92 protein-coding genes, 1 tRNA gene and 1 pseudogene are annotated in these 104,630 nt (G+C 65.6%); 61 read left to right on the forward strand and 33 right to left on the reverse strand.

Translation table 11 applies throughout. The annotated features are described in order from the left end of the window. The first annotated feature begins 40 nt into the window (after positions 1 to 40). The 9 genes from moeB (at position 41) to ACMZPQ_RS15960 (ending at position 12,573) form a co-directional block, all read left to right on the forward strand. Positions 41 to 1,222 carry a molybdopterin-synthase adenylyltransferase MoeB gene (moeB, locus tag ACMZPQ_RS15920; RefSeq protein WP_414486175.1) on the forward strand — a complete coding sequence of 394 codons (1,182 nt, stop codon included), beginning with the start codon at positions 41 to 43 and terminating at the stop codon, positions 1,220 to 1,222. Between the two features lie 217 nt (positions 1,223 to 1,439). After that, positions 1,440 to 3,272: a monovalent cation:proton antiporter-2 (CPA2) family protein gene (locus tag ACMZPQ_RS15925; protein ID WP_197584434.1), complete on the forward strand. Its 1,833-nt coding sequence runs from the start codon at positions 1,440 to 1,442 to the stop codon at positions 3,270 to 3,272. Between the two features lie 379 nt (positions 3,273 to 3,651). After that, positions 3,652 to 4,530, forward strand: coding sequence for a bifunctional methylenetetrahydrofolate dehydrogenase/methenyltetrahydrofolate cyclohydrolase FolD (gene folD, locus ACMZPQ_RS15930; RefSeq protein ID WP_014036908.1), 879 nt, complete (start codon positions 3,652 to 3,654; stop codon positions 4,528 to 4,530). A gap of 383 nt (positions 4,531 to 4,913) precedes the next feature. Further along, positions 4,914 to 6,371 carry an IMP dehydrogenase gene (gene guaB / locus ACMZPQ_RS15935; RefSeq protein ID WP_005409308.1) on the forward strand — a complete coding sequence of 486 codons (1,458 nt, stop codon included), beginning with the start codon at positions 4,914 to 4,916 and terminating at the stop codon, positions 6,369 to 6,371. Positions 6,372 to 6,475: 104 nt separating this feature from the next. Beyond that, positions 6,476 to 8,041 carry a glutamine-hydrolyzing GMP synthase gene (guaA, locus tag ACMZPQ_RS15940; protein ID WP_005413109.1) on the forward strand — a complete coding sequence of 522 codons (1,566 nt, stop codon included), beginning with the start codon at positions 6,476 to 6,478 and terminating at the stop codon, positions 8,039 to 8,041. A 1,082-nt stretch (positions 8,042 to 9,123) separates the two neighbouring features. Further along, on the forward strand, positions 9,124 to 9,675 hold the full coding sequence (locus tag ACMZPQ_RS15945; RefSeq protein WP_197580752.1) for a hypothetical protein: 552 nt from the start codon (positions 9,124 to 9,126) through the stop codon (positions 9,673 to 9,675). Positions 9,676 to 9,782: 107 nt separating this feature from the next. Continuing rightward, complete coding sequence (locus tag ACMZPQ_RS15950) at positions 9,783 to 10,106, forward strand: hypothetical protein (RefSeq protein WP_197580751.1); 324 nt, start codon at positions 9,783 to 9,785, stop codon at positions 10,104 to 10,106. Between the two features lie 77 nt (positions 10,107 to 10,183). Then, the gene (locus ACMZPQ_RS15955; protein WP_197580750.1) at positions 10,184 to 11,338 is read left to right on the forward strand and encodes a Shedu immune nuclease family protein; all 1,155 of its coding nucleotides are present in this window, start codon (positions 10,184 to 10,186) and stop codon (positions 11,336 to 11,338) included. 293 nt (positions 11,339 to 11,631) lie between these two features. Next, positions 11,632 to 12,573 carry a 5'-nucleotidase gene (locus tag ACMZPQ_RS15960; RefSeq protein ID WP_197580749.1) on the forward strand — a complete coding sequence of 314 codons (942 nt, stop codon included), beginning with the start codon at positions 11,632 to 11,634 and terminating at the stop codon, positions 12,571 to 12,573. Positions 12,574 to 12,714: 141 nt separating this feature from the next. Here ACMZPQ_RS15960 and ACMZPQ_RS15965 read toward each other — a convergent pair whose 3' ends face one another. Both ACMZPQ_RS15965 and ACMZPQ_RS15970 read right to left on the reverse strand, forming a co-directional pair. Next, positions 12,715 to 13,071, reverse strand: coding sequence for a hypothetical protein (locus tag ACMZPQ_RS15965; protein ID WP_197580748.1), 357 nt, complete (start codon positions 13,069 to 13,071; stop codon positions 12,715 to 12,717). A gap of 553 nt (positions 13,072 to 13,624) precedes the next feature. Next, positions 13,625 to 14,548 (reverse strand): LysR family transcriptional regulator, encoded by a 924-nt coding sequence (locus ACMZPQ_RS15970; RefSeq protein WP_197580747.1) that lies wholly within the window; start codon positions 14,546 to 14,548, stop codon positions 13,625 to 13,627. Between the two features lie 97 nt (positions 14,549 to 14,645). Between ACMZPQ_RS15970 and ACMZPQ_RS15975 the strand changes: the two genes are divergently transcribed. The 7 genes from ACMZPQ_RS15975 to ACMZPQ_RS16005 all read left to right on the forward strand — a co-directional run bounded on the left by ACMZPQ_RS15975 (position 14,646) and on the right by ACMZPQ_RS16005 (position 21,256). Further along, positions 14,646 to 15,485 (forward strand): type 1 glutamine amidotransferase domain-containing protein, encoded by an 840-nt coding sequence (locus tag ACMZPQ_RS15975; RefSeq protein ID WP_197580746.1) that lies wholly within the window; start codon positions 14,646 to 14,648, stop codon positions 15,483 to 15,485. A gap of 396 nt (positions 15,486 to 15,881) precedes the next feature. Further along, positions 15,882 to 17,168, forward strand: coding sequence for an alpha/beta hydrolase (locus ACMZPQ_RS15980; protein ID WP_197580745.1), 1,287 nt, complete (start codon positions 15,882 to 15,884; stop codon positions 17,166 to 17,168). 175 nt (positions 17,169 to 17,343) lie between these two features. Beyond that, the gene (locus ACMZPQ_RS15985; protein WP_197580744.1) at positions 17,344 to 18,378 is read left to right on the forward strand and encodes a radical SAM protein; all 1,035 of its coding nucleotides are present in this window, start codon (positions 17,344 to 17,346) and stop codon (positions 18,376 to 18,378) included. Continuing rightward, entirely contained in the window at positions 18,375 to 19,421 is a 1,047-nt protein-coding gene (locus tag ACMZPQ_RS15990) for a hypothetical protein (RefSeq protein WP_197580743.1), read from the forward strand. The genes ACMZPQ_RS15985 and ACMZPQ_RS15990 overlap by 4 nt, the downstream gene beginning before the upstream one ends. A gap of 3 nt (positions 19,422 to 19,424) precedes the next feature. Further along, positions 19,425 to 19,970, forward strand: coding sequence for a hypothetical protein (locus ACMZPQ_RS15995; RefSeq protein WP_197580742.1), 546 nt, complete (start codon positions 19,425 to 19,427; stop codon positions 19,968 to 19,970). Further along, positions 19,967 to 20,209 carry a hypothetical protein gene (locus tag ACMZPQ_RS16000; RefSeq protein WP_197580741.1) on the forward strand — a complete coding sequence of 81 codons (243 nt, stop codon included), beginning with the start codon at positions 19,967 to 19,969 and terminating at the stop codon, positions 20,207 to 20,209. Before ACMZPQ_RS15995 ends, ACMZPQ_RS16000 begins: the two co-directional genes overlap by 4 nt. A 264-nt stretch (positions 20,210 to 20,473) precedes the next feature. Continuing rightward, entirely contained in the window at positions 20,474 to 21,256 is a 783-nt protein-coding gene (locus tag ACMZPQ_RS16005; RefSeq protein WP_197580740.1) for a 3-hydroxybutyrate dehydrogenase, read from the forward strand. Here the strand turns inward: ACMZPQ_RS16005 and ACMZPQ_RS16010 are convergent. Both ACMZPQ_RS16010 and ACMZPQ_RS16015 read right to left on the reverse strand, forming a co-directional pair. Then, the gene (locus ACMZPQ_RS16010; protein ID WP_197580739.1) at positions 21,253 to 22,017 is read right to left on the reverse strand and encodes a COG4705 family protein; all 765 of its coding nucleotides are present in this window, start codon (positions 22,015 to 22,017) and stop codon (positions 21,253 to 21,255) included. The two genes, ACMZPQ_RS16005 and ACMZPQ_RS16010, sit on opposite strands and share 4 nt — an antisense overlap. A 144-nt stretch (positions 22,018 to 22,161) precedes the next feature. After that, complete coding sequence (locus ACMZPQ_RS16015) at positions 22,162 to 22,440, reverse strand: hypothetical protein (RefSeq protein ID WP_312645178.1); 279 nt, start codon at positions 22,438 to 22,440, stop codon at positions 22,162 to 22,164. Positions 22,441 to 23,047: 607 nt separating this feature from the next. Here ACMZPQ_RS16015 and ACMZPQ_RS16020 point away from each other — a divergent pair. From ACMZPQ_RS16020 to ACMZPQ_RS16040, 5 genes are read left to right on the forward strand one after another with little or no spacing between them, the layout of a single operon-like run. Further along, a complete protein-coding gene (locus ACMZPQ_RS16020) occupies positions 23,048 to 23,461 on the forward strand; it encodes a PAAR domain-containing protein (protein ID WP_197580737.1) in 414 nt (137 codons plus the stop codon). Between the two features lie 2 nt (positions 23,462 to 23,463). Continuing rightward, entirely contained in the window at positions 23,464 to 23,916 is a 453-nt protein-coding gene (locus tag ACMZPQ_RS16025; RefSeq protein WP_197580736.1) for a DUF4123 domain-containing protein, read from the forward strand. After that, positions 23,916 to 24,275, forward strand: coding sequence for a hypothetical protein (locus tag ACMZPQ_RS16030; RefSeq protein WP_197580735.1), 360 nt, complete (start codon positions 23,916 to 23,918; stop codon positions 24,273 to 24,275). The genes ACMZPQ_RS16025 and ACMZPQ_RS16030 overlap by 1 nt, the downstream gene beginning before the upstream one ends. Beyond that, entirely contained in the window at positions 24,275 to 24,979 is a 705-nt protein-coding gene (locus ACMZPQ_RS16035) for a Tox-REase-5 domain-containing protein (RefSeq protein WP_197580734.1), read from the forward strand. The genes ACMZPQ_RS16030 and ACMZPQ_RS16035 overlap by 1 nt, the downstream gene beginning before the upstream one ends. Continuing rightward, a complete protein-coding gene (locus ACMZPQ_RS16040; protein WP_197580733.1) occupies positions 24,976 to 25,710 on the forward strand; it encodes an Imm52 family immunity protein in 735 nt (244 codons plus the stop codon). The genes ACMZPQ_RS16035 and ACMZPQ_RS16040 overlap by 4 nt, the downstream gene beginning before the upstream one ends. Before the next feature lie 23 nt (positions 25,711 to 25,733). On the opposite strand, the gene ACMZPQ_RS16045 is transcribed toward ACMZPQ_RS16040, so the two are convergent. From ACMZPQ_RS16045 to ACMZPQ_RS16055, 3 genes are read right to left on the reverse strand one after another with little or no spacing between them, the layout of a single operon-like run. After that, positions 25,734 to 26,192, reverse strand: coding sequence for an SRPBCC family protein (locus ACMZPQ_RS16045; protein ID WP_197580732.1), 459 nt, complete (start codon positions 26,190 to 26,192; stop codon positions 25,734 to 25,736). A gap of 2 nt (positions 26,193 to 26,194) precedes the next feature. Next, on the reverse strand, positions 26,195 to 26,509 hold the full coding sequence (locus ACMZPQ_RS16050; RefSeq protein ID WP_197580731.1) for an ArsR/SmtB family transcription factor: 315 nt from the start codon (positions 26,507 to 26,509) through the stop codon (positions 26,195 to 26,197). Positions 26,510 to 26,520: 11 nt separating this feature from the next. Next, positions 26,521 to 26,976, reverse strand: coding sequence for an SRPBCC family protein (locus ACMZPQ_RS16055; RefSeq protein ID WP_197580730.1), 456 nt, complete (start codon positions 26,974 to 26,976; stop codon positions 26,521 to 26,523). Positions 26,977 to 27,190: 214 nt separating this feature from the next. Between ACMZPQ_RS16055 and ACMZPQ_RS16060 the strand changes: the two genes are divergently transcribed. After that, a complete protein-coding gene (locus tag ACMZPQ_RS16060) occupies positions 27,191 to 28,960 on the forward strand; it encodes an oleate hydratase (protein WP_414485951.1) in 1,770 nt (589 codons plus the stop codon). Positions 28,961 to 29,008: 48 nt separating this feature from the next. On the opposite strand, the gene ACMZPQ_RS16065 is transcribed toward ACMZPQ_RS16060, so the two are convergent. Beyond that, positions 29,009 to 29,848: an oxidoreductase gene (locus tag ACMZPQ_RS16065; protein ID WP_197580728.1), complete on the reverse strand. Its 840-nt coding sequence runs from the start codon at positions 29,846 to 29,848 to the stop codon at positions 29,009 to 29,011. A 108-nt stretch (positions 29,849 to 29,956) separates the two neighbouring features. Here ACMZPQ_RS16065 and ACMZPQ_RS16070 point away from each other — a divergent pair, with 108 nt between their 5' ends. The 4 genes from ACMZPQ_RS16070 (at position 29,957) to ACMZPQ_RS16085 (ending at position 35,199) form a co-directional block, all read left to right on the forward strand. Continuing rightward, positions 29,957 to 30,901: an AraC family transcriptional regulator gene (locus tag ACMZPQ_RS16070; protein WP_197580727.1), complete on the forward strand. Its 945-nt coding sequence runs from the start codon at positions 29,957 to 29,959 to the stop codon at positions 30,899 to 30,901. Between the two features lie 104 nt (positions 30,902 to 31,005). Next, positions 31,006 to 31,593: a TetR family transcriptional regulator gene (locus tag ACMZPQ_RS16075; RefSeq protein WP_197580726.1), complete on the forward strand. Its 588-nt coding sequence runs from the start codon at positions 31,006 to 31,008 to the stop codon at positions 31,591 to 31,593. Between the two features lie 94 nt (positions 31,594 to 31,687). Beyond that, positions 31,688 to 32,191 (forward strand): hypothetical protein, encoded by a 504-nt coding sequence (locus tag ACMZPQ_RS16080; protein ID WP_197580725.1) that lies wholly within the window; start codon positions 31,688 to 31,690, stop codon positions 32,189 to 32,191. Positions 32,192 to 32,433: 242 nt separating this feature from the next. Continuing rightward, complete coding sequence (locus tag ACMZPQ_RS16085; protein WP_414485950.1) at positions 32,434 to 35,199, forward strand: hybrid sensor histidine kinase/response regulator; 2,766 nt, start codon at positions 32,434 to 32,436, stop codon at positions 35,197 to 35,199. A gap of 5 nt (positions 35,200 to 35,204) precedes the next feature. Here ACMZPQ_RS16085 and ftrA read toward each other — a convergent pair whose 3' ends face one another. Further along, a complete protein-coding gene (gene ftrA, locus ACMZPQ_RS16090; protein ID WP_197580724.1) occupies positions 35,205 to 36,206 on the reverse strand; it encodes a transcriptional regulator FtrA in 1,002 nt (333 codons plus the stop codon). A gap of 262 nt (positions 36,207 to 36,468) precedes the next feature. On the opposite strand from ftrA, the gene ACMZPQ_RS16095 reads away from it, so the two are divergent. The 9 genes from ACMZPQ_RS16095 (at position 36,469) to ACMZPQ_RS16135 (ending at position 47,093) form a co-directional block, all read left to right on the forward strand. Next, positions 36,469 to 39,045, forward strand: coding sequence for a TonB-dependent receptor domain-containing protein (locus ACMZPQ_RS16095; RefSeq protein ID WP_197580723.1), 2,577 nt, complete (start codon positions 36,469 to 36,471; stop codon positions 39,043 to 39,045). A gap of 87 nt (positions 39,046 to 39,132) precedes the next feature. Further along, positions 39,133 to 39,714 (forward strand): FMN reductase, encoded by a 582-nt coding sequence (gene msuE / locus ACMZPQ_RS16100; protein WP_197580722.1) that lies wholly within the window; start codon positions 39,133 to 39,135, stop codon positions 39,712 to 39,714. Positions 39,715 to 39,870: 156 nt separating this feature from the next. Then, positions 39,871 to 40,233: a DUF3088 family protein gene (locus ACMZPQ_RS16105; protein ID WP_197580721.1), complete on the forward strand. Its 363-nt coding sequence runs from the start codon at positions 39,871 to 39,873 to the stop codon at positions 40,231 to 40,233. Positions 40,234 to 40,247: 14 nt separating this feature from the next. Beyond that, positions 40,248 to 41,225 carry an MsnO8 family LLM class oxidoreductase gene (locus tag ACMZPQ_RS16110; RefSeq protein ID WP_197580720.1) on the forward strand — a complete coding sequence of 326 codons (978 nt, stop codon included), beginning with the start codon at positions 40,248 to 40,250 and terminating at the stop codon, positions 41,223 to 41,225. An 18-nt stretch (positions 41,226 to 41,243) separates the two neighbouring features. Next, the gene (locus ACMZPQ_RS16115; RefSeq protein ID WP_197580719.1) at positions 41,244 to 42,587 is read left to right on the forward strand and encodes an LLM class flavin-dependent oxidoreductase; all 1,344 of its coding nucleotides are present in this window, start codon (positions 41,244 to 41,246) and stop codon (positions 42,585 to 42,587) included. 4 nt (positions 42,588 to 42,591) lie between these two features. Continuing rightward, positions 42,592 to 43,812 (forward strand): M20 aminoacylase family protein, encoded by a 1,221-nt coding sequence (locus ACMZPQ_RS16120; protein WP_197580718.1) that lies wholly within the window; start codon positions 42,592 to 42,594, stop codon positions 43,810 to 43,812. Next, positions 43,809 to 44,360 carry a GNAT family N-acetyltransferase gene (locus ACMZPQ_RS16125; protein WP_197580717.1) on the forward strand — a complete coding sequence of 184 codons (552 nt, stop codon included), beginning with the start codon at positions 43,809 to 43,811 and terminating at the stop codon, positions 44,358 to 44,360. The genes ACMZPQ_RS16120 and ACMZPQ_RS16125 overlap by 4 nt, the downstream gene beginning before the upstream one ends. Continuing rightward, on the forward strand, positions 44,357 to 46,102 hold the full coding sequence (locus tag ACMZPQ_RS16130; protein ID WP_197580716.1) for an amino acid ABC transporter permease/ATP-binding protein: 1,746 nt from the start codon (positions 44,357 to 44,359) through the stop codon (positions 46,100 to 46,102). The genes ACMZPQ_RS16125 and ACMZPQ_RS16130 overlap by 4 nt, the downstream gene beginning before the upstream one ends. A 16-nt stretch (positions 46,103 to 46,118) precedes the next feature. After that, entirely contained in the window at positions 46,119 to 47,093 is a 975-nt protein-coding gene (locus ACMZPQ_RS16135) for an ABC transporter substrate-binding protein (protein WP_197580715.1), read from the forward strand. Between the two features lie 96 nt (positions 47,094 to 47,189). Here ACMZPQ_RS16135 and ACMZPQ_RS16140 read toward each other — a convergent pair whose 3' ends face one another. Next, positions 47,190 to 50,306, reverse strand: coding sequence for a galactose-binding domain-containing protein (locus ACMZPQ_RS16140; RefSeq protein WP_197580714.1), 3,117 nt, complete (start codon positions 50,304 to 50,306; stop codon positions 47,190 to 47,192). Between the two features lie 498 nt (positions 50,307 to 50,804). Between ACMZPQ_RS16140 and ACMZPQ_RS16145 the strand changes: the two genes are divergently transcribed. Next, complete coding sequence (locus tag ACMZPQ_RS16145; RefSeq protein WP_197580754.1) at positions 50,805 to 51,302, forward strand: helix-turn-helix transcriptional regulator; 498 nt, start codon at positions 50,805 to 50,807, stop codon at positions 51,300 to 51,302. Positions 51,303 to 51,390: 88 nt separating this feature from the next. On the opposite strand, the gene ACMZPQ_RS16150 is transcribed toward ACMZPQ_RS16145, so the two are convergent. From ACMZPQ_RS16150 to ACMZPQ_RS16165, 4 genes are all read right to left on the reverse strand, one after another. Further along, positions 51,391 to 52,284, reverse strand: a complete 894-nt coding sequence (locus tag ACMZPQ_RS16150) for an SDR family oxidoreductase (RefSeq protein WP_197580713.1) — start codon at positions 52,282 to 52,284, stop codon at positions 51,391 to 51,393. Positions 52,285 to 52,307: 23 nt separating this feature from the next. Beyond that, on the reverse strand, positions 52,308 to 52,805 hold the full coding sequence (locus ACMZPQ_RS16155; RefSeq protein ID WP_197580712.1) for a DUF1097 domain-containing protein: 498 nt from the start codon (positions 52,803 to 52,805) through the stop codon (positions 52,308 to 52,310). 16 nt (positions 52,806 to 52,821) lie between these two features. Further along, complete coding sequence (locus ACMZPQ_RS16160) at positions 52,822 to 53,565, reverse strand: SDR family oxidoreductase (protein WP_197580711.1); 744 nt, start codon at positions 53,563 to 53,565, stop codon at positions 52,822 to 52,824. A 223-nt stretch (positions 53,566 to 53,788) separates the two neighbouring features. Then, entirely contained in the window at positions 53,789 to 54,865 is a 1,077-nt protein-coding gene (locus ACMZPQ_RS16165; RefSeq protein WP_414485949.1) for an MBL fold metallo-hydrolase, read from the reverse strand. A 104-nt stretch (positions 54,866 to 54,969) separates the two neighbouring features. On the opposite strand from ACMZPQ_RS16165, the gene ACMZPQ_RS16170 reads away from it, so the two are divergent. Then, positions 54,970 to 55,581, forward strand: coding sequence for a TetR/AcrR family transcriptional regulator C-terminal domain-containing protein (locus tag ACMZPQ_RS16170; RefSeq protein WP_197580709.1), 612 nt, complete (start codon positions 54,970 to 54,972; stop codon positions 55,579 to 55,581). On the opposite strand, the gene ACMZPQ_RS16175 is transcribed toward ACMZPQ_RS16170, so the two are convergent. The 4 genes from ACMZPQ_RS16175 to ACMZPQ_RS16190 form a co-directional block, all read right to left on the reverse strand. Then, a complete protein-coding gene (locus ACMZPQ_RS16175) occupies positions 55,578 to 57,524 on the reverse strand; it encodes an EAL domain-containing protein (protein WP_197580708.1) in 1,947 nt (648 codons plus the stop codon). The genes ACMZPQ_RS16170 and ACMZPQ_RS16175 overlap by 4 nt on opposite strands. 95 nt (positions 57,525 to 57,619) lie before the next feature. After that, entirely contained in the window at positions 57,620 to 58,336 is a 717-nt protein-coding gene (locus ACMZPQ_RS16180) for an SDR family NAD(P)-dependent oxidoreductase (protein ID WP_197580707.1), read from the reverse strand. 29 nt (positions 58,337 to 58,365) lie between these two features. Then, a complete protein-coding gene (locus ACMZPQ_RS16185; protein ID WP_197580706.1) occupies positions 58,366 to 59,094 on the reverse strand; it encodes a GNAT family N-acetyltransferase in 729 nt (242 codons plus the stop codon). A gap of 14 nt (positions 59,095 to 59,108) precedes the next feature. Then, the gene (locus tag ACMZPQ_RS16190; RefSeq protein WP_239510792.1) at positions 59,109 to 59,285 is read right to left on the reverse strand and encodes a hypothetical protein; all 177 of its coding nucleotides are present in this window, start codon (positions 59,283 to 59,285) and stop codon (positions 59,109 to 59,111) included. 128 nt (positions 59,286 to 59,413) lie between these two features. Between ACMZPQ_RS16190 and ACMZPQ_RS16195 the strand changes: the two genes are divergently transcribed. The 4 genes from ACMZPQ_RS16195 to ACMZPQ_RS16210 all read left to right on the forward strand — a co-directional run bounded on the left by ACMZPQ_RS16195 (position 59,414) and on the right by ACMZPQ_RS16210 (position 63,037). Next, the gene (locus ACMZPQ_RS16195; RefSeq protein WP_197580705.1) at positions 59,414 to 60,217 is read left to right on the forward strand and encodes an APH(3')-II family aminoglycoside O-phosphotransferase; all 804 of its coding nucleotides are present in this window, start codon (positions 59,414 to 59,416) and stop codon (positions 60,215 to 60,217) included. An 82-nt stretch (positions 60,218 to 60,299) separates the two neighbouring features. Next, positions 60,300 to 60,902, forward strand: coding sequence for a TetR/AcrR family transcriptional regulator (locus ACMZPQ_RS16200; protein ID WP_197580704.1), 603 nt, complete (start codon positions 60,300 to 60,302; stop codon positions 60,900 to 60,902). Next, complete coding sequence (locus ACMZPQ_RS16205) at positions 60,899 to 61,933, forward strand: DUF418 domain-containing protein (RefSeq protein ID WP_197580703.1); 1,035 nt, start codon at positions 60,899 to 60,901, stop codon at positions 61,931 to 61,933. Before ACMZPQ_RS16200 ends, ACMZPQ_RS16205 begins: the two co-directional genes overlap by 4 nt. A gap of 99 nt (positions 61,934 to 62,032) precedes the next feature. Continuing rightward, the gene (locus ACMZPQ_RS16210) at positions 62,033 to 63,037 is read left to right on the forward strand and encodes a phosphotransferase (protein WP_197580702.1); all 1,005 of its coding nucleotides are present in this window, start codon (positions 62,033 to 62,035) and stop codon (positions 63,035 to 63,037) included. 63 nt (positions 63,038 to 63,100) lie between these two features. Here the strand turns inward: ACMZPQ_RS16210 and ACMZPQ_RS16215 are convergent, their stop codons facing one another. The 8 genes from ACMZPQ_RS16215 to ACMZPQ_RS16250 all read right to left on the reverse strand — a co-directional run bounded on the left by ACMZPQ_RS16215 (position 63,101) and on the right by ACMZPQ_RS16250 (position 70,809). Next, positions 63,101 to 63,988: a DMT family transporter gene (locus ACMZPQ_RS16215; protein WP_197580753.1), complete on the reverse strand. Its 888-nt coding sequence runs from the start codon at positions 63,986 to 63,988 to the stop codon at positions 63,101 to 63,103. 32 nt (positions 63,989 to 64,020) lie between these two features. Next, positions 64,021 to 65,082 (reverse strand): UDP-N-acetylmuramate dehydrogenase, encoded by a 1,062-nt coding sequence (gene murB, locus ACMZPQ_RS16220; RefSeq protein WP_197580701.1) that lies wholly within the window; start codon positions 65,080 to 65,082, stop codon positions 64,021 to 64,023. 8 nt (positions 65,083 to 65,090) lie between these two features. Continuing rightward, positions 65,091 to 66,146 (reverse strand): quinone-dependent dihydroorotate dehydrogenase, encoded by a 1,056-nt coding sequence (locus tag ACMZPQ_RS16225; RefSeq protein WP_053508872.1) that lies wholly within the window; start codon positions 66,144 to 66,146, stop codon positions 65,091 to 65,093. An 8-nt stretch (positions 66,147 to 66,154) separates the two neighbouring features. After that, a complete protein-coding gene (locus ACMZPQ_RS16230) occupies positions 66,155 to 66,925 on the reverse strand; it encodes a methyltransferase domain-containing protein (RefSeq protein ID WP_197580700.1) in 771 nt (256 codons plus the stop codon). 5 nt (positions 66,926 to 66,930) lie between these two features. Continuing rightward, entirely contained in the window at positions 66,931 to 67,215 is a 285-nt protein-coding gene (locus ACMZPQ_RS16235; RefSeq protein WP_414485948.1) for a DUF4190 domain-containing protein, read from the reverse strand. A 138-nt stretch (positions 67,216 to 67,353) separates the two neighbouring features. Then, a complete protein-coding gene (locus ACMZPQ_RS16240; RefSeq protein WP_312646677.1) occupies positions 67,354 to 68,193 on the reverse strand; it encodes an SDR family NAD(P)-dependent oxidoreductase in 840 nt (279 codons plus the stop codon). Continuing rightward, positions 68,193 to 69,725, reverse strand: a complete 1,533-nt coding sequence (amaB, locus tag ACMZPQ_RS16245; RefSeq protein ID WP_053510056.1) for an L-piperidine-6-carboxylate dehydrogenase — start codon at positions 69,723 to 69,725, stop codon at positions 68,193 to 68,195. Before amaB ends, ACMZPQ_RS16240 begins: the two co-directional genes overlap by 1 nt. Before the next feature lie 409 nt (positions 69,726 to 70,134). Further along, positions 70,135 to 70,809, reverse strand: a complete 675-nt coding sequence (locus ACMZPQ_RS16250; RefSeq protein ID WP_197581871.1) for a phosphatase PAP2 family protein — start codon at positions 70,807 to 70,809, stop codon at positions 70,135 to 70,137. Positions 70,810 to 70,917: 108 nt separating this feature from the next. On the opposite strand from ACMZPQ_RS16250, the gene ACMZPQ_RS16255 reads away from it, so the two are divergent. Beyond that, positions 70,918 to 70,994: transfer RNA gene (locus tag ACMZPQ_RS16255), tRNA-Arg, on the forward strand. A 34-nt stretch (positions 70,995 to 71,028) separates the two neighbouring features. Here ACMZPQ_RS16255 and ACMZPQ_RS16260 read toward each other — a convergent pair. After that, the gene (locus tag ACMZPQ_RS16260) at positions 71,029 to 71,919 is read right to left on the reverse strand and encodes a dihydrodipicolinate synthase family protein (protein ID WP_197581915.1); all 891 of its coding nucleotides are present in this window, start codon (positions 71,917 to 71,919) and stop codon (positions 71,029 to 71,031) included. Positions 71,920 to 72,057: 138 nt separating this feature from the next. Here ACMZPQ_RS16260 and ACMZPQ_RS16265 point away from each other — a divergent pair, with 138 nt between their 5' ends. The 4 genes from ACMZPQ_RS16265 to ACMZPQ_RS16280 all read left to right on the forward strand — a co-directional run bounded on the left by ACMZPQ_RS16265 (position 72,058) and on the right by ACMZPQ_RS16280 (position 83,824). Beyond that, positions 72,058 to 72,522 (forward strand): GNAT family N-acetyltransferase, encoded by a 465-nt coding sequence (locus ACMZPQ_RS16265; protein ID WP_197581872.1) that lies wholly within the window; start codon positions 72,058 to 72,060, stop codon positions 72,520 to 72,522. Between the two features lie 106 nt (positions 72,523 to 72,628). Further along, positions 72,629 to 73,480 (forward strand): helix-turn-helix domain-containing protein, encoded by an 852-nt coding sequence (locus ACMZPQ_RS16270; protein ID WP_414485947.1) that lies wholly within the window; start codon positions 72,629 to 72,631, stop codon positions 73,478 to 73,480. A gap of 484 nt (positions 73,481 to 73,964) precedes the next feature. Beyond that, a complete protein-coding gene (locus tag ACMZPQ_RS16275; RefSeq protein ID WP_414485946.1) occupies positions 73,965 to 80,138 on the forward strand; it encodes a CshA/CshB family fibrillar adhesin-related protein in 6,174 nt (2,057 codons plus the stop codon). Then, positions 80,135 to 83,824: a TonB-dependent receptor gene (locus tag ACMZPQ_RS16280; protein WP_197581874.1), complete on the forward strand. Its 3,690-nt coding sequence runs from the start codon at positions 80,135 to 80,137 to the stop codon at positions 83,822 to 83,824. The genes ACMZPQ_RS16275 and ACMZPQ_RS16280 overlap by 4 nt, the downstream gene beginning before the upstream one ends. A gap of 66 nt (positions 83,825 to 83,890) precedes the next feature. Here ACMZPQ_RS16280 and ACMZPQ_RS16285 read toward each other — a convergent pair whose 3' ends face one another. Beyond that, complete coding sequence (locus tag ACMZPQ_RS16285; RefSeq protein ID WP_006436191.1) at positions 83,891 to 84,250, reverse strand: response regulator; 360 nt, start codon at positions 84,248 to 84,250, stop codon at positions 83,891 to 83,893. Then, positions 84,240 to 85,403, reverse strand: a complete 1,164-nt coding sequence (locus ACMZPQ_RS16290) for a two-component system sensor histidine kinase NtrB (protein WP_197581876.1) — start codon at positions 85,401 to 85,403, stop codon at positions 84,240 to 84,242. The genes ACMZPQ_RS16285 and ACMZPQ_RS16290 overlap by 11 nt, the downstream gene beginning before the upstream one ends. A 151-nt stretch (positions 85,404 to 85,554) precedes the next feature. On the opposite strand from ACMZPQ_RS16290, the gene ACMZPQ_RS16295 reads away from it, so the two are divergent. The 5 genes from ACMZPQ_RS16295 (at position 85,555) to ACMZPQ_RS16315 (ending at position 91,706) form a co-directional block, all read left to right on the forward strand. Beyond that, entirely contained in the window at positions 85,555 to 88,668 is a 3,114-nt protein-coding gene (locus tag ACMZPQ_RS16295; protein WP_197581878.1) for a response regulator, read from the forward strand. Next, positions 88,665 to 89,489, forward strand: a complete 825-nt coding sequence (locus ACMZPQ_RS16300) for a CheR family methyltransferase (protein WP_197581880.1) — start codon at positions 88,665 to 88,667, stop codon at positions 89,487 to 89,489. The genes ACMZPQ_RS16295 and ACMZPQ_RS16300 overlap by 4 nt, the downstream gene beginning before the upstream one ends. Then, complete coding sequence (locus tag ACMZPQ_RS16305; RefSeq protein WP_197581882.1) at positions 89,489 to 90,064, forward strand: chemotaxis protein CheB; 576 nt, start codon at positions 89,489 to 89,491, stop codon at positions 90,062 to 90,064. Before ACMZPQ_RS16300 ends, ACMZPQ_RS16305 begins: the two co-directional genes overlap by 1 nt. Further along, positions 90,061 to 91,194 (forward strand): hybrid sensor histidine kinase/response regulator, encoded by a 1,134-nt coding sequence (locus ACMZPQ_RS16310; protein ID WP_414485945.1) that lies wholly within the window; start codon positions 90,061 to 90,063, stop codon positions 91,192 to 91,194. The genes ACMZPQ_RS16305 and ACMZPQ_RS16310 overlap by 4 nt, the downstream gene beginning before the upstream one ends. Positions 91,195 to 91,277: 83 nt before the next feature. Next, the gene (locus tag ACMZPQ_RS16315; protein ID WP_197581886.1) at positions 91,278 to 91,706 is read left to right on the forward strand and encodes a BLUF domain-containing protein; all 429 of its coding nucleotides are present in this window, start codon (positions 91,278 to 91,280) and stop codon (positions 91,704 to 91,706) included. A gap of 3 nt (positions 91,707 to 91,709) precedes the next feature. On the opposite strand, the gene ACMZPQ_RS16320 is transcribed toward ACMZPQ_RS16315, so the two are convergent. Then, the gene (locus tag ACMZPQ_RS16320; protein WP_197581888.1) at positions 91,710 to 92,030 is read right to left on the reverse strand and encodes an ArsR/SmtB family transcription factor; all 321 of its coding nucleotides are present in this window, start codon (positions 92,028 to 92,030) and stop codon (positions 91,710 to 91,712) included. Positions 92,031 to 92,116: 86 nt separating this feature from the next. Here ACMZPQ_RS16320 and ACMZPQ_RS16325 point away from each other — a divergent pair, with 86 nt between their 5' ends. From ACMZPQ_RS16325 to ACMZPQ_RS16335, 3 genes are all read left to right on the forward strand, one after another. Next, the gene (locus ACMZPQ_RS16325) at positions 92,117 to 92,554 is read left to right on the forward strand and encodes a YeeE/YedE family protein (RefSeq protein WP_197581890.1); all 438 of its coding nucleotides are present in this window, start codon (positions 92,117 to 92,119) and stop codon (positions 92,552 to 92,554) included. Continuing rightward, on the forward strand, positions 92,551 to 92,964 hold the full coding sequence (locus ACMZPQ_RS16330) for a DUF6691 family protein (protein ID WP_197581892.1): 414 nt from the start codon (positions 92,551 to 92,553) through the stop codon (positions 92,962 to 92,964). Before ACMZPQ_RS16325 ends, ACMZPQ_RS16330 begins: the two co-directional genes overlap by 4 nt. 67 nt (positions 92,965 to 93,031) lie before the next feature. After that, positions 93,032 to 94,084, forward strand: a complete 1,053-nt coding sequence (locus tag ACMZPQ_RS16335; protein ID WP_197581894.1) for a linear amide C-N hydrolase — start codon at positions 93,032 to 93,034, stop codon at positions 94,082 to 94,084. Here ACMZPQ_RS16335 and ACMZPQ_RS16340 read toward each other — a convergent pair. Beyond that, positions 94,081 to 94,863, reverse strand: a complete 783-nt coding sequence (locus ACMZPQ_RS16340; RefSeq protein WP_197581895.1) for a DUF6491 family protein — start codon at positions 94,861 to 94,863, stop codon at positions 94,081 to 94,083. The genes ACMZPQ_RS16335 and ACMZPQ_RS16340 overlap by 4 nt on opposite strands. Before the next feature lie 81 nt (positions 94,864 to 94,944). Between ACMZPQ_RS16340 and ACMZPQ_RS16345 the strand changes: the two genes are divergently transcribed. Continuing rightward, positions 94,945 to 95,643, forward strand: coding sequence for a helix-turn-helix transcriptional regulator (locus tag ACMZPQ_RS16345; RefSeq protein ID WP_197581897.1), 699 nt, complete (start codon positions 94,945 to 94,947; stop codon positions 95,641 to 95,643). Positions 95,644 to 95,803: 160 nt separating this feature from the next. Then, on the forward strand, positions 95,804 to 96,754 hold the full coding sequence (locus tag ACMZPQ_RS16350) for a DMT family transporter (RefSeq protein WP_197581899.1): 951 nt from the start codon (positions 95,804 to 95,806) through the stop codon (positions 96,752 to 96,754). Between the two features lie 8 nt (positions 96,755 to 96,762). Here ACMZPQ_RS16350 and ACMZPQ_RS16355 read toward each other — a convergent pair whose 3' ends face one another. Next, positions 96,763 to 97,083, reverse strand: coding sequence for a hypothetical protein (locus tag ACMZPQ_RS16355; RefSeq protein WP_197581901.1), 321 nt, complete (start codon positions 97,081 to 97,083; stop codon positions 96,763 to 96,765). 27 nt (positions 97,084 to 97,110) lie between these two features. Between ACMZPQ_RS16355 and thrA the strand changes: the two genes are divergently transcribed. Genes thrA through thrC form a run of 3 tightly spaced genes read left to right on the forward strand, consistent with a single transcriptional unit; the run spans position 97,111 to position 101,842 of the window. Then, entirely contained in the window at positions 97,111 to 99,615 is a 2,505-nt protein-coding gene (gene thrA, locus ACMZPQ_RS16360) for a bifunctional aspartate kinase/homoserine dehydrogenase I (protein ID WP_197581903.1), read from the forward strand. Next, complete coding sequence (locus tag ACMZPQ_RS16365; protein WP_197581905.1) at positions 99,612 to 100,526, forward strand: homoserine kinase; 915 nt, start codon at positions 99,612 to 99,614, stop codon at positions 100,524 to 100,526. The genes thrA and ACMZPQ_RS16365 overlap by 4 nt, the downstream gene beginning before the upstream one ends. 29 nt (positions 100,527 to 100,555) lie before the next feature. Then, positions 100,556 to 101,842, forward strand: coding sequence for a threonine synthase (gene thrC, locus ACMZPQ_RS16370; RefSeq protein WP_197581907.1), 1,287 nt, complete (start codon positions 100,556 to 100,558; stop codon positions 101,840 to 101,842). Between the two features lie 124 nt (positions 101,843 to 101,966). On the opposite strand, the pseudogene ACMZPQ_RS16375 reads toward thrC, so the two are convergent. Further along, positions 101,967 to 102,704, reverse strand: a pseudogene (locus tag ACMZPQ_RS16375) (Crp/Fnr family transcriptional regulator); the annotation flags it as partial. A 126-nt stretch (positions 102,705 to 102,830) separates the two neighbouring features. Here ACMZPQ_RS16375 and hisS point away from each other — a divergent pair. Together hisS and ACMZPQ_RS16385 are read left to right on the forward strand one after the other, a co-directional pair. Continuing rightward, the gene (gene hisS / locus ACMZPQ_RS16380; protein ID WP_197581911.1) at positions 102,831 to 104,228 is read left to right on the forward strand and encodes a histidine--tRNA ligase; all 1,398 of its coding nucleotides are present in this window, start codon (positions 102,831 to 102,833) and stop codon (positions 104,226 to 104,228) included. Next, positions 104,225 to 104,524 carry a hypothetical protein gene (locus ACMZPQ_RS16385; RefSeq protein WP_197581913.1) on the forward strand — a complete coding sequence of 100 codons (300 nt, stop codon included), beginning with the start codon at positions 104,225 to 104,227 and terminating at the stop codon, positions 104,522 to 104,524. The genes hisS and ACMZPQ_RS16385 overlap by 4 nt, the downstream gene beginning before the upstream one ends. Positions 104,525 to 104,630: the final 106 nt, after the last annotated feature.

Genomic DNA, 104,630 nt, shown 5'->3' on the forward strand with positions numbered 1-104,630 from the left:
CCCCCCCCCCCCCCCCCCCCCACTACCCCCGCGTTTGCGGATATCGGTCAAGGCGGCCCGGCACCACCTGCGCGATAATGCCGCCATGAGCATCCGAGAGCTTTCCCCCGCGCAGGCGCGCGAGCGCCTGACCCATGGCGCCGTGCTGATCGATGTGCGCGAGGCGCACGAACGGGCCGGGGGCATGGCCGAGGGCGCGCGCGGCGTGGCCAAGGGCGAGCTGCAGGCCGATCCGGCCGCGCACCTGCCGCGGCACGACCAGGAAATCCTGCTGATCTGCCAGAGTGGCAAGCGCTCGGCCGACGTCGCACAGTTCCTGCTGGAGGCCGGGTACGCCCACGTCGCTTCCGTGACGGGCGGCACCGTGGCTTGGCGCGAGCAGTCGCTGCCGCTGGTGCAGCCGCTGACCAGTGCGGCCGACCGCGACTTCTACGACCGCTATTCGCGCCATCTGCTGCTGCCGCAGGTGGGCGAGGCGGGTCAACGCCGCCTGCAGCAGTCGCGCGTGCTGGTGCTGGGCGCGGGCGGGCTGGGCGCACCGGCGGGGTTCTATCTGGCTGCGGCCGGGATAGGGCATCTGCGCTTCGCTGACCATGACCGCGTGGAGCGCAGCAACCTGCACCGGCAGATCGTGCATACCGAAGCCAGCGTCGGCCAGCTCAAGGTCGATTCCGCACGCGAGCGGCTGCTGGCGCTGAACCCGTCGATCGAGGTCGAAGCGGTGCCGGAGCGGATCACCTCCGAGAATGTGGACGCGCTGATGCACGGCGTGGACGTGGTGCTGGACGGCTCGGACAACTTCCCGCTGCGCTACCTGCTCAACGATGCCTGCGTCAAGCACGCCAAGCCGTTGGTGTACGCCGCCATCGAGCGCTTTGACGGCCAGGTAAGCGTGTTTGACGCCGGCCGCCAGCGCGGCGTGGCGCCGTGCTACCGCTGCCTGTTCCCCGAGCCGCCGCCGCCGGAGTTCGCGCCGAACTGTTCCGAGGCCGGCGTGCTGGGCGTGCTGCCGGGGCTGGCCGGGGTGCTGCAGGCCACCGAGGTGCTGAAGCTGCTGCTGGGCATCGGCGAGCCGCTGGTGGGGCGCCTGCTGCGCTTCGATGCGCTGGGCATGCGCTTCCGCGAGACCGGCATCCGGCCGGATCCGCAGTGCCCGGTGTGTGCGCCTGGGGTGCCGTTCCCGGGGTATATCGATTACGCCGCATTTTGCCGGGGTGGGTGAACCCACCGGGGCGTCATCCACGCATGGCGTGGATCTACTAATGCGTCGGTAGATCCACGCCATGCGTGGATGGATGTATCGGGTTTCGGGATGATGCTGGGGGTCGCTCCTTACATCGTTCCACCTCCAAGACAATCCGGCGCAACATGCGTGCTATTGCCGTCATCGGCATTGCTCTATTGTTGAACCCGATTCTGGATCTTGGGGAAAACACCGGATGGCGGTAGAAGCAGCGACCAGCGAGCTGGTCAAGGTCGTGGCCCTGTTGGGCGCGGCGGTGGTGATGGTGCCTTTGTTCCGCCGGGCCGGCCTGGGCTCGGTGCTGGGCTACTTCGCCGCCGGCCTTGCGATCGGACCGTTCGGGCTGGGCTGGTTCTCCGACCCGCAGGCGATCCTGCATACCGCCGAGCTCGGCGTGGTGATGTTCCTGTTCGTGATCGGCCTGGAAATGCGGCCCTCGCACCTGTGGAGCCTGCGCAAGGAAATCTTCGGGCTGGGCACGCTGCAGATCGCCACCTGTGCGCTGGTGCTGACCAGCATCGCCAAGCTGTTCGGCTTCCCCTGGCAGGTGGCTTTCATCGGCGCCACCGGCTTCGTGCTGACCTCCACCGCAGTGGTGATGCAGCTGCTGGCCGAGCGCGGTGACATCGCGCTGCCGTCGGGGCAGAAGATCGTTTCGATCCTGTTGTTCGAAGACCTGCTGATCGTGCCGTTGCTGGCGCTGGTGGCATGGATGGCGCCGAGCGCGGGCAGCGCCGATGGCGAAGGCTCGCGCTGGCTGTCGGTGGCGATCGGCGTCGGTGCCATCGTCGGCCTGGTGCTGGTCGGCCGCTTCCTGCTCAACCCGCTGTTCCGCGTGCTAGCCGAATCGAAGGCGCGCGAGGTGATGACCGCCGCCGCGCTGCTGGTGGTGCTGGGTGCGGCGCTGCTGATGCAGCTGTCCGGCTTGTCGATGGCGATGGGCGCGTTCCTGGCCGGCGTGCTGTTGAGCGAGTCGACCTTCCGCCACCAGATCGAAGCGGACATCGAACCGTTCCGCGGCATCCTGCTCGGCCTGTTCTTCCTCAGCGTGGGCATGGCGCTGGACCTGAGCGTGGTGGCCGCGCACTGGCAGCTGATCCTCGGCCTGGTGCTGGCGTTGATGGCAGCCAAGGCGCTGTGCATCTACGTGGTGGCGCGCATCATGGGCAGCGACCACGCGCAGGCGCTGGATCGCGGCGTGCTGATGGCGCAGGGCGGCGAGTTCGCGTTCGTGCTGTTCTCCGCCGCCGCATCGGCCGGCGTGATCGACCTGGACATCAATGCCAACTTCACCGCCGTGGTGGTGCTGTCGATGGCGCTGACCCCGCTGGTGGTGCTGGTCTACAAGCGCGTGGCGCCGAAGCCGACGGTGAACATGGATGGCGTGGACGAGGCCGATGGCCTGTCCGGCAGCGTGCTGCTGATCGGCTTCGGCCGCTTCGGCCAGGTCGCCAGCCAGTCGCTGCTGGCGCGCGACGTGGACGTGACCATCATCGACAACGATGTGGAGATGATCCAAAGCGCGGCGCGGTTCGGTTTCAAGATCTACTACGGCGATGGCACGCGTCTGGACGTGCTGCATGCCTCGGGTGCCGCCACTGCACGCGCGATTGCGGTGTGCGTGGACAAGGCCGAAGCGGCTGACCGTATCGTCGAACTGGTGGCGCACGAGTTCCCGCAGGCCAAGCTGATGGTGCGTTCGTTCGACCGCGAGCATTCGCTGCGGCTGATCCATGCCGGTGTCGATTTCCAGATCCGCGAGACGTTTGAATCGGCAGTGCTGTTCGGCCAGGCCGCACTGGTGGAACTGGGTGCGGACGAGGATGACGCGGTGGAGATCGCTGAGCAGATCCGCCGCCGCGATGCGGAGCGCTTCGAGCTGGAGATTGCCGGTGGTGGTTTGAATGCCGGTGCGCGGATGATCTACGGCAACAGCGCGCAGGGCGTACCGACGCCGACCCCGTTCACTGCACCGAAGCGCGCGAGCAAGACGCTTAACCCGCAGGATGTGCCGGAAGAGGAAGAGTAGCCCCGGTAGTGCCGGCCGCTGGCCGGCTACCTTGGCGCACCATCCGTCGGTAGTGCCGGCCGCTGGCCGGCAGATACGGAAACGTTCCTACGCCATGAGGTTGCCGGCCAGCGGCCGGCACTACCGGCAGATACGGGAACGTTGCGACGCCATGAGGTTGCCGGCCAGCGGCCGGCACTACCGGTAGATACGGAAACGTTCCGGCGTCATGAGATTGCCGGCCAGCGGCCGGCACTACCGGTAGATACGGAAACGTTCAGACGCCATGAGGTTGCCGGCCAGCGGCCGGCACTACCGCTGCACGTGTCGACGCGCGGCGGTGGGCGAGGGGGCCTGAATCGGGGACAATAGCGTCCCCGCCGCCCCACGCCCGCTCCCGATGACCGATTCCGCCCCCCAGCTTCCTGCCCGCATCCTCGATGGCCGCCGCATCGCCGAGGACCTGCTCGACAGCCTGAAGGTGCGCGTCGACGCCCGCGTGGCCGCCGGTGGCAGCCGTCCGGGCCTGGCCGTGGTGCTGGTGGGCGGCGACCCGGCCTCGACCGTGTACGTGCGCAACAAGCGCCGCGCCGCCGAGAAGGTCGGTATCGAAGCGCATGACTACGATCTGCCGGCCGGTACCACCGAAGCCGAGCTGCTCGACCTGATCGACCAGCTCAACGCCGACCCGAAGATCAACGGCATCCTGATCCAGCTGCCGCTGCCGGGCATTCCGGACGCGCGCCGGCTGATCCAGCGCATCGACCCGCGCAAGGACGTGGACGGCTTCCACCCGGAAAACGTCGGCCACCTGGCCCTGCGCGAGTTCGGCCTGCGCCCGTGTACCCCGCGCGGCATCACCACGCTGCTGGGCCACACCGACCAGCCGGTGCGCGGCCGCAACGCCACCATCGTCGGCGTGAGCAACCACGTTGGCCGCCCGATGGGCCTGGAGCTGCTGATTGCCGGCTGCACCGTCACCAGCTGCCACAAGTTCACCCCCAAGGACGTGCTGGAACAGGCCGTGCGCAACGCCGACATCCTGGTGGTGGCGGTGGGCCGCCCAGGCATCGTGCCGGGCGAGTGGGTGAAGCCGGGCGCGGTGGTGATCGACGTCGGTATCAACCGGTTGGATGACGGCCGGTTGGTGGGCGATGTTGGGTTTGAAGCGGCTGCCCAGCGGGCGAGCTGGATCACCCCGGTGCCGGGTGGCGTCGGCCCGATGACCGTGGCCACGTTGATGCAGAACACCCTGGAAGCGGCCGAAGCGCTGAGCTGACCTGCGATTGGGGAGACCTGATGTTGGTGGGTGCCAACCTTGGTTGGCACAAGGAGGGAGAGGCCTTTGCCCCATCTGGGGTGAGGGTGCCGGATGGATTGTGCCAACCAAGGTTGGCACCCACCCAAGGCAATTCCCGGGTGACTTGGATGCCCCGCATGACCCGCCCCTGGTAGGTTCCAACCTTGGTTGGCACAAGCAGGAAGAGGCCTTTGCCCCATCTGGGGTCAGGGTGTCGGATGGATTGTGCCAACCAAGGTTGGCACCCACCCAGTCCCCCTGAACCAACCGCCGCCCGCGCGACACTGCGTCGCATCTACCCCCTGCCACGCGGCGCGGAAACAGGGTAAAATGTCGCGCTTCCCCACATCTCGGGTATGCCGATGCTGCGCATCCAGGCTGAAGCACTCACTTACGACGACGTCTCGCTCGTCCCCGCTCATTCGACCATCCTGCCCAAGGACGTCAACCTCGAAACGCGGTTGACTCGCGACCTGAAGCTGAAGCTTCCGATCCTGTCCGCAGCCATGGATACCGTCACCGAAGCCCGCCTGGCCATCGCCATGGCACAGCTCGGCGGCATGGGCATCATCCACAAGAATCTCAGCCTGGAACAGCAGGCCGCGGAAGTGGCCAAGGTCAAGAAGTTCGAGGCCGGTGTCATCCGCGACCCGATCACCGTCGGCCCGGAAACCACCATCCGCGACGTGCTGGCCCTGACCCAGGCGCACAACATCTCCGGCGTGCCGGTGGTGGGCAGCGACGGCCTGCTGGCCGGCATCGTGACCCATCGCGACATGCGCTTCGAGACCGAGCTGGACGATCCGGTCCGCCACATCATGACCAAGAAGGATCGCCTGATCACGGTCAAGGAAGGCGCCGCGTCTGATGAAGTGCTGCAGCTGCTGCACCGCAACCGCATCGAGAAGGTGCTGGTGGTCAATGATTCGTTCGAACTGCGTGGCCTGATCACCGTCAAGGACATCCAGAAGAACACCGACTTCCCGAATGCTGCCAAGGATCTGTCGACCCGCCTGCTGGTCGGCGCTGCCGTCGGCGTGGGTGGCGATACCGACCGCCGCGTGGAAGCGCTGGTCGCCGCCGGCGTGGACGTGATCGTGGTCGATACCGCGCACGGCCACTCGCAGGGCGTGCTGGACCGCGTCAGCTGGGTCAAGAAGAACTTCCCGAACGTGCAGGTCATCGGTGGCAACATCTGCACCGGCGAAGCCGCACTGGCGCTGCTGGACAGCGGTGCGGACGCAGTGAAGGTCGGCATCGGCCCGGGCTCGATCTGCACCACGCGCGTCGTCGCCGGCGTCGGCGTGCCGCAGGTCACCGCGATTGACCTGGTGGCCGAAGCGCTGCAGGACCGCATCCCGCTGATCGCCGACGGTGGCATCCGCTACTCGGGCGACATCGGCAAGGCGCTGGCCGCCGGTGCCTCGACCATCATGGTCGGCGGCCTGCTGGCCGGTACCGAAGAATCGCCGGGCGAGACCGAGCTGTACCAGGGCCGTTCGTACAAGAGCTACCGCGGCATGGGTTCGCTGGCTGCCATGGAGAAGGGGTCGAAGGACCGCTACTTCCAGGACGCCGCCACCGCCGACAAGCTGGTGCCGGAAGGCATCGAAGGCCGCGTGCCGTACCGCGGCCCGGTGGGCGGCATCATCCACCAGCTGATGGGCGGCCTGCGCGCCACCATGGGCTACGTGGGCTGCGCCACCATCGAAGACATGCGCAGCAAGCCCAAGTTCGTGAAGATCAGCGGCGCCGGCCAGCGTGAGAGCCACGTCCACGACGTGACGATCACCAAGGAACCGCCGAACTACCGCGCCTGACGCGGGCCGGGCAAAGAGGAACGAGGAAGCTGATTCCCGTTCCTCTTTTTCCATCTGCTGCTGCAAATCTGATTTCGTTTTCCCTACTGCATTGCCAGGGCGCCATGACCAACATCCATAACGACAAGATCCTGATCCTCGATTTCGGCGCGCAGTACACGCAGCTGATCGCCCGCCGCATCCGCGAGCTGGGCGTCTACTGCGAAATCTGGGCGTGGGACCACAACCCGGCCGAGATCGCGGCGTTTGGCGCCAAGGGCATCATCCTGTCCGGTGGCCCGGAATCGACTACGCTGCCGGGCGCCCCGGCCGCGCCGCAGGAAGTGTTCGACAGCGGCCTGCCGATCTTCGGCATCTGCTACGGCATGCAGACCCTGGCTGCACAGCTGGGCGGTGCCACCGAAGCGGCGGACCAGCGCGAGTTTGGCCACGCCGAAGTGAACGTGATCAACCCGGATGCACTGTTCAAGGGCCTGAGCGACCACGGTGGCGAGCCGAAGCTGAATGTCTGGATGAGCCACGGCGACCACGTCTCCGTCGCGCCGCCGGGCTTCACCATCACCGCCACCACCGACCGCATTCCGGTGGCCGCCATGGCCAACGAAGAAAAGCGCTGGTACGGCGTGCAGTTCCACCCGGAAGTGACCCACACCCTGCAGGGCCAGGCGCTGCTGCGCCGCTTCGTGGTGGATGTGTGCGGCTGCCAGACCCTGTGGACCGCCGCCAACATCATCGACGACCAGATCGCCCGCGTGCGCGAGCAGGTGGGCGATGACGAAGTGATCCTGGGCCTGTCCGGCGGCGTCGATTCGTCGGTCGTGGCCGCGCTGCTGCACAAGGCCATCGGCGAAAAGCTGACCTGCGTGTTCGTGGATACCGGCCTGCTGCGCTGGCAGGAAGGCGACCAGGTGATGGCGATGTTTGCCGAGCACATGGGCGTAAAGGTGGTGCGCGTGAATGCCGCCGACCGTTACTTCGCCGCGCTGGAAGGCGTGAGCGACCCGGAAGCCAAGCGCAAGATCATCGGCAACCTGTTCGTCGAGATCTTCGACGAAGAGTCGAACAAGCTGAAGAACGCCAAGTGGCTGGCGCAGGGCACCATCTACCCGGACGTGATCGAGTCGGCCGGCAGCAAGACCGGCAAGGCGCATGTGATCAAGAGCCATCACAACGTGGGCGGCCTGCCGGAGCACATGAAGCTGGGTCTGGTGGAGCCGCTGCGCGAGCTGTTCAAGGACGAAGTGCGCCGTCTGGGCGTCGAACTCGGCCTGCCGCGCACCATGGTTTACCGCCATCCGTTCCCGGGCCCGGGCCTGGGCGTGCGCATTCTGGGCGAAGTGAAGCGCGAATACGCCGAACTGCTGGCCAAGGCCGATGCCATCTTCATTGACGAGCTGCGCAAGGCGGACCTGTACGACAAGACCAGCCAGGCGTTTGCCGTGTTCCTGCCGGTGAAGTCGGTGGGCGTGGTGGGCGATGCGCGCGCTTATGAGTGGGTGATTGCGCTGCGGGCCGTGGAGACGATCGACTTCATGACGGCGCATTGGGCGCATCTGCCGTATGAGTTCCTGGGGACGGTGAGCAACCGGATCATCAATGAGTTGCGGGGGGTTTCAAGGGTTGTCTATGACATCTCGGGGAAGCCGCCGGCTACTATTGAATGGGAATGAGTTGAAGAACGAGGGCGCCGAGAGGCGCCCTTATTGTTTGAGGGGTTTGCCTATGGGGCCCCGTTGCGAGTCTTCTGGCACGTCGTGCTGGACTGGCATCACGTCCAGAATCCGTTGCCTCCAGAGGAGGAGGCATTGGGGGAGTTGTAGACAGGTCAGCTGTCTGGCGGAGATGATTCAGGGTGAGCGTTCTCTTTGAGTGCCCTGACCATTCATTATTAGTTGCCCGCGTACGGTTGGAAGCGAGCGTCGAACGGCTCGCGATCAGGATGAATCATTGGTGGCGCGGGAGGCTAGAGTCCGCGCTGAGGATGCAAGCCCAACTAGTCGCCCAGCCGGGGCGACTTGACTTTAAATCTCGGGGGGATGATGGCAGTCGAATGGGGATCTATCGCTGATTGGGTATCAGGCATCGGCTCGTTGGCGGCAGCAGTAGTTGCCTTGCACGTAGCTCATTCTTCCCAGAAGATAAAGCTTCGCGGCTACGCTGGGCATCGCTTGATCATCGGTCCAGGCCAGCCGCGGGTAGAAGTTTTTGCAGTTTCAGTCACTAATATTTCGCAACGACCAACAGTAGTAAATAATATTGGATTTACCTTTGGAGTTTGGCGTTGGAAGAGGCATGGCATTATTGCGCTTGTGCAAGATCAGTTCGGTCACGGCATTCCGAAGCCATTGGCTGATGGAGAGACTGGGAGTTGGAGCGTCCCGCTCGGGCCAGACAATCGCTGGTTGAGAGATTTGGCATCCAAGTTCCAAATTACACGGTGGGCGGTATTTACATGGCGTGTGCATGTCTACACTTCCAATGGCGGGACAACGACACTCCGCCCCGATAAAGAAACGCGGAAGATGTTGCTGGCTCTTGCTGATGCTCCGCAGGCTAGATAGATTTTTTTGGGGCTGGCCTGCTTGCAGTAATCGCTGAGCTTGCGGGAGTGACGGGCTGCAGTACTGGCATGTTAACTGGACTTTGTCGGTCCAAGAACTAGATATATCAACGGGACAGCCCGCTATACGGTGATTTGTGGGTGAGTCGCGTAACCGGGTCAACATGTCCGTCTACTAGGTGGATAGAGCGCATGAGAGATGCCCTTCGTGTTCTGACCGAGGACGACTACTGGCTATATGGACCGAATGTCCATGAGTTCGATGAAGTTGTAGGGCTCATTCAGAAATACTCGGACTATGCTGATGCCTGTGTAGAGCAAATGCTCTCAGGCGCTGATGTTCCTCCTGAGTTCGCCGATGCGCACGTCGAGGTGTCATCTGATCTCCACTACTACAACCATCTCGAGAAAGATCTACTCTGGTCGTTCGCGTTGTGGCGGCTGCAGGGGATGTTCGAGGCAATCATGGTTGTGCGCTACCTTTCCAAAAAGCCGGGAAAGCCGCTCTTCGGATTGAAGGCCAAGCTGGAGGCCATGGCAGCTGAAGAGTATCTGACTGCCGAAGCCGATGTTGCCGAACTGCTGGCGTGGGCCAACCTCCGGAACCTTTTGTCGCATTCGCCTCCGGAGCACTTTCATCCTGTGGCGGTCGATCGTCAGGATGTGGAGGAGTACGTGACTCTCTTGAAGCGAGTCTGCGCAAACTGGGGGTCTCAGCGAGCGGGGATGCACAATGTGCTATAACCAATACGTAGTTCGGCGTGCGCGCGAGTTTTGGCATTATGCGCCGTGCGCAATGGCTCTGCGTTCCAGTCAAATCCAACATTAGGTGGTTTGCTAGGGGTGTGGCAATGAGTCAGAAAATCGAGGATGTTCTTCAGGTTCTTGCAGGAATCCGCGGTGGCTACCAACCCGATAAGCTAGGTGCAGTTCGAAGGGTGAGGATTCGGGTAGTGCATCAGATCGCTAAACAGCGGGGAATTGAGTGTCAGACCATTTCGGACGCTTATATCCGTGGGTTGGCTCCGGATATTGAGCGCACGCCGGAATTTGACCGGCTCGTAGAGGAGTGGCTGGCATCAGGGTCGAAAAGGCTCCAGCAGATTCTTCAGAATCATGCTTTAGACCGAAGCGACCTGGTGCGCATAAGTGAGTTCTTCTTGACCACCGCGTAGCAATCCATTCGAGTCTGACCCGCTCGGCAGAGCGGTCGAATTCAGAGCCGGCTTTCACACCCTATCTTCTGGTGATCATGGACAACTATCAGCATCCTAAGCCCGGGAAGACATACATAAGTCCAGCGCTTCCTGCCTTTGGAGACAAGACTCGTCGAGTTCGCATAGCGTCGAAAGTTCTGGCATCTAAGGATGGATACGAGTACGTCAAAGAGCGGGATGAAGTTGTCGTGCGGCAAAAGCCCGATGCGGCCACCTACATCAGGGCGAAATTTCTCGAAGACACTAAGGGTGTCTTCGTTCTCACTATTCAGAAGTTCTCTTCGGATACTGGCATGCCCTATGGTGCTGGCTTCTCATTCGTGGGCGAGGAGATCGGGCGCTTTTGTGAATTTCTCGCAAATATTCAGGCGGTTAGCTTGGAGAATGGAAGCTCCGTTAATATCTCTGATGCTGAGTTGCGCAGAATCGCGCTTACGTCACGCCAAGCGAAAGAGCTGGTGGTGGATAACGAAGAACTCATCGCGGAAGTTCTGCGGCATTCCGTTACGAAGAGAGACTTAGTGGCGCTTGGATACCGTAAGAGACAACTTGAGGTCTTTGCCAAACTTCTAGAGAGCGAAAGCTACTTCAATGACTTAAAGAAAAGAAAGAAATGCAAGGATGAGGCGCTGTGGCAGCAGTTTTTCGAGGCCAATCAGTGGATATTTGGATATGGACTCAGTTACATTTATTCGTCGGGGCTTGATGACAAGAATCTTGAGCAAGTGGTTCGAGGTTACCAGGTCGATCAGCCTGGGAAGCGTGTGGATGCGCTTCTAAAGACACGAGCGCTAGCCTCAACCCTGTGTTTCGTGGAAATCAAGACGCATAAGACACCTCTACTTGCCTCCTCTGATTATCGCAGGGGCTGCTGGGCACCATCAGAGTATCTATCTGGAGCAGTGGCGCAAGTGCAAGGCACAGTGTCCTACGCGGGGGAAACTATTTTTGGAAGACTCTGCCTCGCGGACAAGAAAGGCTTTCCCACGGCAGAAGAGGCTTTTAATTTCTCGCCGAGATCCTTTATTGTTGTCGGCACGCTTGGGCAGTTTTCCGGAGAGCATGGTGTGAATGAGGGGCAGCTAAGGTCCTTCGAGCTTTATCGTCGCAACCTGCATCAGCCGGAGGTGATTACTTTTGATGAGCTCTATGAGCGCGCTCGCCACATTGTAGGTGCCATTGAAGGCTAGCAATTCGTCTAGGCTGACGCTGCTTTGAGAATCGGCCTTATTCATTCGTTACGCGCGGCTACTCCTGATCATAGGGCGCCAAATCCAAGGCGAGCTTTCATGTGACTTCGGTCTGAAGCCTCATGCGGTATTTAGATTGTCTAGAGAAGTGGCGATTCGTAGGCCTATTTTCTGGACTTGCTCGATCTGGATTTGAGTTATAGAACGGAGGGCGTGCGATGCGCTGTGGATGAGTCGTGTAACCGGATTGGTGAGTTCGTCTATCAGTTATTTCTCGCGCACAGGGGAATGTCATGGCATATGAGTTGAAAGACAGGCTGGTGGTTGGTGTCGCATCGAGTGCCATGTTTGACTTGACCGAATCAGACCGAATTTTCAGGACTCAGGGCGAGGAGAATTATCGGCAGTACCAGGAAGCTCATAAGAATGATCCGTTGAGTGAGGGAGTTGCTTTTTCATTCATAAAACGCCTGCTGTCACTGAATGATTTGAGTCCCGCGGGTGTTGGACCATTGATAGAGGTCGTTCTACTTTCTCGTAATGATCCGGACACAGGACTTCGCGTGATGAAGTCTATCGAGCATCACGCCTTGGGCATCACTCGTGCGATCTTCCAGCAAGGTTTGTCTCCATACGATTACATTCCAGCTTTGAATATTTCATTATTTCTTTCATCCAACCAGAGCGATGTTGTTGAGGCCATCGCCAAGGGATTTCCGGCTGGCTACGTAATGGATTCAAAAAAGATCGACGACCCTCAAGACAAAACCTTAAGGATCGCCTTTGACTTTGATGGTGTACTTGCTGATGACACAGCTGAGACAGTTATGCAGAACACCAAGGACGTTTTAAAATTCCACGATCATGAGACTGCCAACGTTATGGAGCCGCTCGGTGGCGGTCCGCTCAAAGCCTTCTTGCTGAAGGTTTCAAAGATTCAAAAGGTAGAAGAAGAGAGGCGAAAAGAAGATTCAACCTATAGAAATCGGCTTCGCGTATCTATTGTCACGGCAAGGAATGCGCCCTCCCATGAGAGGGCTATCAACACGTTGAAGAGTTGGGGAGTGATGGCGAATGATGCATTCTTCCTTGGCGGGGTTGAAAAAAAGCTTGTCTTGAACGTTCTGCAGCCACACATCTTCTTTGATGATCAATCGGGGCACCTTGTAACGGCCAGCGAGGTGGCTCCATCGGTACATATTCCGTTCGGCATCACTAATAAACGAGATGAGTGATTGCTAGCAGATGTTTCAGGCCGACGCCGCACCACGGAGCGGACTAGTTCAGGCGTTGAAGGTTCGCTACTGGCGTGGGGCGGGCAATGGTCGATGTGACGCTCGATCAACCCTATCGCAAGTGTGCTCCGATCGAACAGGTCACTCCGGCCTAACCTCCCGACAAGCCCACTCCACCAACCCTCTACAAGCCAGAAACAACCCATCCACAACCCCCTCATCCAAATGCCGCTCCGGCTCCGCCGCCACTCGGCAGCGGTCTGCCGCGTGCAGCACCTCCAGCACCGTCAGCGCGCCCACCATCGCGCGTTCGCTCTTCGCCAGGCTCACGCGGCGGCCGGGCGACACATCGTTCTCGGGCCAGGGCAGCCCATCGGCTCCCTCACCCGCGCGAATGCGCGTGAGGATGCCGAGCAGGGAGTTCAGGTCGGGCAGGGGCGTGTCGTCGTTGATGGGCTCAACAACGGTGTATGAGGAAAAGGTGTCGGACTTTCTCATGGCGTCGGCTTCCGTGGCTGTACTTAACAGTGCCACCGTGAAAAGGTGGCGGACGATGCGTGGCTGCAAACCGGGATGAGATAGCACCATAGACCGGTGGGTCCGAAGACCCCCACGCACCGCCCGCCATACAGGCCGACGGATTGCCCGCCGGCACCGCTTGGGGACGGTGCCGACGGACAAGCGCAAACTACAGGTGCATCTCTAATCACGGGTTTGCAGACCCGCTGCCACCTTTTTTTGGTGGCGCGCCATGTTGTTTACGCGGTCGATCCGAATACCAATTGAAATTCGCGAAGAGATCGCAGAATTCGAGAGCGGAAATCTATTGTGGCATGCACTATTCGTGCCGTACGCCTCACGATTCGACGCATTCGCGCAGACGCGCTGCTGATCGCGAACGTTAGTGACGCAATCGCCCGTGCCTTCAGGGGATAGCGAGACAGCCGCCTTTACAACAATTCGTATTCCGAACCGGGCCGCAGCACCGCGCGATCAGTCAGATGGGCCGAATAGCGGTCCAAAGCCGACACCGCGGGAAGACGGCAGAAACTCAACCCATGCCGTCCTCAACCACCGTCGCATTCCCCACCAGCAACTCAATCATCGCCCGCGCCGCCGCCGACTGCCGCCGATGCGGCGCATAGATCACCGAGAACGGGCGCGACCGCCCACGCAGTTGCGGCAGCACCTCCACCAGCTGCCCGCGATGCAACCGTTCGCGCACGATGAACGCATAGCTCTGGCAGATACCGATGCCCTGTTCGGCCAGCGACACCACGCCCAGCACATCGTCGGAGGTCTCGATGGACGAACGCGGCAGCCAGTCCACGTCGCGCTCGCCGTCGCGGAAGATCCACGGAGCCAGCCGCCCGGTGCGCGGCATCACGAACGGCAGGCACAGGTGCTGCTGCAGGTCGTCCAGCGTCTGCGGCGTACCCCGGCGCTGCAGGTAGTCCGGCGAAGCCACCAGCACCAAAGGCGCATCCTCCAGCTTCCGCCCCACCAGCCCACTGTCCGGCAGCTGGCCCAGGCGGATGGCCAGGTCGAAGCCTTCGGCCACCAGGTCCACGTTGCGGTTGGTGATGTTCAGTTCCACCTGCACCTGCGGGTACTGCTGCGCAAAGCGCGCCAGCACGGGCGGCAGCCGGTAGTGGCCATAGGTGGTGGGCACGCTCAGGCGCACGCGGCCGGCCAACGCACCGTCCTGGGCCAGTACGTCGCGCTCGGCGTCGTCCAGCAGGCCGAACGCGGTGCGCACCTGTTCCAGATAGAGCCGCCCGGCGTCGGTCAGGCCCACGCGGCGGGTGGTCCGCTGCAGCAGCTGCCGGCCCAGCCGCGCTTCCAGGCGGGTGACCGCGCGGCTCAGCACCGAGGGCGTGGTGGACAGCGCCACCGCGCCGGCCGTGAACGAGCCGTGCTCGACCACCGCCAGGAACACCTCCACGTCACCCAGGTAGTCGAACTTGCGGCTCATTTGGCTCTCCGGGGAACAGATGTTTTGCGATGGGGCCAATTTATCGCCGCTGGGGCGATGAATAAAGTGGCCGCCATTCCCCGAATAGGAGCTCCCCATGAACCTGATGACCCGACTGGCCGCAGCGCTGGCCTTGACCCTGGCCGCGACCGGCGCGCATGCCGCCAACGTGCTGGTGGTGCTGTCCGACGAAAACCACCTGGACCTGAAGGACGGCAAGGTGCTGTCCACCGGCTTCTATCTCAACGAGCTGATGCAGCCGGTCAAACTGCTGCTGGACGCGGGCCACGAGGTGACCTTCGCCACGCCGCAGGGGCGAGCGCCGACGGTGGATGCGTCGTCGGTGACGGCGGCGTACTTCGGCAACGATGCCGCGCAGCTGACGCTGCACAAGGATCTGCTGGAAAAACTGGCGCTGACCTCGCCGACGGCCTCGCCGGTGGTCAGCCTGGCGCGCGTCGAGCAGCGGGGCTACGCGCGTTTCGATGCGGTCTACATTCCCGGTGGCCACGCGCCGATGCAGGACCTGCTGAAGAGCCCAGCACTGGGCCGCTTGCTGGCCGACTTCCACCAGCGCAACAAGACCACCGCGCTGGTCTGCCACGGGCCGATAGCGCTGCTGTCCACGCTGCCGGATGCGGGCGGTTTCGTGGCAAAGCTGGAAGCGGGTGCGATGCCGGCCACGCCGAAGTGGATCTACAGCGGCTACCAGATGACGGTGATCAGCAATCAGGAAGAAGAGCAGGCCAAGCCGCTGCTGGGCGGCGGTGAGATGAAGTTCTACCCGCAGACTGCGTTGCAGCGGGCGGGTGCGCGGTTCAGCAGCAATGCCACGCCGTGGACGGGGCATGTGGTGGTGGACCGCGAGCTGATTACCGGACAGAACCCGGCCTCGGCGCTGGAGGTGGGGAAGCGGTTGGTGGAGCGGTTGAAGTAGGGCGGATTCTTCATCTTGCCGGTCTATGACGAACCGATGCGCTTCGACGCCACGCCGTTCGGTGATTACCGCGCCTTGATGGACAGCCCGCTGTGCGGGGCTGGCGAGTGATTAGGGAGGCGCACAGGTTCGCAATACGGCCAATCTGCTTCAACGTTCATAATACGCTCTAGACGAATATCTGCGCCCGCTTGCGACCCATTATCAAGGGAGAATTGCTGCCACTATAGGTCACGCGTTGACCTCAATACCCACATGCATCCATGATGACGGCATTCAGGATGAACTGTGTATGCGCTGCCTCGACCCGACGAATCCGCCAGAGCAGGATTGGTGAGCGCTATCACGTCGACGCTGGCTGCCTCTGTTGGGCAGCGTCAAGATGGAGTCATAACAATGAGGACGCGCATTGGGATGTTGATCTTGTCGCTAACGATGCTTACTCATTCAGCGGTCGCTGCAGAGCCTGAGCAAGTGGCCGCCCGCTTGCTCGATCACCTGGAGGCTGCGCGCATCGCTGAGGCCGAAGCAATGTTCACTCCACAAATGGCCCAAGCGGTACCGGCGGAATCTCTCAGCACCCTGTGGAACTCATTGGGGACTTTGAAGAGTCGTGGCCTGGCAGCGATCAGCACTCATGAAGGCATGCAGCTGGTGTTGGTGCCATTGCAGTTCAGCAACGGTCGATTTGTTGCACAAGTTGTGGTCGACAAGCAGGAGAAAGTCGCCGGGTTAATGTTGCGGCCCACCGCGCCCGAACAAGCTGCGCCGCCCCCGGCCAATGCCAGCTACCATGAGATCGATTTCTTCGTTCCACAGGCACGCGGTGCGCTTCCAGGCACGTTATCGCTGCCCAAAGGAGAAGGCCCACTTCCTGCGGTTGTGCTGGTGCATGGCTCAGGGCCGCAGGATCGTGACGAAACCGTTGGACCCAATCGGCCCTTCCTGGACGTCGCGCGCGGTCTCGCCGCGCAGGGTATCGCTGTACTTCGATACGACAAGCGAAGCCGTGCGCGCCCCCAGGATCTTGATGGCGACTTCAGCATTGATGATGAAACAACCGACGATGCGGTTGCCGCGCTCACGGCATTGGGCGCTGATCAAAGCATAGATGGCAGGCGTCTATTTGTACTGGGCCATAGCCAAGGCGCGATGCTGGCGCCGCGCATCGCCCAGCGATCACCTGACGTGAGAGGGGTTGTCCTATGGGCAGCACCCGCGCGCAGCCTGTTGCAGATTATTCCAGAACAGACCCGCCGCCTCCTTTCGGTAGACGGGCAGCTTGGGCCGGAAGCGGAACAGCAGCTGGCCATGCTGGATACACAAATCGCGGCTGCTTTGGGTGATCAGGAAGTTGAGGCCAGCAAGCTCCCGCTGGGTGCACCCCAATCCTTCTGGAAGAGCATCGAAGCAGTTGACGCACGCGGCGACGCGAGGTCGCTCCGAAAACCATTGCTGCTATTGCATGGTGGCCGCGATTTTCAGGTAACAGCGACTGACTGGCGCATGTGGAACGAATCGCTGGAGGGGCAGCCGGAAGTGCAACTGAGAGAGTATCCCGCACTCAACCACCTCGGCATTGCAGGCGATGGCCCGGCTTCCCCCGAGGAATACATGCAGCCAGGAAATGTGGACCCGGTAATGATCAGCGATCTCGCACGTTGGGTTAAATCCCAGACGTAATGAGGCTGTCGGGCCATGAAGCGCCCGTAGGGGGTCTCTCGTCAAATATGCACTCGAAGATGTGCGGGGTTTCAATCTTCCGAAATATTCCTTATGGTGGATCTGCTGTTTGGACCCGCCGTAGTGTCCACAGGCGGCCCGGATTGGCCCTTGCCAGTAACATGGAGAAGCAAAAATGGATTTATGCGCTACCCAGGTGCTATCGCCCAGGACGCTGACGTTTATCACAACCTATCGCTGCACTGCGGCATGCGTTCAGTGCTGTTTCGAGTCGAGCCCGATGGTCAAAGGAAGGCTCAGTCGCGACGAGATGATTACAGCGCTTCATGATGCCAAAAGCTCCTTCCCCTCGCTGTCTGTCATCGTCTTCACCGGCGGCGAGGCGACACTTCTCAAAGACGATTTGATCAGTGTGATAGCCGAAGCGACATCGCTAGGGCTCGGCACGCGGATGGTATCGAATGGCTCCTGGGCGAAGACCCGATCCACCGCGAAGCGTTGGGCAGAAAAGCTTTCAACCGCGGGATTGAAAGAGCTCAATATCAGCTCCGGCAAAGATCATCAGGAGTGGGTACCTCATTCTTCCGTGGTCAATGCTGCCGAGGCTGGCCTAACTGCGGGGCTGCACGTCCTCGTGACGGTGGAGGCAGACACGGAAGACGGCCGAACAATGGCGACCTTCGCCGAGGACTCGACAATACAGATGCTTCTGAAGAAGGGCTTGCAACTGCAGTCAAACAGCTGGATGGAATTCAAAAGCGATCAGGTCAAGCGCGAGAATACGGTTCCACAGCACCTGCGCATAGCCCCGTGCCACCAGATTCATGACAACATCGTTGTCACGCCCTACAAGGAAGTCGCTGCCTGCTGCGGACTGACACTCGAGCACATCCCAGAGATGAAAGTTGGGCGTCTCGAGGATGGCGTCAGCAACGCCTATCTCTCTCAAACGGACGATTTCCTCAAGTACTGGATCAGAGTGGACGGCCCTGCGGAGATCATCAGGCGCGTGATGGGCGAAGAGAAAGCCGATGAACTACTGAATGGATCGGTGCACATGTGCCACGACTGCGCGGTGCTTCACAAGAACAGTGAAGTGCGCGCAAGACTTGAATCGGATTACCAGAAGTTCATTCCAGAGGTAATGAGTCGCCACGCACTCGGCAAGGCAGTAGACACCCTTTCCCGGCAACAAGGAGCGTTCAAATGAAGCGGCGGAAGTTCATCCAGTCCACACTCGCAGCCAGTGCTGCTGCATCAATTTCTGGGGCGGCAGCTGCCGCGACCGACAAGCGGGTGTTCGGCACACCCACGAGCCTTACTGGCGGCACGGATGTCAACGCAACACGAATGCTTCTTCCACTCTCGCGTAGCGGTATGCCTGCAGCCGGCTGGGATCATTGGTCAAAGTTGAGTGCCGCTGCTGTCGATATGTTTTCCGACGAGAAGAAGCGTTCGCTCTTCAACACCAACCCTGGTCGATATCTTTCCACGCTTGGGTTCGACACCAGCAAAGAGACACTGAACGCGCCATCTATGGCTCTGCTGGTTGCTCTGTCGGACAGGGATGTGCAAGACGCGGCCAAACGTCGTGACTATGCGCAAATGTTGAGCTATCTCCAGGCATCTGGCGCGTTGGCGCGTCCAAAGGAAGACGTGCTCACCATGAAGATGCAGCACGCACTCCAGAGCAATATAGACATGATCCGCAGCGTGATGGAGCTTTCTGGGGACGAGTCTCCCGATGCCGAATCGGTACTCGCTTTCATCAAGGCTACTGACAAACCTCCTACAACGGCAGACCTCGCGGCCCTGGCCAGTGTGGCGGAGCTTCTGCGGACAGCCCCAGGTCAAGCGGTTGTTGGCGCGGCTGTGATTGTGGTTGCGGCTGTTGACGCCATTGTTGGTGTGACCGTAGCCGTGGCTGCATTCACCATGGTTGCCGTTGTGAACAAGGTAGTGGTTGCCGGAAACGAGACCCAGATGCCGTCATACAACCATGTGTTCAACGGCCAGCTGAGTCGGCTGGACGGTGATATCTGCGATAGTTGCGACATTGCACATCGTGCAGCTTCCATCCTGGGAGCCCCCGGTCTTTACGACGAGCATGCAAAACTCGTAATAAAGAACGAGGTTCGCTCGTTCCTGCGTGCGATGCGAAACGTCGGCCTTGTCACCTATGAAGAAGATGCATTTGAGACGATTGTCGAGGCGACTTACGTTTACGGCATGCGATCAATCTCTGCTGAGTAGTCCATGTTGATGTGCCGATCCACGCTGGACGTATCCCTGATTCATGCCTATGCGCTTCCTCTCGGCATATGCGTGGCAGCAGCCGTGGTTCTGATCGCAGTATGGCTGGCACCCCGCTCTGGCGGGGTGCCAGCCAGGAATATTGTGCTTGGCTCGGCGCTGGCCGTTGTTGTCGTTGTCGCCTTTGGCCTCGTATATCAAGCGCGGACAGCGTACATCGCCGTCACAGATGGCCAGCTGATTGGGTCAGCAGCGTTTGTCCGACTGCAGCTCCCGCTTTCCAGTGTCTCGTGGCAAGACGCTTCCGATGCTTCAGGGATCACGCTGCCTCACCGGCAACTTGGAACGAGCACCGGTGGCGTTGAGCTTGGCAAGTTCCGCATGCACAGCGGTCGCAACGTCTTCGTGCTGCGCACGGACCGTAGCTCTGTTCTCGTCACAGCGAGAGGGAATACTGACTTGATTCTGGACCGACGTCTTCACGATCAGTTCAAAGCATGCCTTGATCAGGTGCGTGAGACCGGTGACCATCGAGGAATACTGCAATGATCAGTAAGAAGTACTGGTTCACCAGGAAGAAGTACGGATGGGGCTGGGGGATGCCGTGCGCGTGGCAGGGCTGGCTTGTGTATGCAGTCGCATTCGGCCTGCTGCTGGCGGGTCCGTTTCTGTTCTCTCCATTTCGCGAACCCATCGCGTTTCAGCTCTACACGTGGGCAGTCGTGTTGGCCCTTGTCCTCATTTGCTGGATGAAGGGCGCCCCACCCGGTTGGCGGTGGGGGGAGTAGAAAGGCCGAAAATGCTGTTTCCCAGCGTGTTCGGTCCGCCGGGTGAGGCATGAATGCATTGCCCGTGTGGGAGTCGGATGGCATAGCCAGCAGGCGAGGGCTGCGCACCTTCTGCGGGGTGCCGTCCGTTTCGAATGAACGCCGGACACTCACTCGGCGGGAACTCCCAACGGGCTCTAACCGTTGACCGACTAGGGTAGCGTCACTTAAAGGGGCGGGCCGGTGAAGCTACACTGGCGGCCTGTGCCCGATGGAAGCTCGCCCATGTTCAGTGGAAAGGTTGCGGTGGTCACTGGCTCCACCAGCGGTATCGGTCTTGGCATCGCCACGGCGCTGGCGCGGCAGGGCGCCGACATCGTGCTGAATGGCTTCGGTGATGCGGCGGAGATCGAACGCATCCGTTCCCAGCTGGAAGCCGAGTTCGGCGTACGGGTGGCGCATGACGGCGCCGACCTGTCCAAGGGTGAGGCGGTGCGCGGAATGATCGACCACGCCGTTGCGACGATGGGCCGCATCGACATCCTGGTGAACAATGCCGGTATCCAGCACACCGCACCGATCGATGAATTTCCCGCTGAAAAGTGGGATGCGATCCTTGCGCTGAATCTCTCAGCGGTATTCCATGCAACCGCGGCGGCGTTGCCGCACATGAAGCAGCAGGGCGGCGGGCGCATCATCAACATCGCATCGGTGCATGGGCTGGTGGGCTCGGTGAACAAGTCGGCCTATGTGGCGGCCAAGCATGGCGTGGTGGGGTTCACCAAGGTGACCGCGCTGGAGAATGCGGGCACCGGCATCACCGCCAATGCGATCTGCCCGGGCTGGGTGCGAACGGCACTGGTCGAGCAGCAGATCACGGCGTTGGCGGAGAAGGAGGGCACGGATCAGGAGAGCGCCGCGCGCGCGCTGCTGGCCGAAAAGCAGCCTTCGTTGCAGTTCGTGACACCCGAGCAGCTGGGCAAGATGGTGGTGTTCCTGGCGTCGGACGCGGCGTCGCAGATCACCGGCACGGCGCTGCCGGTGGATGGGGGCTGGACGGCGCGCTAATTGGCGGGCTGCGCGCGCCGCTGCAGCATCGGTAGCGCCACCAGTGTCGCCAGGATACTGAACAGCACCAGCGACGACCCCACCGTGCCGAAGCCCAGCCCGCCTTTTTCCAGCGGCTTGGTGAGCAGGTCGCCGAAGGTGGCGCCGAACGGGCGGGTGAGCACGAAGGCAATCCAGAACAGGATGACCCGGTTGATGCCTTTGATGCGGGTGGCCAGCGCGGTGAGTGCGATGAGGCTGCCGATCAGCAGCGCGCCGCCGGTGAAGCCCAGCCCGGAATCGTCGGCGAGGAAGTCGCCCAGCGCGGTGCCGAGCGTGTTGGAGAACAGTACGGCGGTCCAGTAGAAGCCTTCGGCGCGGCGCGATGCGATGTTGCTGACCGAGATCGACTTCTCCGACACCCGCCACGCCAGAAGCACCAGTGCCAGGCAGCCGGCCAGCAGGCTGGCGCCGGTGGCGTAGCCCAGGCCGAGCGTGCGGTCGAGCAGATCGGACATCGTGGTGCCGGCGGTGCTGGTGGCCAATACCACCGACCAGAACAGCACCGGGTGGAAGCGCCGCGCCGATAGCTGCACGGCCAGCAGGGCGGCGAAGATGGTGAGCAGGATGGCCGAGCTGGCCACGTAGCCCAGGTTGAGCGTCATCGACAGCAGGTCGCCCGCGGTCTCGCCGAGGGTGGTGGCGGCGATCTTCATCACCCAGAAGCCTAGGGTGACCGCCGCCACTTTGCTGTGCAGGGAATCTGCGCCTGAAGCACTCATCGAACGTCGCCTGGGGAGCCTGCGGCTGATGCTGTGGCGGGCGGCGTCGGAGTGCGGTCGGAACCGGGTTTGGCAGCGGTGAGCGTGGGGCGGTTGTTCAGCTGGCCAATGCCAGCAGGGATAGGAGGCCAGCCCTGTTGCGCGTCAGAATGTCTGGGGTTGGGTTCGTTTGTAGGTGCCACGGGTCATGCAATGCTCGACCAGCGCATCGCGCGCCTTGCCCTCGGGAAGGCTTCGGAGATGCTCGGGATCGCATTGCGTGTCGGGTGTGGTGCTGGGTGTCGGCGCCTGGGCCGATGGCTTTGCTGCCTCGGCAGCCGGCTCGCGGCTCGCTGCGGAATCGTTGCTGCACGCGGCCAGTAGAAATACCGGCAGGCACAGCCCGATTCGTACAATCCACGTAGACATGTTCGGGGCCTTCATCGTTCTGGTCACTCCTCGCTGATTCACGGCTCTGCGGGCCGGTGGGAGAGAAAAGCGTAGCGAGCGGGATTTAGTGCGACAAGCCACGCCCCGGCTGCTAGTGGCGAACAGAGCGTGCCCCGGCCGCAATGGCGCGTGTCAGGTGGCGCAAGTCGAGCCGTTTGCGACAATCTGCCCCGATGATCCGAGGGCGGAAGTCCGCAATGTGACGTCGCGGATGACCACATCATGCTGACTTGCAACGTCAGCCGTCCGCAAGCGGTTGCACTCCGCGATCTATGCGCCCAGCGCTCTGCGCGGCGACAGGCCGATGATGACATCGCTCAGCACAGCAAAGTGCAGTCGGCAACTTACCCGAAGTTGCGACCAGTGCCGCGGCCATTCCGGCTCGCGATCTGTCGGATTGTGCAGCTTCCTTTGTCGTAATGCGCCGCATCGCCGGCGCGATACGTGAGTCTGTGCTGGGAAGGTTTCCTTTCCCTTCAGTAGCTTATCGAACCGATACCCTCCGTTCAGCGCGTTCCTTCTGGAAGCATCCCTGCAAGCGCGGCTAGTTTCGTGTCGCTGGCGGAGTCGGGCCAGCGCGGGTCACGCACGGAACGCAGATATGGGTCGATTGATTGTGGTGGTAGGAGACAGAACCAGCGGCGGCGGACGCGTCATCACCGGCGCGCCATTCACGGACATCCATGGCAGCGCCGTGGCCCGAATCTCGGACAAAGCAACGTGCCCCAAGCATCAGGGCATCTTCTCGATTGTCACCGGCGACTCTACCTGGCGAGTGGATGGCCAGCCAGTTGCCCGGGATGGAGATCGATTGGAATGCGGGTGCAGCCTGATGGCGGGCACGCAGTTGACGGTGGACATTTCTTCAGGCGGAGCACCCGCGTCTGAAAAGTCTGTTGCGCCGGTTGCGGAGCGGTCACCATGGGTGGCCGCCTCTACGATGCCCAGCAAGCCCATCTGCGAGGCATGTCTGCGGGCTGCGGCAGGACGCGGCACGGCTTTCCTGCGGAGATGACCATGAACTATGCCATCGTCGATGCAGCGCGCTGTACGAAAAGCGCTGCTGTTCTGCACGGGTACGCAGCGGAGGGAAGGGCTCGAGCGCTGTTCGCAGAGCAGCCGGAAAGCCCTCACGCGGACGCCGGTCCTTGGCTGGTTCTTCTGAGCGAGGACCCGGTCCTGCATCAGTGGTTGTTCAATCTCGAGCCGATCCCAGGTGCAGTCTGCCGCTTCTCCAGTACGGTGAACGTCGACGCTGTCGTGGTGCACCTTCAGGCCCGCATGGCGCTGCAGTTGACGGATGGAGGCAGGGCGCTGTTCCGTCTATGGGATGGCCGCGCGCTCTACCGGATGTGGGGAGTAATGACGAAGGCGCAGAAGGCCGCGTTCATAGCGCCGTTCTCACGCTGGTCGGTACAACTGCAGGGGAGGCGTTGGGAGCTGGATCACATGGCGGTGGAGAAACCTTGATGCTCAAGCTGGATGCTCGACAGGAAGCCTTGCTGCGCCTGCCTGATCCCTTCTCGTTCCTGCCTCGACTTGCGGCGGAGATCCGGCGTGATCTACCAGAGCGGGTCATGGGGCTGGATGATGCTGCGTTGCTGGCGGAGACGGACCGCTGCTACACCTATGCCGCCTATGAACTTGGCGTCACTCATCTGCCAACACTTGTTGCATGGACCAAGGTGGATGTTGGCAGCGGTGGAGAGCTTCATCGCAATGCCGAAGTGGACATCGCTGTGCGCCATGCGGACAACCCCAACATCCAGGCAGCAGACCTGTTGGGCGCCCTGGTCGCTCTGCATCGCTGGCCGAAGGACGACGTGTAATGGCCGCCATTCCGATTCGATGGGGGTTGGGAAAACTCGCTGAGCGGGCCGCCGCAGCGGCTGCCGCCGCAGCAGCGGCAGATGCGGCCAAGGACGTGGTGAAGGACAAGCCAGACGTAAGGGCACGCGAGGTGGAGTGTGCAGACGCTCAGGACGCCAGTGATTGCAACGAGTGCCGGCTAGGTGATGGCAGGGTAGGACAGCCGCCGACGCCTCGGTACATCACGCGGCGCACGCGTATCAACTACGACTATCAGCTCCAGATAGCGAACATGTATGCCGGCCCGGAGAGATTCGGCTATGTGAAGCGGGGGGACAACGCGGACGAAATCGTGAACCTGGATCTTGAATCGTTCAAGAGCCTGTTTGGACGAGGAGGAGAGTTCACAACGTTGGAATGGTTGTTCGCAGGCATTTCGTTCGACGGCTTCTGGAGGAGCCGATGCACCGTGCTAGAGGCCAAGGGCAACTTCGGCTCATTCTTCAATGCTGACGGGTCGTTATCGAAGCCCTTCGCACGGGCCATGACGGACCAATGGCTACAGAGCTTCACCAAGCAGGCTATGGCGGTTCGTGCAACAGGACCACAGGGAAAGCTTGAATGGCATTTCATGGATGTGGCCGCCTCCAAGGCAGGCCTAATGGTCGGAATCCCTCCTGCGTCTGTGCGCGTCACCCCTTTGGTCATTGGAAGAATGCCTTGAACATTACGATTGCCTGTCACTTTCCCGTGGCAGCCCGCACGCCCTTTCAAGTGTGGGAAGACGTTGTTGGAATTACGTCCAGCCTCTCAAACGCTGACCCACTCTTCGCGAATTGGTGGGCCGCGCCACGTTCATCAAGTGACGCTTACGTACCTGTTGGTGAAGGTGACGATCTTGTTGCCCGTGTGCAGGAGGATGACATCAAGCTCGCCAAGGAGTATCCCGGTCAGCCCTCGATTGGAAGCAATGGCGCGCTCCTCACAAACGCAGGGAATGACAAGGATTGGCTGAGACGAGGCGGTGTTGGGCTGAGTTATATGCCCGCGCTCGGGATGCTTCGACTTCATGTAGACCGCATTGAGAAGGTGTTCGATTCCCCTGTCAGTGTTCTTGAGTCCACGCTTTCGGTGCTGCTGAACAGCCTTCCCATCACGTTTGCAAAGACAAATGTTCAGCAGCTTGTGGAAGGGGAGTTGCTGCTCTACAGCGTTGATCGTGCGCCCTTTCCACATCGGGAATTTCTCGGCTGGATGGGCTACGTAGACGCCTCGTTGACCCAAGACCAGGTTCCTGCCGCCGCAAGGCTTGAGCGTCGCGGTGGTGGCACCCTCATCCTCGCCACGGAGGTGCTCGATCTTGCTGATGCACATGCCATCAAACAGGCCAACCAGGTCGAGATGAGTCTGGTTGACCTGGGGCTGCTTCCGGTTACGGATCCCTTGCTGGGATAGCGCGATTCATGCTGGCCGGTGGATCAACTCGGCTTCGCAAACACATCCAACCCCTTGCCCGTCTCCAACAACGACTTCAGGCTCGACAGCACGATCGGCCAGCCCTGGCGGATGCCGGTATCCATGCCGCTGCCCGGTTCCAGTTCGTCGTGGGTGACGGTCAGACGCACCATGTCCTGGTAGGGCACGATGTCGAAGGTGACCCGGCTGTAGGCATCCGGGTTGTCGGCCTGCGAGGCGGCGGCCCAGGTGATCACCAGCCGCGAGGGCGGGGTGCTTTCCACCACTTCGCCAACCAGCTCGACCGAGCGCGTTTCGTTGGCACGCACATGCTGCCAGCGCGAGCCGGGCTTCCAGTCCGAGACGTTTTCGTGGCCCCAGTAGCGGCTGGCGATCTCGGGCCGGGTGATGGCCTCGAACACCTTCTGCGGGGTGGAGGCGATATAGATCACGTGGATGAAGCGGGTGGACGCTGCGGACATCGTCATTCTCCTTCCAGTTCTCGTTTCAGGTCATGCAGCAGGCTCAGGCGCTGCTGCTCGAATTTGCGTACCCAGCGCTCGTACACCTCATGCAGCGGCACCGGGTTGATGAAGTGCAGCTTCTCGCGGCCACGGCGCACGGTGCTGATGAGGTTGGCGTCTTCCAGCAGGCCCAGGTGCTGGGTGACCGATTGCCGGGCCATGTCCATGTGTTCGCAGAGCTGGCCCAGGGTCTGGCCGTTGTCTTCGCAGAGCAGGTCCAGCAGCGTCCTGCGCGTGGGGTCGGCCAGTGCCTTGAACACCTTGTCTGCATTCATGCGGGGCGTCTTCAGTTCCAGTTGTCGATCCTGACGTCGTGCGGGTTGGGTTGGCCCGTGCCGGTTTCCAGCAGGGCCTTGAGGCTGAGCAGGAACACCGCCCACTTGGTGCTGCAGTGGGAGGTGAATTCGATGCGTTCTTTCCAGCCTTCGTGGGTGAACAGGACGATGCAGTAGTCGCCTTCCTGTTTCAGCACAAAGCGTGCGTGGGTGCCGATCCATTCGGCGGGGCCGGCGAGGAATTCCCAAAGCACCAGCTGGCCGGGAATGAGCTGTTCCAGCTTCATTTCCATGGCGCCGATCTCCTGGCCGCTGTTGGTGAAGCGCACCTTGAGCGTACCGCCGACGTCGCGGTCGCCGTGGGTGTCTTCGGCCCACCAGGCGGCGACGCCTTCGGGGGTGGCCAGGGCTTGGTACACCTGGCTTGCGGGGGTCTTGATGCCGACCCTGTGTGCGATATCCACCATGGCAGGTTCCTCGCGATGGGCGGGCAGGTGCCGTCCTTGGGGTGGACTATATGCAGGCAAATGCCTGCATGTCAACCGTGGTTGCGGAAGGGGTTACCAGGCATGGCCGGGCACTGCTGCGGCATTTGGTCGCAAGCGCTCGCAACTATTCCTAAGCGGTGCTGACGCATGCGGCGTTTACAGTGGGGCTACCCCCTCCAGGAAGGAGCAGTGCATGTACTACAGCAGTGGCAACTACGAAGCCTTCGCGCGCCCGCGCAAGCCGGCGGGTGTTGATGGCAAGCGCGCGTGGTTCGTCGGTTCGGGCCTGGCGTCGCTGGCCGGTGCGGCGTTCCTGGTGCGCGACGGCCGCATGGCCGGTGAGCGCATCACCATTCTTGAGCAGCAGCAGATTGCCGGTGGCGCGCTGGACGGCCTGAAGGTGCCGGAGAAGGGTTTCGTGATCCGCGGCGGGCGCGAGATGGAAGACCACTTCGAATGCCTGTGGGACCTGTTCCGCTCGATTCCGTCGCTGGAGATCGACGATGCCAGCGTGCTGGACGAGTTCTACTGGTTGAACAAGGATGACCCGAACTATTCGCTGCAGCGGGCCACGATCAATCGCGGCGAGGATGCGCATACCGATGGCCTGTTCACCCTGAGCGAGCAGGCGCAGAAGGACATCATCGCGCTGTTCCTGGCCACCCGGCAGGAGATGGAGAACAAGCGCATCGACGAGGTGCTGGGCCGCGATTTCCTGGACAGCAACTTCTGGCTGTACTGGCGCACCATGTTCGCGTTCGAGGAGTGGCACTCGGCGTTGGAGATGAAGCTGTACCTGCATCGCTTCATCCACCACATCGGCGGCCTGCCGGATTTCTCGGCGCTGAAGTTCACCAAGTACAACCAGTACGAATCGCTGGTGCTGCCGCTGGTGAAGTGGCTGCAGGACCACGGCGTGGTGTTCCAGTACGGCACTGAGGTGACCGACGTCGACTTCGATCTGCAGGCCGGCCGCAAGCAGGCCACGCGCATCCATTGGACCCGCGATGGCGTGGCCGGTGGCGTCGATCTGGGCGCGGATGACCTGGTGTTCATGACCATTGGTTCGCTGACCGAGAACTCGGACAATGGCGATCACCACACGGCGGCGCGCTTGAATGAAGGCCCGGCACCGGCGTGGGACCTGTGGCGACGCATCGCCGCGAAGGATGCGGCGTTCGGGCGCCCGGACGTGTTCGGTGCGCATATTCCCGAGACCAAGTGGGAATCGGCAACGGTGACCACGCTGGATGCGCGCATTCCCGCCTACATCCAGAAGATTGCCAAGCGCGACCCGTTCAGTGGCAAGGTGGTGACCGGCGGCATCGTGAGCGTGCGCGACTCGCGCTGGCTGATGAGCTGGACGGTGAACCGGCAGCCGCACTTCAAGAACCAGCCCAAGGACCAGATCGTGGTGTGGGTGTATTCGTTGTTCGTGGATACGCCCGGTGACTATGTGAAGAAGCCGATGCAGGACTGCAGCGGCGAGGAGATCACCCGCGAGTGGCTGTACCACCTGGGCGTGCCGCTGGACGAGATCGACGAACTGGCTGCGACCGGCGCGAAGACGGTGCCGGTGATGATGCCGTACGTGACCGCGTTCTTCATGCCACGCCAGGCCGGTGACCGCCCGGACGTGGTGCCGGAGGGGGCGGTGAACTTTGCCTTCATCGGCCAGTTCGCCGAGTCGAAGCAACGCGACTGCATCTTCACCACCGAGTATTCGGTGCGCACGCCGATGGAAGCGGTGTACACACTGTTGGGTATCGAACGCGGCGTGCCGGAGGTGTTCAATTCCACCTATGACGTGCGTTCGCTGCTGGCGGCAACCGGCCGCCTGCGCGATGGCAAGGAACTGGACATTCCCGGGCCGGCCTTCCTGCGTAACCTGCTGATGAACAAGCTGGACGGGACGCAGATTGGTGGCCTGCTGCGCGAGTTCAAGCTGGTGCAGGAGGACTGAGCCGGCGGGAGGGAGGCAGCCGGTGAACGCATCGGCTGCCTCCACGCCTCACGCGATGCCGTCGGTGGAGCGGCTCAGCTGTTCCCAGGCATCGAGGGTGCTGGCCATCGATGCCAGTTTCGCACGCACCAACTGCAACGCGTCGCTGCCCAGCAGCAGGTGGCTGGGCGGCGCGTCGCTGTTGATGATCTGCAGCATCGCCCGCGCGGCCTTCAGCGGGTCGCCCAGCTGATGGCCACTCTTTGCCTCGCGCGCGCTGCGGATGGGATCGAACAGTGCGTCGTAGTCTCCAATGCTGCGCGGTGCCCGTGCCATCGAGCGCCCGGCCCAGTCGGTGCGGAAGGAACCCGGTGCAACGGCGGTGACGTGGATGCCAAACGCTGCCACTTCCTTGCCCAGCACTTCGCTGATGCCTTCCAGCGCGAACTTGCTGCCGCAGTACCAGGCGATGCCGGGCAGGGTGATGAAGCCGCCCATGGAGGTGATGTTGAGGATGTGGCCACGGCGGCGCGCGCGCATGTGCGGCAGCACCGCCTTGATCAACGCGGCCGGGCCGAACACGTTCACTTCGAACTGATGGCGCAGCTCGGCCAGCGTGGATTCTTCGAGGATGCCTTCGTGGCCGTAACCGGCGTTGTTTACCAGCACATCGATGGGGCCGACGTTTGCTTCGATATCGGCGACCAGCGCATCGATGGCATCGGCATCGGTCACGTCCAGCAGGCGGCCGAAGGCGCGGCCGGGTGCCAGCGCTTCGAATGCCACGCGCGCTTCGTCGTTGCGCACGGTACCGACCACGCGGTGGCCGGCCTGCAGGGCCTGCTGGGCCAGGGCGCGGCCGAAACCACTGCTGACGCCGGTGATGAGGATGAGGCGGGAAGAGGACATGGCGATCAGGCTCGTTGGGGGAGGTCTTGCACGTTAGTGGTTGAGCGATCCGCGCCACAGGCCTAGGATTCGTCCATTCTTGCCTATTCCTCTGGGGTGTTCGTGCCCGTGGTCGATTCCCAGCAGGCGCAGATGCAGGCGCGCATGGTCGGCCTGCTGCAGACCCTGGCGGTGGAAGAGGGCTATACGCTCACGCCGCTGCCCGGGGTCCGCCTGCTGCGCTCGAACCGGCCGCTGGCGCGCACGCCGGTGCTGTATGACCCGGGCATCGTGATCGTCTGCCAGGGCGTGAAGCGCGGCTATCTGGGCGGGCAGGTGTACCAGTACGACGCGCAGCACTACCTGGCGGTGTCGGTGCCGGTGCCGTTCACGATGGAAACCGAGGCGTCGGAACAGGCGCCGCTGCTGGCGATCTATCTGCACCTGGACCTGCAGCTGGCGGCGGACCTGATGATCGAGCTGGGCGAGCAGGCCGATGCAGGGCAGGTGACCGCACAGAGCATGATGTCCAGCCCGATGCAGGCGCCGATGCAGGCCACGGTGCTGCGCCTGCTGGAGGCGTTGGCCGATCCGCTGGAAGCTGCAGTGCTCGGGCCGGCGCTGGTGCGTGAGCTGTACTTCCGCGTGCTGACCGGCGCACAGGGCGCTGCGATGCGCGAGGCGCTGGCCATGCGCGGGCGCTTCGGCAGCATCGGCAAGGCGCTGCGCACCATTCATGCGGCGTATGCCACGGCCCTGGATGCGGGCCAGCTGGCGGCCGAGGCGGGCATGAGCGTGGCGACCTTCCATGACCACTTCCGCGCGATCACCGGTACGTCGCCGATGCAGTACGTGAAGTCGACCCGGCTGCATCAAGCGCGGCTGCTGATGCTGCGCCAGCGCATGACGGCCGAGGCCGCGTCACTGGCGGTGGGTTACGCCAGCCCGTCGCAGTTCAATCGCGAGTTCAAGCGCCTGTTCGCGCTGCCGCCGGCAGCCGAGGTGGCACGCATGCGGCGCAGCTTTGCCGTGCCGCCGGGGCCGGCGGAGGCGGTGTACGTATCTTCGCATTGAGGGGCTCGGAACAGGGCCGGCCTGGTTTCCTGGGATGCCGGCCAGCGGCCGGCACTACCGGTGGGCTATTGACTGCGAATCTACCTACTAGTAGGTTTTAACTTATGAAAGAGTCGCTCTCGCCCAAGGCCCTGGAGATCCTGGCCCACGCCCGTTCGCTGCTGGAGGCCGGCGGCTACAACGGCTTCAGCTATGCCGACGTGTCGGCACGGGTCAACATCAGCAAGGCCAGCATCCACCACCATTTCCCCAGCAAGGCGGATCTGGTGCGCACGGTGGTCGAGCTGTACCGGGCCGAAGCCCGCGAGGGCCTGGCGCTGCTGGACCGGCAGCTGGATGACCCGTTGCAGGAACTCAATGCCTACGTGGACTACTGGTCGGCCTGCATCGCCGGCGGCACGTCCTCGTTCTGCATCTGCGCGATGCTGGCAGCCGAGTCGCCGATGATTCCTGCGGAGATTGCCGAGGAAGTGCGCGGCCATTTCGAGGACCTGAGCGGCTGGCTGGCGCTGACCCTGCGGAAGGGCGCGGCAACGGGCCAGCTGCATCTGCAGGGCTCCGCGGCCGATGAGGCCAAGGCATTCATGTCGGCGGTGCATGGCGCGATGCTGGCCGCGCGTGGTTTCGGTGATGCCGGCACGTTTGCCACGCTGGCGCGGCTGGCCATTGCGCGGGTGAGCACCGCCCGCTGAACCCGGTTGTTGAGGCCTGCGAGGTTCGCGGGCCTTTCTTTTGAGTACCAAGTCTACCTACTAGTAGGTTCATGAAATCCAGAGGAGTTTACCCATGACGCACGCGCTCTCCACCCTCGGGGTGATCCACACCACCGTGAGCCTGGTTCCGGTGCTTGCCGGTCTGTACGGCTTCATCCGACACCGCGGCATCGACCCGGCCACGCGCTCGGGCAAGGCCTATCTGGTCGGCCTGGTGCTGTCGGTGGCGACCTCGTTCACCGTGTCCAGCACCGGTGGGCTCAATCCGGGCCACGCCTTCGGCGTGATCGTTCTGCTGGCCGCCTTCGGCGGTGTACTGGCCGGGCGGCTGCAGTTCCTCGGCCGCGTGCGGCCGTACCTGTCGACCTTCGGGCTGTCTTTCAGCTTCCTGTTGTCGCTGGTGCCGGGGGTGAATGAAACGCTGACGCGGGTACCGCTGTCGCACCCGATTGCCGCCGCACCGCTGGCGCCGGTGATTCAGCAGACGCTGCTCGGTTGTGCTGTGGTATTCGCGCTGGGGTTTGCCGCGCAATGCGCACGGATCTGGCGACAGCGGGCGCGCGTTGCGATGTCTTGACGCTTTCGCGCCGGCGGATCGCGTAGATTGGCGAGCCAGTCTCACTTCCTGCAGCGGTTTGAACGCCGTTGGGGCACTGCGACCCCCGCCCCCCGTCAGGATGTGAAGTGCAACCGAGTCGATCTGTTTTCCCCCGTGCGACGGGGGCTGCTGCCGAGCGTGTCCGCGACCATGACTGGTCAGCGACTGCGCTCGGCCCGTCGGACCGCTGGCCCGCGTCGCTGCGGTGCGCGGTTGAACTGATGCTCAACTCCCCCGAGAGCATGTACCTGGTATGGGGCCCGGAGCTGGTGTTCCTGTTCAATGATGCCTACGCGCCGATCCTGGGGCCGCGCCTGCCGCAGGCGATGGGTGCACCGCTTCGTAGCCTGTGGGCGGATGCCTGGCCTGCCGTGCGCGAGCCGATCGAGCGCGCGTTCGCCGGGCAGGGATCGCGTTTCGAGAACGTGCCGGTGGCGATGAACCGCTACGGGCAACCGGAGGATACCTGGTGGACGTTCTCGTTCTCGGCCCTGCACGGCGACGACGAGCAGGTGGCGGGTGCCTTCTGCGTGACCAAGGAAGTGACCGGGATGATCGTGGCCCAGCAGAAGCTGGCCCGCGAGAATGAGCGGTTGATCGCGCTGTTTGAGAAGTCGCCGATGTTCATGGCCTTCCTGACCGGCCCCGAGCACCGCATTGCGCTGGTCAACCCGGGCTATGAGCAACTGATCGGCCACCGCGAAGTGCTCGGCCGGCCGTTGGTTGAAGCCCTGCCCGAAGCGGTGGACCAGGGCTACGTGGGTCTGCTGGATGAGGTGTACCGCACCGGCGAGCCGTACATCGGGCGCAAGGTGGCCTACGACAGCGGGGTGCCGCAGCCCGGGTTTGGCCCACGGCACATCGTCGATGTGGTGTTCCAGCCGTGCAAGGACGAAGCCGGGCAGGTCAACGGCATCTTCGTGCAGGGCCTGGATCTGACGCCGCAGGTCGCGCTGGAACAGCATCTCTCGCTGACCGAGGCACGCCACCGGCAGATCATGGACAGCGCACGCGACTACGCCATGATCGCCACCGACATGGATGGTCTGATCACGCTGTGGAACCGCGGCGCGGAAGAGACGCTGGGCTGGCACGAAAGCGAGGTGCTGGGCCAGCACGCCGGGCTGCTGTATCTGCAGGACGATCTGCAGGCGAACCGTTTCCAGCAGAACATGCAGCATGCGCTGTTGCACGGCGGGCTGAGTGGCGAACGCTGGCTGCGCCGCCGCGATGGCGGGCGCTTCTGGGCGCAGGGCTCGATGACGCTGCTGCGCGGCGCGGAAGGCGAGGCGGTGGGATTCGTGGTGGTGTTCCGCGATCGCACCTCCGAACGCACCGCGGCCGATGCATTGGCGCAGAGCGAGCGGCGCTTGGCGGCGCTGGTCTCGGCGGCCACCCAGTCGCTGTATTCCATCTCCGCCGATTGGCAGCAGATGAGCCTGATCTACCGGCAGGGCGACGCGGCAGAGCTGCGTGATGCGCAAGGTTCCTGGCGCGAGCAGCTGATTCACCCGGGCGACCGCCTGGCCGTGGATGCGGCCATCGACGAGGCGCTGCAGGCCACGTCCGCACCGGAAGTGGAACACCGCACGCTGCTGCCGGACGCCTCGGTGCGCTGGGTGCAGCTACGCGCGGTGCCCCTGCTGGATGAACATGGGCGGGTGAAGGAGTGGTTCGGCGCGGCCTCGGACATCACCGACCGGCGCATTGCCCAGCAGCGCCTGCAGCAGTTGACGTTGACGCTGGAAGAACGGGTGCAGTCCAGGACGGCCGAGCTGATGGCGATGGAAGAGCGGCTGCGGCAGGGCCAGAAGATGGAGTCGCTGGGGCAGCTGACCGGCGGCATCGCGCACGACTTCAACAACATGCTGACCGCGGTATCGATGGGGTTGGAACTGCTTGAAATGCGCGTGGAGCAGGGCCGGGTGGATGGGCTGGAGCGTTATCTGGAGATGGCGCGTTCCGGTGCCGACCGTGCCGCTGCGCTGACCCAGCGCCTGCTGGCGTTTTCCCGGCGGCAGACCCTGGCGCCGTCATCGGTGCGCGTTGCCGCATTGGTGAGCGGCATGCTGGATATCCTGAACCGTTCCATCGGCCCTTCGATCAACATCGAAACTCGTTTCGAGGATTTCGAGGACGCGGTACGGGTCGATGCACCGCAGCTGGAAAACGCGTTGCTGAACCTGTGCATCAACGCGCGTGATGCCATGCCGGGCGGCGGCACGATCATCATTTCCAGCAGCACCGAAGCGCTGGCAGGAACGCGCAGCGAACGGTTGGGGCTGCCGGCCGGTGACTACGTGCGCCTGTCCGTGCGCGATACCGGCACGGGCATGGATGCCAGCGTGCTGGAGAAAGTCTTCGAGCCGTTCTTCACCACCAAGCCGATCGGGCAGGGAACCGGGCTGGGCCTGTCGATGATCTATGGCTTTACCCGCCAGTCGGGCGGCCAGGTGGACGTGGAATCGGCACCGGGTGCGGGCACGACCATGCATCTGTACCTGCCGAAATCCGATCCGGTGCAGGCGGTCGATGTCGCCCTGCCGATTGCCATGCCACTGAAGCCGGCCTCGGCCAGCCGATCGGTGCTGCTGGTGGAGGACGAGGATACCATTCGTGGGCTGGTGCGCGATGTGCTTTCCGGACTGGGCCACGCGGTAACCGAGGCGGCCAATGGCAGTGAGGCGCTGGCGTTGTTGGACAGTGGGCAGCACTTTGATCTGCTGGTGACGGATGTGGGCCTGACCGGCACGTTGAATGGCCGGCAGGTTGCCGACGCCGGACGACAGCGACGCCGCGACCTGCCCGTGCTGTTCATCACCGGCTATGCCGCGAGTGCTGCGGTGGGCGGCGAGCATCTGGAGCCGGGCATGGAGATCCTGACCAAACCGTTCAAGGCCGTGGAGCTGGAACGACGGGTCGATCAGCTGTTGTCCCGGTCGGCCACGGAATGGAACGTCGCCGCGCAGGATCTGCCCGCCACGTAACGGGGTCAGCAGCCCACCAGGCGATCCGCGCCGATGCCGCTGCGATGCTGGCTGCGGTACTCGGTGGGGCTGGCATCGACCTGGCTGCGGAAGTGGCGCCGGAAGGATTCCTGCGAACCGAACCCGGCGTGCTCGGCGATCCACTGCAGTGGCCGGTCGGTGGTTTCCAGCAGCTCGCGGGCGAAGGCCACGCGCTCGCGGATCAACCAGTCGATGGGTGACAGGCCGGTGGCGTCCAGGAACTGGCGTTGCAGGGTGCGCTGGCTGAGCGCGGCCTGCTCGGCGAGGCTGCCGAGCGAGTGCGGCTCGCGCAGGTTGCGGCGCATCCATTCCATCAGCTTCGCCAGGCGGCTGGGCTCGCCATTGGGAATGGCGCGGCTGACGCGCTGGCTGCGTCCGGCATCACGCCACGGCGCCAGCACCAGCCGTTCGGCCACCAGGTTGGCCACGCGCGCGCCGTAATCCTTGCGCACCATGTGCAGCATCATGTCCATGCCGGTGGCCGAGCCGGCCGACGTAATGATGCTGCCGGCATCCACGTACAGCACATCCTCGCGTACATCGACGCGGGGGAAGTCGCGTGCAAGCGCGTCGGTGAGGCGCCAGTGGGTGGTGGCCTGGCGGCCATCGAGCAGGCCGGCCCAGGCCAGCACGAAGGCACCGGAGCAGATCGAGGCGATGCGTGCGCCGCGCGCGTGGGCGCGGATCAGCGCATCGAGCAGTGCCTGTGGCGGCCGCTCGCTGGGTTCGCGCCAACCGGGGATGACGATGATGTCAGCGTCATCGACGCTGCCCAGATCGTAGGGCAGCTGCACCTGGGTGTTGCCGAGCATGCGCAGTGCGCCGGGTTCGCCCGCGCATAGCTGGGTGCGGTACCAGGCCACGCCCAGTTCCGGCCGCACCGGTGCGAACAGGCCGACCGCGCAGCCGAACTCGAACAGCCCCTGGCCGTGGCAGGCGACGATGGCGACCAGTGGCGCGTTGGGATCGGCGGGCAGGGTGGGCATGGCTTGATGCTACGGGCGCAGATGCGTGGCGCAGAGTGGTGTGCGGGCATGAGGTGATGCTCGCGGGACATATGCGGCCAGGGGTCGGAGCCCTTTCCTTCGGAAAGCGATCCGACCCCGTACGCGCGTTGCCACCTAACGTCATGACCAGCGGTCATGTGGGTGGCCGGATGTTACGGCTGGGTGACGTGATCACGCCTGTCGTGGCGAGTGAACACGCTCTTGAATGGAAGCGTGTTTCCGGCCCATCCCACGAGCCCCCATGCCTGCCGCCCACACCCCCGTATTGAGCACGCTTGCTGTCCTGATTGCCGCTGCCTTGGCGGCATCGCCCAGCCATGCCGCTGAAGCCGATGCCGAGCCCGCCACCACCGCGGCGACCGCCAACGTGGCCGCGTCCACGCTCGATGCCGTGGTGGTGACCGGTTCGCGTACCAGCACGCGCACGGTGAAGAACAGCTCCACGCCGATCGATGTGATCTCCGCTGAAGACCTCACTGCCACCGGCCAGGGCAACCTGCTGGAAGCGTTGCAGCGTGCGCTGCCGTCGCTGAGCCAGATCGGTGGCTACCAGAGCGATCAGGAGAGCCTGATCCGCGGCTACCAGCTGCGCAACCTGTCGCCGGGCTACACGCTGGTGCTGGTGAACGGCAAGCGCCGCAATGCCAGCGCCTATGTGAGCGGAGCCAACGGTGGTGGGTTTCCCGGGCATGCCTGGGCCGATCTGGCGTTGATTCCGGTATCGGCCATCGACCATGTGGAAGTACTGCGCGATGGTGCCTCGGCGATCTACGGTTCGGACGCGATCACCGGCGTGGTCAACGTGATCCTGAAATCGCAGGCACACGGTGGTGATCTGTCGGTGGAAAGCGGGCAGAGCATCGATGGCGATGGCTCGCGTACCAGCGTGCGTGCCAATGTCGGCCTGCCGTGGGGCGCCGATGGCTTCGTCAACCTGTCCGGCGAGAGCACGCGCCAGCACCATGCAATCCGTACCCGCCGTTACATCGATGGCTACCTGAGCTACCCGGCGGTAGACGCGAACGGCAACCTGGTGGCGCTGCGCCCCAACAACCGACTGCCGGCGGGGGCATCGCCGAACCCGGCCGAGGCGAGCCGCAACGCCGAAGCCAACACCATCCTCAGTTCGCCGTCGTATGCGCTGAAGGCCTTCGCGGTGAATGTGGGCCATGGCCTCGGCGAGCACGCGCAGTTCTATGCCAACGCGACCGCCAGCGACCGCACCGCACAGGCGATCCAGAATTTCCGCCTGCCCGCGACCATCTTCACCACGTACAAGGCACCGGGCGTGCTGAGCGTGTTTCCGGACGGCTTCCTGCCGGTGCTGGAAACCAAGGAGAAGCAGTACACCGGTACGGCCGGCGTGAAAGGCCAGCTCGCGGGCTGGGACTACGACGCCAGCCTGACCGGCAACCGCAGCACCGTGCGCACCTACACGCGCAACTCGGTGAACTACTCGCTGCCGTACCCGGGCTCGCCCACCGATTTCTATGACGGCAAGCTGGACTACCAGCAGGGCATCGCCAACCTGGATCTGCGCCGTGGCTTCGAAGTGGCGGCGTTCGCATCGCCGCTGGAAGTAAGTGCGGGCGCCGAGTACCAGCACGAGCAGTACGAGCGTGGGGCTGGGCAGTGGGAGTCGTACACCGGCTTCGGCGCCGCCGCGTTCGTCGGCTACTCCACGGCCGATGCGGTGAAGGCCACGCGCAACAGCAAGGCGGTGTATGTGGGTGCGGCGACCAACATCACTTCGCGCTGGTACCTGGATGTGGCCGCGCGCTGGGAAGACCATTCGGATTTCGGCAGTGTCTCGACCGGGCGCCTGACCACGCGCTTTGATTTCACCGAGGCGCTGGGCCTGCGTGCGACGGTCAGCAACGGCTTTCATGCCCCCAGCCTGGGCGCGCAGTTCTACCAGGCCACCGGCAGCTGCCCGTGCGGCACCACGCTGGTGGCGCAGGTGTCCTCGCCGGCGGCTATCGCGCTGGGCGCAACGCCGCTGAAGCCGGAGAAGGCCACCAACTACAGCCTGGGCGTGACCTGGGACCCGAGCCCGGCCTTCCACCTTGCGGTGGATGCGTACCAGATCGACATCCGCGGCCAGCTAGGCCAGTCCAGCCAGATCGGCTACAACGCGCAGGACCCGGCGCGGGTGACCGACAACAGCGGCACGGTGCTGAGCGCGGCGCAGAAGAACACCATCGATGCGCTGCTGGGCTCGGCCGGCATCAGCATCCTGCCCGGTGATGCGTTCTACGCCAGTTACTTCACCAACGTGGGCAACACCCGCACGCGCGGCGTCGAGCTGACCCTGGAAGCCAACCAGGAAACCGCCTGGGGCAAGCTGCGCTGGAGCTACGCCGCCAACATCGGCCGTACCACCATCCAGAAAGTCAGCGACATTCCGGCGGCGCTGCAGGGCCTGCCGAACATCAACCTGCTGACCAGGACCAGCGAGTACGCGCTGCGCTTCCGCACGCCCAGCTACACCCAGGTGGCCGGGTTGGGCTGGCAGAACGGGCGTTGGCGCTCGAACGTGGACGTCACCTACTACGGCCCGATCAAGCGCCTGAACAGCGGCGTGGAGTACAAGCAGCCGCCGGTGCTGGTGACCAACCTTTCCGGTGCTGTGGAACTGGGTGCGGGCTGGAGTGCGGCACTGGGCTTCAACAATGTGTTCGACAAGCGCACCCGCAAGGTGCCCGGGTACGCGCGCAGTGCCACCGATGTGGCCAGCATCGAGACAACGTGGGATAGCGGCGATGTGCTGGGCAATGTTGGCGCGTACTGGTACGGGCGGGTCAATTACCGGTTCTGAGGTTCAGGCCAACGGCAGTCGAGCATGGCTCGATTCTACAAAGGCGAAAGCAGCCGGGCAGGGCTCGGCTCTACATGGGAGCAGTTCATGTCTTCTGCATTGAAGGTGGTTGCATTGGTCGGGTCGCCGACCAGTTCCGCGACGTCGCGTACGTTGCTGCTGGTGCGGCACCTGCTGGAATCGCTGCAGCAGCGGGTGCACGCCAACGTGGACCTGGTGGAGCTGGCGCCGATCGCGCGTTCGCTGGGCCAGGCGCTGTCGCGCGCCGAGGCGCAGCCGGAAGTGGAACAGGCACTGCAGGCGATCGAGGGCGCCGAACTGCTGGTGGTGGCCGCGCCGGTGTATCGCGGCTCGTATCCGGGCTTGTTCAAGCACCTGGTGGATTTCATCGAACTGGAGGCATTGGTGGATACGCCGGTGCTGCTGGCGGCGACCGGGGGCAGCGAGCGCCATGCGCTGGTGATCGATCACCAGCTGCGGCCGTTGTTCAGCTTCCTGCAGGCGCACACGCTGCCGATCGGGGTGTATGCCACGCCGGCCGACTTCGACGGTGAGCGCATCCACAGCGCTGCCTTGCAGGCCCGGATTGCACTGGCTACCGAGCGCGCGGCCGGCCATCTGGCCACGCAGGCGCACGTGTCGCTGGCGCCGCTTCGGCGCATTGCCTGACGCCATAACCGGCGGCGCTTTGCTTATGGCCAAGGCGCATCTGCATGGCCGGATCTGACCGCCGATTGTCGCCTGGCATCGCTGTTGCCGGCGCTGGCTTCTCTAGCATCGAAATCGAATCGGCATTGCATTGCCGGCCCTGATAAGGACGACTCCGTGAGTCTGCACGCAACCGACAAACCCATCCTGTTCCTGCTCGATCGTGAGTTCGAGGACGGGCAGCTTCCCGGGCAGCGCTTCTTCTGCCGGCACAGCCTGTTGCTGGAAGGTGCGCTGTCGAGCATCGACGGCCTGGACGCGCAATTGGATGTGCGCCGCATCGGCTTTGCGCGGCCGCGCCGCGAGGTGATCGCGGAGATCGGTGAACAGGATCAGTCGTTGCCGAAGCTGGTGCTGCCGCAGGGCGTGCGCAGCGAGCTTGCCAGCGGTGCGCACCAGAATCGCCAGTACATCTCCGGTGCCGAACCGATCCTGGCCGCGCTGAACGGGTTGCTCGGCATTCCCGTGGCCCACCCCTGAGCGAGGACGCGACGATGAGCTACCTGATCAGCGTATTGGATAAGAGCCCGGTGGCCGAGGGTGCGTCGCCCGAACAGGCGCTGCGCCACAGCCTGCAGCTGGCGCAGCGCGCCGAGCAGCTGGGTTACCACCGCTACTGGTTTGCCGAGCACCATGCCGCACCGACGCTGGCCAGCCCTGCGCCGGAGGTGCTGGCGGCGTGGGTACTGGCGCAGACCCGGCGCATCCGCATCGGCAGTGGCGGCGTGATGCTGCGCCACTACGCGCCTTACAAGGTGGCGGAAAACTTCAACCTGCTGTCGGCGCTGGCGCCGGGGCGTGTGGATCTGGGTGTGGGCAAGGCGCCCGGTGGGTTGCCGGCCTCGACTGCCGCACTGGCCGCAGGGCGACCGGCCTTCGCCGATTTCGACCAGCAGTTACGCGACCTGGAAGGCTATCTGTCCGGCGCCGAGGGCGAGGCACTGGCCCGGCCCCTTCCGCAGCAGGCACCGGAACGCTTCCTGCTCGGGGCCAGCCCGCAGAGCGCGAAGCAAGCGGCCGAGCTCGGGTGGCGCTTCGTCTACGCCGCGCACTTCGATGGTGATCCAAAGCATATCGAGGCGGCCTTCGAGGCTTACCGAAGTGTGTCGACGCAGCCACCGCTGTTGGCCACGGTGGCCTTCGCTGCGCCGACCACCGAGGCTGCCACGCGCCATATCGGCGCGCTGCGCGTCTACAAGCTGCACCTTGGCCCCGGCCAGACGGTGAACCTGCCCAGCGCCGAGGCCGCTGCCGAGTATGCACGCCAGGTAGGCGTGGCCGACTTCCGCATCGAAGAAACACGCCCGAGCGTGCTGTCCGGCGATGCGCAGCACGTGCGAGACGAACTGGATGCGCTGCATCGGCGATTCGGCGTGGGTGAATTCATCCTCGACGCGCCGGTGGCCGACCTCGACGCACGCCTGACATCCCTTGAACTGCTGTCGCCCGCGCCACGCGCGGCGGTGGCCTGACCAGCAGGAGCGATTCCCATGAGCACGACCCCGCGCCACATTCCGTTCGGCATCATGCTGCAGGGCCCCGGCAGCCACATGCATGCCTGGAAGCATCCGTCCAACCCGGCCGATGCCAGCGTCAACCTGCAGTTCTACATCGACATCGCACGTACTGCCGAGGACAACGGCATCGCCTTCGGCTTCGTCGCCGACGGGCTGTACATCAACGAGAAGTCGATCCCGCACTTCCTCAACCGTTTCGAGCCGATCTCGCTGCTGTCGGCGCTGGCCACGGCAACGAAGAAGATCGGCCTGGCCGGCACGCTGTCGACCTCGTACAGCGATCCGTTCACCGTGGCGCGCCAGTTCGCTTCGCTGGACCTGCTCAGCGGCGGTCGCGCCGGCTGGAACGTGGTGACCTCGCCGCTGGAAGGTTCGGGGCGCAACTACGGCCGCCCGCATCCCGAACATGCGCTGCGCTACCAGATTGCCGACGAGTACCTCGAGGTGGTGCAGGGGCTGTGGGATTCGTGGGATGACGGTGCCTTCGTGCGAGAGCGCGACACTGGCACGTTCTTCGCGCCGGAGGCGTTCCGCCGCCTCGACCACAAGGGCCGCTTCTTCCAGGTGGAAGGGCCGCTCAACATCCAGCGTTCGCCGCAGGGCCAGCCGGTGATTTTCCAGGCCGGTTCGTCCGATGACGGCATCGCGCTGGCCGGCAAGTATGCCGATGCGGTGTTCACCCATTCGCCGTCGCTGGAAGAAACCCGTGCGTTCACCCAGAAGGTGAAGAACTCGGCGATCGCCCACGGCCGCAGCGGCAATGACGTGAAGATCTTCCCGGGCATCGGCCCGATCGTCGGCGGTACTGCCGAGGAGGCCGAAGCCAAGTACCAGGCGATTGCCGCGCTGGCTACGTTGGAGGATGCGCTGGCCTATCTCGGCCGCTTTTTCGACCACCATGATTTCAGCCAGTACGACCCGGATGCGCCGTTCCCGGAGTTGGGCGGGATCGGCAGCAATTCGTTCCGTTCCACCACTGATCGCATCAAGCAGGATGCGCGCGAGAAGGGCCTGAGCCTGCGCCAGGTGGCCTTGGAGGCCGTAAGCCCGCGGCCAAACTTCATCGGCACGCCGGAGCATGTGGCCGAAGAGCTGATCCGCTGGTTCGATGCCGGTGCCAGCGATGGCTTCATCCTTGGCTTCGCTGCACAGCGCGAAGGCCTGGACGATTTCGTGACCCAGGTGCTGCCGATCCTGCAGGCGCGCGGCTATCACCAGCGCGAACTGGAGGGGCGGACCCTACGTGAACATCTGGGCCTGCCATACAAGGCCAGCCGCCATGCGACCGACGCCGAACCGGCGCGGAAGGCAGGGTAGGGCGATGAGTGGAGAATCCGCAGTAGCGCCAGGCCATGCCCGGCGGAATTCCCCAGCGACTGGTGTGTTGCCGGAAATCGCCGCACGTGCCGAGGCGGCCATCGCGATCCGCCATGACCTGCACCGGTACCCGGAGCTGGCCTTCGAGGAACACCGCACCAGTGCCCGCGTAGCCGAGCTGCTGCAGCAGTGGGGTTACGAGGTCACCACCGGCCTGGGCGGCACCGGCGTGGTCGGCACGCTGCAGCGCGGGCAGGGCAGCCGTCGCCTCGGCCTGCGCGCCGACATCGATGCACTGCCGATCCACGAGGATTCCGGACTGGCCTATGCCAGCCAGACCGACGGCCTGATGCATGCCTGTGGGCACGATGGGCATACCGCCATCCTGCTCTCGGCCGCGCATTACCTGGCCCATCACGGCCGTATCGACGGCACCCTGCAGCTGGTGTTCCAGCCGGCCGAGGAAACCGGCTCGGGCGCGTCGAAGATGATTGCCGATGGCCTGTTCGAGCGATTCCCGGTGGATGCGATCTATGGGCTGCACAACTGGCCGGGCGTACCCGTGGGCCACTTCGGCTTCGTCGACGGTCCGGCGATGGCGTCGGTGGACTGGGCGCGACTGAAGGTGATCGGCAAGGGCGGCCATGGTGCCGAGCCGCAGGGCAGTGTCGATCCGATCCTGGTGGCGGCGCACATCATCACCGCGCTGCAGAGCGTGGTATCGCGAAATGTCGATCCGCGGCAGATGGGCGTGGTCACGGTCGGCTCGATCCATGGCGGGCAGGCCGCCAATGTGATTCCGGACGTGGTCGAACTGACGTTGACCGTACGCGCCTATCTGCCCGAGGTGCGCGACACCCTGCGCCGTCGGACCATCGAGATTGCCGAGCAGACCGCCGCCGCCTTCGGCGCGCGTGCCGAGATTGCGTTCCCGCGTGGCTTCCCCAGCGTGATCAACCATCCGCAGCAGACCGCCTATATCCGTGGCGTGGCGGAAGCGGGCTTCGGCGCCGAACAGGTGGTGCCCGGCTTCGCCCCGCGCACGGCCAGCGAGGACTTCGCCTTCCTGCTGCAAGCGCGCCCCGGAAGTTTCGTGTTCGTCGGCAACGGCGACAGCGCACCGCTGCACAGCCCGCGCTATGTGTTCAACGACGCCGCCATCGCGCCGGCCGCCAGCCTGTGGGCACGGCTGGCCGAAGACTACCTGGTGAAGGACGTGGCATGAGCAGCAACGAACGCTTCCTCTATACCTCGGTGGATGATCCGCTGGCGCGGCCCCTGTTCGATGGCCTGGAGCAGGAGTACGACAGCCGCTATGCCGACGTGCGCCGACGCATCGGTGGCAGTGCCCGCGAGGAGCTGCAGCGCTACCCCGCGCAGGCATTCGCCGCACCGGTAGGCGCGTTTGTGCTGCTGCTGCGCGACGGCGTTGCGATCTCCGGGGGCGCCTTCATGCCGCATCGCGATGCGGAGACAGCGGAATTCAAGCGCATCTGGACGCTGCCGGGGCTGCGTCGGCAGGGGATCGCGCGGCGCGTGCTGCAGGAACTCGAAGAGCAGGCCGCGCGTCAGGGCTATCGGCGGGTGTTCCTGACCACCGGCTTCCGCCAGCCCGAAGCGGTTGGGCTGTACCTCAGCCACGGCTACACCGCGCTGTTCGACCTGCAGGCCGACCCGGAAACCATCGCGCATCTGCCGTTCGAGAAATACCTGCAGGCGCCTGCGTCGCGGGTCACGCAGGCGCTGGTTGTGCTGCATGGAGCCCACGCATGAGCACGCCGTCGACCGCGCTGGATGGGATCGCCGCACGCCCTGTACCGGCGCCGGCGCTGAAGATCGTGCCGGCCCGGCATCCACTGCAGGTGTTCGGAACGGTGCTGGCGCTGGCGTTGATCCTGATTGCCCTGCAATCGGTGCTGGGCAATCCACGCTGGGGCTGGGGCACCTTCGCCGAGTGGTTCTTCGCGCGCCCGGTGCTGGAAGGCCTGGGCCGCACGCTGCTGCTGACCGCACTGGGTACCGGCCTGGGCTTCGCACTGGGCACCCTGCTTGCGCTGGCGCGCGTCTCCGGCTCGCCACTGCTGTCGGCGGTGTCGTGGGGCTATGTCTGGTTGTTCCGTTCGATCCCGCTGCTGGTGCTGTTGTTGCTGCTGAACAACCTGGGCTACCTGTACAGCACCATCGAACTGGGCGTGCCGTTCACCGGCATCAGCCTGTTCTCGTACCCGACCACCCAGCTGATCGGTGTGTTCACGGCGGCGGTGCTGGGCCTCACGTTGAACCAGGCCGCATTCTCGGCCGAAGTGATCCGCGGCGGCATCCTGTCGGTGGATCACGGCCAGTACGAGGCGGCAGCCGCGCTTGGCCTGCCGCGGGGCCGCCAGGTCCGCCGCATCATCCTGCCGCAGGCAATGCGCTCGATCCTGCCGGCGGCGTTCAACGATGTGATCGGCCTGGCCAAGAGCACGTCGGTGGTTTACGTGCTGGCACTACCGGAGCTGTTCTACACCGTGCAGGTGATCTACCGCCGCAACCTGGAGGTGGTGCCGCTGTTGATGGTGGCCACGGTCTGGTACCTGGTGATCCTGACCGTGCTGTCGCTGCTGCAGCGACGGGTGGAGCAGCGCTTCGCGCGCGGCCAGCTGCAGCGCGAGCGCTCGGTATCGCGTGTCTCGTCGCCGAGGCGCGCCACAGGTGAGGCTGCACCGCGCGCGGCCAACCGCCCGCGCATCGCAGCACAGGTCGAGGTGGGCGAGGGCGCATCGGTGTCGCTGCATGGCGTCGGCAAGGTGTTCGGCGACCAGCCGGTGCTGGAGGATGTGCACCTGGACCTTCGCGCCGGCGGCGTTACCGTGCTGATCGGCCCGTCCGGCGCCGGCAAGTCCACGCTGCTGCGGCTGATCAACCACCTGGAACGCGCTGACAGCGGCTACGTGACCGTCGGCGGCCAGCTGATCGGCTACCGCCGTGACGGTGACACCCTGTACGAGTTGCCGGAGCGCGAGATCCGCCGTCGCCGCGCCGAGGTGGGCATGGTGTTCCAGGGCTTCAACCTGTTCCCGCACCTGACCGCGCTGGAGAACATCATCGAGGCGCCCATTGCCGTACGCGGCGTATCGCGTGCCGAGGCCGAACAGCAGGCGCGCACGTTGCTGGAGCGGGTGGGCCTGGCCGACAAGGCCGATGCCTTCCCGCGCCAACTATCGGGCGGCCAGCAGCAGCGGGTGGCGATTGCCCGCGCGCTGGCCCTGCAACCGAAAGTGCTGCTGTTCGACGAGCCGACCTCGGCGCTGGACCCGGAACTGGTGGCCGAAGTACTGAGCGTGATCGAGGAACTGGCCCGTTCCGGCACCACGCTGGTGATCGTCACCCATGAGTTGAGCTTCGCCCGTCGCGTGGCCGACCACGTGGTGATGATGGACCAGGGGCGGGTGATCGAGCAGGGCACCCCCGAGGCCCTGTTCCAGCGCCCGCGCCAGCAACGCACCGCCGATTTCCTGGCCAATACCCTGTAACCCTGAAAGGAACGCCATGAGCCCTGCAGCACCGCGTGGACCGTCGCGCAGCACCCTGTTGATCGTGGGCGTGCTGGTCATCGGCATCGCTGGCATCGTCTATTCGCGCGTGCGCCAGGCACCGGATGCCGGCACCGTGGCAGTGGCCAGCCTGGCCGGCGCGAACACCGCCGTGCTGAAGGGCACGCTCGATCCGAAGGCGCAGGCGTTGATTCCCGCTGGCTACCGCTTCGTCACGCCCGGCACGTTCACCGTGGCCACCCACCCGGGGCAGCTGCCACTGGCCGACTATGGTGCCGACAGCAAGGAGGTGGTCGGCATCGAGCCGGACATCGCGCGGCTGATTGCCGATGCGCTGGGCCTGAAGCTGGTGATCGTGCCGGTGGCCTGGGCCGACTGGCCACTGGGACTGGAATCAGGCAAGTACGATGCGGTGCTCTCGAACGTGACGGTCACCGAAGAGCGCAAGAAGAAGTTCGATTTCTCCAGCTACCGCTACGACCTGCTGGGCATCTATACGCGCAGCGACGGGCCGATCCGGAAGATCGACAAACCCGCCGACGTGGCCGGGCTGAAGGTGGTGGTCGGTGCTGCCACCAACCAGGACCAGATCCTGCGGCAGTGGGACCAGCAGAACATCGCCGCCGGGCTGAAGCCGGTGGAATATCAGTACTTCGATGATGCGGTGGTGGGGCGGCTTGCGGTGATCACCGGCCGTGCCGACGTCTCGTTCGAGCCCAATGCCACCGGCGCCTACTCGGCGCGCGACGGCAAGGTACGGCGCGTTGGCCTGTTCCCCGGTGGCTGGCCGAACGCTGCGGCGATCTCGGTGACCACGCGCAAGGGCAGCGGCCTTGCCGACGCAGTGACACAGGCGCTGAACACCCAGATCGGCAGCGGCACGTATGCGCAGGCGCTGGCGCGCTGGAACGTGGCCGAGGAAGCAGTGCCGCAGTCGCAGACCAATCCGCCGGGGTTGCCCGCACTCTGACGCCGGGCATAGCCCGGCGCTACCGCTGCTTTTGTAGAGCCGAGCCATGCTCGGCTGCAGTTCGCTCGGTGCGCGATGAGTCGAGCAAGCTCGACGCTACCAGCGCGCTTCCAGTGTCCGGAATGGCTTCGCCAGGCGCACACCCTCGGCATCGAACGCGGTGACCGAGCGACCATCCACCCGCACCGCCTTCGGCACCTTCCGGTTCGGCCACCAGACCTTCACCGCCGTGTCGTTGCGCAGCCCATTGCCCAGGGTGACCGTCAGCGCGCCGTCGCGCTGCCGCGCCTGCATCTGCAACGTGCCATACGCGGTCGGCAGGCGCTCCACCGCCAGCCCGTCACCGGCCACCCAGGACGGCGGAGTGCCCGGCAGCAATGACAGCCCATCATCGTCTTCGCGCATCAACATGCCGAACAGCGTACGGCCGTACTCGGCGCCAATCCAGGTGTGCGGCATGTCACCCAGATAGCGCGGGAAACGCAGCCGCGAATGCACGACTTCGGCCAGCACCTGCCACTGCAGCGGGCGCCGGTCATGCAGCAGGCCCTGCAGCAGTTCGTCGGCGGCATCGGGCTGGCCCAGATGCACGTAGCTCAATACGTTGCGGATCTCGTACGGCGTGTAGGCATACAGCGCATCGGGCTGGTTGCGCTTGCGCACGTCCTCCAGATAGCGGGCGAAGGTCGTGCGCAGCGCTTCAGCGGGCAGCACGCTCTGCGCACCGGTCGGATCCAGCGCGATCGAGACGCCGGTTGGATCGCCATCACCCAGATCGGCCGAGGACGGGATGAAGTCGATGCCCTTCCAGGCCATGGTCGCGCGGATCGAGGCATGCAGTGCGTCATACAGCGCCTTGTACTGCTGGCGTGCCCACACGGCAGTCTCGTGATCGCCCAGTGTGTCGGCCAGCCATGCACCATCGTGCCAGCCCTTCAGGCCCCAGTAGTCATCCCAGTAGCTGTGGGTCGGTGATGGGTAGCCCTCGTGGCTGATCGATGGCGCGAGGATGCCGGCGAATCGCTCAGGCGCCGGCTGGTCGGCCATGTAACCGGGTACCAGCGTGCGCTCGCGCAGCTGCTGCAGGAACCGCAGCGCCGCCTTCACTTTCGGCAGGTACGCACGCACCGACTCTGGCCCGCCATCGAGGCGGGCGACATCGGCAACCAGCGCCACATACTGGCCCTGGCTGTCGTACTCGATGTCCGAACCGAAACCGGTGTTGACGCTGCCATCGTCGTTGAGGATCGGCGAGACCAGTCCGTTGGCGTGCACGCCGTGCTCGCTGTACCAGGCCAGGTAGTCGCGCGCGACCTTGGCTTCACCCATGCGCAGCAGCACCGCCGAGGTGGCCATGCCGTCGCGGATGAAGGAGCGGTTGTAGTTGCGTGGCCCCGGCTGCATGGCGGGGCCGGTCTGGTTGATCAACATGTACGCCGCCTGCGCGCGCAGCATGTCCACCAGCGAAGGATCGGGCAGGCGCAGCCCCACCTGGCCCAGCCGTGCCTGCCAATCCGCCGAGGCCTGCGCGGCCAGCGTGTCGAACGCTGCATCGGCGTCGTGTGGCAGCGAGGACAGGTCGAGCGGCGGCGCTTCCGGCAATGCAGCGTTGGCATCGGCGGCGGCGGTCCCCAACGGGAAGGCGACCACAACGGCATCGCTGGCCCCGGGCGGCAGCGAAAAACGATAGCTGAGGGCCGCGGCGGCAAGCCCGTGGTCATCCCGTGCCTGTTGCGTACTGGGCAGCGTGCCGGCGGCGATGGCGGCAGTGATTTCCGTTGCACCTTCCGCACCGAAGGGCGCGGCGCCCGACGCCGTCACCGGGGTGAGTGAATGCAGCAGGGTACGGCCATTGATGCGCACCGCCTGACCTTCGACGGACACGTCGCGGATGGATGACAGGCCACCGTTCTGCCACGGCGGGTTCATCTGCATCGGGCGAACAACCAGGGTCAGCGTGCCGTTGATCGTGGTCGTACCGCTGTTGTGCAGCCGGTGGCGAACAAGGGTGACCGGCTGCCCGTCGCGCTCAATGGCGAAGGCCTCGCTGCGCAGCTCCAGTCCGGGCTGCGGCGCCCAGGTGGCCGACGGCATCGGCTTCCAGCCATCGCGCAGGGCATGCTGCACCGTCTGCCCGGCGGCACCCGCGGCATGCCCGTCGGCATTGCGCCAGATCGGCTGCACCAGCGGTGCGCCCTTGAAGGCTTCGAGGTTGCCGTATTCGTCGAAGATCGATTTCTGCCGGCCCGCGTGCACACCCACGGCGGTCCAGTAGGTCTGCTGCATCTGCAGCGAGGCAGGGAACAGGGCACGTTGCGCACCGCTGGCAGCAATCTGGTAACGCTTCATCGGCGTCATCACCGCCTTCGGGCCCAGCAGGCGGATGCGGGCGATCTGCGCAGCGTCGCCGTGCACCGTCAACCGCAGCGCCTGGATGTCGAGTGGCGCGCTGGCGGCGAGAAAGCTCTGCTGCCGGGTTGCGGCCTGCGCATCCTTTGCCAGCTCGTGCCAGCGCCCTTTGCCATCCTGGGCCTGCAAGACTGCGGCACCGTGCACGCTGGCCCAGTCCACCGCCAGTCCAGTGCTCGGCTGCGGGCGTGGCAACGTGATGTCGAGCGTATGGACGCCACCCCTGCCAGCGGGAATGGCTACCGCACTGCCGCCTTGCCACAGCGCCGCGGACTGCGTGGCATCGAGTCCCACCACGCGCGCACTGAGCGACGTATCGAGCGGTTCCATTTCGAAGATCGACACGCCCCAGTCGGAGGTGCGCTGCGGACTGGCCAGGCGCAGGTAGCGGGCCTGGCGTGGCGCGAAGTACAGCGTTTCGACGCCCCCGAGTGAATCGCTCATGGTGTAGGCGGTCTGCCACTGCGTCCCGTCCAGCGAGGTCTGCAGCACGTAGCCCTCGGGATTGGAGACATCCCAGGTGAGACGCACGCCAGCGAGCGTGGCCGGCGCGCCGAGGTCGACCTGGAACCAGTGGCCCGGACTGAATGCACCACCGGTCACCGTGCTCGGATCGTTGTCGATCAGGTGGCGGATGGCCATGGCCGGAACCTGCTGCGACGAAGCACTGGCCTGCCACTGGTCGCGCGGTGGCAGGTTCTGGGCATGCGCGGAAAGGGCCAGCCCGACTAACAGCAGGGCTGCGGTGGGGCGGAAAGAGGAGGGCAGCGTGAGGACCGTGGAGCGTTCAACGCGAAATGCCATTACAGACAGCCTCGCAGGTTCGGCCAGGATCGGGCGAGCGCTACGCTAGCAAGGGATGTAATCGCTTACATGACGCGCTGCGGTAAACGATGCAGCGGGCGCTGACGGATGTGGCTCTGGACGCATGGCCAGGATTGCCTAGGGTCATTGCTCGAGGTTGAAATGTCACGGTTGTCATTTGACAACCGTTGTGTGTCATGTGCAGACTAGGGAGAACAAGGAATGTCTCGTGCTCGTCATCCCGACAAGGACATCGAATGGGTACTGCGGTTCGCGGAAGCTCGAGGTTGGACCCTCCGTGTAGGTGGGAGCCATGCGTGGGGCCGCATGTATTGCCCTTACAACGACACCGACTGCCGATGCGGAGAATTCTGCGTCGTGAGCATCTGGAGCACGCCGCGCAGTCCTGGCAATCACGCGCGCGCCTTGCGCCGCGTGGTCGAGAACTGCAGTCGTGAGCAATGAAATCAGGCTTCGATGGAAATGAGGTGGCAGATGATGGAATTCAATTTCACCCTGAAGTATCGCTTGCCGGACATCTGCGATGACCTGGGAGTGCTCGAGCGGCGGCTGGTAGAGGCGGGATGTGACGATGCCCTTCTGGGCAGCGGCCTGCCCGGAAGAATGGCGCTGGCCTTCTGCCGTGACGCCGACAGCGCGGTGGCGGCGTTGTGCTCGGCCGTCGATGACGTGCAACGGGCCGTGCCGGGTGCCGAACTGGTGGAAGTGGGCCCCGATCTGGTGGGGCTCACCGACGTGGCCGATCTGCTCGGGGTGTCGCGACAGAACATGCGGAAGCTCATGCTGGCCAACCCGCAGTCGTTTCCGTCCCCGGTGCACGACGGCTCAACCTCCATCTGGCATCTCGCCGACATTCTGGGGTGGCTGCGCGCGCGCGGCAGCGAGAAAGTCACCACGGAAATGTCCGATCTCGCCGCCGCCGCACTGCAGCTAAATCTGGCTCGCGAAGGACGCAGGCTGCAGCCCAAGGTGTAGTGCAGGGCTACCGCATCAGCGCCGTCATCACCGATTGCGTCCTGCAGGGCGCCCGAAGGCGCCTTGCGGGTGCGCTGCCACTCCCGCTTCAACCTCGTGGCGAAAGCAGGTCTGCGAGACCGATTGCGGTGTACATCTCGCGTCGCATGCGATCGGCAACGGCATTGACCACTTCCGCGCCGTCCTGTGAAGGGTCAACATGTACCCGGAAGGGGCGGCGCCCGTGTGGCAGGCCCACCACCCGCACGATCTGCCGCGCGACATCCTCCGGATCTGCATCCGCAGGCTCCAGCCCAGCCAGGCCCTTCATCACCTGGTCGGCGACGCCGGCGTAGGGGCCGTCTTCATACTCGGCCGTGATGGCGGTATCGGCGGGCGTGCCCGAATGGAGGAAGTGGTTGGTGCCCTTGGTGAATGCACCCGGCACCATGATCGTGGTTTCGATGCCCCACCGCGACAGTTCGGTTGAATAGGACACGGCCACTGCATCCATGGCCGCCTTGGCGGCGAAGTAGGGCGCAAGGAACGGTGGAGTGCCACCACGTGTGGAGGACGAGCCGATCCAGACGAGCAGGCCGCTGCCGCGGTGGCGCATGTGCGGAAGCGCGGCGCGGTTCACGCGCTGTGTGCCCAGTACGTTGACGTCGTACTGCTGCATCAGCTGTTCCGGGGTGAACGCTTCGGCCGGGCCGAACACCATGTGGCCGGCGTTGTGCACGATGACGTCGAGCGCGCCTGCTTCGGCCAGCACGTGTTCGACCGCGGCGTGGCTGGACGCGTCCGATTGTACGTCCAGTTCGACGGTACGAAGGGCGGCGTGATGTGCGTCTGCCCACTGTGCGATGTCGGCCACACGCGTTGCATTGCGCCCGCGTGTTTCCCGCATCGAGGCGTAGACGACGTGGCCGGCAAGGGCCAGTGCCTTGGCGGTCATCAGGCCGAAGCCGGAGGATGCGCCGGTGATGAGGATGGTGTGTGACATGGGAGCTCCAGAAGAAGAGAGGGTCATGGCCGGGCGCGGGCCAACAGGCGCTGCGGCACGGTGTGCGCGGTCCAGGCGGCCAGTGAGCCAAGCGCGCTGGCAGCTGCCAGCTCGAAGAGATGGGTGAGCGATGGTTCCAGGTGGGCAGCGAACCAGGCGACCAGGCCCAGGAAGTACCCCAGCAGGTTGTTCAGCACCGGCAGGCCACGCAAGGCGACCACGCACAGCGCTACGACCAGCACGACGGCGGGTACGGCCAACGAGGGGCCCAGCGACGGAGCGAGCAGGCCGACTGCAAGTGTGGCCAGCGCGCCGATGCACAGTCCGAACCAGACGCAGGCCAGGTTCTCGATCGTCGAGCGCGCGCCCTGCAAGCGGGTGAAGAAGGCAATCCAACCAACGAACATCGTCCACACCGGCCAACCGGCATGCAGCGCACCGGCAGCGGCAAAGGCTGCGGTGACCGCTGCGGTCACCGTGACGAGGGCGTAAGCGCCGCGGGAAACGGGGATCGGATTCATGGCATCTCTCCGTGGTTCAGACCGCGCCGCCGTTGGCACGCAGAACCTGACCGTTGATCCACCCGCCGTCGGTGCCAGCCAGGAAGGCCACGGCCGCTGCGATGTCATCCGGCGTACCCAGGCGTTCAAGGGGGCTCATCTTTGCCAACCGGTCGATCAGTTCGGCTGACTTGCCTTCCAGGAACAGGCTCGTTGCCGTCGGGCCCGGTGCCACGGCGTTCACGGTGATGCCGCGGCCGCGCAGTTCCTTGCTGAGGATGGCGCTCATGGCTTCCACCGCCGCCTTGCTTGCGGCATAGACGCCGTAACGCTCGAGCTTGAATCCGACCACGCTGGTGGACAGGGTGACGATGCGGCCGCCATCGCGAACACGTCGCGCGCTCTCGCGCAGCACATTGAAGGCACCCTTCAGGTTGATGGCGATGAGGCGGTCGAACAGCGCGTCTTCGCTTTCGGCCAGCGAAGCGAGTTCCAGTACTCCGGCACTGTTCACGACCACATCGATACCGCCGAAGCGGGCCTCGATTGCATCGAACAGGGACTGCACGGACTGCGGGTTGGCAACATCGGCTTGAAGCGCGATGGCCTGGCCACCCTTGGCCATCAGCTCGGTGGCCAGCGCTTCGGCTTCTTCGTGACGGCCGGCATAATTGATGGCAACCGCAAAGCCGTCGGCGACGAGGCGGCGGGAGATGGCGGCACCGATGCCGCGCGAGCCGCCGGTGACAAGGGCAACGGGGGCTGAGGAAGCGATGTTCATGTTCAGATCCAGGAAGGCGCACCCACATGGCGCACGGTCATCCTGAGCGTAATTGCCGGACGGATAATCCCCCTCGATCCGGCAACATCATCCGGCGGTTCGAACAATCAGGCCGCCGACCCGCCGTACCCCCTCGTCCGGGCCGCCTGAGGCGGCTGTGCCTGCTGCAACACCCGCGCGAGGCGGGTGCGGCAGAGGGTTCCAGGCAGGGCGGGGCGGCAGGCTACAACTGCACCTGCTCCCACCAGCGCGTGCCGGCGCTCGGCGCCTGCATGTCCAGTGCTTCGCCCATCATCGGCGTGGCCACCGGCACGTTGCTTGCTGCGGCCAGCGCGGTGATGCGCTCGAACGGTTGCTGCCAGGCATGCAGGGCCAGGTCGAAGGTCCCGTTGTGGATCGGCAGCAGCCACTTGCCGCGCAGGTCCAGGTGCGCCTGCAGCGTCTGTTCCGGTTGCATGTGTACGAACGCCCAGCGAGGGTCATACGCGCCGGTTTCGATCATGGTGAGGTCGAACGGGCCGTACTTCTCGCCGATGGCCTTGAAGCCATCAAAGTAACCGGTGTCGCCGCTGAAGAAGATGCGGAAGTCACCGTCCTGGATCACCCACGACACCCACAGGCTGCGGTCACTGTCGCCCAGCCCACGGCCGGAAAAATGCTGGCCCGGGGTAGCGGCCAGGCGCAGGCCGCTGGCTTCGGTGGATTGCCACCAGTCCAGTTGTTCCACCTTGGCGGCGTCCACGCCCCAGGCGATGAGCTGGTCGCCCACCCCCAGCGGGGCAATGAAGCGTGCAGTCTTGCCGGCCAGCTGCATCACGGCTGCATGATCGAGATGGTCGTAGTGGTTGTGCGAGAGGATCACGCCGGCGATCGGCGGCAGTTCGTCGATGCTGATTGGCGGCGCGTGGAAGCGCGCCGGGCCCATCCACTGCACCGGGGATGCGCGCTCGGAGAACACCGGGTCGGTGAGCCAATACTGGCCGCGCAGCTTCAGCAGGATCGTCGAGTGCCCCAGCCGGAACAGGCTGCGGTCGGGCGCGGCGTCCAGGCGGGCGCGGTCCAGCGGCAGCACTGGAATCGGGTTCGCCGGCACCGTGCCCTTGGGCTTGTTGAACAGGAACGTCCACCAGATCTCCGCGCCGTCGCGCAGGCCCATTGCCGGCCGCGGCAGGGCGTTGCGGAACTTGCCGTCGCGGTACTGCGGCGAATCGGGGAAGTCGGGGAGGGTCCAGGACTTGCAGAAGGTGTAGGCGGTCACGGCGAGGATTCCAAGCAAAAGGACAAGGAGCAGGCGCTTCATGGGTGACGTCCGCTGGGTACACTGCACAGTGTAGTTTCGTGTTTTTCAAAAGTACACTGCCCGGTGTAAAATGTGCGCATCCGTTCAGCTGACTGGTTCCTGCCATGCCCCGTGCCCCGCAACGCCTGACCGACCGCAAACGCGAGGTCATCGTGCGCGCGGCGGTGGAGGAGTTCCGTGCGTCGGGGTACGAGGCCACCAGCATGGACCGCATCGCCGAAGCGGCCGGAGTGTCCAAGCGCACCGTCTACAACCACTTCCCAAGCAAGGAAGCGTTGTTCTCGATGATCCTGGAGGCGCTGTGGGAGCGCAGCGTGGCCAGCGACACCCTGCCGTATCGCGCCGACCAGCCGCTGCCCGCACAGCTGCTGCAGCTTGTGGGGCAGAAGCTGGAGCTGCTCAGTGACGCCAACTTCATCGACCTGGCGCGGGTGGCGATGGCCGAGATCATCCATTCCCCCGAGCGCGCGCAGGCGATCGTCTGCCGCATGGGCGAGAGGGAAAGCGGAGAGAGTGCGTGGATCCGTGCGGCGATCGCTGACGGGCGCCTGCGCAAGGTCGATCCGGAATTTGCCGGGCACCAGCTGCACGGCCTGGTGAAGAGCTTCGCGTTCTGGCCGCAGGTGACGATGGGGCAGGCACCGTTGAACGCCGAGGAGCGCGCGCGCGTGGCCGAGTCCGCGGTGGCGATGTTCCTGGGCTACTACGCGATCTAGCTGGCGGCGAAGCGGCGGAATTCGTCCGCTGGCAGTGCGGCCGAATACAGATAGCCCTGGCCGACATCCACGCCCAGTGCGCGCAGTTGCTGTTCCTGCGCCAGGGTCTCGGTGCCTTCGGCCACCACGATCGCGCCGCAGCGATGCGCGACTTCGACGATGAAGCGCACGATGGACTGTGACTTGGCATCGCACAGCGTGGCGATCAACGCCTGCTCGATCTTGACCTCGGCGATGGCCAGCTGCGAGAGCAGGATCAGGGTCGAATAGCCGGCGCCGAAATCATCCAGGGACAAGCTCACGCCTGCGGCCAGCAGCTGCGCGATGTTGGCGTCGACCACGTCGCGCTCGACGATCTCGGTCCATTCAACGATCTCCAGGCGCAGCATCGCACCGGGGACGTCGTGCAGCTGCAGCAGTTCCTGCAGGCGCAGGCCGAAGTCGGGAAGGCGCAGGGATTCGGCCGAGACGTTGACTGCCACCTTCAGCTGCATGCCGTCGCGCCGGCACTGCTGGAGGAAGCGGATGGCCGACTGCAGCGTGGCCCATTCCAGTTCCGCCAGCCGGCCCTGCCGACGCAACAGGGAGATCACGCGCATCGGCGAGATCAGCCGACCCTCGCCGTCGCGCATCCGCAGCAGGGCTTCGGCACCGACCAGCTGACGGTCCTGCAGGCGGTGCTTGGGTTGGTAGCACAGGGGCGCGTCAGCGTGCTGCAGCCAGTGTTCGAGCGCGCTTTCGATCAATGCGTCGATCTCACTGTCGCGCTGGATCGGATCATCGAAGAACACCACGCCCGATTCGATCGTGCTCAGCGCCAGGGTAATCGCTCGGAAGGGCAGATGCCCGTCCTCGGTGTCGCCCGGCGGCTTCAGCTCCACAACCGCGCAGCGGAACAGCGGGCGGAAGCCCGGCCACTCCTGGCCGACCCGGTCGGCCAGCCCAGAGGCCAGCTCGTTGATCTGCGGCTGCGCGCGCAGTTCAGACAGCGACATGCCGTGGACGAGAATTGCCAGCGCCGCATCACCGAACTGGTAGATCTCCAGCCTGTCCGCCGGCAGTGATGGCAGCAGGCGGTGCACATCGTCGCTGCTGTCGCGCCGCCACAGTCCGTTGTCCTGCAACGGCCCGTAACGCAGGCGAAGATCGCGCAGGTTGCCCATCTCGACCACGATCAGGCAGGCTTTGCCGATGCCATCGTGATCGCGCCAGTAGTGCTGCAGGCGTTCGCCGAGCGCGCGCATGTTCGGCAAGCCGCTGATCGGGTCGATGCGGAGCCAGGCCTGCTCGCGCTGGCGCTGGGCATCGATCTGCGCATCGTTGTAGACCAGCGCGAACACGGCGCCGAGCACCAGCAGCGAAACCGGCAGGGCCAGCAGGCGCTGGATTGCCAGTTCGTCCACCGGCAGCTGGTCGGCGCCGATGATCGCCACGCCCAGCACCAGGCCCAGTGCGGTGACGCCGATGCGCACGCCCCAGGCCTGCAGGATCATGGGCAGCGAGAGTTCGTTGAGCATGCGCGGGTGCAGGCGCCCGCGCAGCCAGATGCCGGCCAGCATCTGCAGTGTGGATTCCAGGCTCGCCGGCAGGAAGAACTGGGTGCCGGTGAACTGGTAGCGCGCCAGCAGGCTGGCGGCCAGGCAGGCCAGGCCGCCGCGCCAGCCACCGAGCAGGCCGCTGACCAGCAGGATGTCGAAGCCGAGGTGGAGTTTGACCACGCCCTGGGTATAGCGGGCCACGAACCAGGAATTGAACAGGTAGATCAGGCCGAGTGCCACGCCCACATACAGGCGGCGCCCTTCGATGGCATGACCGGCGCGGCGGGTGGCGATCAGCAGCACGCCGATCATGCCGATCACCGCGGTGGCCTGCAGCAGGTACAGCGGCAGGCTGGGCAGGGCACTGTCCAGGACCTGGGCCGTAACCCGTGAAAGCGCATCCATAGCAGGTTCCCGCCTGTGACCGACAGCCAGTGAGGAGCAGGGTAAACCACGGCCGCGCGCGCGGCCACTGATGCCCCGACGCGCTGGCCGCCGGGTCAGTAACGCGGGTCGGCGATGGCCGGCAGCACCAGTTCGCGCACGAAGCCTGAGGGCGACAGCTGCAGCAGTGCACGCACCATGGTCACCACGTCGTGCACGGGTACCAGCTCGCCTTCGCCGCGCGCTGCGGCGTCAGCCACCGGTACCGACAACGCATCGTCGGTATTGAGATACACGAGCTGCAGGCTGGTGACCGCCAGGCGACGCTCGCGGAAGCCTTCGCGCAGCGCATCGGCGATGCCGTTGAGCGCGAACTTCGAAGCACCAAAGGCTACTTCCGGGCGACCACTGCGTGGCAGTGCCGAGGTGGAACCGGTCAGCACCAGCTGCGGGCGTGGCGCGTTCAGTACGCGGGGCAACAGTCGCTGCAGCAGCATCAGGGTGGCGGTGATGTTGACGTCGACCAGCTGCGCGAGCGCGGCATCGCTTTCATCGAGGAAGGCGTACTCGTCGCTGAAGGCCTTGTCTTCCCAGATGCCGAGGTTGTGGATCAGCACATCGATATCGGCCGGTGCCTGCGCCGCGATATGGTCGGCAGCGTCGGTTGGCCGCGACAGGTCCGCTTCGATCCATTGCAGCTCGACGCCTTCGGGACAGGCAATGTCGCGCGGGCGACCGCGCGAGACGCCGATGACGGTGTCGCCCGGGCCGCACAGGTCTTCGACGAATGCCCGACCGAGGCCCCTGCTGGCGCCGATGACCATCAATTTCATGTTGCTTCCTTGGTTGTGCAGTGGCGGCATCAGTGGGCCGCCAGGATGAGGTCCCAGTCGCCGAACGCGCGCAGGCCGCTGCGTTCGGCAGTGGTGATGGAGGCCGTGTTGTCGAGCTGGCATCGGTACTGCGGCTGCAACCCGGAGGCCTGGGCGGATATGGCCATCGTCTGCACGAGCCGGCGTGCATGACCACGCCCACGGGCTTCGGGCAGTGTCAGCACGCCCATGTCGGCGAGTGCCGGATCCAGGCTCCACGGGTACAGGCTGCCGGCCGCGACCAGCTGCTCGCCGTCGAAGGCACCGAACACCTGCCAGTGGTCGAGCTCGACCCAGGCCGCATCGAGATCCTCTTTGCTGGCGCTGGCCTGGAACGCACTGAACACAGCAGTGTCGGCTGGAGCGAGGCGGCGGATGTGGGGCGGTGCAGGGTGCTCGGCCAGTGCCGCAAGTTCTGCAGCAGGGAAATAGAAGAGGCGGTCGGCGCCATGCGTGCGCTGGCCGACGTCGATCAGCCGCTGCCGCAGCTGTGCGAGTGTCCAATGCGCGCGTGCGTACAGTTGCAGGCGTTCCGCCAGGACTGGGCGCAGCACCGCGCGCGCAGGACCAGCAAGCGGTTGCAGCAGCATGCCGTCCTCACCCTCGTCTAAATCATCGCTGCAGGCCAGGTACAGCAGGGGATCGTCCTGCAGCATGCGCTCACCCGCGCAGATGCGCCGCCAGCTGGCATCGATCATCGGGGCAAACGCATCATCCATGACAGTGGTCTCGCTCAGTGCCGGGGCAGATCCACCTGCAGGCCGGACGCCTTCCATTCGGGGTAGCCGGCGGGGAGCTGCTGCGCCGCCAGTCCGGCCTCGTCCAGCATCGCCAGCGCATCGTTGGACAGCACGCAGCAGGGCCCGTGGCAGTCGGCGACAATGTGGACGGCGCGTGGCCGTTCGTCCATCCATGCATGCCGTTCCGTAACGGGAATGTTCAGCGCGCCAGGCACAGCTCCATCATTGGTGCTGTTGACGGGGGGCATGCCGGATGAGCGAGAATCCGTGCAGTCATCGGCAGCAGGCGTTCCCCGGCATGGAAGCAACCCACGCGCGCATGGATGGCATGCCCCTGCCTCACGCCTGGCAGGAAGCGCTGGCCGACGCGCGCATTGAACGGCAGTCGATCGGTGTATCGCGTGCGGACGTTGCCCGCGTGCATCGTCCAGGGCAGGCCGACGCCTTCCTGAAATCGGAAGTGATCGACGCCTTCAGTGAGCTGGGCGACGAGATAGCGCGCCTGCGCTGGCTGCAGGTGCAGGGCCAGCCGGCGCCGACGGTGATCGCTACCGCCGAGGAGGCGGGGCGGCGCTGGCTGCTGATGAGTGCGTTGCCCGGCCACGATCTGGCCTCGTCGCCGGCGCTCGTGCCCCAGCACCTGGTGGAGCTGCTGGCCGATGCGCTGCGGGGCCTGCATGCCCTGCCGGTGGCGACTTGTCCGTTCGACCAGCGGCTGGCCTCGCGCCTGCAGGCCGCGCAGGCACGCGTCGAAGCCGGTGTGGTCGACGCCGACGACTTCGACGACGAACGCCTGGGCCAGAGCGCGCAACAAGTCTTTGTCGAGCTTTGCGCCAGCCGGCCGGAAGATGAAGACCTGGTGGTTTGCCATGGTGATGCCTGCCTGCCCAACCTGATGGTGGCCGACGGCTGCTTCAGCGGTTTCATCGATTGCGGACGCTTGGGCGTGGCCGACCGCTACCAGGACCTGGCATTGGCCGCGCGCAGCCTGGTGCACAATTTCGGTGACACGCGGTGGGTGGCGCCGCTGTTCCAGCGTTACGGCGTGATCGCCGATGAGCGGCGGTTGGCGTTCTATCGGTTGCTCGACGAGTTCTTCTGAGGCCGGCAGGGGCTGAACGCTGGCCTGCCAGACGCTTCGAGTGCACTTTGAAATTGACGAACGTTCGTTCACTATTCGCGCCATGAGCCGAATCGACCGCAATGAGCAGCGCGTGGCCCTGATCCTGCAGGCGGCGCTGCAATGCTTCCTCGCCAAGGGCTTCCACCAGACCAGCATGCGCGACATCGCGCAGGCGGCCGGTGTCAGCCTGGGCAATCTCTACAACCACTTCCCGGGCAAGGAGGCGATCATCCTTGCGGTGGCCGTGGCCGAAAGCGAGGAACTGGCTCCGATGCTGCAGCGGCTGGCGGCGGTCGACGGCGAGCGCGCGCAGGTGCTGGCATTCCTGCAGGACTTCCACGCGTTGTGCCGGCAACCGGAGTGGGCAACGCTCGCGGTCGAGGTGCTGGCCGAGAGCGCACGCAACCCTTCCGTCGCCGAGGCCTTCGCGGCCAATCGCAGGCAGTTGCAGCAGGCGCTGGCCGATGCCCTGCAGCGTGTTGCGCAGCGCGAGCGGCGGCGCCCGGCGCTGGCCCCGGCGCTGGCCCCGGCACTGCAGGCGCAGGTGTTGCTGGATGCGATCGAAAGCGATGCGCTGCGCCAGGGGCTGGGCGAGGCCGATGAGGCGGATGGCGAGCCGCTGGATATCGGGCTGCTGGTACTGCTGTTGGGTGCACGTGCGTGAGCGCCGCCGACCGGCGCCTGCACGGCCTGGATCTGGCACGCTACCTCGCGCTGGCCGGCATGGTGCTGGTCAACTTCCGTCTGGCGATGGCCGTGCCGGCAGAGGGTGCGGGTGGGCTGGCGGGCTTCTTCCACCTGCTGGAAGGCAAGGCCTCGGCGACCTTCGTCACCCTGGCCGGGCTGGGTCTGATGCTCGCTACGCAACGGCAGGCGTGGTGGCCGGCCAGCGTGCAGACCTGGCGCCGTGCCGTGTTCCTGCTGGTGCTGGGCCTGCTCAATCTGGCCCTGTTTCCGGCCGACATCCTTCACTACTACGCGGTGTACTTCGCGCTGGCGGTGTGCTGGCTGCGTGCGTCGCCACGGGTGTTGCTGGCCAGCATCGTCGGCTTGGCCGCCGGCTCGTTCTGGGCGCTGCTGCAGTGGGACTACAGCGAAGGCTGGAACTGGCAGACGCTGGATTATGCCGGCCTGTGGCAATGGCCCGGTGTGGCGCGGAACCTGTTGTTCAACGGCTTCCATCCGCTGCTGCCATGGCTGTGCTTCTTCCTGCTGGGCATGCTGCTGGCGCGCCTGCCGTTGTCGCAGCTTCGGGTGCAGCGTGCGCTGCTGGTGCTGGGCCTGACGCTGATCGCGGCCGGGTATGGCGTGCAGCAGCTGGCGCAGGGAACGCCCTGGCAGCCGTGGCTGGGAACGCAGCCAATGCCGCCGGGTCCGGCCTATGTGCTTACCGGTGCAGGTGCGGCCTGCAGTGTGATCGCGGCCTGCCTGTGGCTGGTGCGTGTACGCCCGGGTGTGTGGCTGGAACCGTTCACGGCGGCGGGTCGAATGACGCTGACCCTGTACGTCGGGCATATCCTGCTGGGCATGGGTACGCTGGAAAGCCTCGGCCTGCTGGATGGCCGCGCCTCGCTCGCCTCGGTGCTGGTGTGGGCGCTGCTGTTCCTGATGCTGGCGACCGGCGCGGCCTGGCTGTGGTCGTGGCAGTTCGCACGCGGCCCGCTGGAGGCGCTGATGCGACGCGTGGCGGGTTAGCCCCTTGGCCGCGCAGGCGCTGTGCTGTGACGGACATGTCTGTGTCGCAGCGAACACATCTGCGATAGTAGCGGCAGGCAATACTTTCCGTTTCCATCCATGTCATTCGCTTCGGCGCAGCATCTCGGCGAAGTCCTACAACAGTCCTACGGCATCAAGGCTACTGCGGTGGTGCCACGTGCGGTGGGCGCCGACGCGGGTGCCAGCGTGTACCGCGTCGACGCGCGGCACGGCCAATGGTGGTTGAAGTGCCGTACCTACCAGGTCGATCCAGCGGTGTGGGACAGCCTGCACTGGCTGCGCGGCACGTTGGGCATCGACGAGATCGTGGCGCCGTGGCCGGCGCTGACCGGCGGTGCATCGGTACAGCGCTGGGGGCTGCAGTTCACCCTGTTTCCCTACATCGAAGGCCAGTCCGGATTCGAGGCGGCCTTGAGCCGCAGCCAGTGGCAGCGGCTTGGCGTCGTCCTGCAGCGCCTGCACGGTGCGCAGGTGCCGCCGGAGCTGCAACACGGATTGCCGACCGTGCGGTTGGAAACCGCTGCAGTGGAAAAGGTCGGGCACTGGTTGGCGGGTGAAGGGCTGGCGGAGGCTCAGGATGGACTGGGCCGCGCATTCGCTTCGGTCTGGGACCAGCAACATGCGCGCATCGCGGCGCTGCATGCGAGCGCGCTGGAACTGTACGCGGCATTGAAGCATGCACCGGTCGATCTGCACCTTTGCCACACCGACCTGCATGCCGGCAATCTACTGATGGGGAACGACGGCGGCCTGCATCTGATCGATTGGGATGGCCTGTCGCTGGCGCCACGCGAGCGCGACCTGATGTTCATCGGTGGCGCCGTGGGTGGACGCTGGGGACGCGAGAATCCGCTCGATTTCGCGGCAGGCTATGGCAGCGACCTGGGAGATCCGCGCTGGATCGCCTGGTACCGGCACTGGCGTATCCTGCAGGACCTGATTGAGTTCCAGCAGGTCCTGCTGGGTAGCGACGGAGAAGAGCGTTCGCCGCAGTTGCGCCGGCAGCTGCTGCACTACCTGGGCGAGCAGTTTGCACCGGGTAATGTGTTCGACGCGGCCGAGCGGGTGTATCGCGCTTTGTAGATCCACGCCATGCGTGGATGGCGTAATCAGGCGAGTGAGTCGTCATCCACGCATGGCGTGGACCTACTCGGCCGGTTTGACCGCAGCCGAGGCAGCGGCACTGGCGGCGCGGCGTGACAGCACGGCTTCGCGGTGGGCGATGTAGGCGTTAGCGGCAAGGATGATGCCGGCGCCTGTGATCGTCCAGCGGTCGACGCTTTCGTTGAACAGCAGCCAGCCAAACAGCGTCACCAGCGGCAGCTGCAGGAAGCTGATCGGGGTCAGCGCCGAGACCTCGCCCAGGCGCAATGCGCGCGTCCACAACAGCTGGCCGATGGTGCCCAGCACGCCGGTGGCCAGCAGCCACAGCCAGGCGATTCCAGTGGGCCAGACCCAGACGAACAGGGCGGGAACCAGCGAAAGTGGTACCCAGAACACATAGGTGTAGAGCACCACGGTGTCGGCGCTGTCGACGCGGGTCAGCTGCTTGATCTGGATCGCGACCAATGAGCTGAGCACAGCGGCAGCCACCGCCACCAGGCTGCCCGCGGTGAAGCCGGCGGTGCCCGGGCGCACGATCACCAGCACGCCGATGAAGCCGACCACCACCGCTGCCCAGCGCCGCGCGCGCACGGTTTCACCCAACCACAGTACCGCCGCAATCGTGACGAACAGCGGGGTGGAGTAGGACAGGGAAACCGCCTGCGCCAGCGGCAGGTGGCCCAGTGCCCAGAACGCACACAGCATCGAGCCCAGGCCGATCGCACTGCGCACGAAGTAGCGCGGCAACTGCTGGGTCCTCAGCGGCGCGCGGCCGGGCCGCAGCAGCATCGGCAGCAGGGCGATCAGGCCGAAGGCATTACGGAAGAACGCCACTTCCTGGGTTGGCACATAGCGCGTGGCGTAGCGGATCGCCACCGCCATCAGGCCGAACGCCATCGTGCTGCCAAGCATCAGCAGCGCCGCCCGCATCGGGGTGGCGCCTTGGGAAAGGGCAGGGGCGTTCACCACTGTGCGCCGAGCAGGCGGGGCTCCGGTTCGATGGGCACGCCGAATTTTTCCAGCACCGAGGCCGAGATGCGGCGCGCCAATGCCAGCAGTTCAGCGCCAGTGGCGTTGCCGTGGTTGACCAGTACCAGTGCATGGCTGGGCGCCACGCCGGCATCGCCTTCGCGGAAGCCCTTCCAGCCACAGGATTCGATCATCCAGGCCGCCGAGACCTTGCGCTTGCCTTCCTGGTCGGACGGGAACACCGGCAGATCCGGGAAGTGCTGCAGCAGTACGTCGACCTGCTCCAGCGGCAGCACCGGGTTCTTGAAGAAGCTGCCGGCATTGCCGAGTACATCCGGGTCGGGCAGCTTGCGGCGGCGGATCGCGATCACCGCATTGGCCACGTCCACCGCACCGGGCAGCTCCACGCCCTGCGCCTGCAGTTCCTCGCGGATGCCGGCGTAGTCCATGCGCAGATCGTGCAGCAGCGGCAGCTTCAGCTCGATGGCGGTGATCAGGTAGCGGTCCATCTGCTGCTTGAAGACGCTGTCGCGGTAAGCGAAACCACACTGCTCGTTGTCCAGCCGCACCCAGGCCTGCTCGTGGCAGTCCCAGGCTTCGACGGCCTGGATGAATTCTCCGACCTGCGCGCCATAGGCGCCGATGTTCTGGATCGGCGCGGCACCGGCGGTGCCGGGAATCAGCGCCAGGTTCTCCAGCCCGGACAGGCCTTCCTGCAGTGACCACATGACCAGGCCGTGCCAGGGCACGCCGGCACCGGCGCGGATCACCGCGTGGTCGGCGCGGTGTTCGAGGAAGCTGATGTCGCGGTTGCCGAACACCAGCACGGTGCCGGGCAGGTCTTCGGCGATCAGCACGTTGCTGCCGCCGCCCAGCACCAGCAGCGGGCCGTTGGCCACCTCGGGCAGTGCCAGCACGTCCGGCAGCAGTGCGGGATCGTGCAGTTCCAGCAGCTGTGCGGCGCTGGCCTGCACGTGGAAGGTGTTCAGCGCCTGCAGCGGCGCATTGCGGGTGAGCGTCCAGCGCAGCGGTGCGGCGCCGTCGGTGGTGTCCATGGGCGCGCTCACAGGGGGGCCACCGCGCCGCGGCTGGGTGCTTCGCGGCGGCGACGGATCGCCTCCACGCACTCAGAAACCAGCGCCGGGCCGCGGAAGATCAGGCCGCTGTAGCACTGCACCAGCGCGGCACCGGCGGCCATCTTGGCCACCGCGTCGGCACCGGACAGGATGCCGCCGACACCGACCAGCGGCACCGACTCGGGCAGGCGCGCGCGCAGGCGGCGCAGCACCAGCGTGGACTGCTCCAGCACCGGAGCACCGGACAGGCCACCGGCCTCGTTTGCCAGCGGATCGCCAGCCACCTTGCTGTGGTCGACGGTGGTGTTGGTGGCGATCACGCCGTCCACTTTCAGCTCGCCGAGCACGCGTGCGGCGGCGTCGATATCGCGCTCGCTCAAGTCCGGTGCCACCTTCACCAGCATCGGCACGCGGCGGCCGTGCTGCGCGGCGAGGGCCTCCTGGCGGTCACGCAGCTGGCTGACCAGTTGGCGCAGTGCGGTTTCTTCCTGCAGTTCGCGCAGGCCGGCGGTGTTGGGCGAGGAGATGTTGACGGTGATGTAGTCGGCCAGCGGATACACCTTGTCCAGGCAGGCGATGTAGTCATCCACGGCCTGTTCGTTGGGGGTGTCCTTGTTCTTGCCGATGTTGATGCCGAGCAGGCCGCGGCGGTTGCGCGCGCGCTCGACGTTGCGCACCAGCGCGTCCACGCCCGCATTGTTGAAGCCCATGCGGTTGATGATCGCGTTGTGTTCCGGCAAGCGGAACAGGCGCGGCTGTGGATTGCCGGCCTGCGGGCGCGGGGTGATGGTGCCGATTTCAACAAAGCCGAAGCCCAGCGCGAACAGTGCATCGATGTGCTCGCCGTTCTTGTCCAGGCCAGCGGCCAGGCCGACCGGGTTGGGGAACGTCAGCCCGAACACGGTGCTCGGCATCGGCGCGATGCGGGCGGCCAGCAGTGGCGTAGTGCCAGTGCGATAAGCCAGATCCAGTGCGGACAGGCCAAGGCCGTGGGCGCGCTCGGCGTCGAGCGAGAACAGGAAGGGGCGGGCAAGCGAATACATGCGTCGGTTCAGTCCAGCGTGCCGAGGAAGGCTCGGGTTCGATATTCAAAAGCGACCTGGCCATCGACCGCATGGGCGGCGAACAGGTCCTGCAGAGCGTCGATCATCGGCGCGTGGCGCGGCTGACCGGGTTGGGGGGCATAGGAGGAGGACAGCAGGCGCCCACGCAGGGCATCGAGGTCCAGGTACTGCACATTCGGCAGCTGCACCATGCCGCGCAGACCGCCACCAAACCACGCCTGCATGGTGGCGTCGTCCTGGTAGCGCTCGGCCACGGCGGTGTAGTCGGTGCCGTAGTCCAGCAGCAGCTGCTCGTAGCCGACCAGGAACGGGCTGGCGTCGAGCAGGCGCGAGTTCCAATAGATCAGTGCCTGGCCACCCGGGCGCAGGATGCGCTGCCACTCGGCGCGTACCGCCACGGTATCGAACCAGTGGAAGGCCTGCGCGACACTCACCAGATCGATGCTGGCAGCGTCCAGGCCGGTTGCTTCGGCGCGGCCGTCGACGGCACTGAACTGCGGGTACTGCGGTGCGAGCCACTGTTCAGAGGCTGCGCGCATGGCGGCGTTCGGTTCCACCGCAACGACCGGATGGCCGGTGGCCAGGAACAGGCGGCTGGAAATACCGGTGCCGGCCCCGATGTCGGCCACCTGCGCCTGCTCGCTGACGCCCATCGGGCCGTGCAGCCAGTCGAGCAGGGCCGGCGGGTAATCGGGCCGGTAGCGGACGTAGTCGGCGACGCGGCTGCTGAAGCGTTCAGTGCTGTCGGAGGCGGTCATGGCGGTCAGTTCGATACGGCGGCGAGCCAGGCCAGGCCGCCGAAGAACAGGATGAAGGCCAGGATCGCCGCGATCACCGCGCCCACCATTACCCAGCCCAGCACCAGGCCAGTGACGGCCAGGCCGTCACCTTCAAGTTCAAGCGGGCGGCGGCGGATCTCGGCGCGGGCCATGTGGCCGGTGACGATGGCGACGATGCTGGCCACGAAGGGCGGGACGGTCCAGCTGGCGATGCCCATGACCAGGCTGACCACGGCCAGGGCGCTTGTCTGTCGGGGTGCCACGCTCATCGGGGTCCTCCTTGGCAGTGTGCACATGATAGTGCGTCTGCCCGGGCAATCCCATGCCCGGTGGATGCGATGGCAGGCGTCGGCCTTGGTCGACGAAAGGCATGCCAACCAAGATTGGCAGCTACCGGGATGCCGGTGTCAGCCCATCAGCACCTGGCCGCCATCCACGTTGAGCACACTGCCGGTGACCCAGCGTGCCAGCGGCGAGCACAGGAACAGGGCCGCGTCGGCGATCTCGCGCGGGTGGCCGAAGCGGCCGAACGGGATCTTCGCCAGGGTGCCGTGGTACAGCGCAGGATCTTCGGTACGGCGGCGGTCCCACAGGCCGTCGTCGAACTCGATCGAGCCCGGTGCAATCGCGTTGACCCGGATCCGGTCCTTGGCCAGCGCCAACGCCTGCGAGGTGGTGTAGTGCGAAAGCGCAGCCTTGGCCGCGGCATAGGGCGCGCCCCCAGGGCGTGGCTGCTGCGCGGCGATCGAAGACAGATTGAGGATGCAGGCGTCGTCGGACATGCGCAGCCACGGCAGGGCCAGCCGCGAGGCCCGCACCGCCGCCATCAGGTCGACCTGCAGGCTGGCCGCCCATCCGTCCTCGTCGTCGGCCATGCCGTAGCCGGTGGCATTGTTGACCAGCACGTCGATGCCGCCGAGTGCGTCGGCGGCGGCCTGCAACCAGGCCTGGATCTGACCGGTATCGGCCAGGTCGGCGGCGAACGTGTGCAGCGAGACGCCCTGTGCGGTTGCATCGGCGCGCAGCGCGTCCAGGCCGGACTGGCCGCGGGCGCAGACCGAAACCTGCGCACCGGCGCCGGCAAACGCCAGCGCCATTTCACGACCGATGCCCTTGCTGCCACCGGCGATCAACACGCGGCGGCCGGTGAAGTCGAGGGTCGGAGCCCCGGAGGGGATCCGACCCTGGGCAGGGGTCAGATCCCCGGAGGGGCTCTGACCCGCGGACATGGCCGGACGCGTTGCCATCACAGGTCGAACTTGATGCCCTGGGCCAGCGGCAGCGAATCCGAATAGTTGATGGTGTTGGTCTGGCGGCGCATGTAGACCTTCCACGCATCCGAGCCGGATTCGCGGCCACCGCCGGTGTCCTTCTCGCCACCGAAGGCGCCACCGATTTCCGCACCGGAGGTGCCGATGTTGATGTTGGCGATGCCGCAGTCGCTGCCGGCGGCCGACAGGAACTTCTCGGCCGTCTTCAGGTTGGTGGTGAAGATCGACGACGACAGGCCCTGCGGCACGCCGTTCTGCATGTCGATGGCTTCGTCGAGGCTGTCGTAGGGCATCACGTACAGGATCGGCGCGAAGGTCTCATGCTGGACCACGGCGTCGCTGTTCTTCAGGCCCGAGACAATCGCCGGCAGCACGAAGTTGCCGGCGCGGTCAATGCGGGTGCCACCGGTTTCGATGGTGCCGCCGGCGGCCTTGGCTTGGGCGATGGCATCGAGGAACTGCTGCACGGCGCCGTCACTGTTCAGCGGACCCATCAGGTTGGCGGCATCGGTCGGGTCGCCGATCTTGCCTTCGACCTGCTTGTAGGCCTTGACCAGGGTGGCCAGCACGTCGGCGTAGATCGAGCGGTGCACGATCAGGCGGCGGGTGGTGGTGCAGCGCTGGCCGGCGGTACCGACCGCACCGAACACGATGCCCGGCACGGCCAGCTTCAGGTCGGCGGTTTCGTCCAGGATGATGGCGTTGTTGCCGCCCAGCTCCAGCAGGCAGCGGCCAAGGCGGCGCGCGACCTTCTCATTGACGGTGCGGCCGACCTGGGTCGAGCCGGTGAAGCTGATCAGCGGCACGCGACGGTCATCGACCATCTTTTCCGACAGCGCGGTACCGGCGTCGTTGATCAGGAAGAAGATGTCCGGGAAGCCGGCTTCGCGCAGCGCGTCGTTGCAGATCTTCAGCGAGGCGATGGCGGTCAGCGGGGTCTTGTTGGACGGCTTCCAGATGCAGACGTCGCCACAGATGGCGGCCAGGAACGAGTTCCAGCTCCACACTGCAACCGGGAAGTTGAAGGCCGAGATGATGCCGACCAAGCCCAGCGGGTGGTACTGCTCGTACATGCGGTGGCCGGGACGCTCCGAATGCATGGTGTAGCCGTACAGCATGCGGCTCTGGCCGACGGCGAAATCGGCGATGTCGATCATCTCCTGCACTTCGCCGTCGCCTTCCGGCTTGCTCTTGCCCATTTCCAGCGCGACCAGCGAACCGAGGGCGTCCTTGTGCTTGCGCAGCGCTTCACCGCACAGGCGCACGGCTTCGCCACGACGCGGTGCCGGCGTGGTGCGCCAGACCTTGAAGGCTTCCTGGGCGCGGGCGACGACGGTGTCGTACTCGGCCTCGGTGGTGGCGCGGACCTGCGCGATCGGCTCGCCGGTGGTCGGGTTGACCGGGGTGATCAGCTCACCGCTGGTCGCGCTCGACCACTCCCCGTTGCCCAGGTACGTGCCAGCGTTGATCGCGTCCAGGCCAAGGGACTTGAGCAGCTCGGAAGACATGCAGACTCCTGTGTTTCGTTACGTTGTTTGGCGCCATCGCGGGCAGGTGGGGGTCGCGATGAACTGGACCGCCGATGGTAGCAGAGGGTGATTGCCGGGCTTTGGTGCGGTGCGGGGTGGCGGCGGAGGGGCTGGACAGGTCGTCAAGGCTTTGGCGTTCCATGGAGGGCCTGTGACGGTGTGTGACGCAAATTGACAGAAAAATGAAGCGCGTCGATAAGCGTCGGAGAAGAGAAATTCGGATTGGTTGTAAGGACTTACGAAGAGGAGGGGGGCACGGTGATGACCGTCCGTGCACAGGGTTCCTATCTTTTGCGAGCAACATCATTCACAATCTCTACACAATTCATTGACAAGATCTCGACACTTCCGTGTGGGCTGGGGAGCCCCGCATCCGACAACGCACTTGCTATTGTCGGGTTGGGAGAACATGGAGAAGTGCTTTGCTACATGGATCAAAAGTGAAGGAAATGTGTAATTGCGTTGGCAGTTCTCGTGGGTGAGCATGGATCTCTGCCCTTCCAGAAATGAATTTCGCCAGCGCGATCACCGCGTCGTGGGTACGCATGTCGGGCAGCGCCAGGGGAAGCGCCATGCCGGCAAGTACCGCGGCGGCAATGGCCACGGGAGCGGCGCGACGGGTGGCGCGCGCGCCGTACAACGCCCATGTGCCGCAGCCCAGTCCCAACATCAGCCCGGCGATGACTTCCGACAGGCTGTGCGCATGCAGGGGAATCCGTGACAAGGCGATTGCGACAGCGAGCAGCGTTCCGGCCAGCAGGCCAATCGCGCGCGCGCGCCTGCCTGCTCCGGCGAGCAGTACGCCAACAACCGGATAGACGACGCTGGACATGGCTGCATGACCGGAGAAGCCGGTGAACTGCAGACTCTCGATGCCGATACCCCAACCCATGAAGGCCAGCTTGGAGGAAAGCGTCACGCCGGCAACGGCCACGATTGCAAGCATCCATCGCCACTTCAGGCGTGCATCGGCGCGGGGCAGGGTGAACAACAGCACCAGCGCCATCGGGAGCAGCCAACGGCTGTCGCCGAGGGTGGAGAGGGTTCGCCAGACGTCCAGCATCCAGTTCTCACGGCGCGCGGTGGGCCAGCATATCGAGTCCGGGCGCTGCGCAGAACGACCCGCGCTTGGTCCATTCAACTGGACGCGGTATCCTGTGCCGCTGCCAATGGCCCCGTAGCTCAGCTGGATAGAGCGTCCCCCTCCTAAGGGGAAGGTCGCCCGTTCGAATCGGGCCGGGGTCACCATTCGTACCGCCGGTGCTGTTTCGACATCGCCCAGCTAGCGCAGCCCGAGCCTCTCCAGTTCGTCCGCCACAAGCGCTTCGTCATCTCCTCGAAGCCCCAGCAGTGGCCGTGGCAGGCATTCATCACCGCACAGCCCCATCAGCGCCGCTGCGCACGCCATCACGCGGATACCGCCGAAGCGGTCATACAGGGCCCAGAGCGGCGCCAGTTTCCTGGACAACGCCTGGGCCGTGGCGATCTCGCCGCCGAGCGCTGCCCGCGTGATCTGCAGTGCGACCTCGGGAAACAGGCCGCCGATCACCGAGTACCAGCCGTCGCAGCCCGCAGCCAGCCCGTGGACGGCGGCCGCATCGCCGCTGATGCCGAGAGAGACACGCGCTGGGAGACGGGCGCGCAATGCGGACACGCGGGCCACGGCCTCGGCTGGGTCGTCGGACAGGCGGGGAATCTTGATCGAGGCGATGTTGGGCAGGGCGGCGATCCGCCCATGCAGTTCATCGGTGAACCGGAAGCGGGTGGTGCCGGGATTGTCGTAGACGCAGATCGGGGTGCGGACGGTGGCGCAGACCGATTCGAAGAGCGTGTAGACCTCGTGTTCCTGCAGCAGCTGGTAAGACACCGGCGCCAGCAGCAGGCCAGCGGCACCTGCCTCTTCGGCGTCGCGGGCCAGCTCCAGCACGTCGAGGGTGCGCAGTGCGCCGATGCCGACGATGATCGGTACGCCTCCGGCGTGCGCGAGCGCTTGACGAAGTATGCGCTTGCGTTCGTGCTTCTCCAGATAGGCATAGCTGCCGGTAGAGCCCAGGATGCCCATCGAATCAACGCCGGAGCCCGCCAATCGCTCGACCAGGGCGGCGAATGCGCGGGTGTCGATCTCTTCGTTGTGGAGCGGGGTAAGCGGGAACGCACTGAGGCCACGGAACATGGGCTGTCCGATATAGACGAAGGGATGGGTGCTCCGCATTGTTTATTGTCCTAGGACAAAATTCAAGGATCGCCGCATGGCGTGACTGCGTGCGCTGGCTCGCCCACAATCACTAGCCCTGAGCACACATGCATCGTCATGCCCATGCAACTGCAGCCGGTGCGACGGTTGCACTACACGCGCGTCGCCTCGTGGCTCGATTCGGCGGCGGCCACGCAACGCTGGGCCGGCCCGGGCGTCGGGTTTCCGCTGGCGCCAGAGGCGTTCGCGCAGGCGCTTGAGCTGGCTGCTCGCCCAGGTCGGGTGTTGTTGGACCCACAGGGCGACTGTGTGGGCTTTGGTCAGTATTGGATGACCGACCCGGGCACTGCCCACCTCGGCCGCATCATCGTTTCGCCGCAGGCGCGCGGTCGGGGCCTGGGGCGGGTGCTGGTGCAACTGCTGGCTGCAGAGGCCCTGCGATCACCGGGCGTGCGACGGCTGACCCTGCGCGTCTATCGTGACAACGCACCCGCGACGGCCCTTTATCGCGATCTCGGTTTCCGGCCGGTGGAGGCCGCTTCCACGCCGGAACTGCTGTTGATGCAGCGTATTGAAGGTTGATTCGCGATCCAGAGGGCAGGGCGGAACGTTGATGGTTCCGGTACTTTTCACAACGCTTTTCCCGCGCTCGCTATGCTGTGCGCGGTGAATCCAGCCGGATCGGCTCGTGGACCGCATACCCCAGCTTCTGGACCAGGACGAATCCATGCGCTTGGGGGTCAGTACGCTGGCCGAGGGACTGGGTGCCCCGCTGTCCTTCGGCAGCGCCTATCTGGTGCTGCTGGTGTGTGTGTCCGGGCGCGCACGGTTCGCATTGAACTTCCGCGAGATCGCGCTGCAGCGGTACGACGTGCTGGTGCTGGCCGAGGACACGCTGGCGTTGGTGCGGCAGCGCTCGCGCGGTTTCCTGGCCATGGCCTGCCTGCTGCCGAAGGCATTGGCCTCGGAGGTGGCGTATGTGCTGCCCGATACACTGCTCACGTTCCTGCGCGAGCAGCCCCACTGTGTGCCGTCACCTTTGGACGTGCCGCTGCTACAGGGCTGGCTTCATCAGTTGATGGACGCGCAGCACAACAGTGGACGGCAACGCCACGTGATGCTGCGCAATCTGCTGCAGAACTTCTTCCTGAAGATGGTCACACTGCTGCCGAAGCAGAAGAGAGCGCCCGCTCAGGTCAGCAGGCGCCAGCGCCTGGCCTGGGACTTCTGGGAACGGGTCGGCCAGCGCAGCACGCACCAGCGCGACGTGCAGTCCTACGCCGAGGCGCTGTGCATCTCTCCGTTCTATCTCTCGCAGTTGACCCGCGAGTGCTTCAACGCGACACCGAAGGCGTTGATCGACCGCCAGGTGGTGCTGGAGATCAAGGCATTGCTGACCTACAGCGAACTGCCGATCGGTCGCATCGCCGAGCGCCTGAACTTCGAGGATGCGTCCTATCTGTGCCGCTATTTCCGTAGGCACACCGGCCAGTCGCTGACTGGCTACCGCCGGGCCGGGCAGGGCGGTACTGGGCCGTAGGGCCCCTCGATCGGCTTCAGCATCCGCTGTCGCATGCGCGCGGCCGCATGGCTCCCGCAACGCCAGGATTGATGCAGCTGGCCTCGTTCCGCCATGACGCGATGAAGCACTGCGTGCCGGCTGCAGCGCGAGGTGCGCCACCTTGCTCCCGCCATGGGTACGCCGAATTCGCTTGGCGACTTGCCGGAAAGGGCGATGCGACTGCCGGAATCGTGCACGGGCTGCCTGGGTGGCGTTGCTACAACTGTTCCCACGGGCCTGGCACCAGATTCGGCACACTTGAATGTGATGTGGTTCACACATTTGTCTAAATTGTGTTAACTTGGTCACAGCTTTATGTACCCAACCAACCGGGTTGCAGGGACGAAGGCAAGTGCCACGGAGCCGGCAGAACACGTAGTTGCGTGCGCCGCCGGAGCCGGGATTTCGTCCCAGGCCATCCACTGAACTTCGGTCCGTCTGTGGGCTGAGCGGGGAAATCAACATGTGGCAGTCGACGACGTCGCGCTTTCGCGCGGGCGGTGGATGCGTTCATCCCGGGAAAAACCAGCACTACCGGCGACTGCGTCGCTGGGCGGCGATCAGCCTGGTGCTGCTGCTGGCGATGCTGGCGCCCTCGCTGGCCTGGGCCGCCGCCTACGCTACCGGCGGCAGCAGCCCGTACCGCAACACCGTGCTGTGGTTGACCTGGGGCGGCGGTGCCAATGGCGTGAACAACGTCGCACTCAATGATGGTGCGATGTCGTCCATCGACATGCCGGTCGCGGCCGGGGTGAACCTGCGCGTCGATTGCCGGTTGAACACGGCCGAGACCAACGTGCTGCGCAGCTATCGCCCCGGCAACTTCGGTGGCGACAGCCTTGACGACCTGTACAACATCGGTGGCACCGGCACCGCCAACCAGCTGATCGCCGGTATCGCACGTGCCAGCGGCACCTCCAGCTTCAGCATCACCTGTACGTCGACCCTGGGCGGCGCCCCGTACCGCCTGCGCGGCGTGGTGATGGCCGATGCCGAGTCGATCAACAACAGCGGCGAGTTCGTCGAAGCCAGTGCGCAGGGCACCTGGAACGTGGTCGAGGTCCGCAAGAACCTGTCCAACGCCACGCCGTATCTGGTCAACAAATCGACCAGCGGTGCCAACCAGGTCATCCGCTTCGGCCCCGGCAACGACGACAACACCGCGGCAGTCACCTTCCTCAGTTTCGACAATGCCGCACACGCGCCGGGCAACCTGGCGGTGAACATGGGCTTCTCGATGCGCGGCGGCGGCACCACCGCCATCGCCATCGGGCTGCTGGTGCCGTATGCCGACTTCGGCGATGCGCCGCAGAGTTATGGCGACGCCATGCACGTGGTGGACGACCTGCAGTTCCGTTCCGACGGCATCCCGCAGGGAGCCAGCAACTTCAACATCAACACCGCAGGCTACACGCCAGGCGGCCTGGCGCCGCCGTTGACCGACTTCCTCGGCAGCCTCGGCCCGGATACCGAGCAGCGCAGCAGCTACAGCCTGGATGCGCTGGGCGATGACAACTTCCCGCAGGTGGGAAGCCGCGAAGAAGATGCGTGGCCGACCAGCTACCGCCTGACGGTGATGCAGGCCGGCACCCAGATCAACCAGCCGGTGGCCTGCGTGGGCAACGGCAGCGTGGCGGGCTGGATCGACTTCAACCGCAACGGCGTCTTCGATGCCAATGAGCGCAGCAATACCGCGCTGTGCAGTGGCGGCCAGGCGAGCCTGGCGTGGACCGTGCCGGCCCAGGTGCTGGCGGGCACCAGCTACGTGCGCCTGCGCTACGCCACGCTCGCTGCGCAGATCCAGAACCCGACCGGCGTGGCAGATGACGGCGAAGTGGAAGACCACCGGATCACCATCACCGCGCCGTCGCTGAAGGTGGTGAAGAGCAACAACGCCACAGGCGGCGTCTGGAACTACGGCCAGGCAGGCACGACGTACACCCTGACCGTGAGCAACACCAGCGATGTGCCGACCGGCAATCCGCCGAATGTGGCGGCGGGCACGATCACCGTGCGTGACCAGCTGCCGGCCGGCATCGTGCCGAACTGGAGTGGCACGCATGTGAGTGGCAACTGGAGCTGCACGGCAAGTGGCCAGGATGTCACCTGTACCAGCAGCCAGGTTCTTGCAGCGGCCGGTAATGCCGGATCCAGTTCGGCGTTTACCCTGCCGGTGACCGTTACTGCAGCGGCGACCGGCGTGCTGACCAATCACGCCAGTGTTGGTGGTGGCTACGACCCCTTCAACAATGGCAATGCGCCCGCGCCGGGCGCCAGCTGCACCGATGCCGACCACTGCACGCGCAGTGATGTCACTGTGCCGGTGACCCGCGTGGGTTATGCCAAGCGTTCGAACACCACCGGCCCGGTCGCGGTGGGTGCGACTGTCAGCTACACCGTCGATGTCACCGTGGCCGATGGCAACACGCGCGACGTGCTGACCCTGACCGACACCCTGGGTACCGGCCTGGATTTCGCCAGCGTCAGCAGTCCCGGCGCGTTCACCTGCAACGCGGCCAACCCGCTGGTGTGCACGCTGCCGGCCGGTACCGTCCCCGGCACCTACAGCCTGAGCTACACGGCCACGGTCAATGCACAGGCCAGCGGCCAGGTGGTCAACACCGTGGTCGGCACCGGTACCGATACGCCCACCTGCAGCAGCACCTGCACCACCACCACGCCGGTGGCGGTGCCGCGTATCTCGGTGTCGAAGGCCAGTGGCACCGCCGGTCCGGTTGCCATCGGTGACAGCGTCGCCTACACCGTGACCGTACTGGTGGCCGATTCGCGCACCACGGCGGTGACCACGCTGACCGATACGCTGGGCACCGGCCTGGACTTCGGCAGCGTCACCAGCGCCGGCAGCTTCAGCTGTGTGCCGGGCAATCCGCTGGTCTGCACGCTGCCGGCTGGCACCGTGCCGGGCAGCTATGCGTTCTCCTACACCGGCGTGGTAAACGCGCAGGCCAGCGGCCAGGTGCGCAACGCCGTCGTACCCAGCGGCACCGACAATCCTTCCTGCGTGGGTGCGTGTGATACCACCACGCCGATGGCCGCCGCGCAGGTGGTCTATGCCAAGCAGGCCTCCACCGGTGGCCCGGTGCGGGTCGGTGACCGCATCGACTACACCCTGACTGCAACGGTGACGCGCGCGCGCACCGGCGCCGTGGTAACGCTGACCGACACCTTGGGCAGCGGCCTCGATTTCAGCGGCGTCAGCAGCGCGGGCATGTTCACCTGCAACGCCGCCAATCCGCTGGTGTGCACGCTGCCGGCCGGCACCGCGCCCGGTACCTACAGCCTGACCTACGGCGCTACTGTCAACGCGCAGGCCAGCGGCAGTGTGCGCAATGCCGTGCTCGGCAGTGGCACCGACAACCCGTCGTGCAGCGTGAACTGTGACACCACCACCCCGGTGGCAACGCCGGGCGTGAGCTATGCCAAGTCGGTGAACAGCACCGGTCCTGTTGCGGTGGGTGATCGCCTGACCTACACGCTGACCACGGTGGTGACCAACTCGCGCACCACCGATGTGGTGACCCTGACCGATACGCTGGGCACCGGCCTCGACTTCGGCGCGGTGACCAGCGCAGGTGCGTACACCTGCAATGCCGCCAATCCGCTGGTGTGCACGCTGCCGGCGGGAACCGTGCCGGGCAGCTACAGCCTGACCTACACCGCGGTGGTGAACGCGCAGGCCAGCGGGCAGGTGACCAACGCCGTGCTTGGCAGCGGTGGCGACAATCCGTCGTGTACCGCCAACTGCGGTACCAGCACCCCGGTGACCGGCAGTGCGATCGACTATCGCAAGACTTCGGCCGCGGCCGGTTCGGTGAAGGTGGGTGACAGCATCGCCTACACCCTGACCGCCGTGGTCAGCAACTCGCGCACCACTGCGGTGTTCACCCTGACCGATACGATGGGCCCCGGCCTGGACTTCGGTACGGTGACCGCCAGCCAGGGCTTCAGCTGCAATGCCGCCAACCCGATGGTCTGCACGCTGCCGGCCGGCACCGTGCCGGGCACCTATACGGTGGACTACACCGCACGGGTGAACGCGCAGGCCAAGGGCAGCGTAAGCAATGCGGTACTGGGTGGCGGCCCCGGAACCACTACCTGCACCAGCAACTGCAGCACCACCACACCGGTGCTGGCAGCGGTGGTGACCTACCGCAAGCAGTCCTCCACCGTTGCGCCGGTTGGCGTCGGCGATGCGGTGGACTACAGCGTTGAAGTGACGATCGCCAACTCGCAGACCCTCGATACGCTGACCCTGACCGATACCCTGGGCGTGGGCCTGGACCTGCAGTCGGTCACCCAGGCCGGACCGTTCACCTGCAACGCCAGCAATCCGCTGGTCTGCACGTTGCCGGCCGGCACTGCGCCCGGAACCTACACGCTGGGCTATCGCGCGCTGGTGAATGCACAGGCCAGTGGCAGCGTGCGCAATGCGGTGCTTGGCAGTGGCGGTGATACCCCGACCTGCAGTGGCGATTGCAGCACCGAGCATGCGCTGGCCGAGCCGCGCGTGGTGCTGGAGAAGCAGGCCGGTCCGGCCAGTGGCACCGAAGTACGCCCCGGCGACCGCCTGCGCTACACGCTGGTGGCCACTGTGGAGCGTGCTGCGCTGCGCCGCCCGCTGCAGCTGGTCGATACGCCTGATGCCGGCTTGAGCATCGAGAGCTTGCCGGCCGGGTGCGTCCAGCAGGGGCCCGAGATCGTGTGCACGGTGCCAGCAGGCACCTCGATCGGTCGCCATGAGTTCGCCTACCAGGCCGTGGTCAACCAGGAAGCACGTACCGAAGTGCTGAACCGGTTGCGCGGGCAGTATCCGGACGGCTCGCCGCCGCCGGAATGCACGACCTGCGAGACCCGCCACAAGGTGGTGTCCGACTTCGCGCTGCGCATCACCAAGACCGCCAGCCCGCGCCGGGTGAAGGTGGGCGATCTGGTGCGCTACCAGCTGGTGGTCGAGAACGTGGGCAGCAGCCACTGGCGCGATGGCGTGGTGGTCGATACGCCGCCGCCGGGCTTCAGCTACGTGGATGGTTCGATGCGCGTGGCCGACGATGACGGTGCGTTCTCGCTGGCCAGCAGCCAGTCGCCGCTGCGCATCGGTGCGGTGGATATCGCGGTCGGCCGCAGTGCCACCATCACCTACCTGCTGCGCGTCGGCGCTGGCGTACGCAGTGGCAATCACGTGAACCAGGCCGTGGCGACGGCCGATGATGGCAGCCCGCTGTCGAACATCGCCACCGCCGAAGTGGCGATGGATGCCGATCCGCTGCTGGAAGACAGTCTGGTGTTCGGCACGGTGTTCGATGACCGCGATGGAGACGGCTGGCAGGACAGTGCCGAGCTGACCGGCGTGCGCGTGCAGGGCGGCTTTGCGCCCTCGGCCTACGTGGCCGGCTCGACCACGCTGGATCGCGGCGATGGCCCGCAGCCGCTGGCCGATGCCAGCGCACCGCTGCTGCACGGTGTGCAGATCGGCGTGGTGCATGGCCGTGCCTCGACTTCGGACACCGCCGAGGCGCACCAGGTGGTGTTGCGCCAGCGCTTGCGCGAACTGGCCTTCACCGATGACTTCGTGCTGGAAAGCACGCAGGGTCACCGCCTGCGGATGGACGCACAGGGCGGCACGGACATGCAGCGCAGTGGCGACGCCGGCAAGGGCCTGACCGCCGCCGAGCCGACCGTTCGCCGCGAAATTGCCCGCGTCGCTGAGGGTTATGAAGTGGCCTATGTGATTGGCAACGAGGGCATCCAGGAGCAGGGCATCCCGGGCGTGCGCCTGGCCACGGTGGAGGGCCTGCTGGTAGAGACCGATCCGTTCGGTCGCTACCACCTGGCCGATGTCCACGGCGGTGATGCGCGCCTGGGCCGCAACTTCATCGTCAAGCTGGACCCGGCCACGGTGCCGGCCGGCGCGGCGCTGACGACCGAAAATCCGCTGCTGCGGCGGGTGACCCAGGGCGTGCCGACGCGCTTCAGCTTCGGCGTGCGCTTGCCGCCGTCGCCACGGGCAGCCGCTGAGCGCATGGAGATCGCGTTGGGTGAGGTGCTGTTCGCGCCGGGCAGCAGCGAGCTGCGCACCGACTACCGCCCGGTGCTGTTGAAGATGGCCGAGGTGGTGAACCGCTACCAGGGCGGTGATGTGGTGATCGCGGCCAACGGCGAAAGCCAGGCGCTGGCCTTCGCCCGTGCCGCAGTGGTGCGCGATGCGCTGCAGGCCGAAGCTGCCGAAAGCGCGCGCGCTGGCCTGACCGTGCAGCTGCGCACCGATGTGCAGGACCCGCATTCGCTGCTGGCCGGTGTCGATGCGAATGGGGCGTTGCTGGGCAACGTCCTGTTCGACACTGACAAGGCCACCGTGCGCGACGAGTTCAAGCCGTTGCTTGTGGCCATCGCTGCACGCCTGGAGAAGCTGGGTGGTGGCCAGGTTAGCCTGGTCGGCCACACAGACGTGCGCGGCAGCCATGCCTACAACCAGGCCCTGGGCCTGCGCCGTGCCAGCGCTGTGTTCGAGGCGCTGCGCAGCCAGCTCAGCCCCGCGGTGCAGCAGCGCCTGCGCGTCCGCAACGAGGAGAGCGCCGCCACCCGTGCGGCCGCTCGCCAACAGGAGGCCCGCCGATGAGCGCGCATCACTCTGCCGCCCGCCGTGCGGCCCGCCTGCCGCGCGCTGCGCTGTACCAGGCCCTGCTGCTGGGCCTGGCCGCTGCCGCCCAGGCCGCCCCGCCCACCGCCGAGCCGGCGCCGATCCGTTGTGATGGCAACCAGTGCAACGCCGAAGGCGAACTGTTGTTCAGCCTGCGCTCGCGCAGCTATGACGAGCCCGTCACCGAGGGCACCTCGACGCGTTCCAGCTCGCAGACGCTGCAGCCGGATCGCCGTGTCAGCGTGGCGATCGATGAGCCGGGCAGGGCGACCGTGCGTGGCGAGTTCATGATCCGCCTGCCGGAAGGCGGCGCGATCTGGGCCACCGAAGACCCCGCGATGGGCCAGCCGGAACTGTCGGTGTCTGCGCCGGGCATGGTGGCCTTCGATGAGGGACGCATCGTGCGTCCGGTCGAGTTCTACGTGCGCGGCAACTACACCGCCTTCATCCAGCGCCTGGAAGTCAGTGTCTACCGCGGCAGCGACGCCGACCGGGTGGCGCCGCTGGCAACGTTCGAACTGCCGGTGGCCGCCGTTGCACGGGGCAGCTGGGATGGCACCCTCCCGGCGTCGACGCCGCTGCGTCGTGGCGACCGCCTGGTCTACGTGCTGCGTGCCTTCGACGCCGAGGGCAATGTCGATGAAACCACCGCGCAGTCGATGCAGCTGGTCACTCCGGCGGAGTTCGAGCGGGGCAACCAGCAGCTGCGCGATGCGCTGGAAGATCGCCGCGGCACCGCTGTCGATGCCAACCAGGCGGCGTCACTGTCGCTGCTGCAGCAAGTATTCGACAGCAATGGCCTGCGCCAGCAGAACATCCCGGTGTACGGCTCGCGGGTGCGCCTGCGCGGCCGCGACCTGCCGCTCGGGGCCTCGTTGAAGATCAACGGCGACAGCTACCCGCTGGACCAGGATCGCAAGTTCGCCGCCGAGTACCTGATGCCGATCGGCCACCACGCCTTCGACGTGCGCGTGGAGCGGCCGGATGCACCGGCGATCGCGCGCACGCTGGAGGTCGATGTCAGTGGCCAGTACCTGTTCGGGGTCGGCCTGGCCGACATCACCGTGTACCAGAACAAGGCCAGCGGGGCAGGGCAGGACCTGGCCCGTGGCGAGCGCAACGACGATGTTCTCAGCGATGGCCGCCTGGCCTTCTACCTGAAGGCCAAGACCCGAGGCCGCTACCTGCTGACCGCGCAGGCCGATACCCAGAACCGACCGCTGGACGAGCTGTTCAGCGGCTTCACCACGGCCGATCCGCGCGATCTGTTCCGTAGCCTGGATCCGGACCTGTACTACCCGACCTATGGTGATGACTCGCTGACCCAGCGCGATGTCGACAGCATGGGGCGCTTCTACCTGCGCATGGACTGGGACAAGAACCAGGCGCTGTGGGGCAACTACAACACCGGGCTGACCGGCACCGAGTACGCGCAGTACGTGCGTTCGCTGTACGGTGCGGCGTTGTCGTGGCGTTCGCGTGGTGCCAACGCCTGGGGCGATGCCCGCAGCGAGCTGCGCGTGTTCGGCTCACAGGCCGAGACGGCGCCGGGCCACAGCGAGTTCATCGGTACCGGCGGCAGCCTGTATTACCTGCGCCACGCCAGCATTCTCAGTGGCTCGGACCAGGTCGTGCTGGAAATCCGCGACCGCACCACCGGTCGTGTCGAGCAGCGCGTACCGATGGTGCGCGGCGCCGACTACGAGATCGACGCCCTGCAGGGCCGCATCCTGCTGACCCGCCCATTGGCGCAGGTCAGCCGCGAGAATCTGCGTCGGATCAGCCGTGACGTGCCGCTGGATGGTTACGAGCAGCGCCTGATCGTGGATTACGAGTGGGTGCCGACCGGCTTCGACAGCGACGACATCACTGCAGGCGTGCGTGGCAAGCATTGGTTCGGTGACCACGTCGCGGTGGGCGGCACCTATGTGGACGAGCAGCGCGCCGGCCAGGACTATTCGCTGAAGGGCGCAGACCTGACCCTGCAGGCCGGCCGCGGCACCTATCTGAAGGTCGAACACAGCCGCAGCGAGGCGACCAGCGCACCGGTGTTCTTCTCCGACAACGGCGGCCTCAGCTTCAGTCGCCTGAATCCGGAAGGACCGCGCGACGGCGAGGCGACCGCCGTCGAGGCACGCGTCAACCTGCGTGAGCTGGGCTGGACCCAGCGCGACTGGAGCGCGGGTGCCTGGTGGCGGCAAGTGGACGGTGGCTATTCGGTCGGGCGCTTCGATACCGGTCAGCGGGTGCGCGAACAGGGCGCCGAGCTGCTCGGCTATGTGACCGACGATTTCAGCCTGTACGCGCGCTACAGCGAGGCCCGTCGTGGCAATGAGTCGTTGATCCAGGCGCAGGCCACTGCCGAATGGCGGATCGGCGAGAACGACCGCCTGTCGGCCGAGCTGCGTCGTGTGCAGGAAGACCGCGGCAGTGGCGGCAACGTGGCGGGCGTGCTGGCGGCCGCACGCTACACCCATCGCATCGGCACCTCGCTGGACCTGTACGGCGGCGGCCAGTTGACCGTGGATGACGATCATGGCCGCTATGCCGACAACGATGCAGTGGTGGCCGGTGGCACCTGGACCTTCGCCAACCTGTCCACTGTCGGTGCGGAGGTGAGCGATGGCGACCGTGGCACCGCCGCGCAGGTCAATGCCGAGTACCGGCTGACCCCGCAGCACAGCTTCTATGGTGCATTCACCCAGTCCACCGACCGCAGCGAATACGACCCGCTGTTCAGCCCGAATGCGCAGGATGGCTGGACGCTGGGCCAACGCTGGCGGCTGTCCGACCAGGTCAACGTGTTCAATGAAAGCCAGTTCCTCAAGTCCGGGCAGGAGTCCGGGTTGGCGCATACCTTCGGCATGGATTTCTATCCGGCGGTGGGCTGGAACGCCGGCTTCACGCTGAGCAACGGCAAGCTCGACGCCAGCAGTGGTCAGGTCGATCGCAAGGCGGTCAGCCTGTCTGGAGGCCGTACCGCGCCGGGCACGGAATGGCAGAGCAAGCTGGAATGGCGTCGCGATACCGGTGCCGAACGGCGCACGCAGTGGGTCAGTACCAATCGCCTGAGCCATCGCCTCAACGATCGCTGGCGCATCGCGGCGCGCTTCAACTATGCCGACACCGACGATGCGATCAATCCGGTGGCGGGTGCGCGCTTCATCGAGGGCAACCTGGGCTTTGCCTACCGGCCGTGGGACAACGACCGCTGGGCGCTGTTCGGCCGCTACAGCTATCTGTATGACCTGTCGACGATGGGGCAGGTCAACGGTGTCGACTACGACCAGCGCACCCAGGTGTTGTCACTTGAGGGCGTGTACCGCATCGACCAGCGCTGGGAAGTAGCGGCGAAGGCGGCCCGCCGCGAAGGCGAGGTGCGCTATGGGCGTGGTACCGGTCCGTGGTTCGACTCGGCCACCAACTTCGCCTCCGGCCAGCTGCGCTACGACCTGTACTACCAGTGGCATGGGCTGCTGGAGTACCGCCTGCTGGACGTGCGCGACGGTGGTACCCGGCAGGGTTGGCTGGCCGGTGTCGACCGCGATATCGGGCGTAATTTCCGGGTCGGCGTGGGCTACAACTTCACCGATTTCAGCGACGACCTGACCAAGTTCGACTACACCCATCGCGGGTGGTACCTGAACCTGGTGGGGCGTTACTGAGCACCGCTGCTGGGCGTGGGCTCGGCGCTACAGGAACGGATGCGCCGGGCCAAGCCCGGCGGATTGTCAATCCTGCTTCAGCAGCTGCACCAGCTGGCGCAGGCGGTAGGGCTTGGGCAGGAACTCGACCTTCTCCGGCAGCGGCGGAAGCTGCGAGCGCGCATAGCCGGATGAGAGGATCATCCGTGCCTGCGGCTGTTCGCGCGCCACGTGCTCGCTCAGCTCGATACCGGACATGCCGTTGGGCATGCTGATATCGCTGAACACCACATCGAAGCGCGCTTCGCCCTTGAGCAGCTCCGCGGCCTCGTGGCCATCGGCGGTGGTGGCGACCTCGATGCCGAAGTCGCGCAGGGCCAGGCCGATCATCTCGCGAAGATCAGTCTGGTCCTCCACCATCAGTACGCGGATCGGGTCATCGGTCATCGGGTGCTTCCTCTATTGCGGGGAGCAGCAGGCTGACCGTGGTGCCAACACCGGGGGTGGTGGACACGTCGACGAAGCCGCCGCTCTGGGTAGTGAATCCGAACACCTGGCTCAGGCCCAGGCCGCTGCCCTTGCCGATGTCCTTGGTGGTGAAGAACGGTTCGGTCGCCCGCTCGGCGATGTCGGCGGCCATGCCGTGGCCTTCATCGCAGACGCTGAGGGTGACATATCCGCGTTGCAGCGTGGTGTCCGCATCGGGGTCGAGGCGATGTTCCAGTGCCGTGCCGACCAGGATGCGGCCGCCATCCACGGTGGCTTCCACCGCATTGGCGACCAGGTTGGCCAGCGCGGTCTGCAGCTGCAGCGCATCGGTGCTCACCGGCGGCAGGCCCGGTGCGAGGCGTGCATCCAGGGTCACCGTGGGCGGGCAGGCCCGCTGCAGATCCGGCAACCACTGCCGCACCAGCGCGTTCAGGTCCAATGGCTCGCGGATCAACGTCTGGCCGGTGCTGAAGGCCAGCAGTTGGCGGGTCAGCAGGGCGCCGCGGTCGGTCGCGGCCTGCGCGGCATCGAGCAGTTCGGCGGCGCGCACGTCGTCACCGCTCACGCGCAGTGACAGCAGGTCCAGCGCGTTGCCGATGGTGGTCAGCAGGTTGTTGAATTCGTGCGACAGGCCGCGGCTGAGACGGCCGACAGTCTCGAACTGCTGGGTGTTGCGCAGTGCACGCTGGGCATCGCGCAGCAGGCGCTGCGCCTGCCAGTGTTCGGTGATGTCGCGGGTGATCTTGACGAACCCGAGCAGTTCGCCGCCTTCGATGACCGGTTCGATGACCACGCTGGCGCGGAATGAGGAGCCGTCATGGCGCACCCGCCAGCCCTCGCTGGCGACATGGCCATGCTGCGCCGCGAGGCGAAGCAGGCGCTGCGGCTCGCCGGCTTCGCGATCGGCGGGCAGGTAGAAGCGACCGAAGTGCGTTCCCACGACCTCCTCGGCTGAATAGCCCTTGATACGCTCGGCCCCCGGATTCCAACTGCACACAATGCCTTCGGGATCAAGCAGGTACAGCGCATGATCGCGCACGCTGTCAATCAGCAGTCGCAGTTGTCGGGAAGGGTCCGTCAGTACGGACGTCGTAGAGGCTGCAGCGTCCACGTGGAAATAAGTGTTACCCCTGTGAGGGACGTGAAGCTAGGCATTGAAGTGTGAAGGATGCGTGCAGGTGCGGCACGTGCCAAAGGTCCTGTGCGGCTGAATGCGACACGGAGTACCATCACCCACCCTTTGCCCTCTGGAACCGACCTGCATGCGTCCTGGTGCGACCACGCGTGACCGCTGGATCTGGCTGACCTCCGCTGTACTGCTGGCAGCCACCATCGCCCTGGAGCTGGTGGTGCCGCTGGGCTATGCGGTATGGCTGGCCTATTTCCTCGCGGTAGGCGTGACGGTGTTCCAGCGCAGCGTGCGCGCGCCGTTCTTCGTTGCCGCGATCGCCTGTGTGCTGCTGGTGATCGGCTTCAACGTGGCGCCGGCCAGCAACAATTCGTCGTTCTCGTTCGTCAATCGCAGCATCGGCGGTTGCGCGTTCCTGATGATCGCGTTGATCGTTTCCCGCGCCATCGAAGCGCGGCGGCAGGCCATGCGCGCGCTGTGGCTGCAGGAAGCAGAAAACGCGGTGGCAATGAGCCTGCGTGGCGACCTGGGGCCCGAGCAGATTGCCGAGGCGGCGGCTACCCAGCTGGGCGGCCAGCTACAGGCAGACATTGGCGCGGTGTACCGGCTCGAAGGTGGGCGCCTGCAGCTGACCGGTGGCATGGCGTTGCCGTCGGGCATGCCGGCATCGCTGGCATTGCAGGAAGGCGTGGCCGGGCAGGTGGCCCGTGACGAACGCATCCGGCACCTGCACGGCGGTGACGCCGCCGTGCTTGAACTGCAGACGAGCCTGGGGCGGCTGCCGGTGAACGAGCGCATCCTGGCGCCGATCAGCAGCGACGGCACCGTCGTCGGGGTCATCGAGCTGGGCCGCGGCCAGGTGGGCGGGCAGCGCGACCTGGATCGGGAGCTGCTGGTGCGCTGTGGCGAGACCATCGGCATGGCCTTGCGGGCCTCGCTGTTGCGTGCACAGCTGGTGGTACTGCTGGAGGAATCGCAGCGCCAGGGTGAGGAACTGCAGGCGCAGCAGGAAGAACTGCGGGTGGCCAACGAGGAACTGGAAGAGCAGAGCCGCAGCCTGCTGCAGTCGCAGAGCCACCTGGAAGAACAACAGGCCGAGCTGGAGCAGAGCAACGTCCAGCTGGAAGAGCGCACCCACGAGCTGGAGGCGCAGAAGCAGGCGCTGCTGGTGGCGCAGGGCCAGCTGGTGCGCAACAGCAACGAACTGGCGGCCACCTCGCGCTACAAGTCCGAGTTCCTGGCCAACATGTCGCACGAACTTCGCACGCCGCTGAACAGTTCGCTGATCCTGGCCAAGCTGCTGGCCGACAACAAGGACGGCACCCTGACCGACGAGCAGGTGAAATATGCCCGCGCCATCCTGTCGTCCAACAACGACCTGCTGGCACTGATCAACGACATCCTCGACCTGTCGCGCATCGAGGCCGGCCACGTCGAACTGGCCGACGAAGTGGTGGTGGTGGACAGCGTCGTGCAGCGCCTGCGCGAGACCTTCGAGCCGATGGCGCGGCAGAAGGGCCTGGCGTTGCAGATCGAGGCCGATGCGCTGGCGCCAAGCCAGCTGGTGGCCGACAGCCAGCGCCTGCAGCAGATCCTGAAGAACCTGCTGGCCAATGCCCTGAAGTTCACCGAGCACGGCAAGGTCAGCCTGCACGTTCGCGCGGCTGGCAGCGGCCGCATCCGCTTCGAAGTCGCCGATACCGGTATCGGCATTGCCCGTGAGCAGCTGCAGGTCATCTTCGAAGCCTTCCGCCAGGCCGATGGCAGCACCCGTCGCCGCTACGGCGGCACCGGCCTGGGCCTGTCGATCTCGCGCGATCTTGCCGAGCGCATGGGCGGCAGCATCCACGTCGACAGCGAGCCGGGCCGCGGCAGCTGCTTCATCCTGGAACTGCCGCTGCAGGGCGCGCCGGTAGCGGCATCGGGTGAAGCGTCGGACCCGGTGTCCATCCCGGCTTCGCCGCAGCCTGTTGCAGCGGTTGCCGCACGCACGGCTGCCGCACCCGCGGTTGCCCCGGCGGCAGCGCCGGCCATCGCCAATGTGGCCGATGACCGCGGACGTCGCCAACGCGCCGGGCGCTTGATCCTGGCGGTCGAGGACGACGCCACCTTCGCCGAGGCGCTGGTGGTGCTGGCCCACGAGCTGGATTTCGACTGCGTGGTCGCGACCACGGCCGAGGAAGCCCTGTCGCTGGCCTCGGAACTGCGCCCCAACGGCATCCTGCTCGATATCGGGTTGCCCGATGTGTCTGGCCTGAGCGTTCTGGAACGCTTGAAGCGCAATCCGGACACGCGCCATATTCCGGTGCACGTCGTTTCGGCGATGGATCGCGGCCAGGTGGCGCGCGAACTGGGTGCGATCGGATTTGCGATCAAGCCGACCACGCGCGAACGGCTGGCGGCGGCCATCGAGCAGCTGGAGCAGACCAGCCAGCGTGACGTGCGGCGCCTGCTGATCGTCGAAGACGACAGCGAGCTGCGCCATAACCTGGAACTGCTGCTCGGCCGCGAGCAGCTGCAGATCATCGCAGTGGGCACCCTGGCCGGCGCGCTGGAGCAGCTCAGCACCGTCACCTTCGATTGCATGGTGATGGATCTGTCGCTGCCCGACGGCAGCGGCTACGACCTGCTGGAGCACATGGCCGGCAACGACGATGTCGGTTTCCCGCCGGTGATCGTCTACACCGGCCGCGCGCTCAACCGCGAGGAAGAGCAGCGCCTGCGCCGCTATTCGAAGAGCATCATCATCAAGGGTGCGCGTTCGCCGGAACGCCTGCTGGACGAAGTGACCCTGTTCCTGCACAGCGTCGAAGCCAGCCTGCCGACCGACCAGCAGCGCCTGCTGCGCGAGGCGCGTCGCCGCGACACGGTGCTCGATGGGCGTACGGTGCTGCTGGCCGAGGACGATGTGCGCAACATCTTTGCCCTGTCCAGCGTGCTTGAACCGCTGGGCGTGACCCTGGAAATCGCCCGCAATGGCCAGGAAGCGGTGGATCGCCTGGCCGAGCGCGAGGTCGACCTGGTGCTGATGGACATCATGATGCCGGAGAAGGACGGGCTGGCGGCGATGCGCGAGATCCGTGCGCAGCGCCATCTGCAGGACCTGCCGATCATTGCGCTGACCGCCAAGGCCATGCCGGACGACCGCGAGCGCTGCCTGCAGGCCGGCGCCAACGATTACATCGCCAAGCCGATCGATGTCGACAAGCTGGTCTCGCTGTGCCGCGTCTGGTGCTCGCGGCAATGAATGAGCAGGCGCTGTTCGACCTGGAACTGAAAATCCTGCTGGAGGCGCTGTACCAGCGCTACCACTACGATTTCCGCAGCTACGCGGTGTCGTCGCTGCGCCGTCGCATGCGCCAGGCCATGCAGCGCTACGAGTGTGAGCGGCTGGTCGATCTGCAGCACCGCCTGTTGCACGAGCCGGAGCTGTTCGCGCAGGCCATGCAGTTCTTCACCGTGCAGGTCTCGGAGATGTTCCGTGACCCGGCCTATTTCCGTGAGCTGCGCGAGCAGGTGGTGCCGGTGCTGCGCACCTACCCCTCGGTGAAGCTGTGGGTGGCCGGGTGCAGCACCGGCGAGGAAGTGTGGTCGCTGGCGATCCTGCTGCATGAGGAAGGCCTGCTTGAGCGCAGCATCGTCTATGCCACCGACATCAACCCGGCAGCGCTGGCCACCGCCGAAGCCGGTGCATATGGCATCGACCGCATGGCGCAGTTCAGCCGCAATTACCTGGCGGCGGGCGGCACGGCATCCCTGTCAGACTATTACGCCACTGCCTACGATGGCGCGGTGTTCGACCGCCAGCTGCGCCGCAACGTGGTGTTCGCCGACCACAGCCTGGCCACCGACACCGTGTTCTCCGAAGTGCACTTGGTGTCGTGCCGCAACGTACTGATCTACTTCAACCGCGACCTGCAGGACCGCGCAGTCGGGCTGTTCCGCGAGGCGCTGGTGCACCGTGGGTTCCTCGGCCTGGGCAGCAAGGAATCGCTGCAGTTCGGGCATCACCACGCTGCCTTCGAGGTCTGCTCGCGGGAGCATCGCCTGTACCGGAAGGTGGCCTGATGGTGGTGCAGGATCGCCCTGCGGTGGTGGTGGTCGGGGCGTCGGCAGGAGGCGTTGCGGCGCTGCAGGCCGTGCTCGGCGCGTTTCCGGCCACGCTGCCGACGCCGGTGCTGGCGGTACTGCACCTGCCGCGCGATCGCTCCAGCCGCATCGCCGAGGTGCTGGCCCCGTACTGCGCGCTGCCGGTGCGCGAGGCGGAGGACAAGCAGCCGCTGCAGCCGGGCACAGTAACCTTCGCTCCGCCGGACTACCACCTGCTGGTGGAAGACCCCGGTACGGTGGCGCTGTCGGTCGATGCGCCGGTGCTGTTCTCGCGGCCCGCCATCGATCCGCTGTTTGAATCAGCGGCTGCGGTGTTCGGTACGCAGGTGCTGGCGCTGTTGCTGACCGGGGCCAGCAGTGACGGCAGCGAAGGCGTTGCCGCGGTGCGTGCCGCGGGCGGCCGTGCCTGGCTGCAATGCCCCGAGGAGGCCGAAGCATCGATGATGCCGGCCTCCGCCCTGCAGTACGCCGGTGCCGACGCCGTGCTGCCCCTTGAATTGATGTGTCGTCGCCTGAAGGAGTTGTTTGCATGAACCTGCTGCCACCGGACCCTGCGCAGTCGCAGACCCCGGTCAACCTGCTGATCGTCGATGACGTGCCGCAGAACCTGGTAGCCATGCAGGCCCTGCTGCAGCGCGAGGGGGTGAACCTGCTGCTGGCCGGCTCGGGTGCGCAGGCACTGGAGCTGCTGCTCGCGCACGAGGTCGCGCTGGCCCTGCTGGACGTGCACATGCCGGAAATCGATGGCTTTACCCTGGCCGAGCTGATGCGTGGCTCGCATCGCAGCCGCACGGTGCCGATCATCTTCCTGACCGCCTCGCCGGACGATCCGGTACGCGCGTTCAAGGGCTACGAAACCGGTGCGGTGGACTTCCTGCACAAGCCGGTGGCGCCGCAGGTGATCCTGAGCAAGGTCAATGTCTTCATCGAGCTGTACCAGCAGCGGCAGCTGCTGAAGGCGCGCAATGAAGCGCTGGAGCGTGCGCTCAAGCTCAATGAGACGATGGCCGCGGTGCTGACCCACGATCTGCGCACGCCGCTGTCGGCCATCCTGCTGTGTGCCGACAAGCTGGCGCTGGAGCTTCCCGAGGGCAACACGGGGGCACAGCAGACGCTGCAGCACCTGGAGGCCAGCACGCTGCGCATGGCGCGGATGGTGGAGCAGCTGCTGGACTTCTCGCGTATCCGCAGTGGTGGCCTGCGCCTTGAGACCAGCGCCTGCGACCTGGCCGAGGTCACCCATGCGGTGATTGCCGAGGCGGGCAGTGCGCACGGTCATGAGCGCATCCGTTTCGACGCCATCGGTGATACCCGCCTGCAGGGTGACATGGATCGGCTGGGGCAGATCGCCGCCAACCTGGTGGGCAACGCGTTGACGCATGGCAGCGAGGCCCTCGTGCAGCTGGATGGACGCGATGTGCGCATGGTGGTGATGCGGGTGAGCAATGCCGGCCATATCGATGACGCGCTGTTGCCGCGGCTGTTCGAACCGTTCAAGGCCAGCTTCCACCAGAGCAAAGGCCTGGGCCTTGGCCTGTACATCGTCGATCAGTTCGTACGCGCACATGGTGGACGTATCGGCGCGCGCAACGAGGCAGGGCAGGTCGTATTCGAAGCGACGCTCCCGCGGCGGTGGGACGCAGCCGGCGGCACCGCAAGCTGAATTCTTCAGGTTGGGTGCGCCAGCATTGAGACGGACTCGTCCGCAACTGCTACCGTGCGTTCACACCTTGCCAAGGACGTACCATGCCATTGCGCGCCATCGCCTACGTCAGCCGGGCGCTGCCGGGGCTCTCCGCTGAGCGGCTGCAGGCGGTGGTTGAAGACGCTGCGCGCTTCAACAAGATGGCGGGCGTGACCGGCGTGCTGCTGCATGATGGCGATCGCTTCCTGCAGTACATCGAGGGGCCGCCGGACGGCATCGATTCGGTCTACGAGCGCATCCTGCAGGCGGGCAGCCACATCGACATCGTCGAGCTGGCGCGCGGTCGCCTTGGCCAGCGCCAGTTTCCATACTGGTCGATGCGTGCGTTGCCGGTGGAAGCAACGCTGCTACGGCAGCTTTCGGCCAGCGACTGGTCCGGTTTCAGCCGGGCATTGGAAGGAGATCGTTCGGCACCGACCCCGGTCGACCTGCTGGATGCGGTAGTGCAGCCGGTGCTGCAGGCCGGCTGAGATTCAGTGCGCAGTACCGCCGCAATAGGCGGCGTGCAGTGCCTGCAACACCTCCAGCGCCGGACCTTCCTGCATGCGGTAGTGGATCGCCTGCGCTTCGCGCCGGGTTGCCACGATCTGCATCGCGCGCAGTACCGCCAGATGCTGGGACAGCGCTGACGCGCTCAAACCTGTCAGCGCCTGCAGTTCCGGCACTGGCGTTTCACCCTCGACCAGGCGGCACAGCACCTGCAGGCGAGCGGGATGGGCCAGGCTCTTGAGCAGGGCGGCCGCCTGTGTGGCGTGCTGGGCCATCGTGGCACTGTCGAGCGGCGTGCGGGCCATGGTTGACCTTTTTGTTTAGAAAGATCTAATTTAGATAAATCTAAATAAGTGGGCAATCCCATGCATCGCATCAGAGAGGGCAGGGCATGAACCTGCCATGGAGCGCACTGGCAGGCGGTGCGTTGATCGGTATCGCGGCCGTGTGGCTGCTGGCTGCCACCGGTCGCGTTGCCGGCATCAGCGGCATCGCTGCGGGCAGCCTGCGTGCTGGGAGAGGCGAGCGCGGCTGGCGCTGGGCATTCCTCATGGGCCTGCTGGCAGCGGCGGGGCTGGTGTTGTGGTGGCAGTCCGTGCCCGGGAGCGCTCCGCGCCTGCTGCTGCGCGATGCCTTGCCCGCCTGGCAGCTGATCGGGGCTGGCCTGCTGGTCGGCTTCGGTACCCGCCTGGGCAGTGGCTGCACCAGTGGCCACGGCGTATGCGGCATCGCTCGCGGTTCGAAGCGATCGCTGCTGGCGGTGCTGGTGTTCATGGCGTGCGCGATGCTGACCACGCTCGTGATCCGTCATGGCGGAGCGCTGTTGTGAGCCGCGCCCTCTGGGCCGCCGCCGTGGCGGGCGCGTTGTTCGGGGCCGGCTTGGCGCTTTCCGGAATGACCGATGCCCGGCGCGTGCTCGGCTTCCTCGACATCCGTGGCGAGTTCGATCCCACCTTGATCTGGGTGCTGGGCTCGGCGCTGCTGGTCAGTGCGATCGGACAGCGCTGGGTGCTACGCCGGACGCAGCCATGGTTTGCCCTCCGCTTCCAGCTGCCCACCGCACGTGATGTGGATGCCCGCCTGCTGCTGGGTGCAGCGCTGTTCGGTATCGGCTGGGGATGGGCCGGCTATTGCCCGGGACCGGCCATCGCCGGCCTGGCCGTGGCATCGCGTGAAGCGCTGTGGTTCGTGCCGGCGATGGTGCTGGGCTTCTGGCTGCACGATCGCCTCGTGCGCTGAGGCTTCACCCCTGTGTCACGATGGATCGGGTCAGATCCATGGACCACGGGGAACGGAGCGCAGTGACATGGCACGGATGAAGTGGAAGGGAAGGGCGATGCTGGCCATGGCGCTGGCGTCGGCGATCGCACCGGCGCTGGCCTGCACGCGCGCGGTGTACCTGGGCGACAACGGTGATGTGATCACCGCGCGTTCGATGGACTGGAAGGTGGATGTCGCCACCAATCTCTATGTGCTGCCGCGTGGCATCGCGCGCACCGGGCAGGCCGGCCCGAAGTCGCTGTCCTGGACCGCCCGCTACGGCAGCGTGGTGGCCACCGGCTACGACGTGTCGACCACCGACGGCATGAACGAAAAAGGCCTGGTCGCGAATCTGCTGTGGCTGGTCGAATCGGAATACCCGCAGCAGCGCGGCAACAAGCCGGGCTTGGCGATCTCGCTGTGGGCGCAGTATGTGCTCGACAATTTTGCGACGGTGGACGAGGCGGTGGCTGCCTTGAAGCGTGAGCCGTACTCGATCGTCACCGACAAGGTGCCTGGCGAGGACCGCCAGGCGACGCTGCATCTGTCGCTGTCCGACGCAACCGGTGACAGTGCCATCGTCGAGTACATCGGCGGCCGCCAGGTGATCCATCACGACCGGCGCTACCAGGTGATGACCAACTCGCCGATCTTCGACCAGCAGCTGGCGCTCAACACCTATTGGCAGCAGATTGGTGGCACGGTGATGCTGCCGGGCACGAACCGCTCTTCCGATCGCTTCGCCCGCGCCTCGTTCTACATCAACGCCATTCCCAAGGCGGAAGATCCGGTGGAGGCACTGGCCAGTGTGTTCAGTGTGATCCGCAACGCCTCGGTGCCGTACGGCATCACCACGCCGGGTGAGCCGAACATCTCCTCCACGCGCTGGCGTACCGTGGCCGACCACAAGCGGCGGCTGTACTTCTTCGAGTCGGCGTTGACCCCGAACACGTTCTGGGTCGATCTGAACAAGGTCGATTTCGGTGGCCCGGTGCTCAAGCTCGACCTTGGCAAGGACCAGCGCAACACCTTCGCCGGGGATGCGCTGGGCCACTTCGTGCCCAGCGCGCCGTTCACCTTCCTCGGCGTCGACGGTTAGTTCGACGCCTGGCTGGAGGCCGGGTACACCGCCTGGATGGTGCAGGCGCCGCGGCGGCTGAAGCGGGGCAGCGGCGCCAGTTCGTCGCTGCGCTCGTCGTAGCTGGCGAAATCAGCGGTGACCACCCGATCGCCCGGGTTGCCGCAGATCAGGCCGTTCTGCATGCCCGACTGGAAGCTCAATTCCGGCGACCGGTCGAGCTGGAGGCAGTGGCTGCCCAGTTCCACCCGGTAGAAGCGATGGCCACCGCTGCGCCGTGGATTGGTTTCCACCAGCATGCCCTGCGTGTCGGACGACCAGCCCCGCACATTGCGGGTGGCGAAGCAGTACGAGGGTGACCCGCCGAAGCCGCGGCGGACGTCCTTTCGCTCGCGGATGGTCAGGGCTGGCAGCGTGGCGGTGCGCAGGCGATCACTGTCGCGCGCAACGCTGGCGTAATCGCGGTTCTGCACTGGCGTAACCGCACTGACGGCGCAGCTGTGGCCGTCCACCACCACCCGCTCGCTGGGACGACCGCAGGCCCAGCCGGCAGGTGCCTCCAGTTTCAGCGTGGTGGCACCGCGAACGCCGGGGCAGTCTTCGTTGAAGTCGATCCGATAGGCCTGGCCGGAGGCGGAGCGCAGCGCGATTGAGCGCGGCGAGGCCTGCTCGACCTCCTGTACGCCGACCGCGTCCATGCAGTGTGGGGCCGGCGGCGTGCGCTCCTGGGCGGAAGCGGAAGCGGCGAGGGCCAGGCCGAGGCTGGCGGCGAGCAGCAAAGACGCATGCTGATGGGTCATGACCTGCACTCCCTGCGTGGGTTGACGGCCCGACTATAGCAGCGGTTTGCACGGCCTGTGTTACACGCGCACACTGGCCCGATGGGCGCCATCTTCCACCTGCGGCACTACGGCCAGGCCACCGGCCTGGACCGTCATGACTACGCGCAGTGGGTCCTGCCGCTGCGGGGCGAACTGCAGTTCGAGCTGGAAGGCCGTGGTGGCCGCCTGGACCTGCTGCAGGGCGCTTTCGTGGCTGCCGGCGAGGCCCATGACCAGATGGCCGATGGCCCGAACGGTTTCGTGATCGTCGACTGTGCACCGGGCGTGCTCGATGACGGAACCCAGGAGCATCTGTGCCGCCAGCGTTGGCTGCACCTGCCGCTGGCGCTGCGCCGCCGCCTGGCCGAAGTGCAGGCAGGCCAGCCGATGCCGGCCCTGCTTCCGCAGTTGCTGCAGGCGTTCGCACCGGCAGGCAGTGGTGCACGCATGCAGGGGGTGTGCGCGGCGGTGCGGTCCGACCCGGGCCAAGCGTGGCCAGTGGCGCGCATGGCGGCGTTCGTGGGCGTCAGCGAGAGCCGCCTGCACGCGCTGTTCCAGCGTGAATTCGGGCTCAGCCCGCAGGCCTGGCTCAGTGCCTGTCGGCTGCGCTGGGCCAAGCACCAGCTGCGCGCGAGCACCGCGTCGATCAGTGATATTGCGCTGGCGGCAGGCTATTCCGAACACAGCGCACTGACACGGGCGCTGCGCCGCGAATGCGGACAGACGCCCGCCGCGTGGCGCAGGAGCGTCGGACTGTAGCGTCGAACCATCCTCGACTGCCGTTCGCGGGATAGCGGTGAAAAAGCAGTCGAGCATGACTCGGCTCTACAAGGGCAGCAGAGCAGTAGCCTGGGTCAAGAATGCGCTCGATGCCAACGCTTACACTGCGCGGCCTGTGCTCTCCCCCCGAAAAATCCCCATGCGCAACAACCCGATGGCCCTGGGCATCGCCAATGGCGTTGCCGCCGGCGCGCTGTGGGGCGTGGTCTTCCTCGCGCCCGCCGTGCTGCAATCGTTCAATGCCCTGCAACTGTCTGCCGGTCGCTACCTGGTCTATGGCCTGATTGCAGTGGTGCTGTTGCTGCCGCGCTGGAAGCGGCTGGCGCCGCAGCTGGGGCGTGCTGAATGGATCGGCCTGCTGTGGCTGAGCCTGGCCGGCAACCTGGTCTACTTCCTGCTGCTGGCGACCGCCGTACAGTGGGCAGGCGGTGCGGCGGCCTCGCTCATCGTCGGCCTGATCCCGGTGGTAGTCACCCTGGTGGGCGTGCGCGAGAAGGGCGCGGTGCCACTGAAGCAGCTGTTGCCGGCACTGGGCCTGTGCGTGCTGGGCGTTGCGCTGGTCGGTTGGGAAGCGCTGATGTCCGAACACCTGGAAACGCCCTGGCGGCAGCGCCTGATCGGCCTGTTGTGCGCGTTCGGCGCGCTGTTCTCGTGGGCGCTGTACTCGATCGGCAACAGTCGCTGGCTGGCGCGGCGGCCGGATCTGTCCAGCCATGACTGGTCGCTGCTGACGGGCGTCACGACGGGCGGCCTGGCCCTGCTGCTGGTGCCGATGGCCTTCGTCGGCCACACCGGCAACCACACGCCAGCGCAGTGGGGCGGGTTCTGGGCAATCAGTGCCGGTGTGGCGGTGATCGCCTCGATTCTGGGCAACGCGTTCTGGAACCGCGCCAGCCGGCTGCTGCCGCTGACCCTCACTGGGCAGATGATCGTGTTCGAGACCCTGTTCGCGCTGCTCTACGCGTTTGCCTGGCAACAGCGCTGGCCCTCGTTGCTGGAGGCACTGGCGATCGTGTTCCTGGTGGCCGGGGTGATGCTGTGCGCGCATGCCCACCGTGCACCTCGGGCGATCGCCGAACATGCCGGCTGATCCGTGCGTCAAGCAAGCTGATGCGTGCTTTGTCTCAGATGCAACCAAATGCCGGCACGTTGGCCGATGATCGTCGCACGGGTTTTTTGCGGCGCAGCACTTGACAGCCGCCCGGCGTGCAGTGTTTTCTGTACGCCATGGTCGTTGATGCCGCCCCCGCCAGCCTGATCGCTCCCGCCACTGCGGGCCGTTCGACTGCGCCGGTCGTCACCACCACCATTACCACCACCACCGTCACCACTGCCCTGGTGCGGCCCGTCGTCTTCGTGTAACTCCCGAAAACCACGGCCCCGCACCATCCAGGTGGCGGGGAAACTCGACACCTGCATGCGACGGGGCCTCCTGCCGAGGTCTGCATGTCTTCCCACGCCCCCGCCCATCCCGTTGCCCCGGCCGACCTGGCCGCGCCGTCCACCGTTGTGCACAAGTTCGGCGGCACCTCGGTGGCCGATGCAGAACGCTATCGCCATGTTGCCGACCTGCTGCTGGCCCGTCCCGAATCGCTGCAGGTCACTGTCGTCTCGGCGATGAAGGGCGTCACCGATGCGCTGATCGAGCTGGCGCAGCTGGCGGCCCAGGGCGATGCAGGCTGGCGCGAGGCCTGGCATGCGTTGCGCGCGCGCCATCGAGGCGCGGCCGTGGCGTTGCTGGGCGAGCAGGTGGGCGAGACCGTCGAATGGATCGACGCCCGCTTCGATCAACTCGCCGAAGTGCTGGCGGCGCTGGCGGTGATCGGCGAGCTGCCGCGCGAGGTGCTCGACCGCGTACAGGGCCTGGGCGAAGTGTTTTCCGCGCAGCTGCTCGGCGCCCATCTGCGTGCGCGGGGCGAAGACTGCGCGGTACTCGATGCGCGCGATGTGCTGGTGGTCGGGCACGGCGAACTGGGCGTGGATGTCGATTGGGAGGCCAGCGCCGACCGCCTTGCCCAATGGCGGCTGCGGCATCCGCAGTCGCGCGTGGTCGCCACCGGTTTCGTTGCCCGTGATCGTCATGACCGCATCACCACGCTGGGCCGCAACGGCAGCGATTACTCCGGTGCGATCTTCGCGGCGCTGTTCAACGCCGACGAACTGCACATCTGGACGGATGTCGACGGCGTGCTGTCGGCTGATCCGCGGCTGGTGCCGGAGGCAGTGCAGCTGGATTCGCTGAGCTACGACGAGGCCTGCGAACTGGCCTATTTCGGTGCCAAGGTGGTGCACCCGCAGACGATGTCGCCGGCGATCCGCCTCGGCCTGCCGATCTTCATCCGCAATACCTTCCAGCCGGCGCATCCCGGCACGCGCATCTCGGCCGAGCGCTCGCCGCGTGGGCCGGTGAAGGGCCTGACCCTGAGCCCCGGACTGGCCCTGCTGAACCTGGAAGGCACCGGCCTGATCGGTGTGCCAGGCACCGCCGAGCGCGTGTTCGCCGCGCTGCGCCAGGCACAAGTGTCGGTGGTGATGATCTCGCAGGGCTCATCGGAGCACTCGATCTGCTGCGTGGTGCGTGCCGCCGAAGCCGCACGCGGTCGCGAAGCGCTGCTGCATGCCTTCGCGCATGAGCTGTCGGTGGGCCAGGTGCAGCGCGTGCAGGTCAGCGAGGGCGTCAGCGTGCTGGCGGCGGTCGGTGATGGCATGGCGGGCCAGCCGGGTGTGGCGGCACGCCTGTTCGAGGCATTGGGCCGCGCGCAGGTGAATATCCTGGCGATCGCGCAGGGCTCATCCGAGCGCAACATTTCGGTGGCGGTGGGCGCCGCGGATGCCACCCGCGCGTTGCGCGCCGCGCACGCCGGGTTCTGGCTGTCGCCGCAGACGTTCGCGGTGGGGGTGATCGGGCCGGGCAACGTCGGTGCGGCGCTGCTGGATCAACTGCTGGCCGCTCGCCCGCAGTTGCTGGCCAAGGCCAACGTCGACCTGCGCCTGCGTGCGCTGGCCTCGCGTTCGCGCATGCGGTTGGAGATCGATGGCCTGCACGCCGATTGGCGGCAGGCGCTGCAGCAGGCGGGCGAGGCCAGCGACCTTGACCGCTTCACCGAGCACTTGCTGGACGCGCACCTGCCGCATGCGGTGGTGATCGACTGCAGTGGCAGTGCCGAGGTGGCCGAGCGCTACGAGGGCTGGCTGGCGGCGGGCATCCACGTGGTCACCCCGAACAAACAGGCCGGTGCCGGGCCGCTGCCGCGCTACCAGCGCATCCGTGCGGCCGCCGCCGCCAGCGGTGCACGCTTCCGTTACGAAGCCACGGTGGGTGCAGGCCTGCCGGTGATCACCACACTGCGCGATCTCGTCGATACCGGCGACGAGGTGCTGGCCATCGAGGGCATCTTCTCCGGCACGCTGGCCTGGTTGTTCAATCGCTTCGATGGCAGCCAGCCGTTCTCGGCGCTGGTGGCGCAGGCGCGCTCGATGGGCTACACCGAGCCGGATCCGCGTGACGATCTGTCCGGCGTGGATGTGGCGCGCAAGCTGGTGATCCTGGCGCGCGAGGCCGGGCACGCGCTCAGCCTGGAGCAGGTGCAGGTCGAAAGCCTGGTGCCGGCCTTGCTGCGGGACGGCGGCGTGGATGATTTCATGGCACGCCTGGGCGAGTCCGACGCCAGCCTTCTGCAGCGCTTGCAGGATGCGCGTGCGCGCGGTGCGGTGCTGCGCTATGTCGCGCGCCTCGGTGCCGACGGCGCTTCGGTTGGCCTGCAGGAGTTGCCGGCCGACCACGCCTTCGCCAACCTGCGGCTGACCGACAACGTGGTGCAGTTCCGCACCCGTCGCTACTGCGACAATCCGCTGGTGGTGCAGGGCCCAGGCGCGGGCCCGGAAGTGACCGCCGCCGGTGTGTTCGCCGACCTGCTGCGGGTGGCCGCCGGTGAAGGAGCGCGCTTGTGATCGCGCGTGCGTTCGCGCCTGCTTCGGTGGCCAATGTGGCGGTTGGCTTCGACATCCTCGGCCATGCCATCGAAGGTGTTGGCGATACCGTGGGCGTGCGTCGCATCGATGAGCCGGTGGTGCGGATCGAAGCGATCCGGGGCAATGCGGTGGAACTTCCGCTGGACGCGGCCGGAAACACTGCTGGCGCTGCGCTGATGTCGCTGCGCGAGCGGTTGGGGCTGGCGTTCGGCTTCGCGATTGAGATCGACAAGGGCATTCCGTTCGGCTCGGGAATGGGCGGGTCGGCGGCCTCCTGCGTTGCGGCGCTGGTGGCCGCCAATGCGCTGCTGGACGTGCCGCTGCCGCGCGAAGCGCTGTATCCGTTCGCGCTCGATGGTGAGGCGGTGGCCAGCGGCGGCCGCCACGGTGACAACGTGGGCCCACTGCTGCTGGGCGGGCTGGCGTTGTGCACGGCAGATCGTCTGCTGCCGATCCCGGTACCTGCGCACTGGCACAGCCTGCTGGTGCATCCGCACGCGGTGCTGGAAACGCGCCGTGCACGCCAAGTACTGCAGGGCAGCTATGCACTGGGCGAGTTCGTCGCGCAGAGCGCGAACCTCGCGCTGGTTCTCAGTGGCTGCCATTGCAGCGATGCCGGGCTGGTCCGCGCCGGGCTGCGCGATGTGCTGGTGGAGCCACGACGGGCGGGCCTGATCGCCGGTTTCGAGGCCGCCCGCGATGCAGCGCTGTCGGCCAATTCAATGGGCGCGGGCATCTCTGGTGCCGGCCCCAGCGTGTTCGCCTGGTTCGAGGATGCCGACCAGGCCCGCGCCGCCGTGGCACCCGTGCAGGCCGCATTTGCCGCTGCCGGCTTCGACAGTGATGCCTGGGTGTCGCCGCTGGATGCGCCGGGAGCCCGCCTGTGCTGAATTCCTCCCCTCTACTGGATATCGAACCCATGCACTTCGTTTCGACCCGCGGCCAGTCCCCGGCCGTTGGCCTCAGCGCGGCGATTGCCGCAGGCTTGGCCCCCGACGGCGGGCTGTATGTGCCGGAGAACCTGCCGGCGACCCGCGAACTGCAGGCCGGTGCCAGCCTGGCCGGGACGGCTGCCGATCTGCTGGCACCGTTCTTTGCCGGTGATGCGCTGGAATCCGCGCTGCCATCGATCTGCCGCGAGGCGTTCGACTTCCCGGTGCCGCTGCGCCCGCTCGGCGGCGGTGACCATGTGCTGGAGTTGTTCCATGGGCCGACGGCGGCGTTCAAGGACATCGGTGCGCGCTTCCTTGCCAGTACGCTGTCGCGGCTGCAGGCCGGGAAGGGCCGCGACCTGACGATTGTCGTTGCCACTTCGGGCGATACCGGTGCCGCGGTGGCAGCAGCATTCCATCGCCAACCCGGCGTACGCGTGGTAGTGCTGTATCCGGATGGCCGCGTGTCGCCACGGCAGGCACACCAGCTGGGCTGTTTCGGCGACAACATCCAGGCCTTGCGGGTAGCCGGTGCATTCGACGATTGCCAGGCGATGGTCAAGCAGGCGCTGGCCGACCGCGACCTGCAGGCGCAGGTGCCGTTGAGCTCGGCCAACAGCATCAGCCTGGGCCGGCTGCTGCCGCAGATGAGCTACTACGCGCATGCAGCACTGACCCATCACGCTGAAACGCGCCGCCGGCTCAACCTGGTGGTGCCGACCGGCAACCTCGGCAACGCGATGGCCGCGGTGCTGGCGCGCGCGCTGGGTGTGCCGATCGGGCAGATCGTGCTGGCCACCAATGCCAACGCAGTGCTGCCGGCGTACTTCAATGGCGGTGACTACCAGCCGCAATCGAGCGTGGCGACGGTAGCCAATGCGATGGACGTGGGCGCGCCGAGCAACTTCGAGCGCTTGCGCTGGCTCTATCACGGCGACGATGCCGAATTGCGCGCAGCCTTCCGTGCGTTCGCGGTGGACGACGTGACCATCCGCGCCACCATTGCCGCGGCGCATGCAAGCGGTGGCGAGCTGTTCTGCCCGCATACGGCCACGGCGGTCAAGGTCCTGCAGGACCTGCGTGCACGCGGTGCCAAGGGCGACTGGGCGGTGGTGGCCACCGCGCATCCGGCCAAGTTCGAGGCGGTGGTGGAGCCCTTGATCGGCGAACCTGTTGCGGTGCCGCCCGCGCTGGATGCGCTGTTGCAACGGCCGGCGTACGCCGAGCCGCTGGCTGCAGACTACGCGGCGTTGCGCGACGTGCTGCTGCGCTGACCGGGGCGGGGCACGGTTGCCGGCCAGCGGCCGGCACTACCAGAGGGGTGCAGCGCGGATTGGGCACGATTGCCGGCCAGCGGCCGGCACTACCGGAGGGAGGCAAGGCGGATTGGGCACGGTTGCCGGCCAGCACGCGCAACCCGTCTTCATCAAGGATCTCCACCACGTTCAGGTGGGGCAGGGCGATCAGGCCCTGCTGGCGCAGCTTGGTAAAGGTGCGGCTGACCGTTTCCATGGTCAGGCCCAGATGGTCGGCGATGTCGCCGCGCCCCATCGGCAACGACACGCGCAGGCCGTCGCCTCCCAGCTTGGCCTCGCGCGCGGCCAGGCGCAGCAGGAAGTCGGCCAGCTTCTCGGCCGGTTGCAGGCGCGCCAGTGCCAGTGCGGCGTCCTGCGCGGCGTCGAGCTCCTGGCAGGCGCGCTGCAGCAGCTTGCGCTCCAGGTGCGGGAAACGGCTGCGCAGCGCCTTCATCTGGGGCAGCGCGACGCGGCACACGCGGCTGTCGGCGATGGCTTCGATGTCGTAACGATGGTGATCGCTGCCGCTCAGGCCCAAATAGTCCCCGGGCAGCACGAACCCGTTGATCTGGCGGCGACCGTCGGCCAGGGTGCGCACCAGGCGCAGCGCGCCTGCGGTCAATGTATAGACATGGTCGCGCTCTTCGCCGGTGCGGGCCAATGTGCTGCCCATGCCGACCTGCTGTGAAACAGTGACCTGCTCCAACGCCTGCACTTCGTCGGGCGACAGCGCCGAGCACACCGCCAGGTGGCGAACCGAGCAGTGCAGGCAGTCCAGCGTGGAGCAGGACGGCGAGGCGGGATCGTTGTTGGCGGGCGGGGCGCCGGAAGGCCGTGACATGTTGCGGGGGCGTATCGCGGTCGGGGAGGGCCTTATGATACTTCAAGCGGCCGTTCGACCCTGCCCGAGGCGGGGGCGCTAGAATGTCGCCCCCTCCCACGTCCCGTTCCAGCAGGAGTTCCGCCCGTGATCAAGCCCCGTACCCCGCCCGGCACCCTTGAGCTGCTGCCGCGCGAGCAGATTGCGTTCCAGCGCATGCTGGACGTGATCCGCCGCAACTACGAGCGCTTCGGGTTCCTGCCGGTGGAGACTCCGGTGTTCGAGCTGTCCGACGTGCTGCTGACCAAGTCCGGTGGCGAGACCGAGCGCCAGGTGTACTTCGTGCAGTCCACCGGTGCGTTGGCCAATGCCGCCGAATCGGGCGACCGTTCGCTGCCGGAGATGGCGCTGCGCTTCGATCTGACCGTGCCGCTGGCGCGCTACGTGGCCGAGCACGAACACGAACTTACCTTCCCGTTCCGTCGCTACCAGATGCAGCGGGTCTACCGCGGCGAGCGCGCCCAGCGTGGCCGTTTCCGTGAGTTCTACCAGTGCGACATCGATGTGATCGGCAAGGACAGCCTGAGCGTGCGTTACGACGCCGAAGTGCTGGCGGTCATCCACGCGGTGTTCTCGGAATTGCGCATCGGTGACTTCAGCATCCAGCTGAACAACCGCAAGCTGATGCGCGGTTTCTTCGAAAGCCTGGGCGTGGCCGAGGGCGAGCGCCAGCTGGCGGTGCTGCGCGAAGTGGACAAGCTGGACAAGCGCGGTGCCGACTACGTGCGCGAGACGCTGGTGGGCGAGGACTTCGGTATTCCGGCCGAGCAGGTCGAGAAGATCCTGGCCTTCGTCGCCGTGCGTTCGCAGGGCCATGCCGACGCGCTGGCGCAGCTGGCTGCGCTGGAGACCGACGCCGGTTCGTCGGAGATCCTGCGTACCGGCGTGACCGAGCTGCGCGAAGTGCTGCAGCTGGTGCAGGCGCTGGGCGTGCCGGAAAGCGCGTACTGCCTGAATTTCTCCATCGCCCGCGGCCTGGATTACTACACCGGCACCGTCTACGAGACCACGCTGACCGACCACCCGCAGATCGGCTCGATCTGCTCGGGCGGCCGTTACGAAGACCTGGCCAGCCACTACAGCAAGTCGAAGCTGCCGGGCGTGGGCATCTCCATCGGCCTGTCGCGCCTGTTCTGGCAGCTGCGCGAGGCTGGCCTGATCGACGGCATCGAAGGCAGCAGCGTGCAGGCGCTGGTAGCGCTGATGGACGAGCAGGGCATGCCGCAGTCGCTGGATATCGCCCGCCGCCTGCGTGCTGGTGGCATCAACACTGAAGTGCAGATGGAGCCGAAGAAGATCGGCAAGCAGTTCCAGTACGCGGCCAAGGCCGGCATCCGCTTCGTGGTGTTGGCGGGCGAGGACGAACTGGCCCGTGGCGTGGTGGCGGTGAAGGACCTGCTGCGCGAGCAGCAGTTCGAAGTGTCCCGTGACGAACTGGCCAGCACATTGCAGGTGGAGCTGGAGCAGTCCAAGGCGATGGCATGAAGCGAGCCGCCGCAGGAGCATTGAGTGTGCTCCTGCTGGCGGGTTGCCAGAGCGATCCGGCGCTGCACAGCACGCGGATCGGGCCGGCGCACTATCGGTTGCAGGTCGATCGCTGCCACGCGATTGACCGTGCGCAGCTGGAGCAGGATCTGCGGGCGCTGGCCTTGCGGAAGTGCCCGGCGGACGCGGGGACGTTGGAGAACATCAAGCCCCTGCCAAGTCGGCAGGGCAGCCTGTTTGGTGAGTGCTTGCGGCGCGGGGCGTTGCAGGCCCAGGTGCGCTGCTTGAAGCCTTGAGTTGCGACAAACTGATGATTTTAAAGAAAAAACGCCCGCCTTTGGTGGGCGTTTTTCGTTTCCGGCGCCCGTTCGAGGGGTCAGATCCGTTTTCCGCAGGAAAACG

Source organism: Stenotrophomonas maltophilia (assembly GCF_047497515.2).
Classification (GTDB): Bacteria; Pseudomonadota; Gammaproteobacteria; order Xanthomonadales; family Xanthomonadaceae; genus Stenotrophomonas.

Excerpts from the sequence above, each read along its gene's own strand:
- ACMZPQ_RS15925 (WP_197584434.1), top strand. The coding sequence starts at position 1,440 with ATGGCGGTAGAAGCAGCGACCAGCGAGCTGGTCAAGGTCGTGGCCCTG.
- folD (WP_014036908.1), top strand. The coding sequence starts at position 3,652 with ATGACCGATTCCGCCCCCCAGCTTCCTGCCCGCATCCTCGATGGCCGC.
- guaB (WP_005409308.1), top strand. The coding sequence starts at position 4,914 with ATGCTGCGCATCCAGGCTGAAGCACTCACTTACGACGACGTCTCGCTC.
- guaA (WP_005413109.1), top strand. The coding sequence starts at position 6,476 with ATGACCAACATCCATAACGACAAGATCCTGATCCTCGATTTCGGCGCG.
- ACMZPQ_RS15945 (WP_197580752.1), top strand. The coding sequence starts at position 9,124 with ATGAGAGATGCCCTTCGTGTTCTGACCGAGGACGACTACTGGCTATAT.
- ACMZPQ_RS15950 (WP_197580751.1), top strand. The coding sequence starts at position 9,783 with ATGAGTCAGAAAATCGAGGATGTTCTTCAGGTTCTTGCAGGAATCCGC.
- ACMZPQ_RS15955 (WP_197580750.1), top strand. The coding sequence starts at position 10,184 with ATGGACAACTATCAGCATCCTAAGCCCGGGAAGACATACATAAGTCCA.
- ACMZPQ_RS15960 (WP_197580749.1), top strand. The coding sequence starts at position 11,632 with ATGGCATATGAGTTGAAAGACAGGCTGGTGGTTGGTGTCGCATCGAGT.
- ACMZPQ_RS15965 (WP_197580748.1), bottom strand. The coding sequence starts at position 13,071 with ATGAGAAAGTCCGACACCTTTTCCTCATACACCGTTGTTGAGCCCATC.
- ACMZPQ_RS15970 (WP_197580747.1), bottom strand. The coding sequence starts at position 14,548 with ATGAGCCGCAAGTTCGACTACCTGGGTGACGTGGAGGTGTTCCTGGCG.
- ACMZPQ_RS15975 (WP_197580746.1), top strand. The coding sequence starts at position 14,646 with ATGAACCTGATGACCCGACTGGCCGCAGCGCTGGCCTTGACCCTGGCC.
- ACMZPQ_RS15980 (WP_197580745.1), top strand. The coding sequence starts at position 15,882 with ATGAGGACGCGCATTGGGATGTTGATCTTGTCGCTAACGATGCTTACT.
- ACMZPQ_RS15985 (WP_197580744.1), top strand. The coding sequence starts at position 17,344 with ATGGATTTATGCGCTACCCAGGTGCTATCGCCCAGGACGCTGACGTTT.
- ACMZPQ_RS15990 (WP_197580743.1), top strand. The coding sequence starts at position 18,375 with ATGAAGCGGCGGAAGTTCATCCAGTCCACACTCGCAGCCAGTGCTGCT.
- ACMZPQ_RS15995 (WP_197580742.1), top strand. The coding sequence starts at position 19,425 with ATGTTGATGTGCCGATCCACGCTGGACGTATCCCTGATTCATGCCTAT.
- ACMZPQ_RS16000 (WP_197580741.1), top strand. The coding sequence starts at position 19,967 with ATGATCAGTAAGAAGTACTGGTTCACCAGGAAGAAGTACGGATGGGGC.
- ACMZPQ_RS16005 (WP_197580740.1), top strand. The coding sequence starts at position 20,474 with ATGTTCAGTGGAAAGGTTGCGGTGGTCACTGGCTCCACCAGCGGTATC.
- ACMZPQ_RS16010 (WP_197580739.1), bottom strand. The coding sequence starts at position 22,017 with ATGAGTGCTTCAGGCGCAGATTCCCTGCACAGCAAAGTGGCGGCGGTC.
- ACMZPQ_RS16015 (WP_312645178.1), bottom strand. The coding sequence starts at position 22,440 with ATGAAGGCCCCGAACATGTCTACGTGGATTGTACGAATCGGGCTGTGC.
- ACMZPQ_RS16020 (WP_197580737.1), top strand. The coding sequence starts at position 23,048 with ATGGGTCGATTGATTGTGGTGGTAGGAGACAGAACCAGCGGCGGCGGA.
- ACMZPQ_RS16025 (WP_197580736.1), top strand. The coding sequence starts at position 23,464 with ATGAACTATGCCATCGTCGATGCAGCGCGCTGTACGAAAAGCGCTGCT.
- ACMZPQ_RS16030 (WP_197580735.1), top strand. The coding sequence starts at position 23,916 with ATGCTCAAGCTGGATGCTCGACAGGAAGCCTTGCTGCGCCTGCCTGAT.
- ACMZPQ_RS16035 (WP_197580734.1), top strand. The coding sequence starts at position 24,275 with ATGGCCGCCATTCCGATTCGATGGGGGTTGGGAAAACTCGCTGAGCGG.
- ACMZPQ_RS16045 (WP_197580732.1), bottom strand. The coding sequence starts at position 26,192 with ATGTCCGCAGCGTCCACCCGCTTCATCCACGTGATCTATATCGCCTCC.
- ACMZPQ_RS16050 (WP_197580731.1), bottom strand. The coding sequence starts at position 26,509 with ATGAATGCAGACAAGGTGTTCAAGGCACTGGCCGACCCCACGCGCAGG.
- ACMZPQ_RS16055 (WP_197580730.1), bottom strand. The coding sequence starts at position 26,976 with ATGGTGGATATCGCACACAGGGTCGGCATCAAGACCCCCGCAAGCCAG.
- ACMZPQ_RS16060 (WP_414485951.1), top strand. The coding sequence starts at position 27,191 with ATGTACTACAGCAGTGGCAACTACGAAGCCTTCGCGCGCCCGCGCAAG.
- ACMZPQ_RS16065 (WP_197580728.1), bottom strand. The coding sequence starts at position 29,848 with ATGTCCTCTTCCCGCCTCATCCTCATCACCGGCGTCAGCAGTGGTTTC.
- ACMZPQ_RS16075 (WP_197580726.1), top strand. The coding sequence starts at position 31,006 with ATGAAAGAGTCGCTCTCGCCCAAGGCCCTGGAGATCCTGGCCCACGCC.
- ACMZPQ_RS16080 (WP_197580725.1), top strand. The coding sequence starts at position 31,688 with ATGACGCACGCGCTCTCCACCCTCGGGGTGATCCACACCACCGTGAGC.
- ACMZPQ_RS16085 (WP_414485950.1), top strand. The coding sequence starts at position 32,434 with ATGCTCAACTCCCCCGAGAGCATGTACCTGGTATGGGGCCCGGAGCTG.
- ftrA (WP_197580724.1), bottom strand. The coding sequence starts at position 36,206 with ATGCCCACCCTGCCCGCCGATCCCAACGCGCCACTGGTCGCCATCGTC.
- ACMZPQ_RS16095 (WP_197580723.1), top strand. The coding sequence starts at position 36,469 with ATGCCTGCCGCCCACACCCCCGTATTGAGCACGCTTGCTGTCCTGATT.
- msuE (WP_197580722.1), top strand. The coding sequence starts at position 39,133 with ATGTCTTCTGCATTGAAGGTGGTTGCATTGGTCGGGTCGCCGACCAGT.
- ACMZPQ_RS16110 (WP_197580720.1), top strand. The coding sequence starts at position 40,248 with ATGAGCTACCTGATCAGCGTATTGGATAAGAGCCCGGTGGCCGAGGGT.
- ACMZPQ_RS16115 (WP_197580719.1), top strand. The coding sequence starts at position 41,244 with ATGAGCACGACCCCGCGCCACATTCCGTTCGGCATCATGCTGCAGGGC.
- ACMZPQ_RS16120 (WP_197580718.1), top strand. The coding sequence starts at position 42,592 with ATGAGTGGAGAATCCGCAGTAGCGCCAGGCCATGCCCGGCGGAATTCC.
- ACMZPQ_RS16125 (WP_197580717.1), top strand. The coding sequence starts at position 43,809 with ATGAGCAGCAACGAACGCTTCCTCTATACCTCGGTGGATGATCCGCTG.
- ACMZPQ_RS16130 (WP_197580716.1), top strand. The coding sequence starts at position 44,357 with ATGAGCACGCCGTCGACCGCGCTGGATGGGATCGCCGCACGCCCTGTA.
- ACMZPQ_RS16135 (WP_197580715.1), top strand. The coding sequence starts at position 46,119 with ATGAGCCCTGCAGCACCGCGTGGACCGTCGCGCAGCACCCTGTTGATC.
- ACMZPQ_RS16140 (WP_197580714.1), bottom strand. The coding sequence starts at position 50,306 with ATGGCATTTCGCGTTGAACGCTCCACGGTCCTCACGCTGCCCTCCTCT.
- ACMZPQ_RS16145 (WP_197580754.1), top strand. The coding sequence starts at position 50,805 with ATGGAATTCAATTTCACCCTGAAGTATCGCTTGCCGGACATCTGCGAT.
- ACMZPQ_RS16150 (WP_197580713.1), bottom strand. The coding sequence starts at position 52,284 with ATGTCACACACCATCCTCATCACCGGCGCATCCTCCGGCTTCGGCCTG.
- ACMZPQ_RS16155 (WP_197580712.1), bottom strand. The coding sequence starts at position 52,805 with ATGAATCCGATCCCCGTTTCCCGCGGCGCTTACGCCCTCGTCACGGTG.
- ACMZPQ_RS16160 (WP_197580711.1), bottom strand. The coding sequence starts at position 53,565 with ATGAACATCGCTTCCTCAGCCCCCGTTGCCCTTGTCACCGGCGGCTCG.
- ACMZPQ_RS16165 (WP_414485949.1), bottom strand. The coding sequence starts at position 54,865 with ATGAAGCGCCTGCTCCTTGTCCTTTTGCTTGGAATCCTCGCCGTGACC.
- ACMZPQ_RS16170 (WP_197580709.1), top strand. The coding sequence starts at position 54,970 with ATGCCCCGTGCCCCGCAACGCCTGACCGACCGCAAACGCGAGGTCATC.
- ACMZPQ_RS16175 (WP_197580708.1), bottom strand. The coding sequence starts at position 57,524 with ATGGATGCGCTTTCACGGGTTACGGCCCAGGTCCTGGACAGTGCCCTG.
- ACMZPQ_RS16180 (WP_197580707.1), bottom strand. The coding sequence starts at position 58,336 with ATGAAATTGATGGTCATCGGCGCCAGCAGGGGCCTCGGTCGGGCATTC.
- ACMZPQ_RS16185 (WP_197580706.1), bottom strand. The coding sequence starts at position 59,094 with ATGGATGATGCGTTTGCCCCGATGATCGATGCCAGCTGGCGGCGCATC.
- ACMZPQ_RS16190 (WP_239510792.1), bottom strand. The coding sequence starts at position 59,285 with ATGGACGAACGGCCACGCGCCGTCCACATTGTCGCCGACTGCCACGGG.
- ACMZPQ_RS16195 (WP_197580705.1), top strand. The coding sequence starts at position 59,414 with ATGGAAGCAACCCACGCGCGCATGGATGGCATGCCCCTGCCTCACGCC.
- ACMZPQ_RS16200 (WP_197580704.1), top strand. The coding sequence starts at position 60,300 with ATGAGCCGAATCGACCGCAATGAGCAGCGCGTGGCCCTGATCCTGCAG.
- ACMZPQ_RS16210 (WP_197580702.1), top strand. The coding sequence starts at position 62,033 with ATGTCATTCGCTTCGGCGCAGCATCTCGGCGAAGTCCTACAACAGTCC.
- ACMZPQ_RS16215 (WP_197580753.1), bottom strand. The coding sequence starts at position 63,988 with ATGCGGGCGGCGCTGCTGATGCTTGGCAGCACGATGGCGTTCGGCCTG.
- murB (WP_197580701.1), bottom strand. The coding sequence starts at position 65,082 with ATGGACACCACCGACGGCGCCGCACCGCTGCGCTGGACGCTCACCCGC.
- ACMZPQ_RS16225 (WP_053508872.1), bottom strand. The coding sequence starts at position 66,146 with ATGTATTCGCTTGCCCGCCCCTTCCTGTTCTCGCTCGACGCCGAGCGC.
- ACMZPQ_RS16230 (WP_197580700.1), bottom strand. The coding sequence starts at position 66,925 with ATGACCGCCTCCGACAGCACTGAACGCTTCAGCAGCCGCGTCGCCGAC.
- ACMZPQ_RS16235 (WP_414485948.1), bottom strand. The coding sequence starts at position 67,215 with ATGAGCGTGGCACCCCGACAGACAAGCGCCCTGGCCGTGGTCAGCCTG.
- ACMZPQ_RS16240 (WP_312646677.1), bottom strand. The coding sequence starts at position 68,193 with ATGGCAACGCGTCCGGCCATGTCCGCGGGTCAGAGCCCCTCCGGGGAT.
- amaB (WP_053510056.1), bottom strand. The coding sequence starts at position 69,725 with ATGTCTTCCGAGCTGCTCAAGTCCCTTGGCCTGGACGCGATCAACGCT.
- ACMZPQ_RS16250 (WP_197581871.1), bottom strand. The coding sequence starts at position 70,809 with ATGCTGGACGTCTGGCGAACCCTCTCCACCCTCGGCGACAGCCGTTGG.
- ACMZPQ_RS16260 (WP_197581915.1), bottom strand. The coding sequence starts at position 71,919 with ATGTTCCGTGGCCTCAGTGCGTTCCCGCTTACCCCGCTCCACAACGAA.
- ACMZPQ_RS16265 (WP_197581872.1), top strand. The coding sequence starts at position 72,058 with ATGCCCATGCAACTGCAGCCGGTGCGACGGTTGCACTACACGCGCGTC.
- ACMZPQ_RS16275 (WP_414485946.1), top strand. The coding sequence starts at position 73,965 with ATGTGGCAGTCGACGACGTCGCGCTTTCGCGCGGGCGGTGGATGCGTT.
- ACMZPQ_RS16280 (WP_197581874.1), top strand. The coding sequence starts at position 80,135 with ATGAGCGCGCATCACTCTGCCGCCCGCCGTGCGGCCCGCCTGCCGCGC.
- ACMZPQ_RS16285 (WP_006436191.1), bottom strand. The coding sequence starts at position 84,250 with ATGACCGATGACCCGATCCGCGTACTGATGGTGGAGGACCAGACTGAT.
- ACMZPQ_RS16295 (WP_197581878.1), top strand. The coding sequence starts at position 85,555 with ATGCGTCCTGGTGCGACCACGCGTGACCGCTGGATCTGGCTGACCTCC.
- ACMZPQ_RS16300 (WP_197581880.1), top strand. The coding sequence starts at position 88,665 with ATGAATGAGCAGGCGCTGTTCGACCTGGAACTGAAAATCCTGCTGGAG.
- ACMZPQ_RS16305 (WP_197581882.1), top strand. The coding sequence starts at position 89,489 with ATGGTGGTGCAGGATCGCCCTGCGGTGGTGGTGGTCGGGGCGTCGGCA.
- ACMZPQ_RS16310 (WP_414485945.1), top strand. The coding sequence starts at position 90,061 with ATGAACCTGCTGCCACCGGACCCTGCGCAGTCGCAGACCCCGGTCAAC.
- ACMZPQ_RS16315 (WP_197581886.1), top strand. The coding sequence starts at position 91,278 with ATGCCATTGCGCGCCATCGCCTACGTCAGCCGGGCGCTGCCGGGGCTC.
- ACMZPQ_RS16320 (WP_197581888.1), bottom strand. The coding sequence starts at position 92,030 with ATGGCCCGCACGCCGCTCGACAGTGCCACGATGGCCCAGCACGCCACA.
- ACMZPQ_RS16325 (WP_197581890.1), top strand. The coding sequence starts at position 92,117 with ATGAACCTGCCATGGAGCGCACTGGCAGGCGGTGCGTTGATCGGTATC.
- ACMZPQ_RS16335 (WP_197581894.1), top strand. The coding sequence starts at position 93,032 with ATGGCACGGATGAAGTGGAAGGGAAGGGCGATGCTGGCCATGGCGCTG.
- ACMZPQ_RS16340 (WP_197581895.1), bottom strand. The coding sequence starts at position 94,863 with ATGACCCATCAGCATGCGTCTTTGCTGCTCGCCGCCAGCCTCGGCCTG.
- ACMZPQ_RS16345 (WP_197581897.1), top strand. The coding sequence starts at position 94,945 with ATGGGCGCCATCTTCCACCTGCGGCACTACGGCCAGGCCACCGGCCTG.
- ACMZPQ_RS16350 (WP_197581899.1), top strand. The coding sequence starts at position 95,804 with ATGCGCAACAACCCGATGGCCCTGGGCATCGCCAATGGCGTTGCCGCC.
- ACMZPQ_RS16355 (WP_197581901.1), bottom strand. The coding sequence starts at position 97,083 with ATGCAGGTGTCGAGTTTCCCCGCCACCTGGATGGTGCGGGGCCGTGGT.
- thrA (WP_197581903.1), top strand. The coding sequence starts at position 97,111 with ATGTCTTCCCACGCCCCCGCCCATCCCGTTGCCCCGGCCGACCTGGCC.
- thrC (WP_197581907.1), top strand. The coding sequence starts at position 100,556 with ATGCACTTCGTTTCGACCCGCGGCCAGTCCCCGGCCGTTGGCCTCAGC.
- ACMZPQ_RS16385 (WP_197581913.1), top strand. The coding sequence starts at position 104,225 with ATGAAGCGAGCCGCCGCAGGAGCATTGAGTGTGCTCCTGCTGGCGGGT.